Source organism: Nitratireductor luteus, from assembly GCF_026162365.1.
In the GTDB taxonomy this organism is placed as follows: domain Bacteria; phylum Pseudomonadota; class Alphaproteobacteria; order Rhizobiales; family Rhizobiaceae; genus Chelativorans; species Chelativorans luteus.
In genome coordinates this window covers 1-111622 of the sequence record NZ_JAOANW010000002.1, presented here as the reverse complement: position 1 = coordinate 111622, position 111622 = coordinate 1, and the positions used below count along the sequence as shown (strand labels likewise).

The window sequence follows — 111622 nt, the reverse complement described above, 5'->3', positions numbered from 1 at the left end:
CTTCGCCAGCGGCTGATGGGAAGGGCTTCGGGGAGCGCACATTGATGCGACGGTTGGACCTGTCGGTCGCCGGCAACTGAATCTGGCGGCGGCTTCGTCTTTCTGTCACGCAAATCGCCTATTGCAACGCGATCGGCTATGAAGGACCCGCGCAATTCCGGGAAAATGGAACGGTTCCCGCCCGGAATTGCGCAGAATCAGGCAATCCGGAGCGCGCGAGGATGAAAAGCATGCGGTATGCGATATATTTCACGCCCGGTAAGGACGATCCGCTCGGGCGTGTCGCCGCCCGATGGCTTGGGCGCAGCCCGTTCGGGCGCGACGAGGCGAGGCCGGTCGGCGTCGACGGTTTCTCGCCCGCCGAAATGGCCTTTCATACAGCTCCGCCCCGGCGCTACGGTTTTCACGCCACGCTCAAGGCGCCTTTCCGGCTTGCCGAGGGGTGCAGCGAGGGCGAACTCGTTTCGACGTTGGACAGATTCGCCTCCCGGCGCGAGCCCGTGGTGGTCGAACCCATCGCCGTGGCACGGCTGGACGGCTTTTTCGCCATCGTTCCGGGAATGCCCTCGGAAGCGCTCGACCGGCTTGCCGCCGATGTCGTGACCGAGTTCGAGCCTTTCCGCGCACCATTGACGCCAGCCGAGATCGAGCGCCGCAATCCGGAGAACCTCTCGCCGGCGCAGCTAAAAAATCTCCATAAATGGGGTTATCCTTACGTGTATGACGAATTCCGGTTCCACATGACGCTGACCGGCCGGGTGCCCGCCGCTGAAGCGCCGCGCATGGAGAAGGCTATCGATTCCTTCTTCGGTCCGCTGCTTCTGGAACCCCTCGAAGTATCGTCGCTGGCCCTGTTCGCTGAACCCGAGGCCGGCGCGCCATTCCACATCAAGTCCTTCCACGAAATGGGTCGTGCAAGGGAGAGGAAAACCGCCTGATATGACATCGCAGACCATTTTCAAGAACGCCCGCATTGTCCTGGCCGACGAGATTGTCGACGGGGCCGTCCATATTCGCGACGGCAGGATAGAAGATATCTCCAGGGGGCCGCTCTCGGCCGCCGGCGAGGACATGGAGGGAGACTACCTCATTCCAGGCCTTGTCGAACTGCACACGGACCACCTCGAGCGCCATTATGCGCCACGTCCCAAGGTGCGCTGGAACCCGATCGCCTCCGTGCTTGCCCATGACGCTCAGATCGCGGCCTCGGGCATCACCACCGTCTTCGATGCGCTGCGCATCGGCCTTGACGAGGACAGCGACGTGGTGGTGGGCGACGTGCGCGTGCTGGCCGAGGCCATTGGCGGCAGCATGGATGCCGGCCGGCTGCGGGCGGAGCATTTCCTGCATCTGCGCTGCGAGGTCTCGGCCCCCGATTGCCTGGAAGGCTTCTCGCTTCTTGCCGGAGACGATCGCGTGAAGCTCGCGTCGCTGATGGACCATTCTCCGGGCCAGCGGCAGTTCACCAACCTTGAGGCCTACGCCACCTATTACAAGGCCAAGATGAACCTGGACGATGCGGGGTTCGAGAGGTTCTGCAAAAAACGCATGGACGAATCGCGCACCAATTCTGCGCCCAACCGCCGGGCCATCGCCGAGGCGTGCCGGGAGCGCGGGATCATCCTCGCCAGCCATGACGACGCGACGACGGATCACGTGGCCGAGGCGGAAAACGACGGCGTACGCGTGGCTGAGTTCCCGACCACCGCCGAGGCGGCAAAGGCTTCCAAGGGCTCTGGCATGGCGGTGCTGATGGGGGCGCCCAATGTGGTGCGCGGCGGCTCGCATTCGGGCAATGTCTCGGCGCGCGAACTGGCGCTCGGCGGCGACCTCGACATCCTGTCTTCCGACTATATTCCCTTCAGCCTGGTCCAGGCGGCTTTCCACTTGGGCGAAGTGGTCGAGGGCATTTCGCTGCCCGAGGCGGTGGCGAAGGTGTCGAAGAATCCGGCCGAAGCTGTGGGCCTGACCGACCGCGGTGTCATCGAACCCGGCCGCCGGGCCGACGTCGTCCGCGTCCGGCTCGATACCGGCATCCCCGTCGTGCGCACTGTGTGGCGCGCCGGCGAGCGCGTGGCCTAGGGGAGGCGCATGATTTCGGCCAGCATAGAGCGCGCGCAGGCGGAGGCACCTTTCCCGATCAGGCATGGCGTTTTCGTTGCCGTTGCTGGACCTTCGGGCGCGGGCAAGGATTCCGTGATGGATTACGCCCGGACGCGACTTGGCCCGCTTTCCGGCGACATCGTCTTCATCCGGCGAACCATCACGCGGCCCATGGAGGCAGGCTCGGAAATCCACGATACGCTGGACGGCGAGGCCTTTGCCAAGGCCGAGGCAGAAGGGTGCTTCGCGGCCTCCTGGCGCGCCAATGGGCTGGCCTACGGCATTCCCGCCGAGGCGGACGACATCGTGGGTTCCGGGTGCGTCGTGGTCGCCAATGTGTCCCGCGGCGCCATGGGGACGCTGCGCGAGCGTTATCATCACTTCCTGCCCGTTATCGTGACCGCACCTTCCGCCATTCTCGCCGAACGCCTTTCGGCGCGCGGGCGCGAGAGCCGCGAAGAGGTGCTGGCCCGGCTGGATCGGGCCGGAGACCGGGCGCTGCAGGTTGGCGATGCCGTCGTGATCGACAATTCTGGTGCGCTCGAAGAAGCCGGCGAAAAGTTCCTGGAAGTCCTGCGCAAGGCGGCGGCGTGGAGCGACGTGTGTGATATGGTCTGATCCGATTCAATTCCGAGACAGACCGCCGCATGATCCCGAAAGCCGAACTGCACTGCCATATCGAAGGGGCCGCCGCGCCCGAGCTCGTCCTGCGCCAGGCGGAAAAATACGGTGCCGATGTTTCCGCCTTCATCCGCGACGGCGCCTATCATTGGCATGATTTCACCAGTTTCCTGAAAGCCTATGACGGCGCGGCCGGCCTCTTCCGCACACCGGAAGATTATGCCCTCTTGTCCGAGACATATCTGTGCGACCTTGCCGGCCAGGGCGCCATCTACGCCGAATTCTTCACCTCGCCCGACCACGCCAGCCGCGTCGGCCTGTCAGCCCGGTCCTATACGGAAGGGCTCGGAGAGGGCATGCGCCGCGCCCGCGAGCGGACCGGCATCGAAGCCCGCATGATCGTGACTGGCGTGCGCCATGTCGGCGTCGAGGCGGTGGAGCGGGCGGCGCAGTTCGCCGCCGGATGCGGTCACGCCCTCGTCACCGGTTTCGGCATGGCGGGAGACGAGCGCATGGGTCATCCGCGCGACTTCGCACGCGCCTTCGATATCGCCCGCGAAGCGGGGCTGGGCATCACGGTACATGCCGGCGAGTTCGGCGGGCCCGACAGCATCGAGGCGGCGCTCGATGCGCTGCGGCCCTCGCGCATCGGCCACGGCGTGCGCGCGATCGAGAAACCGGCGCTGGTGGAACGGCTGTCGGCGGAAGGCGTGGTGCTTGAAGTCTGCCCCGTCTCGAATGTCGTGCTGGGCGTATTTCCGGGCTTCGCAAGCCATCCGTTTCCCGCACTGTATGCCGCTGGCTGCAAGGTCACGCTCAATTCAGACGACCCGCCGCATTTCCATACGAGCCTCGGCCACGAATACGAAGTCGCCTCGCGGCATTTCGGACTGGATGACGCGGCCCTGGATGTCATCACCCACACCGCGCTGGAAGCCGCCTTCGTGGACGAGCCGACCCGATCGGCGCTTCTGGCGCGGATCGGGCAGCATGTAGCGCTCTAAGTCGCCGCGGTATCCGCGCGAACAAAGCTGTGGCCGCGTTTTCTCGGCTATGGCCAGCGCGCCCCCGGCGGGACTAGTATTGCGCGTGAAGAGCGCAGCGCGGGAGAGAATGAATGCAGGGCGTCACCATCGTCGATCACCCACTTGTCCAGCACAAGCTCACTATCATGCGCGACAAGGAGACCTCGACGGCCGGGTTCCGCCGGCTCCTGCGCGAGATCTCGCTCCTGCTTTGCTACGAGGTGACGCGCGATCTCGAGATGACGACGCGGGTGATCGAAACGCCGATCATGGAGATGAAAGCGCCGACGCTGGAGGGCAAGAAGCTCGTATTCGCCTCGGTGCTGAGAGCCGGCAACGGCCTGCTCGATGGCATGTTGGACCTGGTGCCGGCGGCGCGCGTGGCGCATGTGGGCCTCTATCGCGACCACGAAACGCTGGAGGCGGTGGAATATTTCTTCAAGGCACCATCCGATCTGGAAGACCGGCTGGTGATCGTTGTCGATCCGATGTTGGCGACGGCCAATTCGGCCATTGCCGCGGTGGACAGGCTCAAGGGGCGAGGCGCCACCAATCTGCGCTTCCTGTGCCTGCTGGCCGCCCCCGAAGGCGTAGAGCGCTTTCGCGCGGCCCACCCGGACGTGCCTGTTTTCACGGCCGCCGTCGACGAAAAGCTCAATGAAAAAGGCTATATCGTGCCCGGCCTGGGCGATGCGGGCGACCGTATGTACGGTACCAAATGAAGGCCCGTTTAACCGCGCCTTAACCAGTGCCTAATCCTTCGGCAAGCCGTTAAACCGGCGGTGAGACATCGCAGCCAACATGCCCGCAGTAGAGCGTTATGCGTCCATTCGGACGCACAAAGGACGCTTCAACACTTTGGATCTACGCATCGTACTTTCCGAAAATGGATCCCGATTTTCGGACGGATGCTGTAGCGGAGGGCGGGGACCATGTGGCGCAAGATCGTCCTGGCAAGCGCGTTTGCCGGCATCGCCGCGGCGGTGCCGGCTGTGCATATGGAGAATCCCGAGCTGTTCGGCAGGCTGGTTCGCCATGCCTATGAGAGGGCCACGCCCAAGGCCGAACCGACTGAGCTCAACGTGACGCTGGATCGCGCCGAGATCGCGCCCGAAACCGAAGTGCTTCTGGGCAAGCGCGTGCGTATCCCCGCCGATGCGCGAGGCCACTACGAGGCCGAGTTCAAGCTGAACGGGCGCCGCATCGATGCGCTGGTGGACACGGGCGCGACATTCGTTGCGATAAACCAGTCCACGGCCCGGCGGATCGGCCTGAAGCTCGCCCGCTCCGATTTCCGCTACAAGGTCAATACCGCTAATGGCGAGGCGATGGCCGCCACCGCAGAGATCGCCAGCCTGCAGATCGGCCGCATCCATGTCGACAATGTCCAGGCCGTGATCCTGGAGGATAAGGCTCTAGATGGCACACTGATCGGCCTCAGCTTCCTCAACCGCCTGGCCAGCTTCCAGATGCAGAACGGCACGCTCCTGCTGGAACAATAGACGGTTGCTCAACGCGAGGACCTTGCCAAAACCGGCAAAACTAATTTAGATGGTTGAAAGTTCCCAAGACGGGGGGCAATCTGGTTTGGCCGGCGCGGAAACCGACGATATGGCAGGTATGGAAGGGCCGGTGCCCTTCTTCTTCGGCGGCAGGCTGTGTCTGGATTTTGTCAACACCGTCAACAGCCGGTCGCGTCCGGCGACCAAAGACTATCTTCCCGACTATTCCTCGCTCACCGGCTGGTGCCGGCAGACGGGTGCACTCGACGCGCCGACACTGTCGGGGCTGAACGTCCGTGCCGCCAGCGAACCGGCGGCCTCCGCCGCCGCTCACCGGGAGGCGATCGCTCTGCGAGAGGCGCTCTATCGGGTATTCCGCGCGGCAATCGTCGGCCCGCCCTCTCCTCCGCAGGATCTGGCGCTGCTCAACCACTGGCTGCGCGAGGCACGTTCGCGACAAGTGCTGGCCGAGCGGGATTCCGGTTTTGAATGGCGCTGGGAAGATCTGTGTCAGGAGCTGCTCGCCCCGCTGATGGCCGTTGCCGTTTCTGCCGGTGCGTTGCTTGCCGGTGACGATCTGAAGCGCCTCAAGGACTGTCCGGAGCCGGAGGGCTGCGGCTGGCTCTTCTACGACGAAACCAGGAACAGTTCGCGCCGCTGGTGCAGCATGGACCATTGCGGAGGCGCCGCAAAAGCGCGTCGCTACGCCGCCCGCCACGGTACCGCCGTACCGGGCCGAAAATCGGAAGCAGGGCAATGATCGGAAAATGGAACGAGAAGAAGGTGCTGGCGATAGCGGTTGGCCTCGTAGCCATCCTGTTCGCCGTCGGTTGGCTGTCGCGGGAAGACCCCTCGCATCAACCCTATCTGAAGCTCATGGGCGGCGGCTTTGTGTTCAACTACCGCAACGCGGAAGTTTTCTACGGTTTCACCGCGCAGGTCGTGCGGCCCTTGGCCAGCGGCTCCATCATCGAGGCGAGCTTCGAGGACCCTGGAGGAGGCGAGCCGCACTTGGCGTTGGAACGCGTCAGCCCCATGACCGACCGCTACTCCCTCCGTTCACCACCCGTTCGCGGGGTCGAAGCGGGCAAGCCCTACAAGGTCGTGATCAGTGTATACGATCGCCAGCGGGAGAACCTGATCTGGCAGACGGAGCGCAGCTACAAGAGCCAGATCAGCGACAAGGTCGTGCCGGATGCGCCCCTGACCGTCGGCCCCGGCTATCATCTCAATCCGGAACCGGCGGCAAGGCCAGGCGGCTGAGAGCGTCCTAGCGATAGCCGCACGATGCCATCTGCGAGGCGTAGGTGCGGGCCATGCTGGCGGTCTTGGCAGCGGCGTTCTTCATGCCCGCATTGTTCTTCCACGTCCCGCGCGCATAGCCGCCATGTCCGGCATAATAGGCCAGGTAAAGGTTGTAGGGATCGTTGAGCGCAATCCCGTTCGTCCGATTGCTCTTGTTATGATACCAGCCGATGAAACGGATCGCGTCGCCGAAATCCGACCGCCTCGCGGAATATCGCCCGGTTTCGCGCTTGTATTCCGTCCATGTGCCGTCCAGCGCCTGGGCATAGCCATAGGCCGTGGAGATGCGCTTTCCGGGAATGAAACCGAGTATCTTCCGGCGTGGCGGCCGCGCACGGGCGCGAAAACCCGATTCCTTGTACATCGTCGCCATCAGGATGGGCACGGGAACGCCATATTCGCGCTCGACGCTCTTGGCCTGCCGGTGCCAGTTATTGAACCAGCCGTCCTTCTGGCTGAAGATAGAACAGGCATTCCCCGTTCCCGTGGGGGCAGTCGCGCACCCCGCCAGAACAAGCATCAGAACGATAAACACAACGCGCATGGCGGGACTCCGGACCTGCTACACCACCCACCGCCTTCACAGGACGATTTGCGCGCAATTCGATTGAAATTTTATTAATCGGTACCAAGCAGGCCCGCGGAACCGATATGCGTCACAGGCCGCAGCCAGTGCCCGTGCGCTCGAAACCGGATGCATTCAAATGGAAGGAAAATTGGTGGAGCCAAGCGGGATCGAACCGCTGACCTCTTGCATGCCATGCAAGCGCTCTCCCAGCTGAGCTATGGCCCCACACTTCGGCCATGAGGGCCGATGCCGTTTCCGGCCTAGAGGTCTGCCGCCCGGTGCGGGACGGCTGTGATGGCGGCTTCTAAACCCGCCCGTCCGGTAAATCAAGCCCGCCTGATGCCCAAAGGCTGGAATTTTCCCCAGGCACCGTCGCGAGGCTCAAAGCGGCGTGATCAGGTCTCCTCGTCGTCGTCACCGACGCCGATAATGCCCGTCACGTCATCGTCTTCCTCTTCCTCGTCCGCGAGGAAGGTATCGTCGTCATCGTCGTCGAGTTCCACATCGTCGTCGTCGAGATCGGGCAGGTCGTCGCCGCTGCCCTTGGTCTCTTCATCGGCGTCTTCGAGCGAAACGATCTCCGGGCCGTCCTCGGCGTCCAGTTCCTTTTCCTCGACCTCTTCCTCCTCCTCGACCAGAAGGTCTCCGCCGGCTTCGAAATAGCTGCGCGGATAGGACTGGCCGGTATAGGGCGAGACGATCGGATCCCGATTGAGATCATAGAATTTACGGCCCGTTTCGGGGCAGATGCGTTTTGTGCCAAGTTGCGGTTTAGCCACCGTGGTGCCTCATCGTCTTCACGAACCGGTTCAGCCGCCCATTCGGCGGGCCGTTTCCGGGGAAAAAGTCTTAACGCGATTTCGGACCCCATAACCACAGATCGCGCGCCTGTCAAAGCCTATTGAGGCTCGGCCCAGGGCAATCGAGCAAAGGAGATTATTCCTGCATTGGGGCAAGCGCCAACGCCGGACCGTCCGCCGCGGCTGCGGCGGCGCGCCATATGGTGCGAGCCAAGGGCGCGGATGCGCCCGCTCGGCGCTTGAGGGACGGAAAAGAGGAAGGGCAATCGGGTGAACCCGATTGCCCTGAGGCTTGGCCGTGGATGGGCGGCGGCGCGCGGGTCGCGGCGGGGGATGACCGGGCTCGACCGGCATGCTAGACGCTGTGCCGTTCCCCCAAGCAATCATGCGTCCGAGAGCCCTATGAACGATCATTCCAAGCCGCAGCCCGCGACCGCCCGAAAGAGCGGCCCCCTTTCCGGCAAGGCCCGCCTTCCCGGCGATAAATCCATCTCGCACCGCGCCTTCATGTTCGGCGGCCTGGCCTCGGGCGTAACCCGCATCACTGGCCTTCTCGAAGGCGAGGATGTCTTGCGCACGGGTGAAGCGATGAAGGCGATGGGCGCGCGGATAGAGCACAACGGGGCGGAATGGGTGGTCCAGGGCACGGGCAATGGCTGCCTCCTGGAGCCGGCGCAACCGCTGGATTTCGGCAATGCGGGCACCGGCGTACGGCTCACGATGGGGCTGGTCGGCCCCTATGACATGAAGACGCGCTTCATTGGCGACCCGTCCCTGTCCAAACGCCCGATGGGCCGCGTGCTCGATCCGCTGCGGGAGATGGGAACGCAGGTGCTGGAGGCCGAGCCCGGCGACCGGCTGCCGATCACCCTGCGCGGGCCGAAGCATGCTGCGCCGGTCAGCTATCGCGTGCCGATGCCGTCGGCGCAGGTAAAATCCGCCGTGCTCCTGGCCGGCCTCAACACGCCGGGCGTTACCACCGTCATCGAGCCGGTGATGACGCGCGACCACACCGAGAAGATGCTCGCGGGCTTCGGCGCGGCGCTCGAGGTGGAGATAGATGCCGAAGGCGTGCGCCACATTCGCATTGAGGGGCAGGGCAGGCTCCAGGGACAGGTGATCGCGGTGCCGGGCGACCCCTCCTCCGCCGGCTTCCCGCTGGTGGCGGCGCTGATCGTGCCCGGTTCCGATATCACCATCGAGAACGTGCTGATGAACCCGACCCGCACGGGCCTCATCCTCACGCTGCAAGAGATGGGCGCGGACATCGAACTCATGAACAGGCGCAGTGCCGGTGGCGAGGACGTGGCCGACCTGCGCGTGCGGTCTTCCGAGCTTAAGGGCGTGCGGGTTCCGCCGGAGCGCGCGCCGTCGATGATCGACGAATATCCGGTTCTGGCTGTCGCGGCATGCTTCGCCGAGGGCGAGACGCTGATGGAGGGGCTGGAAGAACTGCGGGTCAAGGAATCGGACCGCCTTTCCGCCGTGGCCAACGGCCTCAAGGCCAATGGGGTGGATTGCACCGAGGGCGAAACGACGCTCAGCGTGCACGGTGCGCCGGAGGGCAAGGGGCTGGGCGGCGGCACGGTCGAAACCCACCTTGACCATCGCATCGCCATGAGCTTCCTCATTCTGGGGCTGGCCACGGAAAAGCCGGTCACCGTCGACGACCGTGCCATGATCGCCACCAGCTTCCCCGAGTTCATGGGGCTGATGGCGGACCTCGGAGCCGAGATCGAATAGGAGAACGCTATGGGTAGCGAAAAAACGGCGATGATTGTCGGCGGCGGAAGCGGCATGGGGGCCGAGGCCGCGCGAAAGCTTGCCGCCGATGGCTATCGGGTCGCCATCCTGTCCTCGTCCGGCAGGGGTGAGGCGCTGGCGAACGAATTGGGAGGGTTGGGCTTCACCGGCTCCAACCGGAATCCGGACGATCTGAAGCGCTTCGTCGACATGACGGTGGAGCGCTTCGGGCGTATCGACGCGCTGGTCAATGGTGCGGGCCACGGGCCGAAAGGCCCGGTGCTCGAAATTTCCGACGACGATTGGCAGGCCGGCATGGAGACGTACCTGCTCAACATCATCCGTGCGACGCGGCTGGTGACGCCGTTCATGCTGGCGCAGGGCTCGGGTTCGATCGTCAACATATCCACCTATGCAACCTTCGAGCCGGAGGAGATGTTTCCCACCTCGGGCGTCTTCCGCGCCGGCCTGGCCGCATTCACCAAGCTCTTCTGCGACAAATATGCGGCGGACGGTCTGCGCATGAACAACGTCCTTCCGGGTTTCATCGATTCCCTGCCGGAAAAGGAGGACCGTCGCTCGCGCATCCCCATGGGCCGCTATGGGTCGGTGGACGAGGTCGCCGAGCTTATCCTGTTCCTAGCTTCCGGAAAGTCGGCCTATATTACCGGCCAGAACATCCGCATAGACGGCGGCATTACGAGGTCCGTGTGAGCAGCGCGGAAAAAATCATAACCATCGCCCTCGACGGCCCCGCTGCGTCGGGCAAGGGCACGCTGGCGCGCCGGCTGGCGGCAAAATATGGACTTCACCACTTGGATACCGGCCTCACATACCGGGCCGTGGCCAAGGCCCTGCTCGACAAGGGGCTGCCGCTGGATGACGAGGTCTTGGCCGAGCGCGAGGCAGGAGCACTTGACCTTGCCGCCCTCGACCGCAAGGTGCTTTCGGTCCACGGCGTCGGCGAGGCGGCGTCGAGGGTGGCCGTGATGCCGGGCGTGCGCCGGGCGCTGGTGGAAAAGCAGCGCGCCTTCGCCTCCAGGCCGCCCGGCGCCATCCTTGACGGTCGAGACATAGGCACGGTGGTCTGCCCTGACGCGCCGGTGAAGCTCTATGTGACGGCGAGCGCGGCCGTGCGTGCCGAACGGCGTTGGAAGGAGATCGTGAGCCAGGGCGGCGAGGCCGAATATGCGCAGATCCTGGCCGATGTCGAGCGCCGCGACGCGCGCGACATAGGCCGCGCCGACAGTCCTTTGCGGCCGGCGGAAGACGCGCACTTGCTAGATACGAGCGAAATGGATATAGAGACCGCGTTTCAGACTGCTTGCGTTTATATCGACGCCGCACTCGGTCACTGAGAAACGAAAACCGGCCTGCCAAGCATCCTCATGCGCCGGAAAAGCCGCGAGAGCGGCCAGAGCAAACTGCTCGGGTGCCCGGCGGGCCACAACGCAACACGAACCACCGGCGCCAGCCCCTCCAGAAGGGGTGTTTCAGGAGCATCAATGTCACAATTCAATCCGTCTCGCGACGATTTCGCGAGCCTTCTCGAAGAATCCTTCTCCGAGCGCGACGCGGGCGAAGGGTCCGTCGTCAAGGGCATCATCACGGCCATCGAAAAAGACATGGCCATCATCGATGTTGGCCTCAAGGTCGAAGGCCGTGTGCCGCTGAAGGAATTCGGCGCCAAGGCCAAAGACGGCCAGATGAAGGTGGGCGACGAGGTCGAGGTCTATGTCGAGCGCATCGAGAACGCGCTGGGCGAGGCCATGCTCAGCCGTGAGAAGGCACGTCGCGAGGAGAGCTGGGTCAAGCTCGAAGAGAAGTTCAACGCCGGCGAGCGCGTCGAAGGCGTCATCTTCAACCAGGTCAAGGGCGGCTTCACCGTCGACCTCGACGGCGCCGTGGCCTTCCTGCCGCGTTCGCAGGTTGACATCCGCCCGATCCGCGACGTCTCCCCGCTCATGCATACGCCGCAGCCGTTTGAAATCCTCAAGATGGACAAGCGCCGCGGCAACATCGTCGTCTCGCGCCGCACCGTGCTTGAGGAGAGCCGCGCCGAGCAGCGCTCGGAGATCGTGCAGAACCTCGAAGAAGGCCAGGTGGTCGAGGGCATGGTCAAGAACATCACCGATTACGGTGCGTTCGTCGACCTCGGCGGCATCGACGGCCTGCTGCACGTGACCGACATGGCATGGCGCCGCGTCAATCATCCGACCGAGATCCTGAATATCGGTCAGACGGTGAAGGTGCAGATCATCCGCATCAACCAGGAGACGCACCGCATCTCGCTCGGTATGAAGCAGCTCGAGGCCGACCCGTGGGAAGGCATCGGCGGCAAGTACCCGCTGGGCAAGAAGGTCACCGGCCGCGTCACCAACATCACCGACTACGGTGCATTCGTGGAGCTGGAGCCGGGCATCGAAGGCCTCATCCACGTTTCCGAGATGTCCTGGACCAAGAAGAACGTCCACCCCGGCAAGATCCTGTCCACCACGCAGGAAGTCGAAGTGGTCGTGCTCGAAGTCGATCCGGTCAAGCGCCGCATTTCGCTTGGTCTCAAGCAGACGCTGGAAAATCCGTGGGAAGCCTTCGCGCGCACCCATCCGTCCGGCACGGTCGTCGAGGGCGAGGTCAAGAACAAGACCGAGTTCGGCCTGTTCATCGGTCTGGAAGGCGATGTCGACGGCATGGTGCACCTCTCCGATCTCGACTGGTCGCGTCCCGGCGAGCAGGTGATCGAGGAGTATAACCGCGGCGACGTGGTGCAGGCGCAGGTTCTCGACGTGGATGTCGAGAAAGAGCGCATCTCGCTCGGCATCAAGCAGCTTGGCCGCGATTCGGTCGGCGAGGCGGCAGCCTCCGGCGATCTGCGCAAGGGCGCCGTGGTGACCTGCGAAGTCACGGGCGTGAAGGATGGCGGCCTCGAGGTTCGCCTGGTCGACCACGACGTCGAATCCTTCATCAAGCGCTCCGACCTGTCGCGCGACCGCGACGAGCAGCGCCCCGAGCGCTTCTCCGTCGGCCAGAAGGTCGATGCCCGCGTCACCGTGTTCGACAAGAAGACGCGCCGCATCAGCGTTTCCATCAAGGCGCTGGAAATCGCCGAGGAGAAGGAAGCCGTGGCTCAGTTCGGCTCCACCGACTCCGGCGCCTCGCTCGGCGACATCCTGGGCGCTGCGCTCAAGAAGCAGGGCGGCGACGACGAGTAGTCGAACCCCGCGCTGATAATATCGAGGCCCCGCCGGAGCGATCCGGCGGGGCCTTTGCTTTGGTTGGGGTACGGGAATTGCGCTCGCCGGTATGTGGGCTCGGCCGATCCGGCATGGTTTCTTCGGCCGGCCTACCGGGGTTAGCGCGAGCGCTTCGAAAGATATTGCGGGGAAAAGGCCCGCGTCAGCACAAGCAGCGCTTTTCTGAGGACGTCGGAACGCGCTCGGTTCGCCTGACGGGCGTAGCGCTGCAAGCTAGGGCTGGAGCCGGCACCTATGGCGTAGTGAGACATTTCAGAGCCTCCTTGGTATCCGCGAGCGACCATGACTGCGCCAGCGATTGCTTGCGCCGACCAGCTTTGTCGTCGTTGACCTGTTGAACAGAAGAATCGCCCGGCTCACCTCAGTCTGGTGTCCGAGCCTGGCTCTAATATAAGTCGACAGGATACGCACACAATAGAAATGATCTTTCCTGTTGTGTGAGATATGATAACACAAGCATATGAACCGCCGCCTGCCCAACCTGAATGCCGTCCGCGCCTTCGATGCCGCAGCCCGACACCAGAGCTTTTCGCGCGCGGCCGACGAACTCGGCGTTACGCATGCTTCGATCAGCCGCTATGTGAAGAACTTGGAGGCGGAGATCGGCGTCACCCTGTTCGAACGCCGGCACCGGCAGGTTGCATTGACGGCGGCGGGATCGCGCTATGCGCAGATCGTAGCCGACGGACTGATGCTGATCTCGCTCGATACGGGCACCAGAGTGGCGCGCAATGCGAAAGGGAGGGTGGTCATCGAGGCCGATTCCGACTTTGCATTGCTGTGGCTCATGCCTCTGTTGGACAAGAACGCGCTGGATACGCTCGGTATAGAACTAGAACTACGCTCCTACGCCGAACCACCGCGCACTATCGCTCCGGATGTGGATCTGGCCCTCACCTGGGGGCCGATGGATGTGCCGGGCTTTTCCCGTGAGCTCTTCCTGGATTTCACCTCTTTTCCGGTCTGTGCCCCCGATCAGACCAAGCAGGTGGTTGAGAGTGGACTGAAGGCGCAGACACTCATCCACGACCGCGCGCTAAATGGTTGGGACGAGGCGCTGAAACGCAGTGGAGCCAGTCTGGACGCGGCCAGAGGCTATCTGATGTTTCACCGGACCTATCTCTGTCTCGATGCGGCCGCAAAGGGGGTAGGGGTCGCAATCGGCGATGATGTCACGGCGGGCGCGATGCTGCGCCAGGGCAGGTTGGTGCGGCCCTGCGGGCCGAATCTCCCCGGCCGCAAATCGTTCTATCTCTCCTCCAGTTCACGTCGGCCAAGGCGGCCTGCGGTCGAGGCGATGCGCTCCTGGTTGCTGGACCGTGCGGCGGAACATGCCGAATGGGCGAAACGGGAGGGCCTGTCCCCGTCGACATAGATCGTTGCCGCTTTCGTGCCGGCCAGCGTTCCGGGAGGAAGGCGTGGCTATGCTACTGCAAGTGAGTGTGCTGCGCCAAACACCATATCCTTACCAGTGCGGGGGCTTGGTCACTGGCACGTCCGGGGTCGTCTGCTCCTCCAGCTCCAGGAAGCGCTCGGTGAGCCGGTCGAGCTTCTTTTGCAGAAGGTCCACGGTCTTCCATTGCTCGGCGAGCCCGGCGGAAAGTTCTTCGATGGTCTTTTCCTGCTCGGCGACCAGCATTTCCAGTTTTTCGAGCCGTTTCTCGCTCATTTGACGATGCTCTCCAATACGGCGCGTAATCCGGGCGCAAGCGGCGAAGGCCGGCGGCTTTCGCGGTTCACATAGACATGCACGAAGAAGCCCTCGGCGGACGCGGTTTCTTCCTCGTTGCGGAAAAGAGCGATCTCGTAGCGAACTGAGCTCCCGCCCAGATGAGCCACGCGCAATCCTGCGGTCACCACGTCCGGAAACGCCATCTCCGCAAAGTAGCGGCAACCCGTTTCCACTACGAGCCCGATCTGCTCGCCCCTGCCGATATCGAGAACCCCGTTCTCGATCAGCCAGCCGTTCACCGCCGTGTCGAACAGCGAATAATGCACCGCATTATTCATGTGGCCATAAATGTCATTGTCCATCCATCGCGTGGGAACAATCCGGAAGGCCCGATAGGAAGCGCGATTGGAAGGAGCGGGACGGCCGATCATGCGGGCGATCCGGAGATGCTGCCTCGCACGAGCGGACCTGCCAATCCCGTGGAACTCGATGAGCGCAGCAGGATGGCGGAGAGAGAGGGAAACTCTCCCCCGCGTCGCTGCACGCCTTGAAGGTCTTGACTTCCGCCTGGTTCACCTATCCCAGTGGGGCACCGAGTTGGGGCACTGGGGTGATTAGTGGCGAATCCGAAGCAATATTTAGAGTGGCATGGACAGCAATGGCGAGTGCGCATAAAGGTTCCTGCGAAGGTCCGTGACTTGGTAGGTCGGAGCAAACTAACATTCCCGCTTCACACTGACAGCCTCAAACTTGCCGAGGAGCGCAAGTGGCCCATTGTGGCCCGCCTTAAGTCTGTCATCACGGCGGCCGAGACGGCCTTCGCCTCCAGTGACCCGGTTCAGGCCGAGGCGCTCCGCCACCGGCTCCACAAGGATGTCGAGGGCACCCAATTCGCCATCCACATGCGGGCCACGCAGCTAGAGGCAACCCACGGCCACCAAGCCGCCCAAGCTTTCTATGATCTCGCCAGCGGCCAAGTAACGCCACTGGATCACCACGCAGACTCCTTCGCCGCCCACCACGGCTATCGATTGAAATCGGATGGGGACTTCCGCCGCGTCTTGGGGTGGCTCTCAGATTGGCTCCGGGACAGCCGCTTGCCCATTGCGCTGGAGGCCGTGAGCCGGAAGGTGGCGGGCGGTTTCATTGCGGAGACCCTCACGGTAGGGCGGAGTGCAAAGAAGGCCGGAGCCTATCTTGCCTTCCTTCGCCAGTACTGGAAGTGGCTTCTGGAGAAGGGCCACGCGGCCGAGAACCCTTGGAGCGGCCAAACTCTGCCTGCCTCCCGGAGGCCACGCCGCGAAGCAGAGCCCGACAAAGGGAAACGCCCGTTCACCGATGAGGAGGTTTCCATCCTCCTCTCAGGAGATGGCGGTACCGTATTAGGAGACCTCATGCGTATCGCCGCTCTCAGCGGAATGCGCCTGGAGGAAATCTGCCAGCTTCATGTTGCGGACTGTCAGGGGGGTCTATTCAGCGTGTGGGCTGGCAAGACGGATAACGCCCGCCGCACCGTGCCCATTCACAGTGCCCTCAAGGAGATCATCACGCGGCGGGTGGAGGGAAAAAAACCGGGAGATTTCCTTATAGAGGACCTTCCGCCGCTCACCGCTTCCCGTGAGTCCCGCTCAGACCCCGCTGCCAAACGCTTCACGCGCTACCGTCGTAACATGAAGGTGGACGAGCGCCCCAACGGCAAGGCCAAATCCAACGTGGACTTCCATTCGTTCCGCCGCTGGTTCATCCGTAAGGCCCGTGACGCCCGCCTAGCTGGTGATGCCGGCTTTGATGAATGGACACTAACGTGGGTGATCGGCCACACCGACACCGACCGGCCGAAATCGCTGGAGCTAAGCCAGCACGGATACGCTGGGCAGGACCCGGAGAAGGCGAAGAGGGCGTTGGTGGAGGCCGTTAAGCTGCCGGTGAGTTAGCGGCCCCGCTGTTGCCTAGGAGAGGATTGCGCTCGTGATCGGCTGTCGGAAGCTTTGCAGCCACGTCGCTCGCAAAGAGATGGCATGCCATCGCTATCTCAAAGAAATCCGACGCTGTGATAACGACCGGCTCACCTAACGCGTACTCTCGTGACCGCGTTACGCGCTTCATGAATATTGTGACCCCTCCGCCTTCGTCTGGCACCCGGACACCCGGCGCGTAGGTATCGATTACCTCTCCAGGAGCGACTTCGATCTCCTCTTCACCCCGGTTGTAGAAGAGCTTCAGGCGGGGAAAGCTGAGGATGAGCAATCCGGTCTCTGGATTGATGTCTTTCCTGCCGACGCGCCCTCCGCGATGCTCAAGGCAGTTTCGGACCTTTTGAAGTGAGGCAAACTCGCTGTCAAAGGTCATGGGCTCCCGCAAACCCGCGTTCACCTCCGAAAGAAGAGCCGGGAACGTCAGCTTCTGAGCTTGAGTCCGGGAGGCCTCCATTTCGGTTTGGAACCTCGCCCATGTGGTAATGGCTTGGCGGCGGCCGACAATAGCAAGGTAGAATTTTGCCTCTTCCAATGTTTCCCTTATTCCTCTCGCGAGGTCCTGAAAGCCCTTACTCAACACCCAGTTCTGGTACGTCTCGCGGCGTTCTTCTGGCGAGGCTTCGACTTCAGAGAACTTGTAACTGATGAAGCCGCCATGCATCTCTGACGAGTCTAGCTCCTCCCCCGCGATGCTTTCCAGGCAAAATGCGACCACGTGAGTCGTGATGCTTACCGCTCGGTGAACCGGCGCTGCGACCCCGTTGGGATCGAGTTTGACAATAATTCGATCGGGAGCCGCTGCCATTTCCAAACCTCCGCTTAGAGGAAAGCTCAACGTTGTAAGTGGCTACGACCCGTATAGGCCAAGAGGCCTTGGTGGAGGCTGTAAGGCTCGGCTGGTGCGCCCTGGGCCACGAGTTCCCCTCATGTCGCCCCTGAAATGCCTATGATAACTTGAGTCGACGGAGACAATCTATGAGTCGCGAGCATCCTGTGGACGACATGGCAGCCTGCCCCTGCAATTCAGGGAAGCGGTTCGGGGCTTGCCATGGCCATTATTTCAAGTACGTCGATCTTCTTTCTCCCACCCCAAATCGGCTGAATTTTCTAGCCCAGAACGGCATTCTGCGCGAGGCCCTGCCGCAAGGCGAGAAGCGCCGCTTTGGTTATGGGCGGCCGCTCGAAACTTGGCAGCAAGGAAACACCCGGTTCGTACGGGTAAACGGCAAGGCTTACGCATCAAAAAATTGGCGCACCTTCACGGACTTTCTCTTCTCATTCCTGACAATAGCATTAGGACGCGATTGGTGGACTACTGAGCGGTCGAAGTTGCTTCACCAGCAGCATCCGATCTTGCGCCAGTTCAAGCTCTTTACAGACGCGCAGCGGGCGTCAACGCCGGACCAGCGCGGCCTCTATTCCGTCTCTCCTTCTGGCCCAATGATGGCGCTAGTTGCATTGGCCTACGACCTGTACCTCTGCGCACACAACGAGCAAATCCCGCCTCAATTAGTGGAACGCCTTAAGAACCCGTTTGGCTACGAGGGCGCGCTATACGAGGCTCATGTCATAGGCATATTTGCCCGTGCCGGATATAGAATAGAATTCGAGGATGAGGGCGACGTTGGAAGGTCGCATTGCGAATTCACTGCGATCAATAAGGGGACTGGCAAACGCTTCTCGGTCGAGGCGAAGGCTGTAAGCTCCCGTTCTGGACGCGCGGGTGATTCAGCGCATCCGCCTAGGTTTCGAGGCAAGCTTCACGACGCTCTCAAGAAGCACGCGGATCACGAGCGAATGGTTTTCATCGAGTTGAACCGCGCCATTCGTAGAGATAGCAGTGGCTCTCCCGAATGGGGCAACGAGCTGTTTGCTCAGATGAGCGCCGCTGAAAACGACCTAACCGTAGAGAGTCAGCCCGCCCCTTGCGCTTTTGTCTACGTCACTAACCGACCGTTCCTCATCGGAGAAGGCAATACCACCGCTCATTACGAGGTGGGAGGCTGGGGGTTCAAGATTCCCGAGTTTCCCCCTGAGCGCTTGGGGAGGGTCTTGGACATGCACCGGGCGCGGATGAAGCACCTTGAGGCCTACCAAGTATTTCGCGCGATGCAGCAGCTTCAGACAATTCCCCCCAGCTTCACGCGTGATCCATTTGTGCTGCTCATGCAAGCTTTGGAAGTTGAATCTGAGCGAGGCCCAGGCCCTTGGCATCCGCTAGATGCCTTCGACTTCCTGTTCCACACCTATCATCGGTCGAGCCGTGAGAACCTTGTGGGCTGGCTATCCGATTACCACGAGGCCGAACACCTCGCGAAGCTAAGCCAATTGGAACTGGCCGAAGTTTATTGCGCGGGGATGGTTCCCGCGATCATCAATCCGGGGAGGTAGTGCCCGCCAAAAAATAGGGGTCACGCATCCGACAGGCAACCTAACGCGACCAATGGCCGACCTTCCCCCCTTGGGGTGGGGATGAGACCCAATTAGGCCAGAGCAGCCTCACCCCCGCCGATCAACGATGCGCAGCAGGTTGTTGGCCAACATGACCACCTCCATGGCCTCCACGGGGTCTGTGAGGTTGACGTTGCGATGGGATTGAGGGTTCTTGAACGAACCCATAGCTCCCGCGAACAGGTCGGACATTGCCTGGCGTTCGCCACCCTCAAGTTCCTTATCGGTCAGAGGGCCGATCCTCGGATCGAAGGCCTTTCTCATGAGGGGGACACCGACTTCTGCTTGGCCGTACTCGGCAGCCTGCCTCACTTTCACCTCAACGGCCTTCATCGCTTGGAAGGCTGCAACATCATACTCGCCGCGTAGGAAGGCGGACCAAACGCTGTTCGCGATTGCGGGATGCAAAAGCTCCTTTCGGAGATAACGGGAGGCTGAGTATCGGGTGAAGTCAGTATCATCCTCAAACTGGGCGGCGCGGCGGCTCAGCACACGATAACCATTCCGGCCGTTTTCCCCTGGGGCGGGGATCAGGAAGCCTTGGGCCTCCAGCCATACCCACGCCTCGGTAACTGCCAGCTCAACACTTTCGCGCAGCTTAATGGGGAACGCCGGTGATTGGCGGCCTCCTTGGGGCGTGAAGAGCGACGCCACAAAACCGTTTCGGTTCACCATACTCATCGAGTTGTCTGCCGCCACGTCTCGCAGGACAAACAAGAGCTTCGCGCCAAGCTCCTCCGGCTCCATATTGAGCACCAGCTCAACTGGCGGCATGATCTGATCCAGCGGTCGCATCTTCAGCCCTCCTACTCAAAGCTGTACGTTACCAGGAGGAGCGCCGGTCTCACTAGAGCAAGCCCGTGTGAGTCTTAGTCAAATAGCTCAATTGAGTCTCATACGAATGGTCTCTTGACATTTCTTTCGAAAGTCTCTCATAATGGTCTCACATAGACGCCGAAACGGAGACCTAATTGCCATGACGACGCCAGCGGCCACGACTACGCGGGGGGTGCTTATCGGCTACGCCCGCACCTCCACCGCCGACCAGAAGGCGGGCCTTGAAGCACAGCTTCGCGACCTGGAAACCGCGGGATGCACCAAGATATTCCGTGAGGAGCTTTCCTCCGTTGCGTCCACTCGACCGCAGCTAGAGGCCGCCCTTGAGTGGGTCCGGGAGGGGGACATTATGGTTGTCACCAAGCTGGACCGTCTGGCCCGCTCGGTGGCGGACCTCGTGGCGATCACCGAGACGCTAAGGGTGAAGGGAGTGGAGCTTCGCATCCTTTCCATGAACCTTGATACGGCCACGCCTACGGGGAAGCTCATGCTCAACCTCCTGGGGTCTATCGCGGAGTTTGAGAGGGAGCTAATGCTTGAGCGCCAGCGCGAGGGCATCGCTAAAGCCAAAGCCGATGGCAAGTATCAGGGGAGGCAGCCCACCGCCCGCAGGAAGGCGGCCGAGGTGCTGCGCCTCAGGGCAGAGGGTAGGTCCGCGAATGACATTAAGCATGCTCTGGGCATCAGCCGTGCCAGCGTCTTCCGCATCCTCGCAGAACATCCAGACCGGGGGGTGGCCTCATAACCCTGACGGGAGGCGCGGTTTGCGCCGAACCAACTAATCAATCGTGGCGAAGCCACACCAAACCGGAGTTGCAGGCAAGCTTGTTGAACCTTACGGTCGAGGTTCTCCAAGAGGCGCTTGAACTCCTCATCGGAGATGCGGTTGGCTGGCCTAGAGGAGGAGGCATTAGCTTGAACCTTGGGGATGGCCTCCATGCCGGGGGTGAGGAGGGGCAGACACACGTTATGGCCGCCACCCCCAGCACAGAACATCATGGTCCCTGCCCACCGATCATGAACCGCACACGGGACCCAACCGCATGGGTCTCGTAGCGGAACATGGTGGCAATTACGCCACCCACCACAAGGATACTTAGAGGCAAGACCAGCCTTAGCATCTTATCCACCCCATTGGTCATCTACGCGCCCTCACCCTTCCATTAGTCGTTTCGCTTGCTGGTTAACACGATAGGTTTGACTCATGGGACTACTTTATGACCTCGGAATATACCTAGAGCGTATGTCTATATTGATAGATTAATTTATAACACCATAGCCAAAATGAGAATTGTCTTATTTTATTCTTCCATTTTGCTACGCCTCTGTGCTATGCAGTGCGCCAATCCCATTCCCTGGCTGAGGAGCAACGCCGCAAATGTCGATAGAGGACAACGCCCGTGTCTACCTCATGGACCGTTTCAAGCTGGCCGCTGATGAGGTTGAAGGCTTTCTAGAGATTAGCAGGGGCTTGCTGGACAAGTACGTTCCCGTCGGGCGTTTCCCGTATCGAGACGGCAGGATCGACCTGGAGGGCTTGGTGCGTGAATCTAAGCCCTACTTCCATATGCCATGAAGGTTATCCGCCGCCGCAGCCGAGCCGCAGCCTGACAATCCCTACGAGAGGAGGAATGCTCCCAGAAGCTAGCCCCAGCATTGGACCCTGACGCTCCCACAGAGCGCCCCCAGCGCCGCACGCCGGCGAACCCAATCCAATGAGCCTAGCCAAAAGGAGCATTCCCTTGCCGTCCAACAAAGCCCACCCATTTCCCCTAGTCACTTCCAAGCGCCTTCAGGTGCGGGAGCAGGTTCACACAATCCTCTCAGAGACTGCCGCCCCCTATTGGGTGAGGGGCATCGTCTCGCCGTATCCCGAACCGGAGGCCGAGCCGGATGTGCCAGCTTTGGCCGAGCGCATCGTCCTGCTTGGAGACGCCCACCCGCAGCAATTCCACTTCAGCGCCGCCGCTCTAGCAATCGGCTACGAGCTTTGCCGCACAGGCCACTCGTGGGGAACAAATGACAACCACAGCGAGGCTCGCAATGTCTATGCGCAGATGATTTTCTCTGGAGCCTTCCAAGCGAACCTCCCTGTTGCCCGTCTCTTCACCGACGCCGGAGCAGGGCAAATCGTGAAATATGAGGGCCGTCCGTACGACCTCACCAGCGAAAACCTCATGCTGATCCCTGGACCTCGTGCCAAACGGGAAGCCCGTGCGGTGGCCATGGAGCACGCCGAGCGGCTGGCGTGGGAACGGCCTGAACGTCTGCCCGCTGGCGTGACAGTGGAGGAATATCTAGCCAATCTCCACCAGCTTTTCGCATACCACGATGAACTTGCGGGCATCCTGAAAGACACCGGCAAGCCGGCCCAACGGAATGGCGAGGAGGCTGCCTAACAAAACATGGCATGGAGGGCGCCTCAATGCGCTCTCCGTGCACATCCTCACAGCGACTCAGGGAAGCCCGTGGAGTGCGATTAACCGCCGACGCACCCAAGGGGACTCCGCAAAGTCAACGCTCGCCAGCGGACTTCTGAGGCCGTTTCTGAGGCGGTCGAGCCGAAAGGCAATTAGGACACATCTACGAGCAGGGACCCCCTCCAAGCTGCCGTATTGCCTAGCTCAGCGGAATTACCACACATTATATGAAGGGGCCTCCAGGCTGCCGTATTGCTCCGCATGGAGCATGGTGCTGATAGACCACTCCTCTCCCACCAACCCTCGAAGAGAGCAGTGGGCTCCTTCCTTTAGTCTGTCCTCAACGCTACCTACTTGGACACCTCAAGGACAGACCCAAAGCCCTTTCAGGCACCACCGCCTTTGGTAGGCATCCGCCAACCCTCGGCCCACCTCAGGACGGGCACGAGGCGAACCCTCAGGCCATGGGAAGGGGTGGTGAGAGACCCGACCATGCAAAGGGGACTTGGGGCTCTGCACGACGCCCCAATGCAACCCTCAAGTGATCACATCATTGGCTTTGAGTTTGAACACAGGGTCTCCAGCCGACCTTCAGCCACCTTGAAGCGTGGGAGCTTGGCCATGACAGTCGCACTTGGCCTTAAGGTCACCCCGCCATAGCTGCCGCCGATGTTCATTCCGCACCGCAATTGTAGGCATGATGAAAGACGTGGGGGCGAGGACTTCACGGGGAGGCAAGTGGAGTGCTATTCAAGTAATGAGGGTTCTGGGACCAGATAAAATATCACTGGTGGGAGGGGTGGCTTTGACCGAGAACATTTTTAGTCTTCGCTATGAGGGGACGGGAATTTCAGAAGGCTTGGAGCCGAGCGCCTTCGCGGAGACGGTGCGGGGATTTGCGGAGTTCGTCACCACCGTCAGCGAGTCTGTATACGGGGAGGGCGACGACACCAAGTTAAAGGTTCACCGGCTGACTCAAGGAAGCCTCCTACTAGAGCTTTGGCAAAGCGTTAGCGATATGACGGTGAACGACCTCCTAGCGATAGGCGCAAGCGTGGCAACCGAAATGCAGATGGCAATCGACTTACTTAAGCACTTGCGGGGTCAACCTCCTAAAGTCGTGAGTAACGTATCTGACGGTGGGGTTTCGGTCGAAAACAACTCCGGTAACATCGCCGTCTTTAACCAATCAACCGTCAACTTGGTGATTAACGGCGACATCGGGAGCAGTGTCGAACGGTTCACGAAGCCAGTCTCCGATGGGTTGTCTAGCGGCTTTGCCCTGGAAATGAACACCGGTCCGGTTGCATCGGTAAGCAGCCAGGATGCTCCTAGTATGGTGTCGGTAGCCCAGGACAAGGAGCTTTTGGAGAGCGAAAGCGAAATATGGCTGACTGCGACGAAGGTGGTGCTTCAAGGGGAAGCTAAATGGACCTTCAGCGATGGACGGCGGCCCTTCGCGGCTCCTGTCGTTGATCCAGAGTTTTTGGCAAGTGTCAGTTCAGGTCGGGAGCGGTTCGGGAGCGGAGATCGGCTGCTGGTCCGCCTGAAGGCGAAGCAATCTCAACGCGGAACCCGGCTTCGTACCCAATACGAGGTCATCAAGGTTCTAAAGCACGAACCGAAGCCCGCCCGAATTCAGGACAGCCTTTTTTAGTTTTTGGGGCACCACAATGGGGCACCGTGCAATAAGGCGCTTGATAATATTTTAAGAATCTCAGCAGGTTATGCGCAGGCAAAAGCACTGGCGGAGAGAGAGGGATTCGAACCCTCGATACGGTTTCCCGTATACACGCGTTCCAGGCGTGCGCCTTCAACCACTCGGCCACCTCTCCGCATGCCGTCCCCTGCTTTTGCAAGCCTGACGGCGGGAACATCGAACGATGCCCGGGGCTCATCTAGTCGAAATGTCTCGCGATGCCAAGACGTGGAGCGCGCTTTTCCCGGAGGTTGCGAAATTACCCGTCTATCAAATCCTCGTGTGGCGATTGCCACGATCTTCCGCCGGGCCTATCTCATAGGGGTTTGAGACCGGCATACGCGATGTTGCTGCGCGTTTGTTGGCGATGCAGGCTGCTGTTTCGGGCGGCTGACGGGAGAATGTGACGATGCGGTTCGTGGTTCGCATGCTGGCGATGTTTTCACTGGCGGTCGCCATCATCATGGCGGTATCCGATGCCACGCGTTCGATAGCGGCGGGGGACTGGATTGCCACGCCGCTCGGCCAGAGCTGGTATTCCGTGTCGCCCGACACGCTTAACCTGACCCAGGCGACCATCCAGCGCTACCTCCTGCCGGCGCTTTGGGATCCGGTGATCGTTTTCGTCCTCACGCTGCCGGGCTGGCTGGTCTTTGCCGTTCTGGCGCTCATCCTCCATTTCATCGGCCAGACACGTGGTCGTCGCAAACCGGCCTCGGCCTGATACCCAGGGAGAAACGGAATGTTCTTTCTAGCCGACCTGATGAACAAGAAGACGAAGCTGCCGACGCCGGACGAGGCGTTGCCCGGCCGCGCCGCGCCCATTCCCACCGCCGAAAAGCATCATGTGAGCGGCCGTCCGCTGAAGGAGCCCTATCCGGATGGAACGGAAGTGGCCTATTTCGGTATGGGCTGTTTCTGGGGCGCCGAGCGCCTGTTCTGGCAGACCGACGGCGTATGGGTAACGGCGGTAGGCTATGCCGGCGGCCACACGCCCAACCCCACCTATAGGGAGACGACGACGGGGCTTACCGGCCATGCCGAAATCGTCAAGGTGGTTTACGATCCGTCGATCGTCTCCTTCGAGGCGCTGCTGAAGATATTCTGGGAAAGCCACGATCCTACCCAGGGCATGCGCCAGGGTAACGATGTGGGCACCACCTACCGCTCCGCGATCTACACCACGAGCGATGCGCAGCTGGAAGCCGCAAAGGCCTCGAAATCGGACTATCAGCGGGCGCTTGCGGCGGCCGGCGGCGGCAAAATCACCACCGAGATCGCGCCGGCGCCCGCGTTCTATTACGCGGAGGCGGATCATCAGCAATATCTGGCTATGAACCCCGGCGGCTATTGCGGCCTCAGGGGCACCGGAGTCGAATGCCCGGCGCCGGTGGCGAACGTGCGCTGACGATCCAGCGGTTGCGTATCCCAGGCCAGCGGTCGAATGATGCGCACGGTGATTTTTCCGCGTGAAATTTGCAATGGCCCGTGCCAGAGTGCGGCTTGAGCGGGAAAAAATCCCGCCGGGGGCAGGGCGCCGCGTTCTGCAAGTGCGCTTCCGGCTCCCTTGGAAATGCAACCTACAGGGTGTGGATCACATGAAGCGTTTTGTACTGGGCCTTTTGGCCGCAACCGCACTGTCCGGCGCAGCCGTGGCGCAGGAGGATTTTTCGCCGGCGCTGCTTTTTGACCTGGGCGGGAAGTTCGACAAGTCCTTTAACGAGATGGCCTATACGGGCGCGGAACGTTTCAAGGAAGAAACCGGCATCGAGTATGTCGAGTTCGAGATTTCCAATGATGCCCAGCGCGAGCAGGCCCTGCGCCGCTTCGCCGAGCGCGGCCACAATCCCATCGTGATGGCCGGCTTCACTTGGGTCGAGTATCTCAACAAGGTCGCGCCGGAATATCCGGATGTCGATTTCACCATCATCGACGACAAGGTCGAGCAGCCAAATGTGCGCTCGGTCACCTTCAAGGAGCAGGAAGGCTCCTACCTCGTCGGCATTCTGGCCGCGATGGCTTCCGAAACCGGCACGGTCGGCTTCGTCGGCGGCATGGAAGTGCCGCTCATCGGCAAGTTCGAATGCGGCTATGTGGGCGGCGTGAAAGCGGCCGATCCTGACGCCACGGTCATCCGCAACTATACGGGCGACACACCGTCGGCCTGGAACGACCCCACCAAGGGCGGCGAGATCACCCGCACGCAGATCGACCAGGGCGCGGACGTCATCTACCATGCCGCCGGCGGCACGGGCGTGGGCGTGCTGCAGGCGGCGGCGGATGCCGGCAAACTCGGCATCGGCGTCGATTCCAACCAGAACGGCATGCATCCGGGCAGCGTTCTGACATCGATGGTGAAGAAGGTCGACGTCGCCGTCTACGAGTCTTTCATGGACGCCAAGAACGGCGAGTTCACCTACGGCGTGCAGAATGTGGGCCTGGCCGAGGACGCGGTCGGCTATGCACTCGACGAGCACAATGAAAGCCTCATCACGGACGAGATGAAGGCGGCGGTTGAAGAAGCCAAGGCGAAGATCATTGCCGGCGAGATCGAGGTCCACAACTATCTCGACGACAACAGCTGCCCCTATTGGTAAGCCTGTCTGACGCTACCGGGAAAGGGCCGCTTGCGGCCCTTTTCCATGTCGCGTTTCCACCAAAGCGGACGCTGCTTTTCCGCCCGGAATTGCGCAAACCCGGATACGCTGTCCGATTCCAGAACGAGGCCCGCTATGACCGACCTTTCCCCCGTCCTCGACAGGCTTGACGCCAGCCTCGATGAAAGTCTCGAGCGGCTGTTCACGCTCCTGCGGATCCAGTCGATTTCGACCGACCCGGCCTATGCCGACGAGTGCCGCAAGGCTGCCGGCTGGCTTGTTGACGATCTGCGCTCCATCGGGTTCGAAGCCAGCGTACGCGACACGCCAGGCCATCCCATGGTCGTCGCCCATCATGACGGCGAGGGCCCGCACGTTCTGTTCTACGGCCACTACGATGTGCAGCCGGTGGACCCACTCGACCTTTGGGAGGATGCCCCCTTCGCGCCGTCACTGAAGGAGGTCGGGCCGGACCGCAAGATCATCGTCGGGCGTGGCTCCTCGGACGACAAGGGCCAGCTCATGACCTTCGTCGAGGCCTGCCGTGCCTACAAGGCCGTGCATGGCAAACTGCCCTGCAAAATCAGTATCCTTTTCGAGGGCGAGGAAGAATCGGGATCGCCTTCGCTGAAGCCGTTCCTCAAGGAGAACGCGGAGGAGCTGAAAGCCGATTTCGCGCTCGTTTGCGATACCGCGATGTGGGACCGCGATACCCCGGCCATCTGCGTCGGGCTCCGCGGGCTGGTCGGCGAGGAAATAATGGTAAAGGCAGCGGACAGGGACCTGCATTCGGGTTTCTTCGGCGGCGCCGCGGCCAATCCGATCCGCATTCTGGCGCGCATCCTCTCGGATATGCACGACGAGAATGGCGCCGTGACCATTCCAGGGTTTTACGAGGGCGTCGAAGAAACCCCGCCGGAAATTCTCAAGAGCTGGGAGGCGCTGGGCCAGGGCGCGAAGGAAATGCTCGGTCCCATCGGCCTCTCGCAGCTCTCGGGCGAAAAAGGCCGCTCGGCGCTGGAACTGGTCTGGGCGCGCCCGACCGCCGAGTTTAACGGCATCAGCGGCGGCTACACGGGCGAGGGCTTTAAGACGGTGATCGCGGCACAGGCCTTCGCCAAGGTGTCGTTTCGCCTGGTGCATCGCCAGGACCCGGACAAGATCCGCACCGCCTTCCGCGATTTCGTGAAAGCGCGGGTTCCGGCCGATTGCTCGGTCGAGTTCCATCCGCATGGTGGCTCGCCGGCGATACAGCTTTCCTACGATTCGCCCCTGGTCACCACCGCCCAGGCCGCGCTGACCGAGGAGTGGAGCAAGCCCGCCTTATCCATCGCCATGGGCGGGTCGATCCCTATCGTGGGCGATTTCCAGAGCTTGCTCGGCATGGATTCCCTGTTGGTAGGATTCGGCCTGTCCGACGACCGCATTCATTCGCCCAACGAGAAATATGAGTTGAGCTCCTTCCACAAAGGCCAGCGTTCCTGGGCGCGCATTCTCGATGCGCTGACGAAGAACCCGCCCCGAGGATGAGCGGGAAAGAACCGCGTTTCGCGGTGGGGGAGGCAGTGCTGCGCGCGGCACGCCCGGAAGACCGGGACGATATCCTGCGCATACAGGATGCGGCCTTCCCCGGCGATGCGCTCGCCATGAGCCGCGAGGGCTTTGCCGATGTCCTGCGTGAAAAAGGCACCCGGCTTCTGGTCGCCGAGACAGGGGAACGGGTCGCGGGCTATTGCCTGCTGCGCCACCGTGAATGGCGGCCATGGGCGGGCGTCGATTTTCTCTGCGTGGACGCGGCGTTTTCGGGCAAGGGGCTGGGCGGCATGCTCCTGCGCGGCGCATGCGATTGCACCGCGCGGCCCATCATCCGCCTGTTCGTCCGCCCCGGCAATGAACGCGCGCGGGCTCTTTACACCCGTCTCGGCTTCCGCCAAACGGGGGTGCGGAAGGCCAATTACCACGATGGCGAGGATGCCATCATCATGATGAAATGGCTTGGCCTTTTCCGCCAGTAGCTTTTTGCAGTCAGGTGGAACCACCTGACGACCGCATAGATGCGGAAAACAAGGAGATAGAGTGTCCTTTATGCGTCCGAATGGGCGCATAAAGGACACTCTAGGCGCAAACAGGAACGTTCCATGACCATCCGCTTTCACAAGAACGATCTGCCCGATCTCGACAATTATCAGGTCGAGGCGGTCGCCATCGACACCGAGACGCTGGGCCTCAAGCCCCACCGCGACAGGCTTTGCGTGGTGCAGCTTTCGCCAGGTGACGGAACGGCGGATGTCGTGCAGATCGCAGCCGGGCAGAGCCAAGCGCCGAACATCGCCGCACTCCTCAGCAACCGCAGGATCACCAAGCTGTTCCATTTCGGTCGGTTCGACCTCGCCGTGCTCTATCACGCTTTCGGCGTCATGCCGGAGCCCGTCTTCTGCACCAAGATCGCGTCGCGCCTGACGCGCACCTATACGGATCGGCACGGGCTCAAGGACATCTGCAACGAACTCCTGAATGTAAGCATCTCCAAGCAGCAGCAATCCTCGGACTGGGCGGCCGAGACCCTGACGCCGGAACAGCTGGAATATGCCGCTTCCGACGTCCTCTATCTGCACCGCTTGCGCGAGGTTCTGGCCGGCCGGCTGGCACGCGAAAGCCGCACTCGCGAAGCCGATGCCTGCTTCGAGTTTCTGCCCACCCGCGCAAAGCTGGATCTGATGGGCTGGGACGAGGAAGACATCTTCGCGCACAGCTGACGCCAACGGTACCCCTCGCGCCCGATTTTCGCCCTTAACGGCCCCTTAAACCGGGCTGCCTAGTCTGCAGCCTTCTAGGGACGGCTGCGCGTGCGGTGTGGCAATCGGGGATGAAGGTGGCATGGCCAGGAAGACGCGAAAACGGCGCATCGAGCCGACTTTCGACACGCCGTCGCGCCGTGGTGCCGGTGGGATGCGCGCAAGCGAGGCCGACCGCATCGTTCCGCCATCGCGCCGCAGGAAGTCCACCCGAGGAAGGCGCGGGAGAAAAAGATCTTCGCGCTCGGGGGGCGGTGGCTTCTTCCGCTTTCTACGAAAGTTTCTCTATTGGAGCCTGGTGCTGGGCATCTGGGCCGGTATCGCCGGCGCCGGGCTCGTCGCCTTCTATGGCGCGCGCATGCCGGCGGTCACCAAATGGGAGATCCCGGACCGCCCGCCCAACGTGAAGATCGTCTCGGTCGACGGCAAGCTCATTGCCAACCGGGGCATGACGGGCGGCGAGGCCGTGGGCCTGCACCAGATGTCGCCGCATATCGCCCGCGCGGTGATCGCCATCGAGGATCGCCGTTTTTATTCCCACTGGGGCGTCGATCCGGTAGGCCTTGCCCGGGCCATGGTGGAAAACATCATCGAAGGGCGCATCATCCAGGGCGGCTCCACGATCACCCAGCAATTGGCCAAGAACCTGTTTCTGGAGCCCGACCGCACGCTCGAACGCAAGGTGCAGGAAGTGCTGCTCGCCATCTGGCTGGAGCAGAAGCATTCCAAGGCGCAGATCCTGGAGATGTATCTGAACAGGGTCTATTTCGGCTCCGGCGCCTATGGCGTGGAAGCCGCGTCCCGCCGCTATTTCAACAAATCTGCCCGCGACGTCACTCTTTCCGAGGCGGCGCTTCTGGCGGGCCTCCTCAAGGCGCCGTCGAGGCTGTCGCCGGCACGCGATCCGCAGGCAGCCGAGGCGCGCGCGCAGGTCGTTCTGTCGGCCATGCGCGAACAGGGCATGATCGGCGACAGCGAGCTTGCCGCCGCCATCAGCGCGCCGGCCACCAGGGCTGCGGCGTACTGGACCGGGTCAGAGCATTATGTCGCCGATCGCGTGATGGAGGAACTGCCGGGGCTCCTGGGCGATGTGAAGGACGACGTTATCGTCGAGACCACCGTCGATCTTTCGCTACAGAAACTGGCCGAACGGTCAATACGCACGCTGATTTCGGAGAAGGGCAAGGAACTGGCGGTAAGCCAAGGCGCGCTCGTATCCATCGACGGCTCGGGCGCGGTGCGCGCCATGGTGGGCGGTTACGACTACGCCAACAGCCAGTTCGACCGCGCTTCCGAGGCCCGCCGTCAACCAGGGTCCGCCTTCAAGCCCTTCGTTTATATGGCCGCGCTGGAGCAGGGCCGCACGCCCGACAGCGTGCGCAACGATGCGCCGGTGAAGATCGGAAAATGGACGCCGGACAACTACAAGGGCAAATATTACGGTCGCGTGACCCTGGCTGAGGCGCTTGCCCGCTCGCTCAATTCGGTGGCCGCCCAACTTGCCGTGGAAGTGGGGCCGAAAGCGGTCGTGGAGGTCGCACACCGCATGGGTATCGAATCCGAGCTCAACGCCAATGCATCCATTGCGCTCGGTACCTCCGAGGTCACTCCGCTGGAACTGACCGCCGCCTATGTGCCCTTCGCCAATGGCGGCTACAGGCCCGACGTGCATTTCATCCGGCGGGTGGTTAGCGTTTCCGGCAAGGTTATCTACGAGCGGACGAACCAGAGGTTTCCTCGCGTCGTCAGTGCTGAAATCGTCGGCATGATGAATTCCATGATGGCGGGAACGCTCGAATACGGCTCGGCGCGCGGCAAAGCCTTCGGCTGGCCTGCCGCCGGCAAGACCGGCACGACACAAGGCTCCCGCGATGCGTGGTTCGTCGGCTATACCGCCAACCTTGTGACCGGGGTGTGGTTCGGCAATGACGATGCCCGGCCGACCAAGGCGACGGGCAGTTCGCTGCCCGCGCTCGCATGGCGCGACTTCATGGCCGCCGCCCATGAAGGCGTACCCGTCGCGGGGCTTCCGGGCGGCTGGAGCCGGGCTCAAGCGCCCGCTGTCGCCGAAACCCCCTCCCGTCCGGTCCCCCAGGCCGCGGTCGGAGGTGGTTCCGCTCCCCGCGCCGTCCCATCCGCTGCAACATCCGCGCGCCCCGTCCCGCCAGCCGATGTCGGCGGCGGCCGCCAAGCGCGGGAAACCTCCATTCTCGACATCATACTCGGCAATTGAGACGCTTCGCGCTCTCGCAATCGAGTTGAATTGGTTCTACATAGGGCGGACATCAATCGGAGACCGCCGTGAGCCAGATCGACGACCGCAAGACACTGGTGTTGACCGGCGCCAGCCGGGGCATCGGCCACGCCGCCGTCAAGCGCTTCTCGCGCGAGGGATGGCGGGTCATCACCTGTTCGCGCCAGCCCTTCTCTGCGGATTGCCCATGGCCCGCCGGCCCGGAGGATCACATCCAGCTCGACCTGTCGGACCAGGAAGGCGTGGGCATTGCCATCGGCGAGATCCGCCACCGGCTCGATGCCAATGGCGGCAGGCTCGACGCGCTGGTTAACAACGCCGCCATTTCACCTAAGCTCGACGGTGGCAAGCGGATGAACTCCATGGATACGCCCATGCATGTCTGGCGCGATGTTTTCCAGGTGAATTTCTTCGCGCCCATCATGCTGGCCCGTGGCCTGTTCAGGGAGTTGACCACGGCTAAGGGCTCCATCGTCAACGTCACCTCCATCGTCGGCAGCCGGGTTCACCCTTTCGCCGGCACCGCCTATGCAACGTCCAAGGCGGCACTCGCTGCCCTGACCCGCGAGATGGCGGCCGATTTCGGCCCGCACGGCATTCGTGTCAACGCCATAGCGCCGGGCGAGATCGAAACCGCGATCCTGTCGCCCGGCACCGACAAGTTCGTCGAGCAGATCCCGCTTCGCCGTCTCGGTCAGACATCGGAAGTCGCCGAAACAATCTTTTTCCTGTGTTCGGGCCAGTCGTCTTACGTGACGGGCGCCGAAATCCACATCAACGGCGGCCAGCACGTCTAACGGTAAATTCGTCGGGGCGCGAAGCACGGCCTTTGCAAACCGCGATGGCGGATTCGGGCGGATTGTAGATTTACTCCGTCTCCGCCAGCAGCACCTTTTCAATGTCCGACACGGTGTGATTGGTCAGCGTCTTGGCGACCTCTCCGACAATCCGCTCCTCGACCTCCTTGTGCAGCGATTTGCGCAGTTCGCCCAGCACCATGGGCGGCGCGACGAGGACGAGCCTGTCGAACTTTCCGGCATGGGCGAGCTTATATAACTGCCCGGCGATCTCTTCGGCGAAACGCTCTTTCTCGACGCGATGCCAATCCGTTTCCTGAACCGCGCTGCGGTGGTGGTTACTGCTGTCGTGCAGACGACCGGGCTTATCCGTCCCCTGTTCGCGCGTGGGCGGGTTATCGTCGTGCATCTCGCGCACCACTTCCAGGTTCGGATAATTGACGCCGCCCTCGTTGCGCAGGAACAGCGCCTTCTCGCCGTCGGCAACCAGGACCCAGATATTGTGCCGCAGCCGAAAATTCACCATCACGCTCTCCACTCTGCATTGAATTTATGCCGGGAAACGCGCCGAGGGAAGACGTGTTCCAAAAGTCGCCGCGCTCTGGCGAGCTGCGTCGGCGGATGATTTTTCCGCTTCCCGGCGCTGCAACGCAAAACTCGTTGCTGCCCCGAACGGCGGGCGCGAGTGGGTTTCTTCTGATTGTCGCGTGCAGAAGGCAAAATCCGGGCTACTGATAGGAGACCCGGCATCATGTCAGGTGAAACGGCAAAGCTGAACGCATTCCCCGTCTTCATGCGCGTCGAAGGACGCCGCGTGACGATCGTGGGCGGCGGTGAGGAGGCGCTGGCCAAGGCCCGCCTCATGGCCCAGTCGTCCGCCGAGATCGTGGTCGTCGCCGAAGCGCCGGAAACAGCTCTCGTGGAATGGGCGTCCGCCAACGGCGTTGCGATCGTTCGCGAGGCCTACGAGGCCGGCCATCTGGATGGCGCGGCCCTTGTCTTTGCCGCGACCGGGGACGAGGCTTCCGACGGCGCCGTGGTCGCCGACGCGCGCACCCGCTCCATCCCCGTCAATGCCGTCGACCGGCCGGAGCTTTGCGACTTCTTCACCCCCGCTCTGGTCAACCGCGCGCCCGTGGCCGTTGCCATCGGCACCGAGGGCGCCGGTCCCATCCTGGCGCAGATGCTCCGCGCCGCCATCGATCGCATGCTGCCGCCGTCGCTCGGCCGGCTCGCTGCGCTTGCCGCCGCCTATCGCGACCGTGTCGAGACTTCCGTGCCCAAGGGTGCGGCGCGCCGCCGGTTCTGGAAGTCCTTCTTCACCGGCGCAGCCTCCCGCGCCATCGCGCGTTGCGACGAGGCCTCCGCCCGGAACGCGGCCGAAGGGCTGCTTTCCAACAACGGCGTCGAGACCGGCCACATCGCGCTTGTTGGCGCCGGGCCGGGCGCGGAAGACCTTCTCACCTTGCGTGCCCAGCGCCTGCTGATGGAAGCCGATGTCATCGTTCACGATGCGCTGGTGCCTGAGGCGGTCGTGGCCATGGGCCGCCGCGATGCCGAGCGCATCCACGCCGGCAAGCGCAAGGGGTGCCACTCCAAGACGCAAGCCGAGATCAACGAACTGCTGGTCGAGCTGGGCCGCGCCGGCAAGCGCGTCGTGCGCCTGAAATCGGGCGATCCGCTGGTCTTCGGCCGCGCCGGCGAGGAGATGTCGGCGCTGCGCGATGCCGGCATTTCCTATGAGGTCGTGCCTGGTATCACCGCCGCCTTTGCCGCCGCCGCCGATTTCGAGCTGCCGTTGACCTTGCGCGGCGTCGCTTCCTCGATGGTCTTCACCACTGGCCATGATCTGAAGGGCCGCGCGCTGCCCGATTGGGCGAAGCTCGCCATTTCCGGCGCCACCGTCGCGGTCTATATGGGCCGCAGCACGGCAGCCGAGGTGGCCGGCAGGCTGCAGGACGCTGGACTTTCGCCGGATACCGCCGTCGCTGTCGTCGAGAATGCGAGCCTTGGCAACCGCCGCCTTGCCCACGGCACCCTGGCCGACCTGCCCGCGCTCAGCGAGCGTGACGACATGACGGGTCCGGTTCTCACCATCATCGGCGACGCGGTCGCCGGCGCCAATTTCGACCGTTCCGAGCCACTTGCCGCGCATAAGCGCGCGGCCGTGCATGTTTGACGAGGACCAGGGATCATGAAGCTATTGACGGCAAATCGATTGATCGACGGCGAAGTGGTCTGGCTTGCGGCGGACGGAAGCTGGGTCGAGACGATCGAAGGCGCCGAAATCGCCCATGACAAGGATGCCGAAACGCGGCTTTCGGCCGCCGGCCTGCTGGCGCTCGCCAACAACGAGGTCGTTGACGTCAATCTCATAGATGTCGAGATCGTCGATGGCGAGATACGCCCCATCCGCCTTCGCGAACGCATACGGGCGCTCGGCCCCACCACCCACATCAATCTTGGCAAGCAGGCGCGCAAGCAGACTGCGGCCTTCGGCTGAACACGTCAGGGAAGTTTCATGTACCGTTACGACGAATTCGACCATGACTTTGTGAAGGCCCGCGTCGCCCAGTTCCGCGACCAGGTGGAGCGGCGGCTGTCGGGCGAGTTGACGGAGGATCAGTTCAAGCCGCTGCGGCTGATGAACGGCGTCTATCTTCAGCTTCACGCCTATATGCTTCGGATCGCCATTCCCTACGGCACGCTGTCGCCGCGCCAGATGCGGATGCTCGCCCACATCGCCCGCACCTATGATAAGGGCTACGGTCATTTCACCACGCGCCAGAACATCCAGTTCAACTGGCCGGCGCTGTCGGATATTCCGCAGATACTGGAGGATCTGGCGTCGGTCGAGATGCACGCCATCCAGACTTCTGGCAACTGCATCCGCAATGTCACCGCTGACCATTTCGCCGGCGCAGCCGCCGACGAGGTGGCCGACCCGCGCCCCTATGCCGAGATCCTGCGCCAGTGGTCGTCGGTCCATCCCGAGTTCTCCTACCTGCCACGCAAGTTCAAGATCGCCGTCACGGGCGCCGAGCGCGACCGGGCGGCGGTGCAGGTGCACGACATCGGCCTCCACCTGAAGAAGAACGAGAAGGGCGAGCTGGGCTTTTCCGTCTATGTCGGCGGCGGCCTTGGCCGCACGCCCATGGTCGGCAAGAAGATCCGCGAGTTCCTGCCCGAAGAGGATCTCCTGTCCTACACGACCGCCATCCTGCGCGTGTATAATCTTCATGGCCGCCGCGACAACAAGTACAAGGCGCGCATCAAAATCCTCGTTCACGAAACCGGCACCGAAGAGCTCAAGGCGCAGGTCGAGAAGGAATTCGAGGCGCTGCGAAATGGCGAGCTCCAGCTGTCGGATGCCGACATCGCGGCGATCCAGGCCTATTTCGCGCCGCCGGCGCTGCCGGCGCGGCCCGAGGGCGATGCCGCGCTCGCCAAGGCGGCCGCGCGCGATGCGGGCTTTGCCGACTGGCTGCGCCGCAACCTTCACACTCACAGGAACGCCGACTACGCCGCCCTCACCATCTCGCTGAAGGGCATCGGCGAAATCCCCGGCGATGCTTCTGCCGATCAGATGGATGCGGTGGCCGAGCTTGCCGAACGCTACGGCAATGACGAAATCCGCGTCACCCATGAGCAGAACCTGGTCCTGCCCCACGTGGCGCGCGCCGATCTGAAGGCGGTCTTCGACCGTCTCGTCGAGATCGGCCTGGCCACCGCCAATGCCGGGCTCGTCACCGATATCATCGCCTGCCCGGGGCTCGATTTCTGCGCCCTCGCCAATGCCCGCTCGATCCCGGTCGCCCAGCAGATCTCAACCCGCTTCGGCGATCAGAAGCGGCAGGAGGAAATCGGCGATCTCAAGATCAAGATTTCCGGCTGCATCAATGCCTGCGGACATCACCATGTCGGCCATATCGGCATTCTGGGCGTCGAGAAGAAGGGGGCCGAGCTCTACCAGATCACGCTTGGCGGCTCCGGCGACGAGAATACCTCGATCGGCGAGATCATCGGCCGTGGTTTCGGTCCGGACGAGATCGTCGACGCCGTCGAAACCCTCGTCGAAACCTATATCGACCACCGGCAGGGGCGGGAGGAAACCTTCCTCGACGCCTATCGCCGGCTCGGTCCCGCACCGTTCAAGGAGGCGCTCTATGGCCGCGAAGCCAAAGCTGCCTGATCTGGAACAGGCCGCAATAGACGAGGCGGCGGCTCTCGAGGCCCGTTTCGGCCATCTGGAGGCCGAAGCCATCGTCGAGATCGCCATCAAGCGCTTCCGCGACAAGGGCGGCATCGCCACCGTGTCGTCTTTCGGGGCCGATTCGGCGGTGCTGCTCCACATGCTCGCCAAGGCCGACAATACCCTGCCGGTGCTCTTTCTGGATACCGGGCAGCATTTCGGTGAAACGCTCGAATATCGCGACCAGCTCGCCGCCGACCTGGGCCTTGAAAACCTCGTCATCGTCGATCCGGACGCCGGCATGCTGGCCGCGCATGATCCCGACGACCTCCTGCACAAGATGGACACCGATCTGTGCTGCGAAATCCGCAAGGTCGAGCCCATGGCCCGCGCCGTCGAGCCCTATGCGGCATGGTTTACCGGCCGCAAGCGCCATCAGGCCAGCACGCGCGCCGACATGCCGGTGTTCGAGGCGGTGGGGCCGCGCATCCGGATCAACCCGCTGGCCCGCTGGACCACCAGGGATCAGGCTGACTATATGCGCGCTCACGATCTACGTGAGAACCCGCTGGTCGCCTATGGCTATTTGTCCATCGGCTGCTTCCCCTGCACCGAGCCGGTGAAGCCCGGCGAGGATGCACGCAGCGGACGCTGGGCCGGACAGGCCAAGACGGAATGCGGCATTCACCTGCCGGGACTCGACAACGCACTGACTTCGGCGGCTTGAGGATGGGCGACATGAACGACACGACCGAAACGATCGAGCCCCGCCTGTGGAGCGAGCAGGGGTTCCTCGACGATCGTTGGCGCCGCGCCGAAAGCGTGGAAGAGCTTGAATCGGAGGGTAATTTCATCGTGCCGCTGGAGGTTTTCACGGCACTGGACGACACAGCGCGCTCTGCGCTCAAGCCGCGCCTGGGTGTCGAATTGCAGCCTGGCGAAAATGTGGAAATACTGGCGCCTCACCTGGACGGACTGCCCCTGGTGGCTCTGGCGTTCCCCGCCTATTCGGACGGGCGCTCCTATTCGAAGGCGCAGCTCCTGCGCGCCCGCTACGGCTATGAGGGTGAGCTTCGCGCCACCGGTGACGTGCTGTTCGATCAGGTCGCGCACATGCTTCGCGTCGGTTTCAGCACGCTGGAAGTGAAGAACGGCCCTACGCTTGCACGGCTTGAGGCGAACAAGCGGGGCGGCATCGGCCTCCACTACCAGCCTGCGGCGCGCCCCGGTCCTTCCGGTGCCTACTCCTGGCGGCGGCTCGCGGCCGGCTGACCGGCATTTCAAAAATACGCGCGGCGCACTATATTTCCCGTTAAGGGGGTGCATATGGCGTGAATGCTGCTATAGTTCGCGCCTTCCCGAGTCGCCCGTGATGGCGGCTTTCAGAGCCGCCTGTCAGCGCCTTCGCGCAGATCGCAGGGCTGGACTCGATAAATTGCATGGTTCCGGAACCTCCGAAACGGTGTCCTCCGAAGGATCGTGCTCGAACAGACGAATGGGTTCTGCCGGCCTCTTACGGCAACGTGCCCCTAACGCCAATAGAAAGAAGGAAGAACATTGCAGGTAGTTGTTCGCGACAACAATGTCGACCAGGCTCTCAAGGTGCTGAAGAAGAAGATGCAGCGCGAGGGCGTTTTTCGTGAGATGAAGGCCCGGCGCTCCTATGAGAAGCCGTCGGAAAAGCGTGCCCGGCAGCATGCCGAGGCCATCCGCCGCTCTCGCAAGCTGGCGCGCAAGCAGGCGCAGCGCGAAGGCCTTTTGCCGAAAAAGAAGCGCGCGGCCTGATCTTTTATCCGTTTCGTTGAGGCCGGGCGCCGGGTGCGCCCCCGGCCGGCTCGTCTATGGCGGTCTGCAGCCAGATTTGGTGTCCGCATATGCGGACGCGCGAGAATGTAAAGCGCCGCGCGTCCCATAGAACGCGCGGCGCTTTATTTGTGTCGTTCTACGCGGTGCACCCTCACGTTCTCCGCCTTTTGCAATTCACTCAAAAGCTCAAGCAATTCTTCCGGCAGTTCCCGTTCCAGTTCGAACCCCGGCAGGCGGCGGAGAAACCGAGTATTGTCCGCGTGACGAAATTGCCGGCTGAGCCTGTCAGCCGTCGCTTCGTCTTTCTGCAGCATCGGTTTTCTTCGCACTCCTGTGTTTCATTCAGGCGGTTAAATCGGTGGAACGGCATAACGTTCCCCGAAAGCCCGTAAGTCGTGCTTCATGGTAAAGTTTTCGTAAAATTTGAATCTTTCGATGGCGCCCGTGCAACCGGTGGAGGAGGCTATTTCCGTGCCGGCCAGGTATCTGCAACACGATAGCCCTGCGGCCATGGATCGTCCGGGTCGAGCATGAGTTGCGAAGTGCCCGCGATCCAGGCGCGCCCGGTAATTTCCGGAACGATCGCCTTTTTCCCGGCGATGCTCGTTTCCGCCACGATACGGCAGTCGAACCGCGACCCCAGCACCGATACACCCGAAAACCGCTGGCCGACGGACATCCTGCCGCGTGCATGCAGCACGGCCATGCGGGCGGAGCAGCCGGTCCCGGTCGGCGAGCGGTCGAGTTTCGCAGGCTGGATCGCCACTGTGTTGCGTCCGATGAGAAGGCCGTTCTCCTCCGTGACGGGCATGGTCATCTGGCAGAAGGAGATGTGATCCCACCCTGGATTCTCGGGATGGGAAAAGCCCAGTTGCTCATTGGCCGCGCGGGTAATCCTCGCTCCCGTTTCGGCAAGGTCCCGCGCCTCGTCGGGCGCCAGCGTGAAGCCCAGCGCCTGTGCGTCGACAATCACGAAGCTGTCGCCGCCATAGGCGGTGTCCACCGTCAGCGTGCCCAGCCCTTCCACTTCCAGCAAGGCGCCCAGCCGGTCCGCGAAGGATGGAACGTTGGTTACGGTGATGCGCTCTGCCTTGCCGTTCCTGCAGGCAGCCGTGATCTCCACGAGCCCGCCGGGCGCCTCCAGTGTCAGCCGCGTTTCCGGCTCGCGCATCGGCAAAATGCCGCTGTCGAGCAGCACGGTCGCCACGCAGATTGCGTTGGAGCCGGACATCGGCGGGGTGTCCTCGGGTTCCATGATGATGAAACCCATGTCTGCCCTGGGAGCTTTCGGTGGCACCAGCAGGTTCACGTGGCGGAATACCCCGCCACGCGGCTCGTTGAGCACGAAGTTCCGCAACGCACCGTCACGCGCGATGAAATCGCGCTGCTCCCAGAGCGTGTTGCCGGGCGGCGGTGCTACGCCACCGACGATCACATCGCCCACCTCACCCTCGGCATGGCAGGAGACGATGTGAATGATCTTCGATGAACGCATCTGCCCGCCTCAATCTCACCCGAATGAAAGCACCGCCGCGCCCAGAACCTCGAAATCCGGTTCTATCCCGAGCCCCGGCCCCGTCGGCGCCTTCATCGCGCCGTTCACCCGCTTCGGCGCGTTTCTCGCAATCGTCTTCGTTCCATAGGAGTTGAAATCGGTCGCCGAGAACGTGAATTCCTCCGGCGTCGATTGGGCCAGATGGGCGATGGTCGCGGTCACGATGTCGCCGCCCCAGGTGTCTTCTATCGTCATGGGTATGCCGTGCGCCACGCACAGGTCGCGCATCGTCCGGGCCTTCGAAAGCCCGCCCACCTTGGAAATCTTGAGATTGATCACATCCATCGCGTCGTCGGCCAGCCCGCGCACCAGCACGTCGAGCCCGGTGATATTCTCGTCCATCACAAATGGCTTGGCCGTCCGCCGACGGATTGACAGGCATTCCTCATAGCTAGGGCAGGGCTGTTCGATATAGACGTCGAGGTCCGCCACCGCATCGACCACCCTAGCGGCCTCGTGCCGCGTCCAGCCCGTATTGGCATCGGCCACAAGTATGTCGCTGTCGTCGAGGATGTCTCGGCAGGCGCGGATGCGGGCGATGTCCTCATCCGCATCGCCGCCCACCTTGAGCTGAAACTTGGTATATCCCTCGGCCTTGTAGCCGCCGATCCTGGCCGCCATCGTCTCCGGGTCTTCCTGGGAGATCGCCCGGTAGAGCTTTACCTCCTGCTGCGCAACACCGCCCAAAAGCTGCACCAGCGGCATGCCAGCCGCCTTTCCAAGCAGGTCCCAGCAGGCGATGTCGAGCGGTGCCTTTACGTAAGGGTGTCCGTTGAGAGCTGCGTCCATGGCCCGGTTGACGAGGCCCAGATTGGTGGGGTCGAGGCCGATCAGCCTTGGCGCCACTTCCTCCAGCCCCGCACGCACACCACGCGCATAGGAAGGCAGATAGGTCGAGCCGAGCGGGCAGCACTCGGCATATCCCGTCAGCCCCGAATCGGTCTCGACGGCAACCACCGTCGCATCGAACACCTCGACGAAGTTGCCATTCGACCAGGAATAACGGCCTTCTTTCAGCGGCAAGTCGACCTGGAAGGCCCTGATGGCGGTAATTTTCAAAGCGGCAGGCTCCCGTTCGGATAGCTGTTGCTCGACAATGTACCAGCGGGATTGCCGGCGCAATCGCTGGTCCATGCGATTGCGGACCATCATCCTCACGTCGTCGCGTCAACCCGGTCGCCCGTTGCGTCAACTTTAAATTAATTACGCTTGTAATGTCTCTGTTAACCGTAATTTGACGTTTACAAGGCGAATGTCTGTCCCGAGCTAGGGGTAAATTCGGGGTATCGAGGGGCGGACGAATGAACAGATCCCGCATCGTCATTTTGGGCGTTGCCGTAGTCGCGGCGATCGGCGCGGGCTATATGGCCAAGAACCTGGCCTCGAAGCCCGCCGAGACGATCATGGTGGAAACGGGGCCGCAGGAACCGCAGATCGATCTGAAGGAAGTCCTGGTTGTCGGCCAGGATGTGCCCATGGGATCCGCGCTCGGAAGCGCGGTGCGCTGGCAGGCATGGCCGGCCGACACCATCAACGACACCTACATTACCCGCGACAGCCATCCCAACGCCGTGGAAGACCTGAAGAACTCGGTCGCCCGCTTGAGTCTTTATTCCGGCGAGCCGCTGCGCCGCACCAAGCTGATCGGCGAGGGCCAGAGCTTCATGTCGGCGATCCTGCCGCCCGGCAAGCGAGCCGTGGCGACGCAGATCGCCGCCGACACGTCGGCCGGCGGGTTCATTCTCCCGAACGACTATGTCGATGTCATCATGACCCGCCGCTCCGAGAACGCCGCAACGCCGGACGGCTTCGTCACGGAAACGATCCTGCGAAATATCCGCGTTCTGGCAATCGACCAGACGATCCAGGAAGACGAGGACGGCCGCCGCGTCAAGGTCGGCGAAACCGCGACCCTGGAACTGACCCCCGAGCAGGCGGAAGTCATCACCGTAGCGCAGCAGATGGCCGACCGGCTGACGCTCGCGCTGCGCTCGATAACTGACACCAACGAACAGCCGGAAAATGACGGCCTCTATCTCGTGACGGGAACCGGTCGCGGCAACAGCGTGCGCCTGATCAAATCAGGCGAAGTGTCCGAAGTGGGGACCCGGAAATGATGATCGATCGGAACACGCGCGAACGCATTCACTGGCGGAAGGCGAAAAAGCTGGCCCAGCGCCTGTGCGCGGGAGCTATGCTTGCAATGGCCGCTAGTGCCGCTCTTGCTTCCCTGACCTCCTCCCCCGCCGTGGCCGAGCAGGGGGTCATCAAGGCATCCGCCAACCAGCGGGTGAAGCTGGGCCTCAACAAGTCGCTCGTCGTCGACCTGCCGCGCGATGCCTACGATATCCTTGTCGCCAATCCGGCCGTTGCCGATGCGGTTACACGGACGGCACGGCGCATCTATCTGTTCGGCAAGCAGGTGGGCGAAACCAACATCTTCGTCTTCGGGCCGAATGGCGAGCAGATCGCAAGCCTGGATATTGCGGTCGAGCGCGATGTCGCCGGCCTTGAGGATTATCTGGAGCGCTACATTCCCAATTCCGACATCCAGGTGGAGCTTTTGAACGACAACGTCGTGCTCACCGGCACCGTCGAAACGCCGCTCGACGCCTCCCGCGCCGCCCAGCTCGCGCAAATCTTCGTCAGCGGCGGCGAGGCCACCACCGGCCAGTACTCCCAGACCGCCGCCGCGCCCACCGATGGCGGTGGCGTGAGCATCGACAACCCGGACTCCGAACGCCGCACCAGTCAAATCGTGAACATGCTGCAGATCATCGGCGAGGACCAGGTAACGCTTAAGGTGACAGTCGCCGAGGTGAGCCGGACGGTGATGAAGCAGCTGGGCGTGAACCTGGTCGCTCAGGGCAGTGTCGACGGCATCTCCTGGAGCGCGCTCACCAGGAATCCGCCGGGATTCGGCAAGGAACTGAGTGGACTCTCGGGCTCTGTCGGCGGATCGCTGATCGATGCCTATCTGGACGCCATGGAGCGCGCGGGCGTCATGAAGACGCTTGCAGAACCGGCACTCACTGCGGTTTCCGGAGAGAAGGCCACCTTCCGCGTCGGCGGCGAATTCAACATCGTCAGCTCGGTAACGACCGAGGAGAGCGACTCCGGTGTAGCGCGCCGCGTGCACGAGCTCCAAAAGGTGGACTACGGCATCGGCCTTGAATTCCAGCCGACGGTTCTCTCGGCGGGCCGCATAAGCCTCAAGGTGCGAACCCAGGTCTCCGAACCCACCGCGCAGGGATCGGTAGATCTTGGCGACACCAACATCATCTCCATCCGCAAACGTCTTGCCGACACCACCGTTGAGCTACCCTCCGGGGGATCGATGATGATCGCCGGGCTCGTACAGGACGATGTCAGGCAGGTCATAAACGGCACACCTGGAGTTTCGAAAATACCCGTCCTGGGCGCGCTCTTCCGCAGCCGTGCCTTCGAACGCAACGAGACCGAGCTTGTCATCATCATCACGCCCTATCTCTCGCGTCCCACCCAGCGCGCGGCGCTCGCCCGTCCGGACGACAATTTCAACGCCGCCAGCGATGGCGCCGGCATGTTCCTGGGCCGCGTGAACCGCGTTTACGGGACCATGAAGACCAATCTGCCGAAGGGCCGCTACCACGGCGTCGTCGGCTACATCTACAAGTGATCGGGGACCGGTTGCCATGTTCGATTCCAAGATGAAGAAGGCCGCGCTGCCGCTGGCAGTCATAACCGCGATGGCTCTGGTTTCCGGCTGCAGCTGGGCCAAGCGGGATTCGGTGATCGTCGGTTCCGTGCCCGACGACTACCGCACGCGCCATCCCATCGTCATCGCCGAGGGTGAGGAAATTCTCGATCTGCCGATCGGCACCTCCGCCTACCGCATGACGGGACACCAGAAGGCGGCCATAGCGGGCTTCCTCGACAAATACGGCGACAGCGGCCAATCGCTCGTGACGATCCTGGTTCCCGCCGGCTCGCTCAACGAGGCCGCCGCGCTCAGCGTGTCGGGCGATTTCGCCGAGTATCTGCGCCGGGCCGGCGTTCCCGGTGAGCGCATCCAGGTCCTGTCCTATCAGGCCGGGCCGGAGGAAACCGCGCCCATCAGGCTGTCCTACGGGCTGGTCAAGGCGCAGGTCGGGCCCTGCGGCCGCTGGCCGGACGATATTGCCGAGTCCTACGAGAACAGGAACTGGGAGAATTTCGGCTGCGCCTATCAGAACAATCTCGCCGCCCAGGTCGCAAATCCGAACGATTTCCTCGGTCCGCGCAAGATGACGCCGATCGATGCCGAAAACCGCGACGCGGCTATCACGGACTACAAGGATCGCAAGATCAGCGAAACGTTCAGGTCGCATTCCGAAGTCGACTATGACCAATGATCGAAGGTAACGGGTAATGACCGATCTGGCCTATGAAACCGATCACATGGACATGATGAGCATGCCGGAGGATGCCGGCCTGCATCAGCTTCGTCCGGTGCCGCGCATTTCCATTCAGGCGTTCTGCGAGACCGAGGCCGTCGCCAACCCGATCGAGCGGGCAGGCGAAGACCGGCGCATGGCCAAGACCCACCTCAAGGTCCATATGGGCGGGGTGGCCGGGGCGGTCGAGTTCTACCGGCAGGCTGCCACGCCCAATCTCATCATCCTGGAATCGCGGGCCGAGCCCAAGGAACTTCTTGCCTCCTTGTCGGAGCTTGCCGAGGTCTGCGACCCGACGTCGAAGGTCGTCATCGTCGGCCATTACAACGACGTCTGGCTCTACCGCGAGCTCATCCGCTCCGGCATCTCCGAATATGTCGTTGCGCCCATCTCCATGGCCGACATCGTCAGCGTGATCGCCACGATCTTCGTCGATCCCGATGCCGAACCGGTCGGCCGGTCCATCGCCTTCATCGGCGCGAAGGGGGGCGTCGGTTCGTCGACCATCGCCCACAACATCGCCTGGTCCATGTCCTCGCTCTTCGAAAGCGAGGTCGTGGTGGCCGACCTCGACCTGCCCTTCGGCACCGCCAACATCAACTTCGACCAGGACCCCGCCCAGGGCATCGCCGAAGCCGTGTTCTCGCCCGAGCGCATCGATGAGGTCTATCTCGACCGCCTCCTGGCCCAGTGCGCCGAGCGCCTTTCGCTGCTGGCCGCGCCCTCGACGCTCGACCGCCCCTATGATTTCGACGCGGAAGCCTTTGCGCAGATCATCGATATCGCCCAACGCTCCGCGCCGCTGGTCGTGCTGGACGTGCCGCATGTGTGGACAAGCTGGTCGCGGACGACTCTTGCCCGGGCCGACGACGTCGTCATCACCGCGACGCCGGAACTCGCCAACCTGCGCAATACCAAGAACCTCGTCGACATGATGAAGAAACTGCGCCCCAACGATGCGCCGCCGAAGCTGATCATCAATCAGGCCGGCGTTCCCAAACGCCCGGAAATCAGCGCTGAGGATTTCGCCGAACCTTTGGGCATCACGCCGCTCGCCATCATCCCCTTCGAGCCGCAGCTTTTCGGCAACGCCTCGAACAATGGTCGCATGCTGGGCGAGATGGACAGGAACAGCCCGGTCGTCGGCCAGATCGACGACCTGGCGCACATCCTCACGGGCCGCCGGGAGATCAATCCGCAGAAGAAGTCCCCGCTGGCCGGTCTTCTCGGCCGCCTGAACCGCAAGACGTAACCGTAACAAGCGAGCGGTAGAAGCATGTTTGGCAAAAGAGGTTCCAGCTCCACGAACGGCGGTCCGTCGCGTCCGGCAGCGCCGGCCGACGGCGCCGGCCTGACCGAAACGCTTGAGCGGCCGAAGCCCAAGCCGCAGGCTGCTCCTCCGCCGCCGGTGGCCGCGGAGCCATCCAGGCGCGCGCCCGAGCCGATGCAGCCTGCTTCTCCGGTCGCACAGGTTGCGCCGGTGCGCAATCCGCGCGAGCGCACGGAATCCTATTACGATACCAAGAGCCAGGTCTTCTCTGCGCTCATCGACACGATCGACCTGTCGCAACTTTCCAAGCTGGAGCCCGACAGCGCCCGCGAGGAAATCCGCGACATCGTCAACGACATCATCGCGATCAAGAATTTCGCGATGTCGATTTCCGAGCAGGAGGAATTGCTCGAGGATATCTGCAACGATGTGCTGGGTTACGGCCCTCTGGAGCCGCTTCTGGCCCGCGACGACATCGCTGACATCATGGTCAACGGCGCGCGCCAGGTGTTCATCGAGGTCAACGGCAAGGTCGAGCAGACGCCAATCCGTTTCCGCGACAATCAGCAGCTCCTGAACATCTGCCAGCGCATCGTCAGCCAGGTCGGCCGCCGCGTCGACGAATCGAGCCCCATCTGCGACGCCCGCCTGCCGGATGGCTCGCGCGTCAACGTGATCGCGCCGCCCCTGTCCATCGACGGTGCCTCGCTCACCATCCGCAAGTTCAAGAAGGACAAGCTCACGCTCGATCAGCTCGTCCGTTACGGCGCGATTTCGCCCGAGGGCGCCCAAGTGCTCCAGATCATCGGCCGCGTGCGCTGCAATGTCGTCATCTCGGGCGGCACCGGCTCCGGCAAGACGACGCTGCTCAACTGCCTGACCAACTATATCGACCGCGACGAACGCATCATCACCTGCGAGGATTCCGCCGAGCTTCAGTTGCAACAGCCCCATGTGGTGCGGCTGGAAACCCGTCCGCCGAACCTGGAAGGCGAAGGTGAGGTGACCATGCGCGACCTCGTGAAGAACTGCCTGCGCATGCGGCCCGAACGCATCATCGTCGGCGAGGTGCGAGGCCCGGAAGTATTCGACCTTTTACAGGCCATGAACACCGGCCACGACGGCTCCATGGGCACCATCCACTCCAACAGCCCGCGCGAATGCCTGAACCGTATCGAATCCATGGTGGCGATGGGCGGGTTCACCCTGCCTCAGAAGACCGTGCGCGAGATCGTGGTCGGCTCGATCGACGTCATCATTCAGGCCGCCCGCCTGCGCGACGGTTCCCGCCGCATCACCCACATCACCGAGGTGGTGGGCATGGAAGGCGACGTGATCATCACCCAGGATCTCGTGCTCTACGACATGAAGGGTGAAGACGCCCAGGGCCGCATCATCGGCGAGCACGTGTCCACCGGCGTGGGCCGTCCGGCCTTCTGGGAGCGCGCCCGCTATTATGGCGAGGAAGCCCGCCTGGCGGCGGCGCTCGAAGCGATGGAAAAGAAGGCGAACTGATGAGCATCCGTTTCGAAAGTCGTCAGGGCGAGCCGAGAATGGTGATTTTCGCGCACTGGGGCGCAGAAAAAGGCCATTTGCGGGCCGCCATCAGGACTTTCAGAACAGACGCCGAGCGGGGTGGGTGAATGTTCGGTCTGGAGCCGGCAGTTCTGGGTTTCATCGTACTGGCGACGTGCAGTGCCGGCGCGCTCGCCTATGCCCTGCTTTTCACCTCCATTGCGAATGAACAGAAGGTCGAACGGCGGCTCGAGACTGTCAAGCGAGCGGAGACGGATCGCGCGGCGGTCAAGGCCTCGCGCGACCGCGTGGCCGAAGTATCGAAGCGTCGCAAGACAATTCAGGATTCCCTGAACGACATCGAGAACCGGCAAAAGGGCAGGGATCTCTATCTCAAGAAGCCGCCGCTGAAGATACAGATTCGCCAGGCCGGCCTGAACATCCCCATCGAACGCTTCTATGTCTATTCGGTCATTGCCGGCGTCCTGCTGGCGTTGCTGGCCTTCATCGCCGGCGCCCCGCTTTTCGCAGTGCCAGGCGTGCTCCTGGTCGGGGCGTTGGGTCTGCCGCGCTGGGCCGTGGCCTTCCTGCGCGCGCGCCGCGTCAAGGCTTTCCTGAACGAGTTTCCCAACGCGCTCGACATCATCGTCCGTTCCGTCAAGTCGGGCCTGCCGCTCAACGATGCCGTGCGCATGATCGCCGCCGAGGCGCCGGAACCGGTTCGCGGAGAGTTCCGCCGCGTCGTGGAAGGCCAGCAGCTCGGCATGTCCATGGCCGAATCCACCCTGCGCATGAGCGAAACCATGCCCTGCTCGGAAGCCTCGTTCTTCGGCATCGTCATCCAGATCCAGAGCCAGGCCGGCGGCAACCTTTCGGAAGCCCTGGGCAACCTTTCCAAGGTGCTGCGCGACCGCAAGAAGATGAAGGCGAAGGTCGGCGCCCTGTCGATGGAGGCCAAGGCGTCTGCCGTCGTGATCGGCTCGCTGCCCATCATCGTCGCGTTCCTCGTCTATATCACGAGCCCGAATTACATCATGCCGCTTTTCACGACCGGCATGGGCCACATTATCCTGGGTGCGTCCGCGCTATGGATGAGCATGGGCATCTTCGTCATGCGCCAGATGATGAATTTCGACGTCTAGAGCATGATCCCGAAAAGTGGGCGCCGGTTTTCGGGAAAGATCATGCTAAAGCAAGGGATGAGGGAGCAATCATGACCGACGGTATCGCCAGTGCCCTCTTCGAACCGGCATTCCTCATTGCTTTGCTCGTGGCGGTGGCCGTCTTCGCCACCGTTTTCACGCTGCTGCCGGTATCGTCGGGCGACACGCTGAAGTCGCGTATGCGCTCCGTGGCGCTGGAGCGCGACGAATTGCGCGCCAAGCAGCGCGCGCGGCTCGCCGCTGAGAGTGACCGCAAGCGCCGGGGCCTTCGCGAGGAGGAAGGCGGCAGAATCCGCAGTATCGTCGACAGTCTCGACCTGAAGCGCGCCTTGGCCGACGAGCAGACGGTGGCAAAGCTGCGCATGGCGGGCTTCCGGGGCCAGAACCCCCTGACCAAGCTTCTGTTCTTCCGTCTTGTCCTGCCGTTCGCGGGTTTCGGACTGGCTGCCTTCTATATTTTCGCGCTCGGTGCGCTCGCGGACAAGCCGTTCTTCATGCAGGTTTTCGTCTGCATCTTGGCGGCCTATGCTGGCTTCTATGCACCGGTCATGTATGTCTCCAATCGCGCCAGCAAGCGCAAGCAATCGATCCAGCGTGCCTGGCCGGATGCGCTCGACCTGCTGCTCATCTGCGTCGAATCCGGCATGTCCGTGGAGGCCGCCTTCCGCCGGGTGGCGGACGAGATCGGCAGCCAGTCCGTGGCGCTCGCCGAGGAATTCGTGCTGACGAACGCCGAATTGTCGTTCCTGCAGGAGCGGCGGCAGGCTTATGAGAATCTGGCCGCCCGCACCGGCCTCGAAACGGTGAGAAGCGTTTCGCAGGCCCTGATCCAGGCCGAGCGCTACGGCACGCCGGTCAGTCACGCCCTGCGGGTGCTCGCCAATGAAAGCCGCGAGGAGCGGATGACGGCGGCCGAAAAGAAGGCTGCTGCGCTGCCGCCCAAGCTGACCGTCCCGATGATCATCTTCTTCCTGCCGGTCCTGTTCGCCATCATCCTCGGCCCCGCCGGCATCACGCTTTCCGAAAAGGGATTGTTCGGGAATTAGAACCGAGGGACCGTTTCCCGGCTTACCCGTCTGCCGAACAGGAAGCGCAGTGGCCGCGAATCTCGACAGTCGTCTTTGATGGCTTGAAGCGGTGTCGGGCCGTCCAGGCGCCCAGGCGCTCCTGCACCACATCGTCCGAGAATTCGTCGACCTTTCCGCATTTTTCGCAGATGGCGAAAGCGATCATGTCATGCGAGTGGCAATCGGGATGGGCGCAGGCGACGAAGGCGTTGATGCTTTCCAGCCGGTGGACGAGGCCCATCTCCTGCAGCTTTTCCAGCGCGCGATAGACCTGCAGCGGCGCGCGGAAACCGTCGTCGCGCAGCCGGTCGAGGATCGTATAGGCGCTGAGCGGCCCCGCCGCGCTGTCGAGCGCGTGCATGACAAGGTTCTGGTTCCGGGTCAGCTGGTTGCGCGTTGTCATCGGCGGGTCTCCATGCCGGGTGGCCGCCGCACGGGCAGCCGCGTCAGGCTGAGCAGGAACAGTATGAAAGCTGCAACCACGATGGACGGCCCCGACGGCGTATCGAAGCGCAGCGAGGTGGAAAGCCCACCTACAACCGCGAGCATGCCGGCAAGCGAGGCGAACACCGCCATGGCCTCGGGCGTGGCCGAAAAGCGCCGGGCGGTGGCGGCCGGAATGATGAGCAGCGACGTGATGAGCAATATGCCCACCACCTTCATGGCGATCGCGATCACCGCGGCCATCAGCAGCATGAAGACGAAGCGCGCGCGCTCCGGTTTCAGGCCCTCGGCCTCGGCGATGTCGACATTGACGGTGGCCGCCAGCAACGGTCGCCAAAGATAGACAAGCAGCGCGAGAACCAGCGCGCCGCCGGCATAGATGATCGCGATATCGAGCTTTGATACGGCCAGGATGTCTCCGAAAAGGAAGCTCATAAGGTCGATGCGGATCCAGCTCATGAACGCAACCATCACCAGCCCCAGCGCCAGCGTCGAGTGCGACAGGATGCCCAGCAGCGCATCCGTCGAAAGCCCGTCCCGGCGCTGCAGCATGAGAAGCACGATGGACGCCGCGGCAGCCACGATGAAGACGCCCACGGTGAGGTTGATCTCGAACAGAAATCCCAGCGCCACGCCCAGCAGCGCCGAATGCGCCATTGTGTCGCCGAAATAGGCCATTCGCCGCCACACGACGAAGCAGCCGAGCGGCCCCGCGACGACCGCCAGGCCGACGCCCGCCACGATTGCCCGGGTGAAGAAGTCGTCAAGCATCCGGCGTGGCCTTCTCGCTGTGATGGTTTCCGTGGTCATGTTGGCCGTCGCAGGCATCGCCGACAGTGCCGTCGGCGTGGCGGATCCGGCCATCGGAAAGATGCGTATGATCGTGGTGGTGACGATAGATCGCCAGCGTATCGCTGCCGCGCGCGCCGAAGAGCGTCTGGTACTCCGCGCTCTGCGCCACGTTTTCCGGCGTGCCCCGGCAGCATACGTGGCCGTTCAGGCAGATCACGGTATCGGTCTCCTTCATCACCACATGCAGATCGTGCGAGATCAGCAGGATCCCGCATTTCGTCCGGTCGCGTATCTCGCGGATGAGGCGGTAGAGGGCCACTTCGCCGGGAAAATCCACGCCCTGCACCGGCTCGTCAAGCACCAGAAGGTCCGGTTCTCGCGCCAGTGCGCGGGCAAGCAGGGTCCGCTGAAATTCGCCGCCCGAAAGCGCCTGCACTTCCGCATTCTTCAAATGGGCGACGCCCGCCGCCTCCAGCGCCGCGTCGATGCGCGCGCGCGGCAGCGGCCCCGTCAGCCGCATCAGCCGGTCCACTGTCAGCGGCATCGTCCAGTCGAGGCTCATCTTCTGCGGGATGTAGCCGACCTTCAGGCCGCGCGAGCGCTTCACGGTTCCCTCGTCGGGCTTGAGCACGCCAATGGCGGTCTTGGCCGTGGTGCTCTTTCCCGAGCCGTTTGGGCCGATCAGCGTGACGATCTCGCCGCGCCGCACCGTCAGGTCCACGCCCCGCACAAGCCAGCGTCTTGCCCGATGGATGCCGGCATTGTGCATTTCCACCAGCACTTCGGCCGGATTTTCGGTCTGTTGCAACATTCTTCGAAAGCCTTCTTGTCAGGCCATATTGCACACGTTATAGGGTAACGCAATGTCGATGTAATGTCATAACATTATACGCGATGTTCACCTGGATTGAAATCCGACTGGCCGAGAAAGACGAGAAAGAAAAGGTTCGACCGATGAAACTTGCGCACACCCTTCCCATTGTCTCCGCCCTTTTGCTTTCGACGGCCGGCATGCCGGCACAAGCCGCCGAAGGGGTTATTGCCTCGATCAAACCCGTCCATTCCATTGTCTCCGCCATCATGCAGGGCGCGGGCGAGCCGGCGCTGATCGTGAAGGGAGCGGCCTCCCCCCACGCCTATTCCATGCGCCCGTCGGAAGCGGCATCGCTGGAATCGGCCAAGATCGTATTCTGGGTCGGTCCGGAGCTCGAGTCGTTCCTGGAAAAGCCCCTTGAGACGCTGGGGCAGGGCGCGCGCATCGTCGAGTTGTCGCATGCCTCCGGCCTGACGGAACTCAAGCTGCGCGAGGGTGGACCTTTCGAGGCGCATGAGCATGAGGCTGGCGAACATGAGCATGAAGCGGGGAAGGAAGACCACGGCCACGAGGATCATGCCGCCCATGAAGATCATGACGATCACCATGAAGAGGCGGGACATGAGGAACACGCCGAGGTCGATCACGCGGACGAGCATCACGATCACGATCATGGTGAATTCGACATGCACCTCTGGCTTGACCCGGAAAACGCCCGCGCCATGGCGAACCGCATCGCCGGCGTGCTGGCCGAAAGCGATCCCGCCAACAGCGCGCTCTACCGCCGGAACCTTGCCGACTACGAAGCCCGGTTGGACGATCTGATCACCGAGACCGACGAGCGCCTGGCATCCGTGCGGGGCAAGCCGTTCATCGTCTTCCATGACGCCTATCAGTATTACGAGAACCGCTTCGACATTCCCGCCGCCGGCTCCATCACGGTCAGCCCCGAAACCATCCCCGGTGCGCGCCGCGTCGGCGAAATCCACGACAAGGTCGAGGAACTCGGCGCCGCTTGCGTTTTCTCCGAGCCGCAATTCGAGCCGAAGCTGGTCGAAGTCGTCACCGAGGGCACGCAGGCCCGCGCCGGCGTCCTCGACCCGCTGGGCGCATCGCTCGAAGATGGGCCGGAGCTTTATTTCGAGCTGGTCGACAACATGACCGCCTCGCTCGTGGATTGCCTGTCCGGCCAGTCCTGACCGGAGCATCGTGCGGTCGGATGGCGTCATCCGACGTCCGCATGAACGCGGGAAAAGGAGATAGAGCGCCGCGCGTCCACATCGACGCGCAGCGCTCTGGGCGTTTTTGGGAGCCGCGATTGGCCCTGGCTGTATGCGATTGAAAGCAGGCGGCATAAGTCGTACTTCTCGGTGGATCGGATACGCCAATGGACACCGCCGCCACCTCATTCCGCCCGCCGGCCCCCAAGCCGCGCCAGAAGCCGCCGTCGACGCTGCAGATGATGCGGATCGTCTATCGAAACCCGCTCGAACTGTGGGGCGAGCCCTCCTATAACGAGCCGTGGATTTCGATCACCGGCGGTATCGGCGGGCCGCTCCTCATCGCCAACGACCCCGGCCTCATCCGGCACGTGCTCGTCGACAACGCCCGCAACTACAAGATGGCGCGCGTGCGCCAGAAGATATTGCGACCGATCCTGCGCGACGGGCTTCTGACCGCCGAAGGCGAGGTCTGGAAGCGTTCGCGCAAGGCCATGGCGCCGGTCTTCACACCGCGCCACATCGCCGGTTTCGCCGCTCCCATGCTGCGCGAGGCGGAAGTTTTCGCCGCCCGCTACGAAGCGGCGGTGGGCGGCACGGTCGACGTCTCCCGCGACATGACGATGCTCACCTTCGACATATTGGCCGAGACCCTGTTTTCCGGCGAGATCGCCGGCGAGCCGGACAGTTTCGCCTCCCAGGTCGACCGCCTGTTCGAGACCATGGGCAGGGTCGACCCGCTCGATCTTCTGGGCGCGCCGGACTGGCTGCCGCGCGTCACCCGCCTTCTGGGCCGCAACTCGCTGGCCTTCTTCCGCGATATCGTCTCCCGCACCATCGAAATGCGCGAGGAGAAGATGGCGCGCGGCGACGGCGTGCCGGAGGACTTCCTCACGCTACTCCTGCGCGCCGAGGGGCCGGAAGGTCTTGCCCGCGCCGAGATCGAGGACAATATCATCACCTTCATCGGCGCCGGCCACGAGACGACCGCCCGCGCTCTCGGCTGGACCATCTATTGCCTCGCCATGCTGCCGGCCGAGCGCGAACGCATCGAAGCGGAGATCGACGCGGTGCTGGCCGCCGAGCCCGATCCGGTCAAATGGCTGGACGCCATGCCGCTCACGCGCGCCGCCTTCGAGGAGGCGATGCGGCTTTATCCGCCGGCCCCTTCGATCAATCGCGAGGCGATAGAAGACGACCGCTTCGCCGATCTCGACATTCCCAAGGGCACTCAGGTGCTGGTCATGCCCTGGACGGTCCATCGCCACCGCAAGCTGTGGGACGACCCGGAAGCCTATCGCCCCTCCCGCTTTCATCCCGAAAACCGCGAGGCGATCGACCGCTTCCAGTATCTGCCCTTCGGCGCCGGTCCGCGCATCTGCATCGGCGCGACCTTCGCCATGCAGGAGGCCGTCATCGCGCTCGCCGTCCTGATGTCGCGCTACCGCTTCGACGTCACGCCGCAGACCAGGCCGTGGCCGGTGCAAAAGCTGACCACCCAGCCCCAGGGAGGCTTGCCGATGAAGGTGACGCGCCGGCGCAGCCTTGGCGCTAAACCATAGCGAACACGCGCGCGGGCCCGCCGGAACCACCCTTGACCTTGGGCGCGCCGACCACCAGCGTCGCGCCCGCCGCCGGCAGCGCTTCCAGATTGGCGATGCATTCCAGGCCCCACCGGCCCGATGGCAGCCAGTCATAGTGCACGGCGAAATCGGGCGAGGGGCCATGGTCGAGCGAGAGCGTGTCGACGGCGATGCCCTTGGTGCTCGTCTCTTCCATCAGCATCTGCGCGGCCTCGATGTGGAAGCCGGGGAAATGCATCGTCTTTCCGTCCTCGCCGACATTGCGGAACTTGTCGGTCGCCACGTGCTCGCCCCAGCCTGACAGCATGGCCACGCACGCCCCCTCAGGAATGTCCCCATTGGCCTCGACCCACGCCTTGATGTCGTCGGGCGTCACCTGCGCATCGGGATCGGCGGAAGCCTTCTCCCTGATGTCGATGACCGCCAGCGGGCAGACCAGGTCGCCGACGGGAATCTCGTCCACCGACGATCCGTCGGCGGAAAAGTGCAGCGGCGCGTCCATATGCGTGCCGGTATGCTCGTTAAGCCGCCACTCGTTGATGTTGAACTTGTGCTCCGCATAATTGAACAGCGGTTTGACGAAGAACTGCTGGTCGCCGAAATAGGTGGGAAAATCCTCGGTCAGCGTATGGGTCATGTCCTCCACCTTCGTCGGCATCGCCTTCTGCGCGAACAGGGCCTGCGGGGCAGAAATCGTCGCGGCAGCCGCCGCACCCGCGACCGCGCTGCGGCGGAAAAAGTCGCGGCGGTTCAACATGCGCGACTTCACGCTCTCGGTTACGCAATGATGGCACATCGTCTTGTTCCCTCTGGTGTTTATGGAGGAAAGCAAGAATGCGCCCGCCGCCAGCCGCCTGCAAGGGGCGGCGCGCAGGTCAATTGTCGGCGATGTATATGTTCTCCACATGCACCGGCCAGCGCCGGGGCAGGATCGCCACCAGGTCGTAGCGGATGGACAGGCGCGCCCTGTCCGACTGGCGCGCGAGCCACAGGTCGGCCGCCGCATCGATGCGCCGTTGCGCGTAATGTCCGACGGCATCCATCGCCTGTTCCAGGCTTGGCCGCGCCTTCACCTCGACAATGGCGACGAGCGTGCCGCGCCGGGCAATCAGGTCGATTTCGCCCAATCTCGTGCGATAGCGGCGGGCGACGATGCGGTAACCCTTAAGCATCAGCGCGAATGCCGCCAGCCACTCGCCGCGATGGCCCCGGCGATAGGCCTTGAGGCGCTTTCGCGCGCCGTCAGCCGCCACGGCCCTCATCCTTGAGCGCAAGCAGGCGCTGGTAGAGGTCGGATTTCTTCTCCCCGGTCATGCGCGCGGCCTCGCCAGCCGCCTTCGCCGCCGGCATCTCTCGTGATAGCGAGATCAGGAGCCGATCCACCGTCGCCGCGTCCGTCGGCTGTGCCTCGCCGGGCGGTCCGATGCAGACCACCACCTCACCCTTCGGCGCGCCGGCTTCGGCATAATGCGCGGCGAGCGCGGCAAGCCCGTCCCGGCGCACTTCCTCGAAGGCCTTCGTCATTTCCCGCGCCACCGCCGCCGGCCGGTCGCCCAGCACCTTGGCCATCGTCGCAAGGCTCGATGCCAGCCGGCGCGGGGATTCGAATAAGATCAGCGTCGCCGGCACGCCCGAAAGCTCCTGCAGCCGGCTTTCCCGTTGCCCGGCCTTGACCGGCAGAAACCCCGCGAACATGAACGCGTCGGTGGGCAGCCCCGATGCCGTCAGCGCGGCAAGCACGGCCGATGGTCCCGGAATGGGCACCACCTTCAGCCCCGCGTCCTGAACCCGCTCCACCAGCCTGAAGCCCGGATCGGAGATCAGCGGCGTTCCCGCGTCGCTGGCCAGCGCCACGCTCCCGCCTGCCTCGATGGCGGCAAGCAGCCGCGGCCCTGCTTCGCCGGCGTTGTGCTCGTGATAGGCCGCCATTCGGCGGCTGATGCCATAGCGGTCGAGGAGCACGCGGGTGACCCGCGTGTCCTCGCAGGCCACGATGTCGGCACCTGCCAGCACCTGCAGCGCCCGCAGCGTGATATCTGAAAGATTGCCGATCGGGGTGGCGACGAGATAGAGCGCTGGCTCCAGCGGCGGCGCGGCCACCTCCACGCCGGCGACCACGTAATGCCGCCGTTCTGCCGCTTTCCTCTCGTTCACGCCCGCCAACCTTCCACCGCTAAATTCATGGATTCACACCGCCTTCTTTGACACGCGTTCACCGGGGTTGCAAATTCGTCAGCTACAGCGGCGGACGGGACTTTGCGAGGAACATGACACAGACGAACACCACTCGCGCCGGCCTTGGGCGGGCCTGCGGCATTTTCATGCTGATCGCCGGCCTCGCCGCCTGCGCCCAGCAGCAGGTAGGCCGCGGCCTGCCCGCCGTGACACCCGCTCCCGATGCGCCAGCCGCCGCCCGGCCGAGCGGCGAGGTCTTCGGCAATGGCGATATCCGCGTGGCCTTGCTTCTGCCCCTGAGCGCCGGCGAGAGAGGCGGGGCCGTGGCCGCTGAAATTCGCAACGCCGCGTTGCTGGCGCTGGAGGATCGCGGTTCGTCCTCCCTGCAGCTTGTCGTCAAGGATACCGCCGGCACGCCCGAAGGCGCCACCGCTGCGGCGGCCAGCGCAGCCGGGGAGGATACGGCCCTCGTCCTAGGCCCGGTCTTTGCCGCCAATGTGCGCGCCGCGGCCGACGTGCTGCGCCCGCGCGGAACGACCATGATCGCCTTCTCCTCGGACAGCAGCGTCGCCGGCCCCGGCGTGTTCCTGAATTCCCATCAGCCCGAGGGCCTCGTCGATCGCGTCATCTCCCATGCTGCCTCGCAAGGGATGTCGAGGGTCGTCGCGATCGTGCCCAACGATGCCGGCGGCGCACTGGCCGAAAGCCAGGCGCGCCAGACCTTGCAGCGCACCGGCGGCAGCCTCACCGCCGTCGCCCGCTACGATTTCGACACAGCTTCGGTGCTCAGAGCCGCGCAGGAAGTTGCCCTCGCCGTTCAGGAGGCGGATGCTATCCTCCTGCCGGATGGCGGCAACGCGCCGGCGGCGATCGCCGCCTCGCTTTCCGGCATGGGTGTCGATCTGTCGGGCAAGCGGCTTCTGGGCACCGGCCAGTGGGCCAGCGCCGACCTGTCGAGCCCGGCGCTTCAAGGCGGCTGGTATGCGGATGTGGAGCACGAGCGCATGAACCGCTTCAAGGAGCGCTACCGCGCCCGGTACGGCACCGAGCCCAGCCTGACCGCGGCGCTCGGCTACGACACCGTCACGCTCGCCATCGCCCTCGGCCAGCGCGGCGGCGCCGAGGCCTTCGCCCCGGCCAATCTCACCCGCGCCTCTGGCTATGCCGGCTATGGCGGCATCTTCCGCTTCCGTCCGGACGGCACGGCGGAAAGGGGCTATGCCGTCTACGAGATACGGGAGGGCCAGCCGGTGCTCATCAGCCCCGCCCCCGCCAGCCTGGCGGGGCAGAGTTAGCGTCGCCTACCGCGCCAGATCCGCAACTACCGCGTCCAGCACGACCATTCCCGCCGGCGTCGCGCGCAGACCGGAATTGCCGACGGGCTCGATCAGCCCTTCCTCGCGCAGAACGGCTATGCGCCGGGGCTCCAGCGGCCGCCCGGCGAGCTTCTCGAAACGGACGAGGTTGATCCCCTCCACCAGCCGCAGGCCCATCAGCAGGAATTCGTCCGCTTCCTCCACCCGCGACAAGGTTTCACCGCCTGTCACGCCCTGGCCCTTGCGCTCCACGAGGTCGAGCCAGGTTTCCGGCACGCGCTCGGTGAAGGTCACGATCCGCTGTCCGTTTTCGATGAAGCGGCCATGCGCGCCGGGGCCGACGCCGACATATTCGCCATAGCGCCAGTAGATGAGATTGTGCCTGCTTTCCGCGCCCGATTTCGCGTGGTTGGAAATCTCATAGGCCGGCAGTCCCTGCGCCGCCGTCACCGCCTGCGTCGCTTCGTAAAGCTGCGCCGCCTGCTCGGCGCCGGGCACGCTCAGCTTGCCGGCCGCGCGCAGCGCGAAGAACGGCGTCCCCTGCTCGATGGTAAGCTGATAGAGCGACAGATGGTCGGCGGCGTACGAGATCGCCCGCTCCAGTTCTCGGCTCCAGTCCTCCACTGTCTGGCCGGGCCGCGCATAGATCAGGTCGAAGGAGAGCCGGGGAAAGTTGGCGCGCGCCAGCTCTATGGCGTGCAGCGCCTCGCTCACGTCGTGCAGCCGTCCCAGGAAGCGCAGATCCTTGTCGTTGAGCGCCTGAACGCCCAGCGAGACCCGGTTGACGCCGGCCATGCGATAGCCGCGAAACCGGTCCGCCTCCACCGAGGAGGGATTGGCCTCGAGCGTGATTTCGACGTTCTGCGGCACCGTCCATTCCGCAGCGATGGCATCGAGAATGCCGCCGACAGTCTGTGGGTCCATAAGAGACGGCGTTCCGCCGCCCAGGAAGATGCTCGTCACCTCGCGCGGCCCTGTCCGCTGGCGCATCGTCGCCAGCTCGCGGGCAAAGGCCGCGCCGAAGCGCACTTGGTCCACCGGCTGATGGCGCACATGGCTGTTGAAGTCGCAATAGGGGCACTTGGCCGCGCAGAACGGCCAGTGCACATAGATGCCGAAACCGGGGTCCCGGTCGAGAATTTCCGTCATGGCCTTGCCAGTCTTGCCTCGGCGAACAGCTTGAACGCGCGGGCGCGGTGGGAAAGCGCGGTTTCCTCGCCCGGCTTCCAGCCGTGCTTCTGGTCGGCGCTCATCTCGCCGAATGTGGTGGAATAACCCTCCGGCTGAAACACCGGATCGTAGCCGAAGCCCAGTTCGCCCCTCGGCGGCCAGACGAGATGGCCTTCCACTTCGCCGCGGTAATATTCGGCCTCGCCGTCGGGCAGGCAAAGGCAAAGCACCGCGACGAAACGCGCCCGGCGCTCCTGCGGGGTCTCCGCGCCCTTTTCCCGCAACAGCCTTTCCACCTTCTCCATGGCAACGCCGAAATCGCGGCTGCCGTCCGGCAGGGTCGCCCAGTCGGCGGTATAGACGCCCGGCGCGCTGTCGAGCGCATCGGCGCACATGCCCGAATCGTCGGCCAGCGCCGGTATGCCGGTCGCCTTGGCGGCGGCCAGCGCCTTGATATAGGCGTTCTCCTCGAACGACGTTCCCGTCTCCTCGGGCTCGGCCAGTCCCAGTTCGGCGGCCGAGCGCACCTCGAAGCCGAAGGGCTGCAGCAGCCCGGCAAACTCCTTCAGCTTGCCCTTGTTGTGGCTTGCAAGAACAAACTTCCGGTCCTTAATTTCTCTCACGAAAAACCCCAGATGCGTGGTTCGGCGAATTCGAGCGAATTGCCGAACGGGTCGCGAAAATAGATGGAGCGGCCGCCTGCCGGCCACTCGAAATCCGCCTCGATGCCGATCCCCGCCGCTTCGAGCCGGCCCTGCCATTGCTCGATTTCGGCGGCATCGGCCGCAAAGCACAAATGCCCTTCGCCGACCGCGCCGTGCGGCGGCACTGGCAGCTTGGCCTCGGGCGGCGGCGGCACCTTGGTCGCCTCGGGATCGAACAGCAGCACCAAGGCCTCACCGCAACGGAAGAAGACATGCCTGCCTTCCACTCTGGCGATGCGCTCCAGCCCGAGCACCTGGCCATAGAAGCGCTCGGCCTCATTGAGGTCGCTCACATAAAGCGCGGCTTCGAGTATGGCTTTGGGCTTCATCGGCTCCTGTCCTACGAGACGGCCATCTTCTGCAGATCCACCAGTCGCTGCACGCCCTGCTTCGCCAGCGACAGCAGCGCGCTGAATTCTTCCTCCGAAAAGGGCGCGCCCTCGGCCGTGCCCTGGATTTCGACGATGCCGCCCATGCCGGTCATCACGAAATTGGCGTCGGTCTCGGCGGCCGAATCCTCGGCATAGTCGAGATCCAGTACCGGCGTACCATCACAAATACCGCAGGAAATGGCGGCAACATGGTCCTTCAGCACTTTTTCGATGGAAATCATCTGCCGGGCCTGCATCCAGCTCAGGCAGTCGTGCAGCGCCACGAACCCGCCGGTGATTGCCGCCGTGCGCGTTCCGCCATCGGCCTGGATCACGTCGCAATCGACGGTGATCTGCAGTTCGCCGAGCGCCTGCAGATCCACGACCGAGCGCAGCGAGCGCCCGATCAGCCGCTGGATTTCCAGCGTGCGCCCGCCCTGCTTGCCGGACGAGGCCTCGCGCCGCATGCGGTCTCCGGTCGAGCGCGGCAGCATGCCGTATTCGGCCGTCACCCAGCCCTTTCCCGTATTGCGCAGCCAGCCCGGCACCTTCTCTTCCAGGCTCGCCGTGCACAGCACATGCGTGTCGCCGAATTTGACGAGGCAGGAGCCTTCGGCATGTTTGGACATGCCGCGCTCGAAGCTGACGGCGCGCATCTCGTCCGCCTGCCGTTTGGATGGTCGCATGGTTCGGGCATCTCCTGAGTGGACTGGTCGAGGGTTGATCGTGGCTGGGCTTGTAACTTTCCGTCTCCCCCGACGCAAAGGAAAACCGCGCCATCCCGCCTGTTTGAGGACAATGGGGGAGAGAGAACGATCTGCTGCTTTGAAGCGGCTTTGGCGGTGATCTCCATTTTTGCGCAGCGAAAATGGCAAGGCCGACCGGCCGTCGGCGCTGATGTGCCGCAAGCCAAGGGCGCGGATGCGCCCGCCCGGCGCTTGAGGGGCAAGAAAAAAAGGAAGGGTAATCAGGGTCACCCCGATTACCTGAGCGCAGTTGTGATGTGAGCGGCAAGGCTTATATTCACGGGTCAGGAGTCCCTGACCCATGACCAAGCCCGTAACCGACACCAACCTGCAGTCCCTCGACGCCCGTTCGCGCGACATCTTTCGCCTGATCGTCGAGACCTATCTGCACGACGGAGAGCCGCTCGGCTCGCGCAACCTGTCGCGCATGCTGCCGCAGCAGCTCTCGCCCGCGACCATTCGCAACGTGATGAGCGACCTCGAGCATCTGGGGCTCATCTATGCGCCGCACGTGTCGGCGGGGCGGCTACCCACGCAGCAGGGCCTGCGCTTCTTCGTCGATGCCTTCATGGAGATCGGCGATCTCTCCGAGGAGGAGCGCCAGGTGATCGAGGCGCAGATAAAGACAGCCGGCAAGAGCCAGTCGCTCGAACACATGCTCACCGAGGCGAGCCAGATGCTGTCTGGCCTGTCGCGCGGCGCCGGTCTTGTGCTGGCTACCAAGAGCGAAGCCGCGCTCAAGCACATCGAGTTCATCCAACTCGAGCCGCGCAAGGCGCTGGCCGTTCTCGTCTCGCAGAATGGCGATGTGGAAAACCGTGTGCTGGACCTGCCCGCCGGCGTCACCGCCTCGCAACTCATCGAAGCGTCGAACTTCCTCAACGCCCATATCAGGGGCCGGACCCTTGCGGAGGCAAAGGCCGAGATGGCGCGGCTGAAGGAAGAAACGCGCGCCGCCCTCGATTCGCTGTCCCAGTCCCTGGTCGAGCAGGGGCTGGCGGTCTGGGCCGGGGCAGGCAGCGATGCCCCCGCCAGGCTCATCGTGCGCGGCCGGGCGAACCTGCTCGAAAACGTCACCGCCCAGGCAGACATCGAGCTCCTTCGCCATCTGTTCCAGGATCTGGAGACCAAGGAGGCGCTCGTCCAGCTTCTGGAGCTCGCCGAGGATGGTCCCGGGGTGCGCATTTTCATCGGCTCGGAGAACAAGCTCTTCTCGCTGTCGGGCTCCTCGCTCGTGGTCGCGCCCTACAGGGATCAGGATTCGCGCATCGTCGGCGCGCTTGGCATTATCGGCCCGACCCGGCTCAACTATGCCCGCATCGTGCCGATGGTCGACTACACGGCACAACTGGTCGGCCGCCTGCTGCGGTAAAACAGTTTCGGCACGGAGAGGGAGAGATGTTCGGTCTGATTGGAAAGATGCGGGCACAGCCCGGGCAAAGGGATGCGCTCATCGCCATCCTGCTCGAATCCACCGGTGAAATGCCCGGCTGCCTCAGCTACGTTGTAGCGCGGGACGAAGAGGATGAGGACGGCATCTGGATTACCGAAGTCTGGAACGGTGAGGACAACCACAAGGCCTCGCTTTCCCTGCCGCAGGTGCAGGCGGCGATCGCCAGGGCACGGCCGCTCATCGCCGGTTTCGATTCCCGCATCCGCACCGTGCCCGTGGGTGGCGCCGGCCTTCCCGGCTGACGACCGTCGCACGCACCCCTTGATTTTCCAGCCGCAAAGCTCGATATCCGGCCCGACTTTGAATTCGCAAAACACGGACAGGCAATGAACACCCATCGCAAGGACGACGACGCGTTCAACAATATCGAGGCGGAGAACGAAGAGATTCCGGCCGAGAACGTGGAAGCCGAGGGCGAAGGCGTTTCGGAGGAAGATGTTCTTCTGCGTCTGGCCAGGGAGAACGAGGAATTGAAGGAGCAGGCGCTGCGGCTTGCCGCCGAGATGGAAAACCTGCGCAAGCGCACGCAGCGCGATGTTGCCGACGCGCGCGCCTATGGTGTCGCCAATTTCGCCCGCGACATGCTGCAGGTCTCCGACAATCTTCAGCGCGCTCTGGAGGCGGTGCCTGCAGAATCGCGGGAGAACGCGGATGCCGGGCTCAAGGCGCTGGTCGAAGGCGTTGAGATGACGGAGCGCGCCATGCTGTCGACGCTGGAGCGCCACGGCGTCAAGCGCATCGATCCCAAGGGCGAAAAGTTCGACCCGCATTTCCATCAGGCCATGTTCGAAGTTCCCAATCCGGACGTGGCGGTCAACACCGTCGTTCAGGTGGTGCAGACGGGCTATGTCATCGGCGAGCGCGTCCTGCGCCCCGCCATGGTCGGCGTGGCCAAGGGCGGCCCCAAGGAAGGCGCCGCACCGAAGGACCCGCAGGCGGCCGAAACGGATGAACGGCCGGGCGGAGCGGCCTGAAAACGAATCTGGGCGGCGGTAGGGGTGCGTGGGCGCGTCCCGCCTCACCTTCCTCTTCCCGCCCCATGAGCTTTCGCGCTGGGGCAGTTCCAGGAAGGTGGAGCCCGTTCTCCGTCCGCAATTGCGTAAAACCCGATAGTTGGACCAGCTCGGCGTTTCTGTGAAACGGTGAACTGATCTGGCGGCCAAGTTGCCGCGCGGAGCCGCCGATGAACCCCTTGCTGATTCTCGACTATGCGGGCGTGGCCGTCTTTGCGGCCACCGGCGCGCTGGCCGCCTCGCGGAAGCAGCTGGACATCATCGGCTTCCTGTTCTTCGCCGGCGTCACCGGCACGGGCGGCGGCACGCTGCGTGACCTGGTGTTGGGCTTGCCGGTCTTCTGGGTGGTCAATCCGACCTATGTCGCGGTCTGCGCCGCCGTCGGCGGCCTTGTCTATTTCACCGCCCATCTGGTCGAATCGCGCTATCGCCTTCTGCTCTGGCTGGATGCGGTCGGCCTTTCGGCCTATGGCGTTCTGGGCGCCGCCGTCGGGCTTGCGGCGTCGGGCTCGCCCATCGTGGCGCTGGTCACGGGCGTATTGACGGCCACTTTCGGCGGCATCATCCGCGATCTCCTGGCGGGAGAGCCGTCGGTCCTGCTGCGGCCCGAAATCTATGTGAGCGCGGCGCTCACCGGCGCCGCCGTCTTCACCGGGGCCGATCTTGCCGGCCTCACGCTCGCTCCGGCCTCGCTGATGGCCTTCGCCGCCGCCTTCCTGGTGCGCGGCGGCGCCTTGCGCTTCGGCTGGACGGTGCCGCGCTACAAGCCGCGTCCTGGCCGCCGGCCGGAAGACATTCCCTGAGCGGGTATCCAGCCTACAACAGGCCCGTCTGCTGTGCTGCTTCCTTGAGCGAGAATTGCAGGCGCGGTCCCACCTGCTTGATGACCTGGGCAGCGGCAAATGAGCCGAGACGGCCGCAATCGGCGAGGTTGCGGCCATTTGTATAGCCGAACAGGAAGCCTGCGGCGTAAAGGTCGCCGGCGCCCGTCGTGTCCACAACCTGCTCCACCGGCACGACATCCACTCGCGCCGTTTCCTGCCCGCGCACGACCAGCGAGCCCTTTTCCGACATGGTGATGGCCGCGACCGAGCAATCCTGGCGGATGGCCTCGACGGCGTCGTCGAACGAGGATGTCTGGTAGAGCGCCAGAAGCTCGTGCTGATTGGCGAAGACGATGTCGACCCGGCCCGACCGCATCAACTCCAGGAACTCGCCGCGATAGCGGTCGACGCAAAACGGATCGGACAGCGACATCGCCATTTCTCCGCCAGCGGCATGGGTCAGGTCGGCGGTCTGGCGGATTGCCTCCTTGGCGCGCGGTGGGTCCCACAGATATCCCTCGAAATAGCTGACCCTGGCGCCCCGCGCCTTGTCTTCCTCGACATCCTCGGGGCCGAGCTCCACGCAGGCGCCCAGATAGGTGTTCATGGACCGCTCACCGTCCGGCGTCACGAAGATCATCGAACGCGCGGTCGGCGGGTGACCTTCCAGCGGCCGTGTGTCGAAGGCGACGCCCTGGGCGCGAATGTCATGCGTATAGATTTCGCCGAGTTGGTCGTTGGAGACCTTGCCGAAGAACGCCGCCTTGCCGCCCAGGCTGGCTACGCCCGCGGCTGTGTTGCCCGCGCTGCCGCCCGAGGTTTCGATCGCCGGCCCCATGCGCTGGTAGAGCAGCGTCGAGCGCTCGACGTCGATCAGGTTCATCGCGCCCCGGATGATGCCGTTCTCCGTCAGGAAGGCCTCGTCGCATCGCGCGATGATGTCCACGATCGCATTGCCGACGCACAGCACGTCAAATTTGCTCATGAAGGTCTCCGGAAAGCGATAGTCTATATGGGCGGGAACGGGTTTAAGCCGATGTAGAACATCGCCGGCAAATTTGGAAGGCGCGCTTCGCCGCAACCATTGCGCTTGCGCCGCCGCCCACCTATGTCGCTGATGACACCGGACAAGAAGGGCGAACGCCAAGATGATCCTCGACGCCGCGCGCGCCGCCGCAAGCCAGCTCTTCACGCGACCCTTCCGCGGCGCGTTCTTCAAGTCGCTCGGGCTTACCCTTCTGGTCCTCGCCGGTCTGTGGTTCGGCCTGCGGGAGCTTTTCGAGTTCTACGTGCTGCCGTTTCTCAACGTCTTCATGCCGGACCTGCCGGGCTGGGCCGGCTGGCTGGGTCTCGTCGGCGCGCTTTTCGCCGGCATCGGCCTGGCGCTCGGCCTTGCCCTTCTGATTGCGCCCATCACCGCCATCATCGCCGGCCTGTTCCTCGACGATGTTGCCGAAGCCGTCGAAACGACGAGCTACCCCGACGACCCGCCGGGCAGTCCGGTGCCCCTGGTGCCCGCTATCGTCATGTCGATCAAGTTCCTGGGGGTGGTGATCCTGGGCAATCTGCTGGCGCTGCTGCTTCTGCTCGTGCCCGGCGTCAACATGATCGCGTTTTTCATCGTCAACGGCTATCTGCTGGGCCGCGAATTCTTCGAGTTCGCCGCCATGCGCTACCGCCCGGAAGCGGAAGCCAAGGCCCTGCGCCGCCGGCACGGCTCGACCGTGTTCCTGGCCGGCCTGGTCATCGCGGCCTTCCTGGCGGTGCCGTTTCTCAACCTTCTGACGCCGCTCTTTGCCGCAGCCATGATGGTGCATCTGCACAAGATGGTCTCGGCCGAAACGCCGGCCTTTCAGCCGGCGAACCGCTCGGCCTCAGCGCCGTAGTAGCTGATGTAGCGGTCGGAAATTTGCTCGACCGGCAGGACCACCAGCACATCGGTGGTGCCGAATTCATGGTCGACCACGCAGCCATCGCCGAACTTCGCGCCAAGGCGCAGATAGCCCTTGATGAGCGGCGGCATGGCGAACAGCGCCTGCCTGGCGACGACCGCCTCCTCCGGCATGAGGTCCATAGGCATGTAGCGGGCCGGGTTGGCCCGAACCTTCCAGACACCCTCTGCCGCGCAGAAATGATGAAGGAACGACAGCGCCTCGGCATGCATCGCCGGCACCGTACCGGGAAAGGAGGCGCAGCCTGTCATGACGTCGATCTTCCTGCGCCGGCAATAGGCCCAGATGCCCTGCCACAACAGCTCGATGGTGCGCTTGGAACGGTAAGGCGGCAAAACGCAGGAACGGCCAAGCTCCAGGAAGCGGCGGCCGGGATGGCGCCCAACCAGCGCCTTCAGCTCGAATTCGTCCTCGGAGTAGAACCCGCCCGCAATGACCGCCTCATCCTGCGGCAACAGCCGATATGTGCCGACGATCCTGTCCTGCTCGGTGCCGGGCAGCGAGCTGTCGATGACCAGAAGATGATCGCATATCGCGTCGAAGCGGTCGGAATCGCGCTCTTCCAGTGCTCCCGCCGCAGCCGAACGCGCGCCCATTTCCTGACAGAAAACCTTGTAGCGGATCGACTGTGCGGCGGCGATTTCCTGCTCGCTGCGCGCCAGGCGCACCAGCAGCGGCCCAATGCGGCCGAGGACGGGCCCGCCGGACAGATTGCCGGCTAGCTGATCGCCCAGCGGCAATGCATCCTTGCTCTCGTGGCAGAGATTTTCTTCCAGCGTCAGTGGCTGCACGACTGATTCTCCACGGTTCCATGAGGTCACATAGAGGTACGCTGCGACAAAACAATGACAGGAAGGTGGTCGGCTTACCACTGGCCACGGAATGGGCCGGAAACCGGAAAACGCCGTTTGCAGCCCGTCCAGACCTGAATATCAGCTCAGGCCGCTATGTTCATCTCGATGGCCGTAAGCAGCTTGTCCGGGTCGATCGGCTTCGTGACGAAGCCGCTCGCCCCATGCGCCAGCACGCCATGCCGGGTCTTTTCCTGTCCATCGGCGGTCAGCACCAGTATGGGTATGGCCGCCATGCCGTTTTCTTCTTCAAAGCGACGCACGGCCGATATGGCGTCCAGCCCGTCCATGACGGGCATATGCAGGTCCATAAGCACGATGTCGAAGGCGCGGTCGACATGGGTGAGCGCGTCCACGGCGGCTCGGCCGTTCGAGACCACCTCGACGGCGTATCCGGCCTTGGTCAGCGTAACGCGCGCCAGCATGGCGTTGATCTCGTTGTCCTCGGCCACCAGGATGCGCTGTTCCCTGCCGGCGGGTCCGCCCAGCGCCGCACGAAATGCGTCTTCGCTGTCGGATTGCACACCGGTTTCGGCATCCTGCTGTGCATTCAGAAGCATCCGCAGCAATGTCCTCGTGCGCGCGGGCCGTGCCAGGAAGCCGGAATAGCCATGGGCGCGGAACGTGCCCAGCCTGCCGCGGTCGGTTGGCGCGATCAGAGTCAGCGCCTCTGCCCCCTGGGCGCCGGCACGGCGCAGCCCCGCCAGCGCCTCGCCATTGTCGGTCTCCAGGGAGGCGTCGATCAGGATCGCGTCGCACCGGGTGCGGCCGCTTTTCAACGTCGCCTTCGCGGCCGTCACGTCGGGCATGGCCCGGGCGCGGCCTCCGTGGGCCCTCACGCTTTGCGCCAGCGCCTCGGCCTCCACCATGTGCGGCGTCACGATGAGGACGTCCCATCCCTTCAGCGCCCGCCCATTGTCGGGTGCGTCCTCCGCATCGTTCAACGGCAGACGGACCGTGAACGTAGCACCCTCGCCAGGCTCGCTCTCAACCCCGATGGTCCCCTGCATGGCCTCCACCAGCCGCCGTGTGATGGCCAGCCCCAGGCCTGCTCCGCCATGCTTGCGCGTCGAGCTGGTGTCGGCCTGCTCGAACTCCTCGAAAATGCGTTGCTGGGCGTCTTCTTCCAGGCCCGGCCCGGTATCCTCTACCTTGAAGGAGAGCACCGGCCCGTTTTCGCTCTTGTCGAGCGACACCACCACAAGCACGCCTCCGACCTCGGTGAACTTGATGGCGTTGCCCAGAAGGTTGAGCAGGACCTGGCGCAGCCGGCCAGGATCGGCCATCACCATTTCCGGCACATCCGGCGCCACATGGCATCCAAGGCCGATATTCTTGGCAAAGGCCCGCGAGGCCATGAGCTCGACGATATTCTCCACAAGCTCGCGCACGCTCATCCGCTGAGGCTCGATTTCCAGCTTGCCAGCCTCGATCTTGGAATAGTCCAGCAGGTCCTCGATGATGGCGAGAAGCGCGCTCGCCGATGTCGAGACCGCGCCGACATAGGTACGCTGCTCAGCTGAAAGCTGTGTGTCGGCAAGCAGCGTGGCCATGCCCATTATACCGTTCATCGGCGTGCGGATCTCATGGCTGACCGTGGCCAGAAACCGTGATTTCGCGAGGCTCGCCATCTCCGCCCGCTCGCGTGCATTCACCAGCGCCGTCTCCGCTCGCTTCCGCGCGGTGATGTCGCGGGCGATGGCCCAGTGCGAAACGTTGCCGCTGTTGCGATCGCGCAGGGACAATTCGGTCCATGCGAACCAGCGCAATCCGCTCTTGGCGTAAATCGCCACATCGGTGGAGCTGATGCGCTCGCCTTCCGAAAACGCCTGTTCGGGCACGACGCTGATCTCGATGCCGATCTGGCTCAGCGTCTTGCCGAACAGGTTGCTCGTATCCGTCCCCATCAGATCGCCAAGCACGCTGTTGGCATAAAGGACGCGCCCGTCGCGGTCGCGGTGCACCACGAGATCGCCCAGCGCCTCGAGCAGGCCGTAGAAGCGTTGCTCGCTTTCCTGCATCTCCCACATGCGGTCGGCGAGCACTTCCATCCGCTCGACCTTGTCCGCATCCGCGGGCAGGGCCGGCGTAGCGGCTTCCTTCGGCCGTATGGAAAGCGCCATGGCGCCGGCGGCCAGCCCGATGCCGAGCAACATGAGCGTCACCAGCATCGCCGCCCCGGTGAGATAGGAGATGCTGGCCGTGAAAAGCACGCAAAGGGCCAGCGCGAACTCGCGGCCGCGCAGTTGCACGCGCCGTCGCGGGCCAGGCATTTTCAGGCCGGACCGCATGCGTTTCAGGAGTTTTTTGATCGTTGCGTTTGTCATGGCGCGGAATGAAACACGCCGACGGTTTCGGAATCTTTTGGCCTAATCTTTGTATTTTAACGATCGCCTCAACGATCGCTGGCCCGCTCGCGCCGCCAGCCGAGAACCTCGTCCAGGATGACCAGTCCCGCGCCGATTGTGATGAAGATGTCCGCCAGATTGAAGATCGCGAAGGACCAGACCGGCGTGTGGAAATAGATATAATCCACCACATAGCCCAGCGTGCTGCGATCGGCGAGATTGCCGAGCGCCCCGCCGACGATCAGCGCAAAACCCAGCCGCGAATAGATCTGTGTGGTCTCCGTCTTGAATGCCAGCACCACGACGACGAGGAGGATGGCGAGCACCAGCAGGCTCAGCCATGGTCCATCGACACCGGAGAGCATGGAAAAGGCAACGCCGGTGTTGCGGGAGTGGTAGAGCGCCAGGAAGGGCAGGATGTCGATAGGCTCATGCAGCGGCAAGGATGCTTCCACCAGTCTCTTGATCATCTGGTCGATGATGAGAGCGGCAAGGACGATGCCGGCATAGGGCGCGATCCGGCGCAGTTTCATGCATTGTTCTCCAGGGGCAGCACGCCGCGGCGGATTTCATAGAGCATCACGCCCGTCGCCACCGCGAGATTGAGGGAATCGGCCCGCCCTGCCTGCGGAATGCGCACCAGCCGGTCGCAGCACGCGGCCAGTTCCTCGGGCAGCCCCTGCTGCTCGTTGCCCATGAGCAGGACGATCGGTCCTTTCTCATAGTCCACCGTCCGGTAGTCGACCGAGCCCTTCAGATGGGTCCCCGCCACCAGCCCGCCGAAGCGGGCGCGCCAGCCGAGAAACTCCTGCGGGGCCGCGCGCGAAAGCGGCACGGAAAACAGGGAGCCCATCGTGGCCCGAACGGTTTCGATCGAGAAGGGGTCGGTGCAGTCGCCGACCAGTATAACGCCTTTGGCGCCCACCGCATCCACGGTGCGGATGATGGTGCCCAGATTGCCGGGATCGCGCACCCGGTCGAGCGCCACCCACACATCGCCGTCGGCGGGCCGCACATCCTTCAGCGCGCGGTACCGCTGCTCGAAGACGCCAACCACCATTTGCGGGTTGTCGCGCCTCGTGATGGCCGACAGCACCTTCTCGCTCACCTCGAGCACCAGCCCGCCCGCGCCAACCGTTCGCGCGGCGGCCGTTTCGACGGCTTTGTTGCCGCGTCCTGCCTTGGCATAGATCAGGGTGCGGATCGTCCAGCCCGTGTCGAGCGCGTCGATCACCAGCTTCAGCCCCTCGGCCATGAAGAGGTGGTCCCGGTCGCGGAACTTCTTCATCGACAGCGCGCGGATGTCCTTGATGATCGGGTTGGTCAGGCTGGTGATCTCCTTCACCTGCCCCGGGGCGCGGATCTCCCGCCGGTTTTCGCTCATACGGCCACCCACCGCGAAAACAGCGATGTCGACAGCGCCCGCCCAGCGGCCTTCTCGCGAATGATCAATTCACCGGATTCGACGCGCCCGCCCATCCCGGCGAATTCGTCCCGCATCAATGCATGCATGGCGAAGAAGGAGGCGCGGATGGAGTAGGCGGTCAGCACCATCGCCAGCGGCCTCGGCGACAGGATTTCGCGGCAGGTCTCCACCAGTGCCGGCAGATGCTCGAAAAGCTGCCAGACCTCGCCTTTCGGCCCGCGGCCATAGGCGGGCGGGTCGAGCAGGATGATGTCGTAGCCATTGCCGCGCCTGGATTCGCGCTCGGCGAATTTCATCGCGTCCTCGCATATCCAGCGGATGGGCCGGTCGCTCAGCCCCGCCAGTTCCTGGTTCTCGCGCGCCCAGGTGATCGCCTTCTTGGAGGCGTCCACATGCGTCACCTGTGCGCCCGCGCGCGCCGCGACCAGCGAGGCAAGCCCTGTATAGCCGAACAGGTTCAGAACTTTCACCGGCCGCCGCGCGCCGACGATCAGGCTTTCCATATGCGCCCAGTGCGAGGCCTGCTCGGGAAAGACGCCGACATGCCGGAACGAGGTGAAGCGGCCCTGATAGCTTATGCCGTCATGACGCATCGGCCATGTTTCGCCGAGCGGCGTGCCGGGAAAACGCCAGCGGCCCATGCCCTCCTCGTCCATGTCTCCGGTGAAGACGGCGCCGGCTTTCTCCCATTCCGTCTCGGAAAGCGCCGGCAACCAGAGCGCCTGCCCCTCCGGGCGCACGATTCTGTAGGGGCCGTACTGTTCCAGTTTCCGCCCCGCGCCCGAATCGATCAGTGCGTAGTCTTCATTGGGTAGGACCTCGAGGATCAGCGGCAGCTTTTCCTCCGGCAGCGGCCCCTGCCGGCGGCGCTTTTCGCCTTGCCGGCTTGCTGGCGCAGGTGCGCTGCCACCCTCGGCTTCCTGTCGCCTGTCGCCGGCACGCTTGCCGCGTTGCGGTCGATGCTTGGCATGCGAGGACTTCAAGAAGGGCTCCGGGGCTAGCGACTGTCTCCGCCGCTTCTGCCACAGCGAAATTTGACACGCAACGTATCGCGTCAGCGGCGTATGAGCGCCAGCGCGGCCATCGCACATGGAAGCCCCGGCAGCTTTAACCCCGGCATGAGGATATGTCCGGTCTCCCACCGTATGCGGATTGTCTTAAATCGTCCGGAAGAGAGCCTGGCTGCCAGGTTGCCATGACGGCCGCGTGGAAGTGTCATCGTGTCGCTGGAAAGCGATTTGCGCGGGAGATGTTCCTGGTGAAGCAGGATATTTTCAGGCGCTGTGCCGCGTCAGCGCCGTCCCGCCCGTGTTTCGCGGTTCGTTGGCGTTTTCCGCCTTGCGCAGGCGATCGACCTCATGGCCGCGCTGGCGTGCGATGCGGCGGTAGCGGCCCTGCCGGAACCATGTTGCAACACTACCGATGACCATGCCGATCACCATGGCGGCGAACAGAAACACGAAAAGCGGCATCTGCGCCGTCAGCGCCGGATTGCCGGGATTGAAAGGGTCGAGCGTGAAGGGGACGAGCGCGCGGTTGGCAACCGCCAGCGTGACGATGATGATCGCCAGCGGCACAAGCACGATGACTGTCACGATGCGATTGAGCATTTCACGCTCCCAAGATATTGCCAAAAGAATACAGGGCGCTTTACCCGTCGGAATTCAGCCGCTCGCGCAGTTCCTTACCGGTCTTGAAGAACGGCACCCATTTTTCCTCGACATGGACCGATTCGCCGGTACGCGGATTGCGTCCGGTACGCGGGGGCCGGTTCTTGACCGAGAAGGCGCCGAAGCCCCGCAACTCCACCCTGTTGCCTTCGGCGAGCGCGTCGGTGATTTCGTCGAAGATCGCGTTGACGATGTTTTCGACGTCTCGCAAAAACAGATGCGGGTTCCTGTTCGCTATGGTCTGCACAAGCTCAGACTTGATCATTGTCTCGTTCCGCCGCTTCGATTGCCGGGTTCGCCTTGGTCGTTCGCCTTGGTGGTTTCCAGTAAGCCTTGCTTATCTGCGTGATTTTGCACGCATTTTCAATCCGTCAGGCGCGATTTTTCAGGTTGCCAGACCGACAGCAGACCGTCAAGGAAGATGCGCTCTGCGCCCAGCGCGCGTATCAGGCCGCCTTGTGTCTCGATACCCAGCACGCCTGCCAGCAGGCGCCCGGCTATTCCCGGCAACAGCAGCGAGGCGCTGCTTTCCCGCTCCTTCCACTCCACCACCTCGAGATTTGCGTCGACGCCCTTTCCCGCCAGCCATTCCTTGGCTTCGCGTTCGCCGCCCAGCGCATCCACCAGCTTGCGCTCGGCCGCCTGCCGGCCGGTGAAGACGGAACCGTCGGCCAGCCGCAGCGCCTCGTCGCGTGTCAGCGGGCGGCGCTCGGCCACGAGGTCGACGAACCAGTCGTAGCTGTCGAGGATCATGGCGCGGATCATGGCCCGCTCTTCATCGGTGGTAGGATTGAAGGGGTTGGGCTCGGCCTTGAGCGGGCTGGATTTGATCGCCTCGAGCTTCACGCCCACCTTGTCCATGAGCCCGGTCACGTCTGGATACTGCATGAGCACACCGATGGAGCCGACGATGGAGGATTGGCGCGCGACGATATGATCGGCCGCGCTCGCCACCATGTAGCCGGCCGAGGCGGCCAGGGTGCCGACCTGCGCCACCACCGGCTTTTCCTGCGCAAGCAGGCGGATTTCCTCGTAGATGGCTTCGCCGCCGGCGGTGGTCCCGCCCGGCGAATCGACCGTGATGATCACGCCCTTTGCCGCGCTGCTTTCGCGGATACGCTTGATCCGGTCGAGCAATTCGTCGTCTTCCAGGATGGTGCCTTCGATGCGCAGCTGCGCAATATGATTTCCGGCGGCGCCGAGCTCGTCGGCAAAAATCCAGCGTGCGCCCGCAAACAGCGCCACGGCGATCACCACAAAAGCCACCACCCGCCAGAAGGTCAGCTTGCGCCTGAGACGGCGGCGGTCGATAAGGTCGTCGGCTCGGAGGGACATTGAGGGCCTCGCTTGTTCAAACTTGGTGCGTCAACCGCGCTTTGTAGCCCAAGCCGATGCAGCGGGCCACCGGGTTCTGGCGGTAAATGCGCGTCTGCGGGATCACTTTTTTCCAGCTAACCTCCTGACATTAACCCAAAAATAGCCATATTGCGATGTAACCGAGTGAAAGGGGCAAGCAGTGGGGGTGGGACGCCTGTAGGTGCCTGTCGCCATGCGCGGCGAAGGCGTCGGCATCGGCATGCCGGATAGCCCAGTCTCTCTGCAGGAGCAATTGAATGAACGGCTCGAACATGTCGGTCCGGAAATCGGACCCGGTTCTCGGACGGTCCGATGCCTAGCCCAAGCAAGGAAACTCAGGCTGAACAGGCTGACGGCGAACGCCGGGCCCGGGCCTTCCGGCCGTCCGAGCGCGGGGCGGAAGCCTTTGCACAGGCCGCGCGCCATTCGCGGAACGTTCGCGTCCTGAAATTCGTGCTGCCTACCACCGCGGCCGTGGTGGCCGTCGTTTTTCTCGGCTATTCCCTGCTTTCACCCGGGGGGATGGCGTCGGTCGACCTGGGTTCGGCCTCCATAGAGAACGGCAAGCTTGTGATGTCCAACCCCTCTCTCGACGGTTTCACCAACGACAACCTGCCTTACCACATGACGGCCACCCGCGCGCGCCAGGCAATCGGCAGCGAGACGGCAGCCATCGAGCTGGAAGGGATCGAAGCGACGGTGCCGATCGACAACGGCAACAGCGCCAGCATCAGCGCCGAGGCCGGCACCTTCGATCGCCAGGGAAACGCTCTCAGCCTCGACACGGCGATCACGCTGGAAACGACATCGGGCATCCGCGCGCGCCTGTCGTCCGCCGATATCGACATTGCCGCCGGCACGCTTTCCACAGATGACCCTGTTGCTATAGAACTCAACGGAATGAGCATAGAGGCCGACGCCTTCAGGGCGTCCGACGGCGGAAAAAAGCTGGTCTTCGACCGCCGGGTGCGTGTAACGCTGGATCCGGAAAATATCAGGCGGGCGCAAGGGGAACCGCAGCAATGATGAATTCAATTCGCCTCGGGGCGGCCGTTGCAATTGTCCTCATGAGCGGATTTGCCGCCCATGCGCAAAGTTCGGCCGACCGCATGACCGGCTTGAAGCTGTCGGGCGACGAGCCCATCCAGATCGAAAGCGCGCGCCTCGATGTGGACGAGAATCAGAGCGTCGGCATCTTTTCCGGCAACGTGACCGTCGTTCAGGGTGAAACCACCATGAAATCCGGGCGCATGAAGGTCTTTTACGCGGGTGACGCGGGCTCCGCCACCACCGGCAGCGCCAATATCGACCGTATCGAGGTGGACGGCGGCGTCTATGTGAAGTCGCAGACCCAGGTCGCCACCGGCGACCGCGCCACCTTCGACATGCAGACGCAGGTTCTCGTCATGTCGGGTGATGAAGTGGTCCTGTCGGAGGGCGAAAACGTCATCGTCGGCTGCAAGCTCACTGTGCAGATGAATTCGGGCCAGGCAAAGCTCGAAAGCTGCAAGGACGGCAAGACAGGCGGCCGCGTCAGGATGCTGCTCACCCCCGGTTCGCAGGACAGGTGAGCGGCGGTCCAGTGACATTCCTTTCCCGACTGAGAGGCACCGGCCGGCAGGCCTCCGCCCAGCGCGCGCCGACGGCCGAAGAGCTTGCGCGCTACAAGGGCACCCTTATCGCCCGCGGCCTGACCAAATCCTACAAGAGCCGCCAGGTCGTCTCCGGCGTATCGCTCGGCGTGCGCGCCGGCGAGGCGGTCGGTCTCCTGGGCCCCAACGGTGCCGGCAAGACAACCTGCTTCTACATGGTCACCGGCCTTGTTCCCGTTGATCGCGGCACGATCCAGATCGACGGCCACGACGTCACCTCCATGCCCATGTATCGCCGCGCCCGCCTCGGCATCGGCTATCTGCCGCAGGAAGCCTCGATCTTTCGCGGACTGACCGTGGAAGGCAATATCCGCGCGATCCTCGAAGTGGTCGAGAAGAGCCGGAAGGAACGGGAAAAGACCCTCGACGCGCTGCTCGAGGAGTTCCACATCTCCCATTTGCGCAAGTCGCCCTCGGTCGCCCTGTCGGGTGGCGAGCGTCGCCGCCTCGAGATCGCCCGCGCGCTGGCCTCCAAGCCCAATTTCATGCTGCTCGACGAGCCCTTCGCCGGCATCGATCCGATCGCCGTCACCGACATCCAGCAGCTCGTGCGGCACCTCACCAGCCGCGGCATCGGCGTCCTGATCACAGATCACAATGTGCGCGAGACGCTGGGGCTGATCGACCGCGCCTACATCATCCACGCCGGGCAGGTGCTGACCCACGGCCGTCCGGAAGATATCGTCGGCAACGCCGATGTGCGTCGCCTGTATCTGGGCGAAGCGTTCACCATGTAGCTGTTGCGCGCACAATATTAATCAAAATTGCGCTTTTACCGCCCGAAAGCGCGCATTTCCTTGACAAGCAAATGTCAGGCCAGTTCATATTCACGCCTGCGCTGAAGGAGTGCCGCCAAGGCAAGCCTGCGCATCGACCCGCAGTGAAGACGATACATGGCGCTCACACCCAGGCTAAATCTGCGTCAGTCGCAATCGCTGGTCATGACGCCCCAGTTGCTGCAGTCGATCCGGCTGCTTCAGCTCACCAATGTCGAGCTGGAGCGTTTCCTTGAGGAGGAGATCGAGCGCAATCCCCTACTGGAGCGCGACGAGCGCGGCGCCGCGGATGGCGAAACCTTACCGGACGGCCTGCAGGATCTTGCCGCCCGCGATTGGGACGAAGCGGAACGCCCTTCCTCCGAATCCATCTCCGACCGCCTCGACAGCTCCCTCGAAAACCTGTTCCCGGACGATCCGGGCACGCATGAATCCATAGGACCTGACCTTTCGGCGCAATGGCGCTCGGCAGGCGGCAACGGGCTCGCCGTCTCAAGCGGCGAGGAATGGAGCCTCGAAAACGTCGCCGCCGCTCCGGTTACCCTGCGCGATCACGTGCGCGAGCAGATAGGCCTCGCCTTCGATGAACCGGCAGAGCGGCTGCTCGCGGCCGAGCTTTCGGAAGGGCTCGACGAAGCCGGCTATTTCCAGGGCGAGCTGGCCGAGATCGCCGAGCGCTACGGAGTGGAGGAGGCGGCCGTCGCGCATGTGCTGGAGGTCTGCCAGGGTTTCGAGCCGGCCGGCCTTTTCGCCCGCGACCTCGCCGAATGCCTGGCCCTCCAGCTTCGCGCCCGTGACCGTCTGGACCCGGCGATGCGGGCCCTGCTCGACAATCTGGGGCTGCTGGCTCGCCGAGATTTCCATGCGCTGAAGCGGATCTGCGGGGTCGATGAGGAAGATCTGGTCGACATGCTCGCCGAAATCCGCGCCCTCGATCCCAAGCCGGGAGCGGGGTTCACGAGCGGCGGCGCCGATGCCATCGTGCCGGACGTCATCGTCCGCCCGGCGCCGGATGGCGCCTGGGCCGTTGAGGTCAACACCGACGCGCTGCCGCGTGTGCTCGTCAACGAAACCTATTTCGCCACCGTCTCCGCCAATGCCAGCAAGCAGGAGAAGACGTTCCTGAGCGAGTGCTTCCAGAGCGCCAACTGGATCGCCCGCAGCCTCGACCAGCGCGCCCGCACCATTCTCAAGGTTGCCTCGGAGATCGTTCGCCAGCAGGATGCGTTCCTGGTCCGTGGCGTGCGCCACTTGCGCCCGCTGAAGCTGCGCACCGTCGCCGAAGCCATCGGCATGCACGAATCCACCATCAGCCGCGTCGCCGCCAACAAATACATGATGACCCCTCGCGGCGTTTTCGAACTGCGCTATTTCTTCACCGCCGCCATCCAGTCGGCCGATGGCGGCGACGCCCATTCTTCCGAAGCCGTGCGGGACCGCATCCGCGGATTGATCGATGCGGAGGCGGCGGCGAGGGTTCTTTCCGACGATGCGATTGTGGATATCCTGCACGGCGAAGGCATCGACATCGCCCGTCGCACGGTCGCCAAATACCGGGAAGCAATGAACATTCCCTCTTCCGTCCAGCGCCGCCGCGAGAAAAAGGCGCTGGCCGGCGCCGGCGGGTGAGGTTCCGCCCCTTGGGAGTTCATTGACAAGCCCGCGGGAAGCCACTAGAAGCCCGCCCGCATGAGATAGCGGTTGGAGCGGTGGCTTCCTGCCTTGCTCTCATGGTGCGAGAATCGCTAGGCGGCTCCGAATTACCGTTGCGAAACCTTGTTTGCGCAGGCCACAGGTATAAACTCTCAGACCCGAACATTCACTTGAGGGAAGGTCCTTTCTCACATGAGCCTCCGCATTTCTGGCAAGAACATGGACATCGGCGATGCGTTCCGCACCCGCATCGAAGGCAGGATCGGTGAGGCCGTCGACAAATATTTCGATGGCGGATTTGCCGGCCGCGTCACCGTTGAAAAGTCCGGGTCCGGCTTCGCCGCCGACTGCTCCATTCACCTCGACACCGGCATGAGCCTGCAGGGTTCCGGCAAGGCCATGGAACCTCAGCTTGCCTTCGATGCCGCCGCCGAGCGCGTGGAAAAGCGCCTGCGCCGCTACAAGCGCCGGCTGAAGTCACACCCCACCGGCGACGGTCAGGACCCGCTGGACATCGCCTACAGGGTCATGGCGCCGGTCGCCGATGAGGACGACGAGGTGCCGGACGATTACGCCCCCACCGTGGTGGCCGAATCGCGTCTGGCCTTGAGGTCGATGTCGGTCGCCTCGGCGGTTATCGAACTCGACACGAAAGACAGCCCCGTTTTTGTGTTCCGCAACGCCGGCAGCAACGAGGTGAACATTGTCTATCGCCGTGCGGACGGCAATATCGGCTGGATCGACCCGTCGGTTGTCGCCAACGGATGATTCCGGCCGGCGGCCTTGCAGCCAGCGCCGAAGCAGAGGATGCATGACATGGATTTGAGCGATCTGATCGAGGTCGAGGCCGTTGTGCCCGCCTTGAAGGCCAACTCCAAGAAACAGGTTCTGCAACTCCTGTCGGAAAAGGCCGCCGCCGTCACCGGACTCTCCGAGCGCGAAATCTTCGATACGATTCTTCAGCGTGAGCGGCTTGGATCAACCGGCGTGGGCAACGGCATAGCCATCCCCCATGGAAAACTACCTGGCATCAAGGAGATCAAGGGCGTCTTCGCCCGACTGGACCATCCGGTCGAGTTCGACGCCCTCGACGACCTGCCGGTGGATCTGGTCTTCCTGCTTCTGGCCCCGGAGGGCGCGGGCGCCGATCACCTGAAGGCCCTGTCCCGCATCGCCCGGGTCCTGCGCGACGGCGACACGACCGCCAAGATCCGCGGCACCAAGGATGCGACCGCCATCCACACGTTCCTGTCCCAGGCCCCCGCCTCGAACGCCGCCTGACGCTCAGCAGAAGACCTATCTCACCTGGCCAGGGCGCCTGCGCCTGCGAAACATCCCCTTGAGCTCGTTGCGGTCCACAGCCCCGGTCAGCACGGCCAGCACCAGATAGGAAAGCGCCCCGAGCGCAACGATCAGAAGCACGGCGAGCCCGCGCAGCCAAGCGCTGCCCCCGGCCAGCGTGCCGGCAAGGGCGGACATCAGCGCCCAGACCACGAGCCCCATGAGGGCACTGGAAAGCACGATCATCACGACCCGCCGCAGGGTAAGCGCCGAGGGACGGAAATAATCCCGCCGCCACAGCGTGCCCGCCAACAGCGCCACATTGAGCCAGGCCGAGGCCGACGTGCCGATGGCGATGGCGACATGGCCGAGATAGGGAAACAGCGCCAGGCTGACGGCGATATTGGTCACCACCGACGCCAGCGAATACCACATCGGCGTCTTCATATCCTCGCGCGCGAAGAAGCCCGGCTGGAAGACCTTGGCCAGCACATAGGCGGGCAGGCCGCTGGCGAAGGCGGCAAGCGCCGACGCGGTCATGACCGTATCTAGCGCGGTGAACTCGCCCCGCTCGTAGAGCAAGGCGATGAGGGGCGCGGGCATGACCATGAGCCCGACCGCCGCCGGCACCGTCAGACCAAGCGCGAATTCCAGCGAACGGTTCTGCAGATGCTGCGCGTCGGCGAGGTCGCCGGCCTTGAGCGATCGGGAAAGCTCCGGCAGGAGCACGACCCCGACGGCAATGCCGATCACGCCGAGCGGCAGCTGGTTGATGCGGTCGGCGAAATTGAGCAGAGAAATCGCCTTGTCCTGCTGCGACGCGATGATCTGGCCAACCAGCAGATTGATCTGCATGATCCCGCCGGTCAGCAGCGCGGGCCCCATCAGCACCAGAAGCCGCTTGACCGAAGGCGTCAAGCGCGGTGCCCGCAGCCGCACCGAAAAGCCGTGCCGACGTACGGCGACCACCAGAATGCCGAGCTGGGCGAAACCCGAAACGAATACCCCCCATGCCAGCCAATGTCCGGTCACGCGTGCGTCGAAGCCGCCCGCCAGGGCGGCGATAAGCACGGCGATGAGAATGACGTTGAGCAGCACGGGAACAAGCGCGGCCAGAAAGAACCGCCGCATCGAATTCATGACCCCCGACAGCATGGCGACCAGCGACATGCAGAAGAGATACGGAAACATGATCCGCGTCATCGCCACCGTGAGGTCGAATTTTTCGGGCGTGTCGGAAAAGCCGGGGGCAACGACCGTCGCGACCAGGAACGGCATGGCGATCATGGCCAGCGCCGACAGCGCGACCAGCGCCGTCACCAGCACCGCCAGCACATCCTCGCCGAACTTGCGGGCTGCCTCCATCCCGCCGCCCTCCATCTCCTTGGCGAAGAGCGGGATGAAAGCCGTGTTGAACGCACCCTCGGCAAAGAGCCGGCGAAAGAGATTGGGAAAGCGGAAGGCCGCGTAGAAGGCATCGGTCACCGGCCCCGCGCCAAGCGCCGCCGCGATCAGCGCCTCGCGCGCGAAACCCAGCACCCGGCTCGCCATCGTCGCGCTGCCCACGCTGGCGAATTTTCCGATAAGACTCATGAGAGGAAGAAGCCGGATTTGCGGCGGCGCCTCTGCACCATCCCCCTCTGCCCTGCCGGGCATCTCCCCCTCAAGGGGGGAGATTGGACGGCCTCGAAGATTTTGCCAATCTTCAACGCTGCCGGGGATGCAAGTCGTTTGTGAAGGCCGATCTCCCCCCTTGAGGGGGAGATGCCCGGCAGGGCAGAGGGGGGTGTGCGGGAGCAAGCATGCGCGATGATCATCATTCCGCCATTGCCTTTGTCTTGCTCCTGGCCCCGTTGCCGGCCGGTGCCTTTTCCAGCGTCGCCAGCAGCTTGCGGCTGATCGCCTCCAGCCGGTCGGGATTGTCGATCTTCTGCCCCGTCAGGTCGGTCACGTAGAACGTGTCGATGACCTTCTCGCCGAAGGTCGTGATGTGAGCCGAGGCGATGTCGAGGGACAGGTTCGACAGCGTGCCGGTGATCTCAGACAGCAGTCCCGGCCGGTCCAGGCATTCGATCTCGATAACGGAAAAGCGGTTCGACAGTGTGTTGCGCACTTCCGCGCGCGGCTCGACGCTGAATGCTTTCGCGCCTCGCCGGGGTTTGGCCCTCTGCTCGATGACCTCGGGCAGATAGGTCCTGCCCGCAAGCACGTCCTCGATCAGCTTGCCCACCCGCTCGGCTCGTCGGCGCTCGTCGGCATCGAAGTCGAAGGCGCGGTTGATCAGGATCGTGTCGAGCGCCCGTCCGTCCGTCGTGGTGAAGACCTGTGCGTCCACGATATTGGCTTGGGCCGCCGAGCACGCTCCGGCGATCACCGACAGCAGGCGCGGATGATCGGGCGCCAGCACGGTGATCTCGGTCACCGCCTCGAACGTGTGCGGCTTGACCATGGTGGCCAGTGCCTTGCCCTCGCGGTCGGCGGCGCGGATAAAGGCGGCATGGCGGAGCTGGTCCTTGTGGTCGACCGCCAAAAGGTAGTTTTCATAATGCAGCCGCACATAGCGCTGCGCCTCGCTCTCCTCCCAGCCCGCATTGGCAAGGCCCTCGGCAAGTTCGGCGCGGGCGCGCTCGGCGCGGGTGGCGCGGGAAGCCTCGGAGAAGCCGCCGGTCAAGAGCAGCTCGGTCTCGTAGTAAAGCGTGCGCAGGAGCTGTCCCTTCCAGCCGTTCCACACGCCCGGGCCGACGCCGCGAATGTCGCAGACGGTCAATACGAGAAGCAGCTTGAGCCGGTCGACCGACTGCACCGCATCGGCAAAGTCCTGGATGGTCTTGCGGTCGTTGAGATCCCGGGTCTGCGCGGTCATCGACATGGCCAGATGCTGTTCGACCAGCCACGCGATAAGCTCTGTATCCGCCTTGTCGAAGCCCATATGTGGGCACAGCCTGCGCGCGATCTTCGCGCCTGCGACTGAATGGTCTTCCGGCCTGCCCTTGGCAATGTCATGAAGCAGCATGGCCGTATAGAGCACCGGGCGGAACGCCTTCAGGCCCTTCATCAGCTCATGGGCGAGCGGATGCGCCTTGTCGCCTTCGCCGCGGTCGATCTCCGCCAGAACGCCGATGCAGCGGATCAGGTGCTCGTCCACCGTATAATGGTGGTACATGGAGAACTGCATCATCGCCACGATCTTGTTGAACTCTGGGATGAGCTTGCCCAGCACCCCCGCTTCGTTCATGCGGCGCATGTTGAGTTCGGGATCGCGGCTCGAGGTGAGCAAATCCATGAAAAGCTGGTTGGCTTCCTCATTGCGGCGCAGATTCCGGTCGATGAGCTTTAACGAGCGGGTGAGCAGCTTCAGCGCTTCTGGGTGATACTCCAGCCCATGCCGGTCGGCGAACCAGAACATGCGCAGCATGTTGACCGGGTCGCGCTCGAACACCCCCTCGTCGGCGATGTTGATGCGGTGATTGTCGACGATGAAATCGCTGGTGCCGGCGAGCTTCCGCTTGCGCCGCGAGAAGGTCTGGAAGATGCGATTGAAGCCTGGCACATGCTTGGCCTGCTCCTCTTCGAGCGCGGCGCAGAAGATGCGGGTGAGGTCGCCCACCGACTTCGCGGTGAGGAAGTAGTGTTTCATGAAGCGCTCGACGGCCGACAATCCCGGATGGCTGGTATAGCCGAGCCGCTCCGCGATATCGCGCTGGACATCGAAATGCAGGCGCTCTTCCGGCTTGCCGGTGAGGAAATGCAGATGGCAGCGCACTGCCCACAGGAAATCCTCGGCCTTGCGGAATTGCAGATACTCTCGGCGGGTGAAGACGCCTTTCGCCACCAGTTCCTCGGCCTCGCGCACGCGGTAATAATATTTGCCGATCCAGAAAAGCGTGTGCAGGTCGCGCAGTCCGCCCTTGCCGTCCTTGATATTGGGCTCGACGAGGTAGCGGCTTTCGCCCGCTTTCGAGTGGCGCGTATCGCGCTCGGCAAGCTTGGCCTGGATGTAGTCGGCGCCCGTGTCCCTGACCACTTCGTTGTCGAAACGGGTGATGAGATCATCGTAGAGCGCGACCTCGCCGCATATGAAGCGCGCTTCCAGGACGGCGGTGCTGATGGTGTAATCAGTGCGCGCCAGCCGCACGCATTCATCGAGATTGCGGGTCGCGTGGCCGACCTTCAGCCCCATGTCCCAGAACATGTAGAGCATGTATTCGGCCACCTGCTCGCCCCAGGGCGTCTGCTTGTACGGCAGCAGGAAAAGCAGGTCGATGTCGGAACCGGGAGCCAGTGTGCCGCGCCCATAGCCGCCGACGGCGATCACCGCCATGCGCTCGGCGGTCGACGGGTTCTCGGACTTGTAGACGTGAGTGCCCGCGAAATCGTAGAGCGCGCGGACGATCTCGTCCATGAGATGGGAAAGGCGGATGGCGCAGGCCGTGCCGCCGCCGTCTTCTCCCAACATCGCCTCGGCGGCCGCGCGCCCTTCGGCCAGTGTCGATTTCAGGAGCTTCATGATGCTTGCGCGGGCCTCGGCAGAACCCGCGTCGACATTCTTGCCGATTGCCGCAAGATTCTCGCGCAGTTTCGCGCCGTCGATGATCTGGTCGAGCTTAAGGGGAATTCTTGCCATATACGCCTCTCGCCGGCGGCGCAGCGCGCCACGTTCCGGCGTCTATAGCGCTTTTGCGGCGGCGGTGAAATGGCAACGCGCGGCCGCGCTTTCGATAAATCGCAGGCCATGCGCCCTTCAGCTTCCCCGCCGTCCCGCTTCCTCCTTCAGCCGGTAAAGCGCCTCCAGCGCTTCGCGCGGCGTCATCTCGTCGGGATTGAGGCCGGCCAGCATTTGCGAAAGACGGTCCGGCCTTTTCGGCTTCTCCGGCTCCTGCCGCACCGCAGCCGTGAATAGCGGCAGGTCGTCGACAAGGCGCGCCGCCTTGCCCGTGGTTTCGCCTTCCTCCAGCTCGTGCAGCACGGCGCGCGCCCGCTCGACGACCGCCGGCGGCAAGCCCGCCAGCCGCGCGACCTGGACACCGTAGGAGCGGTCGGCCGCGCCCTTGCCGATCTCGTGCAGGAAAATGACGTCGCCCTCGAATTCCTTCACCCGCATCGTCACATTGGCAAGCCGGCCGAGCTTTTCCGAAAGCGCCGTCATCTCGTGGAAATGGGTGGCAAAGAGCGCCCGGCAGCGATTGTGCTCATGCAGATATTCCACCGCCGCCCAGGCGATCGACAACCCGTCGAAAGTGGCCGTGCCCCGGCCGATCTCGTCGAGGATCACCAGCGACCGCTCGCCCGCCTGGTTTAGGATCGCCGCCGTCTCCACCATCTCCACCATGAAGGTGGAACGGCCCCGCGCCAGATCGTCGGAGGCGCCGACGCGCGAGAACAGGCGGTCCACCACGCCGAGCCGGACCTGCCGGGCCGGGACGAAGGATCCCATCTGAGCCAGGACCGAAATCAGCGCATTTTGGCGCAAAAAGGTGGATTTTCCGCCCATATTGGGGCCGGTTAACAGCCAGATTGCCCCGTATTTTGCACTTTCAGCTGGTGAAAGATCGCAATCGTTGGCCACGAAGGGCTCTGCCAACTGCTTGCGCAGCGCCTGCTCCACCACCGGATGCCGGCCGCCCTCGATGTGGAAATCCAGGCTGTCGTCGACCTGCGGCCGGCAGTAATCCTCGGTCTCCGCCAGCACGGCCAGCGCCGCCGAAACGTCGAGCACGGCCAGCGCCGCGGCCCCCGCCCGCAAGGCGTCCGAAGCCGCCACCACCTCGCCCACCAGCCGTTCGAACACGGCAAGTTCTATGCCCAGCGCGCGGTCGGCGGCGTTGGCGATCTTTGTTTCCAGCTCGGCCAGTTCCGTGGTGGTGAAGCGCATCGCGCTGGCCATCGTCTGCCGGTGGATGAAGCGCGCCTTGGCCTCGTCGGAGCCGTTCAACGCCTGGGCGTTGTTGGCCGTGACCTCGATATAGTAGCCCAGCACATTGTTGTGCCGGATCTTGAGCGAGCGGATGCCCGTTTCCTCGATCAGGTCCTTTTCCATTCCCGCGATGATGCGGCGCGACTGGTCGCGCAGCGCGCGCATTTCGTCCAGTTCGCCGTTATAGGTGGCGCGCACGAAACCGCCGTCCCGCTTGAGAAGGGGCAGCTCGTCCGCCAGCGCGCGGTCGAGATGGGCGGCGAGCTCGCCAGGCAGCGCCTCGATCTTTTCGACGGCCGCGCGCAATTCCGCCGGCAGTTCCTTAGCGGCAAGCAGCCCCGCCGCCTCCCGCGCCGCCGTCAGGCCCGCCGACAGCGCGCCCAGATCGCGCGGCCCGCCGCGGTTGAGCGCGATGCGCGACAAGGCCCGGGCGAAATCGGGCACGCCCTTCAGGGTCTCCCGCAACTGATCGCGCAGGCTGGGCTCGGCCAGGAAGAAGGAGACCGAATCGAGCCGCTCGGCGATTATGGACGGGTCCGTCAGCGGCGCGGTAAGCCGCTCGGCCAGAAGCCGTCCGCCCGCTCCCGTCACGGTGCGGTCGATGGCCTTCAAAAGGCTGCCCTCCCGGTTTCCCGAAAGCGTGCGCGTCAGCTCCAGATTGGCGCGGGTGGCAGGGTCGATGAACAGGCTCCGGCTCTCGTCGTCGCGTTCGGGCCGGCCGAGCGGCGGGCGCTCGGAAACCTGCGTCTTCTCCACATAGGCGACCGCCCCGGCGATGGCCGAAAGCTCGGCCCGCGAGAACTGCCCGAACCCGTCGAGCGTCGCCACGCCGTAAAAGCGCGTCAGCCGCATTTCCGCGCTGGCGCTGTCGAAGGTGCTGGTCGGCTGCGGCCCGGCGATGCGGCCGAGCGCGTCGAGAACCGGCCGCAGCGCGGGGTCGTGATAGACCGTTTCGGCCATCACCAATTCGCGCGGGTCGATGCGGAGAATATCGGCCAGAAGCCGGTCGGCGCTGGTGGCGGCGACGCGAAAGATGCCGGTCGAAATGTCGATCCAGGCGAGCGCCAGCGACGGTTCGTCTCCGCCCTTCACGCGGCCGAGCGCCATCAGATAGTTCGCTTGGGCGGGGTCGAGCAGCTTTTCCTCGGTGATGGTGCCGGGCGTCACCAGCCGCACGACATCGCGCCGCACCACCGATTTCGAGCCGCGCTTCTTCGCCTCCGCCGGATCTTCCATCTGCTCGCATACGGCGACCCGGTGCCCGAGCCCGATAAGCCTTTGCAGATAGTCGTCCGCCGCATGCACCGGCACGCCGCACATGGGTATGTCGTCGCCCTGGTGCTTGCCGCGCTTGGTCAGCGTGATGCCGAGCGCCCGGCTGGCAATCTCGGCGTCCTCGAAAAAGAGCTCGTAGAAGTCGCCCATGCGATAGAACAGCAGCGAATCGGCGTTGACCGCCTTTATCTCCAGATATTGCTGCATCATGGGCGTCGCGCCGGCATTGGCGGGCGGCGGTGCGGCCGGCTCGGCCGGGCGCGCGGCGATCAGCGTCTCGTCGTTCAAAACACGCCCCTTGCGGAATCTCCAACCATGTCCCTTCTTGGCCATTTACGGAGCCGGAGTGTAGCCTTATGCACTCGACTTCGACAAAACTCCACAAGAAGGCGTTCCGGGAGGATCAGACGCACATGCCCGATAAGGAAAAGAAGGAACGGCAAGGCCCCTCGGTCAGCCCGCAAGAAGCGCTCGATTTCCATTCCATGGGGCGGCCCGGAAAGCTGGAGATCACGCCGACCAAGCCGATGGCCACGCAACGCGACCTGTCGCTCGCCTATTCGCCCGGAGTCGCGGTGCCGGTTCAGGCCATCGCGGAAGATCCCAGCCGCGCCTTCGACTACACGACGCGCGGCAATCTCGTGGCGGTGATTTCCAACGGCACGGCAATCCTCGGCCTCGGCAACCTGGGAGCATTGGCCTCCAAGCCGGTGATGGAGGGCAAGGCGGTGCTGTTCAAGCGCTTCGCCGATGTCGATTCCATCGATCTGGAGGTCGACACGGAAGACGCCGACGCTTTCGTGAATTGCGTGAAGCTGCTCGGGCCGTCCTTCGGCGGCATCAATCTCGAGGACATCAAGGCGCCCGAATGCTTCATCATCGAGCAGCGGCTGCGCGAAGCGATGGACATTCCCGTCTTTCATGACGACCAGCACGGCACGGCGATCATCGCCATCGCCGGCCTCATCAACGCGCTGCACCTGACCGGCCGCGACATGCAGTCGACCCGGCTCGTGTGCAACGGCGCGGGCGCCGCCGGCATCGCCTGCATCGAACTCGTCAAGTCGCTGGGATTCCGGCCTGAAAACGTGATCCTCTGCGACACCAAGGGCGTCGTCCACAAGGGCCGGGCCGAAGGCATGAACCAGTGGAAGTCGGCCCACGCCGTGGAGACGGACAGGCGCACGCTCGCTGAGGCGCTGGACGGGGCCGACGTCTTCTTCGGCCTGTCGGCCAAGGGCTCGCTGACGCCGGCCATGGTCCAGTCGATGGCCAAGAATCCCATCATCTTCGCCATGGCCAATCCCGACCCGGAAATCACGCCGGAGGAGGTGGCGGAAATCCGCACCGACGCCATCATGGCGACCGGCCGTTCCGACTACCCGAACCAGGTCAACAACGTGCTTGGCTTCCCCTATATCTTCCGGGGCGCGCTCGACGTGCGGGCGACCACCATCAATGACGCGATGAAGGTGGCCGCCGCCCAGGCCTTGGCCGATCTGGCGCGCCAGGACGTGCCGGATGACGTGGCCGCCGCCTATCAGGGCAACCGGCCGAAATACGGGCCGAACTACATTATCCCGGTGCCGTTCGACCCCCGGCTGATCTCGGCGATCCCGGTGGCCGTCGCGCAGGCGGCGATGGATTCGGGCGTGGCGCGCAAGCCGATTCTCGACCTCGAGAAATACACCAACGAGCTTTCCGCCCGCCGCGATCCCATCGCCTCCACGCTGCAGCGCATCTACGACCGCGTGCGCCGCCAGCCCAAGCGCGTGGTCTTTGCCGAGGGCGAGGAGGAACAGGTGATGCGGGCGGCGGTCTCCTACGCCAACCAGAAGCTCGGCACGGCAATCCTTCTCGGCCGGGAAGAACAGATCAAGGAAACGGCGAAGAACGCCGGCGTCGACCTTTCCAAGCCCGGCATCGAGATCATCAATGCCAGGCTTTCGCGCCGCAATGGCATCTATGCCGACCATCTCTACGAGCGCCTGCAGCGGAAGGGTTATCTCTTCCGCGACTGCCAGCGCATCATCAACAACGACCGTAACCATTTCGCCGCCACCATGGTGGCTTTGGGCGATGCCGATGCGATGGTGACGGGCATGACCCGCAACTATTCCACTGCCCTCGACGACGTTCGACGTGTGATCGACGCCAAGCCGGGGCACCGGGTGATCGGCGCCTCCATTGTGCTGGCGCGCGGGCGCACCGTCATCGTTGCGGACACCGCCGTCCACGACATGCCCGACGCTCACCAGATCGCCGACATCGCGGAGGAAGCGGCCAACTTCGCCCGCCGCATGGGCTATGAGCCGCGTATCGCCATGCTCGCCTACTCCACTTTCGGCCACCCGCCCGGCGAGCGTTCAGAGCGCGTGCAGGAAGCGGTGAAGATACTCGACAAGCGCCGCGTCGATTTCGAATATGATGGCGAGATGGCCGCCGATGTCGCGCTCAACCCGCGGCTGATGCAGCAATACCCCTTCTGCCGCCTGTCGGGACCGGCCAATGTGCTGGTAATGCCGGCCTTCCACTCAGCCTCGATCTCCACCAAGATGCTGCAGGAGCTCGGCGGCTCGACCGTCATCGGCCCGCTGCTCGTGGGCCTCAACAAGCCGGTGCAGATCGTCTCCCTGAACGCCAAGGACTCCGACATCGTCAACATGGCCGCCATCGCCGCCTACAGCGCGGGAGCCTGATCACCTGGAAGGCCATGACATGAAGGTGCCAGACCGAACGGAACCCGCCTGATCCCTCCAAAGCCAGCATTCCCACGGAGCTTTCCATGACCGATCTCGTGCTAGCCATTCTCCATCATCTCCTTGTCTTCACGCTCGCCGGCATTCTGGCGGGCGAGTTCGTGCTGATGCGCAAGGGGCTCGGCGGAAGGGAGCTCAAGATCCTCGCCCATATCGACCGCATGTATGGCGTGCTGGCGCTGGCCGTCATCGCCGTCGGGCTCGGCCGCGTGTTCTACGGGCTGAAGGGCTGGGAATATTACGCCGGCAACCATGCCTTCTGGGGCAAGATGCTGGCGTTCCTCATCGTCGCGCTGCTGTCGATCAGGCCGACCATACGCATCCTGGCATGGAGCCGCGCCGGCAAGGACGGCGCTTATGTCGTTCCCGACGTGGAGATCGCCGCCGCCCGCCGATTCCTCGTCTTCCAGATCGTGGCCTTTGCCTTCATCCTCATATTCGCGGCGATGATGGCCCGCTGGACCGGATAGGGAGCCTATCCTGCCAGTTCCACCAGCGGCGCTGGCACATCCGTCGTCTTTTCCGGCGCCTTGCATATGTCGGCGATGACGCAGGCCGGGCAGTCGGGCTTGCGGGCCTTGCAGACATAGCGTCCGTGCAGGATCAGCCAGTGATGGGCGTGGTGCAGATATTCCTCCGGGATAACCGAGACCAGCGCCTTCTCGACCTTCTCGGGCGTTTTCCCGGGCGCAAGGCTCAGCCGGTTGGCGATGCGGAAAATATGGGTGTCGACCGCCATGGTCGGCTGGCCGAAGGCCATGTTGAGGACGACATTGGCCGTCTTGCGGCCGACGCCCGGCAGCTTCACCAGCGCATCGCGGTCGCCCGGCACCTCGCCGTCATGCTCGTCGATCAGCGCCTGCGAGAGCGCGATGACATTCTTGGCCTTGTTGCGCCACAGCCCGATGGTGCGGATATGATCGCCCACCTTCTCCTCGCCCAGCGCGACCATCTTTTCCGGCGTATCGGCGATCTCGAAGAGGCCGCGCGTCGCCTTGTTCACGCCGACGTCGGTCGCCTGCGCGGAAAGCACGACGGCAACGAGCAGCGTGAAGGGGTTGACATGTTCGAGCTCGCCGCGCGGTTCCGGGCGCTGAATGCTGAACCGCCGGCAGATCTCCGAAATCTCGTCGCGACTATAGGCTGAAATGCGCCTGTGCGGACGGCGCGCGGCTTTTTGGGACTTGGGCTTTTCCATACGGCCTCTATAATTCCTTCCATGGATGACACAAGCCAGCCGGACCAGCCCATCTTCAAGGCGCTTCTCGTTCCCCACCGTTCGCTGGGCAGGAGAGGCTTTGCCATTCTCATGGGCGTGCTGCTGGTGCTGTGGCTTTCGGTGGCCGCATTTTTCTGGAGCCTTGGCGCCTGGCCCGTGGTCGGTTTCTTCGGTCTCGATCTGCTGGCTGTCTATATCGCCTTCCGCATCAACTACCGCCAGGCACGCCAGCGCGAGGAAGTGTCGCTGTCGCGCACCAGCCTGTATATCCGCAAGGTTCCGCCGTCGGGCCCGGCGCAGGAATTCGACTTCAATCCGTTCTGGTCGCGGTTCAAGGTTGAGCGTCACGCCGAGATCGGCGTCACCCGCATGACCGTCGAGGCGCGGCAGAAACAGGTGGGGCTGGGCGCTTTCCTCAACCCGGACGATAGGGCAAGCTTCGCCGAGGCCTTCGGCGCCGCCCTGGCATCCGCCAAGGGGCGGTGAGAACCCTTTTCGCGCAAGCGAACAGGCAAGGCCGCCGGCGCACCGCAGGTGCGCCTTTGACTCAATACAGGGCGGCGTAGCCGCCCGGCCGTCGCGCCCTGATGGCGCGAGCCAAGGGCGCGGATGCGCCCGCCGGCGCTTGAGGAACGGAAGAAGCGCAAGAATCGGGTGGAGAACCCATCTCGCACCCGCCATATTGGCGTTCAAGGAGACAGAACCATGAACGCAGAACTCGCCATTCTTGAACGCGACATCACGCCCGAGGGCACCGACTACGAGATCGTGCGCCGGGTGGTGGAGAAGATCAGCCTCGACTACCGCGACCAGCCTTCGCTGGAGGATCTGGCGGCGGATGTCGGCGAGACGCCGACAAGCCTGCAGAAGCTGTTCACGCGCTGGGCCGGGCTGTCGCCCAAGGCTTTCCTGCAGGCGGTGACGCTGGACCATGCCCGGCGCCTGCTCGACGACGGTATGCCGCTGCTGGAGGCCTCGTTCGAGCTCGGCATGTCCGGGCCGGGACGCCTGCACGACCTTTTCGTCACCCACGAGGCCATTTCGCCCGGCGAATACAAGGCGCGGGGCGAGGGCCTCGTCATCCGCTACGGATACCACGTCTCGCCCTTCGGCATAGCCCTGGTGATGGTGACGGACCGCGGCCTGGCGGGCCTGGCATTTGCCGATGCGGGCGGCGAGAAGGAAGCTTTCGAGGATATGAGCCGGCGCTGGCCGGGCGCGACCTATGTGGAGGATCTGGCCGCCACCATGCCCTATGCCGGCCGGGTCTTCGAGCCGGCGCGCTGGCGCGCGGAAGAGCCGCTCCGCATCGTCCTCATCGGTACCGATTTCCAGGTTCGCGTGTGGGAGGCGCTCATGAAGATCCCCATGGGCCGCGCCCGTGCCTATTCCGACATCGCGGCCGAAATCGGCAAGCCCAAGGCCTCGCGCGCCGTGGGCGCCGCGGTGGGCGCCAACCCGCTATCTTTCGTCGTCCCCTGCCATCGCGCCGTCGGCAAGTCCGGCGCGCTGACCGGCTACCACTGGGGGCTCACTCGCAAGCGTGCGATCCTCGGCTGGGAAGCGTGCCAGCTTCAGGCGGGATGAGGCGTCAGGCCGGCCAAGCCCATTGACGCCCGCCGTGGACGAGGTAGCTTCCGGCATCCCAGATCGCCGGAGGAAGCGCCTTGATCACCATTGTGGGTTCCATCAATCTCGATCTGATCGCCCGCGTCGAACGGCTTCCCGCACCCGGCGAGACGGTCCCGGGCGATCGCTTCTCCACCGCCGCCGGCGGCAAGGGCGCCAACCAGGCGCTGGCCGCCCGGCGGGCGGGTGGGCCGGTGCGCATGGTGGGTGCCGTCGGCACCGATCATTTCGCGGACCAGGCGGTGGCGCTGCTGGACGAGGCCGGCGTCGATCTGTCGGCGGTAAGAAGATGGGACGGCGCGACCGGCATCGCCGTCATCCTGGTGGGCGGCGACGGCGAGAACGTGATCGCCGTCATACCGGGCGCCAATGGCTCTGTGGACGCGGCCGCCGTGCGCGAGGCGCGCATGGAAGCCGGCGAATATGTTCTCCTGCAAAACGAGATACCGTTGGCGGCGGTCGAGGCGGCCATCGACGCCGCGCGCGGGGCAGGCGCCGTTTCCCTGCTCAACACCGCTCCTTTCAAGGCCGATGCCGCGCATCTGTTGGCCAAGGCGGACTACGTCATCGCCAACGAGACCGAATTCGATCTTTATGCCGAAGCTCTGAAACTGGCCGGACGGGACCGCGAGGCCCGCATGAACGCGTTCGTGAAAATGAGCGGCCGCACGCTCGTCGTCACGCTGGGCGCCGACGGCGTCATGGCGGCCACGCCCGACGCGTTCTTCCGCGTGCCCGCCCTTAAGATCACGCCGGTCGACACGGTGGGCGCGGGCGACACGTTCTGCGGCTATCTGGGCGCGGCGCTGGCCGAGGGAATGGCACTTGAACCTGCTCTCGCGCGTGCCTCGGCGGCCGGCGCACTCGCCTGCCTGAAACCGGGCGCGCAGCCCTCGATCCCCCACCGGGACGAGGTGGAAATCGCGCTGACGGTGTGATCACGGGGCCGGCCGGTTCAGTGTTGTAGTCTGTGAAGGGAGAAAGCCCATGCCGCCAGATCGCGCGTATCGGCGGCGGCTTCCTTGTCGGCGGCGGCCTCTGGCTCGCCTTTTCCCGGGCGCGTGAACGGTTCGGTGGGGCAGCCTGAAGCTGTCCGGCGAAACTCTTGATACCTGGCCTCAGAATCCCCAGTCGGTGTAGGGCGGGAACGGATCGAGCGCCCCTATGAAATCGGTGAAACGGTCCACTTCGGCCTCAGTAAAGGACATGACGGGAATTTCGAAGCCGCCCTCGGCGTCCCACGCGTCAAGCATATAGGCGCACTGTTCTTCCTCCGACCACGCCCAGACGACCGTCACCTTCCGGCCATCGTCCGTGACCAGCTCACTGGTGAACTTATTCATTCCAGCACCCTGTCCCAAAACTTACCCCTAGGGTGGTATACTCCGCTATCTTTAGTAACGCTACCGTGCGTCTACAGCGCCGCCCGAAAAAAATCGGAATCGATTTTTCGAAAAAAATGATGCGCAGATGCATTGGCCTGCAGCGTCCATTCTGCGTCTATACAAGACGTATATCGTGATAACCAAACGGACGCACAACGCTATAATAAAGAAGACTATAACGGCAAAAGAATGACAGCCATAGTCATTCCTTTTTTCTTCAAACTGGTTCCCATATTCCCTGGAATTGCTTTAAAGCCGCCCCAGCCGCTCCGTCAGCAGTGCGAAGAACCCCTCATGGTCGATGTCGCGCATCACATGTGCGTTCTTCCGGCGCTCGGTCACGCCCCACCAATCGACGACGGTCATGCCCATGGTCAGCTCCGACATGGTCTCGATCACGACATTGCACTGCCGGCCCTTGAAAAGCTCCGGCTGCAACAGCCAGGCGATGACGCAGGGATCGTGCAGGGGGCCGCCGTCGGAGCCGTATTTCTCCTCGTCGAAGCGCTCGTAGAACTCCAGCATTTCGGCGACCGCCGCGCCCACGCGGGTTCCAAGGTCGCGAAAGGCCGCGACCCGCCTGGCCGTCGTCATGGCCTTGTGCGTCACGTCGAGCGGCATCATGACGATCGGCGCGCCCGAGCGGAACACGACGTCGGCCGCGTGCGGGTCGACATAGATGTTGAACTCGGCCGTCGGTGTGATGTTGCCACCCTCGAAAAAGCCACCGCCCATCAGCACGATCTCCTTGATCCTGTGGGCGATCTTCGGCTCGCGCACCAGGGCGAGGGCTATGTTGGTGAGCGGGCCGAGCGGGCACAGCGTGACCTGGCCCTCGTCGTGGCTCATCAGCGTCTCGACGATGAAGTCGACCGCATGCTGCTCCCTCAGCGCCATTGTGGGCTCGGGCAGGTCCGGGCCGTCGAGGCCGGTCTTCCCGTGCACATGCTCGGCGGTCACGAGATCACGGACCAGCGGGCGGCTCGCGCCGGCGAAAACGGGCGTTTCCAGCTTGCCGGCGAGCTCGCATATCTTGAGCGCGTTCTTCTCCGTGAGGGGCAGCGGCACATTGCCGGCCACGGCCGTGATTCCCAGCACGTCCAGCTCCGGGCTTGCCAGCGCCAACAGGATCGCCAGCGCGTCGTCCTGGCCGGGATCCGTGTCGATTATGATCTTGCGCGCCGGCGCCATGGGCAATCTCCAATGTTCTTGAACTCTGCGTTGCGGCGGACCATATCAAGGGTGCAAGCAGAAACGCCATCAGGGTTTTTGCTTGTCCACGTCGCTCTATGAGGACAGGAAATATGACGCGCATGACGCCTTTCTCGAATCCGCTGCTTTTGGGGTTCGATAGCATGGAAAAAACGCTCGAACGTGTTGCGAAATCGGGCGACAGCTATCCGCCCTACAATATCGAACGCATTCGCGGCAACGAAAGCGGCAGCGAACGCCTGCGAATCACTTTGGCCGTAGCCGGTTTCGCCGAACAGGACCTGGACGTGACCACCGAGGAAAACCAGCTGATCGTGCGCGGTCGGCAGGACGATGGAAGCGAACGGGAATATCTGCACCGCGGCATCGCCTCGCGCCAGTTCCAGCGCGTTTTCCTGCTCGCCGACGGCATGCATGTGATCGGCGCCGCCCTGAAAAACGGGCTGCTCTCGATCGACCTCGACCGGCCGGAGCCCGAGCGCCTTGTCAGAAAGATAGACATTTCGGTGCAGGATTGACGCCTCGACGTCTCTACCACCGGAACCCAATGGCTCTATGGCGGGTTGGTCTAACAGACAGCTCGCCGGATAGGAGGCTGAAATGACTGAGAACGAACACAAGATTACCGTTACGCAACAGCAATTGGCTCATTTGGGCGAGGGCGCTGTGGCCTATATGCGCGAGATGGACGCCGCCGACCTTCGCGGCAAGTTCCCCGGAATGCCCGAAATGCCGGAGCTGGCTCCCGGCACCAAGCTGTGGGCGCTTTTCGCCGCCAACGGCCAGCCCATCCTCCTTGCCGACGCCCGCGATGCGGCGCTGGCCGGCGCCTTCCAAAACGATCTCCAGCCGGTGAGCCTGCACTAAGGCAATTCCGGAACATATCGACGTTCCCGTCCCGTTGTTAACGGGACGGGAACGTCGGTCGTGCTAGCACCGCCCCTCGCGGCTGTGGCATTGCCTGCTGGTATCGGCAGGTGGCGCCCCGGTCTTTGTACATCGTGCCGCCCGGAATCTTTATCCCGGGCCGGTGCGTTATGGGCACGGGGTGAAAAATGGCGGGCCAGGAACGACTATATTATGTCGATGCCCTGCGTGTGGGCGCCTTTCTGCTGCTGATCGCCTATCACGCGTCGGTCGCCTTCTTCCCCGGTATGGATTGGCTCATCGATGCGCCGCAGACGAGCTATTTGCTCGAACAGGCCATGATGTTCCCGCGCGCATGGCGGCTGGCGCTCCTGTTTTTCGTTTCCGGCATGGGAACATGGTTCCTCTTCCGGCGTGAAAGCGGACCTTATTTCCTGAAACAGCGCTTCATCCGCCTGTTCCCGCCGCTCATCTTCGCCATGTGCGTCGTCATCGTTCCGCAGGTCTGGTACGAGCGCATGTATGAGGCCGGGTATGAGGGTTCTTTCCTCACTTTCTGGGTCACGCGCTATTTCACCGAAGGAAAATACCCGGAGGGCAATTTCACCTGGGCGCATATGTGGTTCGTCGCCTATCTGCTCGTCATGTGCCTTATCTGCTATCCCGTCTTCCATCTGGTCCAGTCGCGCATGGCGCGGCCGGTGATGGCATGGTTCGAGCGGGTCGCCGGAACCGGCTGGATCTACCTCTTCTTCCTGCTGCCGCTCGTCCTCAACGTCATCTTCACGCCGTTCTTCCCGCGCCAGACGAACGCGCTCTACAATGACGGCGCCTGGTTCGCCGTCTGGGCAAGCTGGTTCGGCCTCGGCTTTCTCATGGCGCGCCATCACAAGGCGTTGATCACGGGCATTGTCGAGAAGCGGCTTCTGAGCGCCGCCATCGCCTTTGATCTGGCCCTTTTCCTGTATGTGTTCTCGTGGAATTCCAGCCCCATCATAGGCGACGAAAACAACCGGACGCTGCTCTACAAGACCGCGCTTTTTGCGCTCGCATGGTCGATGATCCTCACTTTGGTGGGCTTTGCCGCCCATCATCTCAACCGCAAGAGCGCTGCCGTCGGCTGGCTCAACCAGAAGGTCTTTCCGCTCTACATGGTCCATCAAACGGTGATCGTGGCCGCGCTCTATTACGTCCTGCCGTGGGGCGCAGGCGCGTGGGTGAGTTTTGCCGCCGTGTTTGCGGCAACCGCCGGCTTCTCGCTGCTCTTCGCCATGGTCGCCGAACTGGCGCCCGGCCGGCTGGCTCTTCTGGTCGGCCTCAACCCGCCCGCAGCCCGGCCGAAGGCAGCCTCCACGCGGCAAGCCCTGCCCGCCCGCAGATAGCCCTATAGGCGGGCGAAGGGCAGGGACGACTTCCGTTGTTGCGCAGCAAAAATGGAAAGGCCGACCGGGGCCGGCGATCGTGCGCCGCAAGCCAAGGGCGCGGATGCGCCCGCCCGGCATTTGAGGGGCAAGAAAGGAGAGGGGCAAGCGGTTTCACCCGATCGCCCTGGGCTTGATCCTGCCCGGGCCCTCGTCCATAAGCCTTCACGCATATCGCGCGCCTCAAGGTTTTTCAGGAACGGTCCATGAGCGAATTCAGCCAACTCGTCTTTTCCGGCATGCAGCCGACGGGTAATCTCCATCTCGGCAACTATCTGGGCGCGCTCCAGAAATTCGTCGCGCTGCAGGACAGCTACGATTGCATCTACTGCGTGGTGGACATGCATTCGATCACCGCCCAGCTTGTTCATGAGGACCTGGCCGACCAGACGCGCGCCATCGCCGCCGCCTATCTGGCCTCCGGCCTCGACCCGAAGAAGAACATTATCTTCAACCAGAGCCGCGTGCCCCAGCACGCCGAGCTTGCCTGGATCTTCAATTGCGTCGCCCGCATCGGCTGGATGAACCGCATGACGCAGTTCAAGGACAAGGCCGGCAAGGACCGCGAGAATGCCTCGCTGGGCCTGCTCGCCTATCCGAGCCTCATGGCCTCCGACATTCTCGTGTATCGCGCGACCCATGTACCGGTCGGCGACGACCAGAAGCAGCATCTGGAGCTTGCCCGCGACATCGCGCAGAAGTTCAATAACGATTTTTCCGACCGCATCGCAGATCTCGGCTACGGCGTCGAAATGGAAGTGGGTGAGGAGCGTGTTTCGGGCTTCTTTCCACTCACCGAACCGCTGATCGAAGGCCCGGCGCCGCGCGTAATGAGCCTTCGCGACGGCTCCAAGAAAATGTCCAAATCCGACCCGTCGGACCTTTCGCGCATCAACCTCGCCGACGATGCGGACGCCATCGCCAAAAAGATCAGGAAGGCCAAGACCGATCCCGAACCGCTGCCGGGCGACATCGACGGGCTCGCAGGACGCCCCGAGGCCGAAAACCTGGTGGGGATTTACGCCGCACTCGCCGGCAAGACACGCCAGGAAGTGATCGACAATTTCGCGGGCCAGCAATTCTCGGTATTCAAGCCGGCGCTCGCTGAACTGGCCGTCGAGAAGCTGGCGCCAATCAGCGCCGAAATGCGCCGCATCACCGCCGATCCCGGCTATGTCGATGGCGTTCTGCGCGATGGTGGCGAACGCGCCGGCGCGCGCGCGGAGGCGACGATGAAGAAGGTGCGCGAGGTCATCGGTTTCCTCACCGACTGATGGCAGGCTTGCGGCGAAGGTGCGCCGATGGCAGATTGCGCCTCCGGGGTGGGCGCGGCCTGCCGGCTGAACAGGGCATGTGAATGGTCTCAAAACGCCTGAGTAGGGAAGCGGGCCACCGCCGCAAGTTTCTTGCGATCGTGGACGATACGCCGGAGTGCGAACGCTCGGTCGCCTATGCGGCGCGCCGGGCACGATCCACCGGCGGCGCTGTGGCACTTCTTTTCGTGATCGAGCCCGGCGACTTCCAGCACTGGCTGGGCGTCGAGCAGATCATGCGCGAGGAGGCCATGGAAACGGCCAATGCCACGCTGGACGGCCATGCCGCCAAGATCCGCGAAAGCGTTGGCATCGAGCCCGAACTTGTGGTTCGGGAAGGAACGCCGGCCGAGGAAATACACAAGCTCATCGAAGAGGACCAGGACATCGCCATTCTGGTGCTGGCGGCCGGCAACGCGAAGGAAGGGCCGGGCCCGCTGGTCTCCTCCATCGCCGGCAAGGGTGCCGCTTTCCCCATTCCGGTAACCGTTGTGCCGCATAGCCTCACGGACGAGGAAATCGAAAGCCTGGCATAGTGAAGACACCGTGCCCATATGCCGCTTGAACTGGCCGGTCATTCGGCCTATTTTAGAATTATTCCAAAGAAGTGCGATGCGGAGCGCCGCCCATGTTTATCCAGACCGAAGCTACCCCCAATCCCGCCACGCTCAAGTTTTTGCCTGGGCGGGTGGTCATGGAGGCGGGCACCGCCGACTTCCGCGATGCCGAGCAGGCCCGCGCTTCGTCGCCGCTCGCCGGTCGCCTTTTCGACGTTCCCGGCGTCACCGGCGTTTTCTTCGGCTATGATTTTGTCACCGTTACCAAGGCGGACGGCGACTGGCAGCACCTGAAGCCGGCGATTCTCGGCACGATCATGGAGCATTTCATGTCCGGCCAGCCGGTCATGTCGGGCACCGAGACCAGCTCGTCGAAAGCCGATGGCGAGGAGTTCTACGACACGGCCGACGAGGAGATTGTCGCCACCATCAAGGAGCTTCTGGAAACGCGCGTGCGCCCGGCCGTCGCCCAGGATGGCGGCGACATCACCTTCCGCGGTTATGAAAAGGGAATCGTGTTCCTGCACATGAAGGGCGCCTGCGCCGGCTGCCCGTCCTCGACCGCCACGCTCAAGCACGGCATCCAGAACCTGCTGCATCATTTCGTGCCGGAAGTGCGCGAGGTCGAGCAGGTCGCTTGAGTCCGGTCTGTTGATGGGCCGCATCCCATTCGGCCCGGCCGCCCGGTCTTGAATGCAGATAAAAAGAAACCGGACCTTTTCAGGTCCGGTTTATTCTTGGCAGCCCGTGCGAAGGCCCGCCAGTGTTACCGAGACGGTTCTTACCGCTTCACGATTACTTTTGCACCAACTTCTGCCCGATTGTAAAGATCAATTATATCCTGGTTGATCAGGCGTATGCATCCGGAAGACATGGCCCGGCCGATGGATTTCCATTCCGGCGTCCCATGCAGACGGTAGCCCGTATCCCCGCCCTTGTTGAAAAGATAGAGCGCGCGCGCGCCGAGCGGGTTGGAAATACCGGGCGGCATGCCCTGGGCCCATTTGGCAAGTTCCGGCTGGCGGCCGATCATTGCCCGGGGCGGCGTCCATGTCGGCCATTCACGCTTCATGGCGATGCGTGCGGTGCCCGCCCACTCGAAGCCCTCGCGCCCGACGCCAATGCCGTAGCGCATGGCCTTGCCATCTTCCATTACGAAATAGAGAAACTTCTCGCGCGTATCTACGATGATGGTCCCCGGCTTCTCCTTGGTCTCGAAGGGGACGATCTGGCGGTGATACTGCCGGGGCACCTGGGAGATCGGGATGGAGGGGAGCTGGTAGCCCGCATCCTTCACCGCTCCGTAGTCCGACGAGAAAATGCGCGCGGGACCCATGCTGGCACAGCCCGCCAGCGCGGCGGAAAGTCCCAGGGCTGCTGCAATGAGAAATGGCTTCAAGTTCATGAGAATTTCCTGTCCCCCGGCCGCTCGAGTTGCTGAAGCGACTCTGGAATCGGCCACATTTTCGCCAATACTCTTAAAGTGAGCGTTAACGTTTTGCCAAGTCGTCTTTGCGTTGGCTTATGTTGGGGTAAGTTCTTGGCTGCAACCTATGGCATATTGGCAACACCGGCACCAATTAACAAGCAAGCCGGCCTGAAGGGAGTTCAAACATGAACGTAGGAGACGTCGCCGCCCGTTCCGGGCTCTCGGCCAAGACGATTCGCTATTACGAGGATATCGGCCTCGTCAGGCCAGACCGCGCCGGGAACGGCTATCGGCGGTACTCGCCCGAGGACATGCACCGTCTCGCTTTTCTCAGGCGCGCGCGCAGTCTCGGCTTTGCCATAGACGATTGCCGCCAGCTCCTGGCTCTCTACACCGACAGGTCACGCGCGAGCCATGACGTGCGGAAGATCGCCGTTACCCATGTCGAGGCTGTCGAGGCCAAGATACGCGAGCTGGAATCCATGCGCGCCACTCTGCTCCATCTCATCGCGGCCTGTCACGGAGACGACCGGCCCGAATGCCCGATCCTGGATGACATGGCCGCTGCGCCTGCCGTTTGACGTGACGGACTGTCAGCAGTGAGTTCGCTCCCGCTTCCCTGATGGGGCGGATACTGGCAAGATCGTCCCATGCCGATTGTGTCGCCCATCCCCATCAACCCGCTGGCCGACGGTCGCCAGTCCGAGCGGGCTCTCGTCATCCGCCGCGGCGTGCAGCGCCTTCTCCTGGAGATGGGCGCCGTAGTGATGCCGGAGCTGACGCTCGCCACCGGCCGCCGCGCCGACCTCGTGGCGCTCACCCGCAAGGGCGATATCTGGATCATTGAGATCAAATCGTCGATCGAGGATTTTCGGGTCGATCGCAAATGGCCGGAATACCGTTTTCATTCCGACCGCCTGTTCTTTGCCTCGCACCCCGAGGTGCCACAGGAAATATTCCCCTCCGAATGCGGGTTCATCCTGTCGGACGGCTATGGCGCCGAGGTTCTGCGCGAGGCGCCGGAGCACCGGCTGGCCGCGGCGACCCGAAAGGCGATGATGCTCCGTTTCGCCCGCGCCAGCGCTGCCCGGCTGACGGCGGCGGAGCTTGCCGGCGTATCCATCCCTGCCTTCGACGACGAGACGTGAGCGCCGACACTTCGTTCTGCATCGAAGCATCTGGCGAATCCGGGCATCTATCATCGGTCGTCCGTGCGCCAGAACGGCTTGGCGCATTCGCGCTCGACGTCGCATCGCGTCAGGCCGATATCGGCCAGCTGGTGGTCGTCCAGCTCGGCCAGGTGCAGGCGCTGTCGCCGCCGGTCGGCCATGCGGGTCAAGCACGCGACGACGCGCACCGCACCGACCCGAAGGCGCGCGGGAAGTGCCAAAATTGGGTTGCGGGCCGTGTGCTGCATCGCCGTTCTCCTTCTGGTGCAGCAACATAGCCCTGGTGGAACGAAGATAGTTCGATTATGGTCAAACCATGAAGGCAGGAACGGATCTCGCGCAGATCGGCAGCCTCGTCGGCGATCCGGCGCGCGCCAACATGCTTGCGGCACTGATGGGCGGAGCAGCGCTCACGGCGAGCGAGCTCGCTATGGAGGCAGGCGTCGGCCTGCCCACCGCCAGCTCACATTTGTCGAAGTTGACGGAAGGCGGTCTCATCGCGGTAACCCGCCAGGGCCGTCATCGCTACTACCGGCTGACGGACAGCCGCGTTGCTTCGATGCTGGAAAGCATCATGGGCGTTGCGGCGATCTTCGGGCCGAAGCGCGTGCTGCCCGGCCCCCGCGACGGGGCGATGCGGGAAGCGCGGATCTGCTACGACCACCTCGCGGGCGAGTACGGTGTCGCCATGTTCGATGGTTTCGTGCGGCGCGGATACCTCGCGACGATGGGTGAGAAGATCGAGCTCACCGCCGATGGCGAACGCTATTTCGCGGAATTCGGGATAGAACTCCCGGCGCTCCGGAAAGGCCGCCGGCCGCTCTGCCGCACCTGTCTCGACTGGAGCGTGCGACGCACACATCTGGCGGGTTCGCTAGGCGCGGCGATGCTCGAGCGCATGGTCGCGCTCCATTGGGTGCGTCGCGAGGCCGGCAGCCGCGTGCTCCGGTTCACGCCGCCCGGCCGCCGGGCGTTCGATGAGATGGTGCGGAAGGAATGATACCCGCCCGCGGCCGGAGCCGGCGGGCGGTGTCAACGGCATGGGAGTCTGTTACTCGGCTGCTGCGACGTTGATACGGTTCTTGGCGAGTTGGGTCAGCTTCTCGTCTGTTGCCTTTTCCTGAGTCAGATTGCGCTTCAGCACGTCGGCGCAGTCGTTCCGACCCAGTTGCTGCGCCCACGTGATCAACGTTCCGTAGCGGGTCATCTCGTAGTGTTCCACTGCCTGTGCGGCGGCGATGAGCGCGGCGTCCAGCACCTGCTTGTCCTCGACCTCGCCTGCCACTTCTTCGGCCTCCTGGATGATGCCGTCGATGGCCGGGCAGTCGACGCCCTTGGCTTCGGTCCCGTGCATGCGGAAGACCTCTTCCACATTTGAGATATGGTCTTCGGTTTCCTTCCGGTGCTTCTCGAAACCGTTCTTCAACTCGGTGGACGTCGCCTTGTCGATCATCTTCGGCAGCGCCTTGAGGATCTGCTTTTCGGCATAGTAGATGTCACGCAGCGTGTGGACGAACAGATCGTCCATGGTTTTGATGTCTTTGGAAAAGAGTCCCATGACTTCACCTCGTTGTTGGGCATTGTGCGGCGGAAAGGGCTCTCCCCGCCTGTTTTCGCCCAACCGGCGGAACGGGTTACTGTTCCCTGGGAAAATGCCTCTCTCGAGAATTTTTTGCGCCCGGCGCTGTGCTGTTTCGGCCACAGTCGCAGGAAAGTCGTCCGCTCGCCGCGGCGATGCCCGGATTATTCCCATTTTCCGCCACGGACGGGTGTTTTTTGCACTGCGATATGTGATGCCGTTCACAGAGCATTCACCCCTGCGTTGCTAGGGTGAGAAGGTGGAGGGTGCGAAGGACAAGGACACGGGGACCATGGGTTTGGTCAAGCTTATTGTGCGATGCGTCAATGCTATGCAGGAGGCTTTCCTGCCGCGCTATCATCCCGAACGCCACTATATGCGTGGACCGGGACCGGCCTGCGCACGGCGCGAAAACGGCGATAATTCCGCCCACGCGTAACGTCGCTGGACGCGCGCTCCATAGCATTTTGCAGCCAGGTGAAATCGCCTGACGTCCGCATAATGCGAAAAAAACAACAAGATAGAGCGCCCTTGGTGCGCCGAATGGACGCACGGCGACCCCAGAGCAATTCCAGGAAACGTGGAAACCGGTTTTTCGTCCGGCATTGCGTAAAGTCAAATAGTTAGATTAGTTCGACGTTTCTGTGAAACGGTGAACCGACCTAGCGGCAGGATTTGAGCACGACCGGCTCGCCGCCACCGGCGCCCAGCGTCCTGCATTGGTCCTCCCCGTCGGCGCACAGCTTCCACCCATCTTCTGTTTTTCCGGATGCCGCCAGCACCAGCTGCTTTTGCGGCGGCAAGGAAGGCCTGTAGACCCACCAGCCATCGATCAGCTTGGCATCGGACGGGGGCTCCATCCCTGCGCCGGAGCCCTGGATGCGCGCTTCCACCAGCCTCAGGCCTGCGGAATCCACCGCCCAGCGCTCCTGCCATTCGACCTTTTCCACCGAGTGCGTCCAGGACAAGGTGAACATCGTCGTGGCTATGACGAAGGGCTTCCCGGCGACCATAAGGCAAAGGCTCATTCGGCAGCGCCCTGCTTGTCCGTATCGGCCGGACCCCGGGCGCTACCCTTGATGAAATAGAGGACGGCAAAGAAGATCGCTGCGAGCCCGAAGCCGATCTCATCCGTCGTCGGCAGGGCGGCTATCAGCGTGAAGGCCGCCGCCGTCGCGAGCAGCCGTTCCCAGGCCGCCAGCGGCCGCGACAGGTATCCGATCACCGCTCCGCCCCAAAGGGCGATGGCAAGGCCGGCCTTGAAGATGATGTAGGCGACAGCGGTATAATAGCCCCATGCCTCGGCCAGGGGGCCGCCATCCTGCAGCATCAGCGCCGGCGTATAGACCGCCATGAAGGGGATGACAAAGCCCGCGGCGGCGATCTTGATCGCTTCCATCGAGATCTTCAGCCCGCTTTCCCTGGCGATGGGGCCGGCCGCGAAGCAGGCCAGCGCCACCGGCGGCGTCAGGTCGGCAAGAATGCCGAAATAGAAGACGAACATGTGGCTGACGATCAGCGGCACGCCCAGCGCCAGCAGCGCCGGTCCGGCGATCGACGATGTGATGATGTAGTTGGGAATGGTCGGGATACCCATGCCCAGGATGATGCAGGTGATCATGGTGAGCACCAGCGACAGGAACAGGCTGGTCTCGCCCACCGACACGATGAACTGGCCGAACGTGTTGGCCGCTCCTGTCAGCGTCATGGTGCCGATGATGATGCCGACGATGGCGCAGGCGACACCCACCGGCAGCGCCGTCTTCGCGCCCTCGGCAAGCGAGGCGCGGCAGACGTCGAGCGTCTTGCGCCCGCCTTCGACGAAGATGTTGGCGACGATCAGCAGAAGGGCCGCTATCAGCACGATATTGATGCCGAACCGGAAGAAGCTCGCCGCCACGAGGCCGAGGCCGATCCAGAAGATCACCCGCAGCACCTGGCTGGGCAGGCCCAGCGCGACCGATCCTCCGAGGATCAGCAGCACCGTCATCGAAAGCCCGATCGTCCCGGCGAAAAGCGGTGTATAGCCGGTGAAGAGAAGGTAGACGAGCACAGCCAGCGGCAGGATCAGATACCACCGCTCCCTGAGCGCCTTGACGGCTGACGGCAGTTCCGATTTCGGCAGGCCGTGCAGGCCGTGCTTGCCGGCTTCCAGATGCACCATCCAGAAGGCGGAGGCGAAATAGAGCACGGCGGGAATGATCGCCGCCTTCACCACCTCGTAATATTCGATGCCCAGCGTCTCCGCCATGATGAAGGCGACCGCGCCCATCACCGGCGGCATGATCTGCCCGCCCATGGAGGCGGTGGATTCGACGCCGCCGGCAAAGGCGGCGCGATAGCCGAAGCGCTTCATCAGCGGAATGGTGAACTGGCCGGTCGTCACTACATTGGCCACGCCCGATCCGGAGATCGTGCCCATCAGCCCGGACGAGATGACCGACACCTTGGCCGCGCCGCCGCGCGCATGGCCGACCAGGCCGAGCGAGACGTCGGTGAACAGCTTGATCATGCCCGCCCGCTCGAGGAACGAGCCGAACAGGATGAACAGGAAGATATAGGTGGCGGAGACATAGACGGGGATGCCGTAAATGCCCTCCGTGCCATAAGCCATGTGGTCGATGACCTGCGAAAAGTCATAGCCGCGATGGTCGAGCGGGGCGGGCAGATACTGGCCGAGAAGGCAGTAGGCCAGGAAGATGCCGGATATGATCGGCAGCGCCGGCCCCATCAAAATGTAGGCGGCGGTGAAGACGGTCGTAAGCGCGATCACGCCGAACACTATGTCGCGGAAAAGGGGATCTCCCGCCCGCAGAAGCAGCGGCTCATACTCCACGAACTGGTAAAGCGCGACCGCGACGCCGGCCAACGCGAACACCCATGCCAAGGCCTTTTTCCCTGGTCCGGCATCGCGCGCCATGGCCACCAGCGGAAACACGAGCAGCATCAGGAAGCCGACATGGAAGCCGCGCATGATCTGGCTCGGCAGGCTGATGATGTGGGCGGCGGTCGCGATCTGGAAAAGCGAGAATACGACTGCGATCCACATCAGAAGCCGGCCTTCGGCGCTGTCGTGGAAATCCCCGTGTGTAGGGTCCTGCAGGTCCGCACCCGGCTGGGCAGTAGGTGTCGCGTCGCTCACGGCGTTCCCCGTTCTTGTTGCTTCTTGGGCTTGGTCGAAGGCTGGCTGCTCCAGTTGCGTTTCCCGCCGCGCCCTGCGCGGCGGTAAATCACAACTGGAATACTCAAGGGCCAACGCCCTTTAGTATTGCAAGAAAGGGGGCTCGCCCGCCCCCATTCCGCGCAAAGCTGATGTTACATCAGCCCCTTTTCCTTGTAGTAGCGCTCGGCGCCTGGATGCAGCGGCAGCGGCACGCCCTTGGGGCCGTTTTCGAGCGAGATCGCCTTCGCGGCCGCGTGGGCGGCGACCATGTCGTCGAGATTCTCGAAGAGCTGCTTGGTCATCTGATAGGCCGTTTCCTCCGAGACGTCCTCATGCGTGACGAGGATATTGGTGATGGCCAGCGTCGGCACGTCTTCACTCTGGCCTTCATATGTCCCGGCGGGAATGGTGGCGGCGACGAAGGGCGCGCCCAGCGTTTCGGCCACGCTTTCCGGCACCGAAACGATGGTCACCGGCAGGGAGATCGCCAGATCCTTGATGGAGGAAACGCCAAGGCCGGCGGACTGCAGCGTCGCGTCGAGCTGGCGGTTCTTGATGAGCTCTACGGATTCGCCGAATGGCAGGTACTCGGTTTTGGAAAGATCGTCATAGCTCATGCCCATCGCATCGAAGATGCGCCGAGCGTTCAGCTCGGTTCCGGACTTGGGCGCCCCCACGGAAAGGCCCTTGCCCTTCAGATCCTCGAAATTCTTTATGCCGGACTCTTCGGAAGCCACGATCTGGATGTAGTTCGGGTAGATGGCGGCGATGCCGCGCAACTTGTCCAGCTTCTGGGGAAAGCCTGCCTCTTCATCGCCTTCCCATGCCGATTTCACCGAATCGCCCAGCGCGAAGGCGATCTCGCCGCGTCCCTGCTGCAACAGGTTCAGATTCTCTACCGAAGCCTTGGTCGACTGCACCTGGGTGCGCGCGCCTTCGATATTGTCGCCATAGATCTTGGAAAGCGCGACGCCCAGCGGATAGTAGACGCCCGATGTGCCGCCTGTGAGCACGTTGATGAATTCCTGGGCGCTCGTGGTAGCGCCGCCAAGGCCCACACTGAGCGCCAGCGCGCCAGCCGTTACAAGATTCCGTTTCAACCCGAACATGAGCTCCTCCGATTTGTTTGTGCCCGCGCCAGTGGTAGCGCAAAGGAAGCAAAATCTAGGCAATCTGCTCTACGATGCCTACAGGGATTTTGCGCCAGGCGCAGGCGGGAGGCGCACCATAGCCCGATGACGGCGATGGGGAAATGGCAATTGGCCCCGTTTCAACTTTCGCCGAACATCTTCTGAAGTCGGCCGTAAGGCATGATGTCGCGCGAGAAGGTGAAGGTGCCGGTCTCCCGCATCTCGTTCACCGCCCGCTCGACCGCGCCGAAGGCCAGGTTGGTGAGCTTCGAGCCGAGCGAAATGCGTTTTGCCCCCGCCTCGGAAAGGCTGGCAACGGAAAAGCCGTCCACCGCCAGCACGTTGACCGGCTTGGAGACCGCGGCGCAGATCTCGCGCACCTGCTCAATGTCGCTCAAACCGGGCGCATACAGCACGTCGGCGCCAGCTTCCTCGAAGGCCTTGAGCCGGGCAATCGTGTCGTCGAGGTCGGGCCGGCCCCAGAGGAAGTTCTCCGCCCGCGCCGTGAACACGAAGTCGCGCTTGAGCGCCCGCGCCGCCTCCGCCGCCGCGGCCACCCGCTCCACTGCCTGCGAAAAATCGTAGATGGGGTTATCGGGATCCCCCGTCGCATCCTCGATGGAGCAGCCGGCCAGACCGGCTGCATCGGCCGCGAAAATGGTTTCGGCGGCGCTGTCGCCACTGTCTCCCTTGCCCTTTTCCAGATCGGCGGAAACCGGCAGGGGTGTCGCCCCCACGATTTCCCGGCAGTGTTCGATCATCGCCTCGAAGCCCACGCCGCCATCCGGCAGGCCGCGCGAGAAGGCATAGCCGGCACTGGTCGTCGCCAGCGCCTTGAAGCCGAGCTCGGCCAACAGCTTGGCCGTGCCGATATCCCATGGGTTGGGGATGATGAAAGCGGTATCGCCGTGATGCAGTGCGCGAAAATCGGGGTCCGACATGACAGTGTCTCTCTGCTGGCAACCAGATGACGTATAGAGGGAGACGGCAAGCGCGCCTTGTCAAGAAGGCGGCACCACGCGCATGACGATTGCCCCGGCCTCAGACCGTTCCGGTGGAGCCGAAGCCGCCCGCACCGCGCGCCGTCTCTTCTGCATGGCTGCGCTCCTCGGTCGTCACCCGCGTCACGGAAGCAATGATGAGCTGGGCGATGCGCATGCCGCGCGTTATCGCAAAATCCGCGTCGCCGTGGTTTACGAGCAGCACCTGCAGTTCGCCGCGATAGTCCCAGTCGATGGTGCCGGGCGTATTGAGACAGGTGATCCCGTGCTTGAGCGCCAGCCCCGAGCGCGGCCGCACCTGGCCTTCGAAGCCTTGCGGAATCTCCGCTATGAACCCGGTTGGAACCAGCGCCCGCCGCCCCGGCAGGAGGATGATCTGGCGATCCTCCGGTACGGCCGCGCGCAGATCCATGCCCGCCGCGCCCTCGCTCTCATAGGAGGGCAGGGCGATGCCCTCCGCATGCGGCAGGCGCACGAAGCCGAGGGTGGGGCCGATGACCGGCATGGAGGAAAGCGTATTGGCCATGCCCCTATCTGGCGCGAGAGGCGGCGGGCGTCAATTCCGCCGTCTTCCGCCAGGGCTCTTTTCAACGCCTTTCAGCGGAACTTGATGAATTGAAGCCGGATCGGGTTGCGGGTGGCATCCCGCCCTCGTGGTTCGACAAGCTCACCATGAGGGCTGGCGGCTGCGCCTCCACTCCGGCGCCCCGTGCTGCACCGGCGTCGCCTTGCCGCCACCCTCGCCCTGAACCCTGTGGGCTGCACCGGCGTCACCTTGCCCTCACCCTCATCCTGAGCCTGTCGAAGGACGGGGTGAGGGCACGCGCCAACTCACCTGAATCCCGCGACCGATATGCAGCCGTCAGTCCCGGCGGGCCAGCAGGTTGGCGAAACGCTGCAGGTAGAGCGGCCAGCCTCCATCCCCGGCGACACCGTCGCGCATGCCTTCCCAGCCGTCGCCGTGGCGTTCCAGCTTGCGGTGCTCGATCTCGACGCGGGTCCGGTTTTCCGCCTCGGCGGTGAACCGCACCTCCCACTCGCTCGCCTTGTCGGGGTCGGTCTCGATCTGCCACCGCGGTGAGATGTCCCAGCTCAGCAGCACCCGATGGGGCGGCTCGTAGGCCAGCACGCGCGCCCAGCGGCACTCGCTGCCGTCGGTGCCGCGGTCATAGATGTGGCCGCCGACCCGGGGCTCGAACACCGTCTCGGCGATCGGAACGGCAAGCATGTTGTGCTCGCGTGGCTTGAAGCTGCCGAACTCCTCGGTGAAGACCCTGAATGCGCGCTCGATCGGCGCCTCGACCACGATGGACTGTTTCACTGACGTGTCTGCTGCATGGGTGCTCATCGCTCTTCCTCCGGTGGTTGCTCGACGGCCGCCTTGTAGGCCGCCAGGGTCTTGCTCCAGAAACGGTCGAGTTCGGCGCGAAGGCGCGCCAGCCCGTCGGGATCGACATGGTAGATGTTGCTGGCGCCCTTGGGCGTCGCGCGGACAAGCTGCACCTCTCTCAGCACCTTCAGATGCTGCGAGACCGCCGACTGGGTCACCGGCAGTGCCCGTGTGATCTCCGCCACCGAGCGCGGCCGCTCCGCAACCAGTTCGAAGACGGCCCGGCGGGTAGGGTCGGCAAGTGCCGTCAGCGGTGCAATATCATTAGCCATTGCTAATCATTAGTGTAAACTAATGAAAAGGTCAAGCCCGGCTGGAATCCGGCCTCAGCCTCCCCATATCTAAGCCGAATTCCATTCGACAGCGGCGGCCCCGGCTGGTAAGAGCCCGGCCGACAAAGGGATTTCAGGACATGGCCGAGAAACTCGCCGATGCGGTGGCGCGCCGCCGCACCTTCGCGATCATTTCGCACCCCGACGCGGGCAAGACGACGCTCACCGAAAAGCTGCTTCTTTTCGGTGGCGCCATTCAGTTGGCCGGCGAGGTCAAGGCCAAGAAGAATAGGGTCCAGACGCGCTCGGACTGGATGAATATCGAGCGCGAGCGCGGCATCTCCGTTGTCACCTCGGTCATGACCTTCGAATATGGCGACCACGTCTTCAATCTTCTGGATACGCCCGGCCACGAGGACTTCGCCGACGATACCTACCGCACGCTGACCGCCGTCGACAGTGCCATCATGGTCATCGACGCGGCCAAGGGCATCGAGCCGCGCACCCTCAAACTCTTCGAGGTTTGCCGCCTGCGCGACATTCCCATCGTCACATTCGTCAACAAGATGGATCGGGAAAGCCGCGATCCCTTCGACATCCTCGACGAGATCGAGCAGAAGCTGGCGCTCGACACGGCGCCCGTCACCTGGCCTATCGGCCGGGGCAAGAGCTTTTCCGGCACCTACAACCTCGCCAATTCCACCATGCGCAGGTCCGATGGCGATGTCGAGCCTCTCGCGGTCAACGGTCCGCAATCGGACGCCGTGGCCGGCCTTTTGCCCGAGCACGAGCGCGACATGCTGGTCGAAGAGATGACGCTGGCGCAGGAAGCCTGCCGCCCGTTCGACCTGCAGGCCTTTCGCGAAGGCCATCTGACGCCGGTCTATTTCGGCTCGGCGCTCAGGAACTACGGGGTGCGCGATCTGATCGAGGCGCTGGGCGCCTATGGCCCGCCGCCCCGCGCCCAGGAGGCTGATTCGCGCCGCGTGGAGGCGACGGAGCCGAAGATGACCTCCTTCGTGTTCAAGATCCAGGCCAATATGGACCCCAACCATCGCGACCGCATCGCCTTCGTGCGCGTCTGTTCGGGCCGGCTGGAGCGCGGCATGAAGGCCAAGCTGGTGCGCACCGGCAAGCCCATCAGCCTGTCGGCGCCGCAATTCTTCTTCGCCAAGAGCCGCATCACCGCCGACGAGGCCTTTGCCGGCGATGTGGTGGGCATCCCCAATCATGGAACGCTGAGGATCGGCGACACGCTGACAGAAGGCGAGGAGCTCCTGTTCCGCGGAGTGCCGAACTTCGCGCCGGAAATCCTGCGCCGCGTCCGGCTCGGCGACGCAATGAAGGCCAAGAAGCTGAAGGAAGCGCTCCAGCAGATGGCGGAGGAGGGCGTCGTCCAGCTCTTCACGCCCGAAGACGGCTCCCCCGCCATCGTCGGCGTGGTCGGCGCGCTGCAGCTCGACGTGCTCAAGGAGCGCCTCAAGAACGAATATGCCCTGCCTGTCGATTTCGAGATGGCGCGCTTTTCCGTCTGCCGCTGGATATCGTCGGACCTAAAAGGCGAGGTGGACCGCTTCATCACCGCCCATAGAGGCGATATCGCCCGCGACCTCGACGACGATCCCGTCTTCCTCGCCCAGCACGAGTTCGGCCTGAAATACGAGGCCGACCGCTGGAAGGCCATCACCTTCACCGCCATCAAGGACTATCAGGCCCGCGAAGCTGCCTGATGCTCCCATAGGTTGTGGATATCGCCATTATGCAATTGCGATTCACCGTGCGGACGCTACGGTATGAGCTCGGTAAGCGTTGTGTACAGCTTTCACTTACCCATAAGTTGGGTTGGGCTTAGCTTTGGGGTTTGGAAACCTATGACAAGGTCGGCAAGGCGAGAGAAGCCGCGCCATATGACGGTTGTTCCTGGTGGATCATCCCCAGCACGGTTG

At 63.5% G+C, this 111622-nt stretch carries 114 protein-coding genes, 2 tRNA genes and 1 pseudogene (1 of these 117 cut by a window edge); 70 read left to right on the top strand and 47 right to left on the bottom strand.

What is annotated here, in order from left to right; all coding sequences use genetic code 11:
• The 9 genes from phnE to N1058_RS03065 form a co-directional block, all read left to right on the top strand.
• Nucleotides 1–45, top strand: partial view of a phosphonate ABC transporter, permease protein PhnE gene (phnE, locus tag N1058_RS03105; protein WP_265516029.1) — the 3' portion only. The gene continues 1500 nt to the left of window position 1, outside the view; the window shows 45 of its 1545 coding nt (coding positions 1501–1545); its start codon lies off the left edge, out of view; the stop codon is at nt 43–45.
• Between the two features lie 185 nt (nt 46–230).
• Nucleotides 231–938, top strand: coding sequence for a DUF1045 domain-containing protein (locus tag N1058_RS03100; RefSeq protein ID WP_265516028.1), 708 nt, complete (start codon nt 231–233; stop codon nt 936–938).
• Between the two features lies 1 nt (nt 939).
• A complete protein-coding gene (locus N1058_RS03095) occupies nt 940–2082 on the top strand; it encodes an alpha-D-ribose 1-methylphosphonate 5-triphosphate diphosphatase (RefSeq protein WP_265516026.1) in 1143 nt (380 codons plus the stop codon).
• Nucleotides 2083–2091: 9 nt separating this feature from the next.
• Nucleotides 2092–2721: a phosphonate metabolism protein/1,5-bisphosphokinase (PRPP-forming) PhnN gene (phnN, locus tag N1058_RS03090; RefSeq protein ID WP_265516025.1), complete on the top strand. Its 630-nt coding sequence runs from the start codon at nt 2092–2094 to the stop codon at nt 2719–2721.
• A 29-nt stretch (nt 2722–2750) separates the two neighbouring features.
• Nucleotides 2751–3728: an adenosine deaminase gene (locus N1058_RS03085; RefSeq protein WP_265516024.1), complete on the top strand. Its 978-nt coding sequence runs from the start codon at nt 2751–2753 to the stop codon at nt 3726–3728.
• Between the two features lie 113 nt (nt 3729–3841).
• Nucleotides 3842–4471 (top strand): uracil phosphoribosyltransferase, encoded by a 630-nt coding sequence (gene upp / locus N1058_RS03080; RefSeq protein WP_265516023.1) that lies wholly within the window; start codon nt 3842–3844, stop codon nt 4469–4471.
• 210 nt (nt 4472–4681) lie between these two features.
• Nucleotides 4682–5251: a retropepsin-like aspartic protease family protein gene (locus N1058_RS03075; protein WP_265516022.1), complete on the top strand. Its 570-nt coding sequence runs from the start codon at nt 4682–4684 to the stop codon at nt 5249–5251.
• A 109-nt stretch (nt 5252–5360) separates the two neighbouring features.
• On the top strand, nt 5361–6011 hold the full coding sequence (locus N1058_RS03070; RefSeq protein ID WP_265516021.1) for a CGNR zinc finger domain-containing protein: 651 nt from the start codon (nt 5361–5363) through the stop codon (nt 6009–6011).
• The gene (locus tag N1058_RS03065; RefSeq protein ID WP_265516020.1) at nt 6008–6514 is read left to right on the top strand and encodes a hypothetical protein; all 507 of its coding nucleotides are present in this window, start codon (nt 6008–6010) and stop codon (nt 6512–6514) included. Before N1058_RS03070 ends, N1058_RS03065 begins: the two co-directional genes overlap by 4 nt.
• Nucleotides 6515–6521: 7 nt before the next feature.
• Here N1058_RS03065 and N1058_RS03060 read toward each other — a convergent pair whose 3' ends face one another.
• The 3 genes from N1058_RS03060 to N1058_RS03050 all read right to left on the bottom strand — a co-directional run bounded on the left by N1058_RS03060 (nt 6522) and on the right by N1058_RS03050 (nt 7903).
• The gene (locus tag N1058_RS03060; RefSeq protein WP_265516019.1) at nt 6522–7100 is read right to left on the bottom strand and encodes a transglycosylase SLT domain-containing protein; all 579 of its coding nucleotides are present in this window, start codon (nt 7098–7100) and stop codon (nt 6522–6524) included.
• Between the two features lie 173 nt (nt 7101–7273).
• Nucleotides 7274–7349: transfer RNA gene (locus N1058_RS03055), tRNA-Ala, on the bottom strand.
• A 170-nt stretch (nt 7350–7519) separates the two neighbouring features.
• Nucleotides 7520–7903, bottom strand: a complete 384-nt coding sequence (locus tag N1058_RS03050; RefSeq protein ID WP_265516018.1) for a TIGR02300 family protein — start codon at nt 7901–7903, stop codon at nt 7520–7522.
• Between the two features lie 423 nt (nt 7904–8326).
• Between N1058_RS03050 and aroA the strand changes: the two genes are divergently transcribed.
• The 5 genes from aroA to N1058_RS03025 all read left to right on the top strand — a co-directional run bounded on the left by aroA (nt 8327) and on the right by N1058_RS03025 (nt 14296).
• The gene (gene aroA / locus N1058_RS03045) at nt 8327–9667 is read left to right on the top strand and encodes a 3-phosphoshikimate 1-carboxyvinyltransferase (RefSeq protein ID WP_265516017.1); all 1341 of its coding nucleotides are present in this window, start codon (nt 8327–8329) and stop codon (nt 9665–9667) included.
• Between the two features lie 9 nt (nt 9668–9676).
• Nucleotides 9677–10381 carry an SDR family oxidoreductase gene (locus N1058_RS03040; protein WP_265516016.1) on the top strand — a complete coding sequence of 235 codons (705 nt, stop codon included), beginning with the start codon at nt 9677–9679 and terminating at the stop codon, nt 10379–10381.
• 14 nt (nt 10382–10395) lie between these two features.
• On the top strand, nt 10396–11025 hold the full coding sequence (gene cmk, locus N1058_RS03035) for a (d)CMP kinase (protein ID WP_265516355.1): 630 nt from the start codon (nt 10396–10398) through the stop codon (nt 11023–11025).
• A gap of 147 nt (nt 11026–11172) precedes the next feature.
• Nucleotides 11173–12879: a 30S ribosomal protein S1 gene (gene rpsA, locus N1058_RS03030; RefSeq protein WP_265516015.1), complete on the top strand. Its 1707-nt coding sequence runs from the start codon at nt 11173–11175 to the stop codon at nt 12877–12879.
• A 502-nt stretch (nt 12880–13381) separates the two neighbouring features.
• Nucleotides 13382–14296, top strand: coding sequence for a LysR family transcriptional regulator (locus N1058_RS03025; protein WP_265516014.1), 915 nt, complete (start codon nt 13382–13384; stop codon nt 14294–14296).
• Between the two features lie 90 nt (nt 14297–14386).
• Here N1058_RS03025 and N1058_RS03020 read toward each other — a convergent pair whose 3' ends face one another.
• Both N1058_RS03020 and N1058_RS03015 read right to left on the bottom strand, forming a co-directional pair.
• Complete coding sequence (locus N1058_RS03020) at nt 14387–14590, bottom strand: SlyX family protein (RefSeq protein ID WP_265516013.1); 204 nt, start codon at nt 14588–14590, stop codon at nt 14387–14389.
• Nucleotides 14587–15024 (bottom strand): acyl-CoA thioesterase, encoded by a 438-nt coding sequence (locus tag N1058_RS03015; protein WP_265516012.1) that lies wholly within the window; start codon nt 15022–15024, stop codon nt 14587–14589. The genes N1058_RS03020 and N1058_RS03015 overlap by 4 nt, the downstream gene beginning before the upstream one ends.
• Nucleotides 15025–15210: 186 nt before the next feature.
• On the opposite strand from N1058_RS03015, the gene N1058_RS03010 reads away from it, so the two are divergent.
• Complete coding sequence (locus N1058_RS03010; RefSeq protein WP_338040609.1) at nt 15211–16527, top strand: DUF6538 domain-containing protein; 1317 nt, start codon at nt 15211–15213, stop codon at nt 16525–16527.
• Here the strand turns inward: N1058_RS03010 and N1058_RS03005 are convergent.
• Entirely contained in the window at nt 16508–17374 is an 867-nt protein-coding gene (locus N1058_RS03005) for a hypothetical protein (protein ID WP_265516010.1), read from the bottom strand. The genes N1058_RS03010 and N1058_RS03005 overlap by 20 nt on opposite strands.
• A gap of 170 nt (nt 17375–17544) precedes the next feature.
• Here N1058_RS03005 and N1058_RS03000 point away from each other — a divergent pair, with 170 nt between their 5' ends.
• Entirely contained in the window at nt 17545–18960 is a 1416-nt protein-coding gene (locus N1058_RS03000; RefSeq protein WP_265516009.1) for an SEC-C domain-containing protein, read from the top strand.
• A gap of 108 nt (nt 18961–19068) precedes the next feature.
• On the opposite strand, the gene N1058_RS02995 is transcribed toward N1058_RS03000, so the two are convergent.
• Nucleotides 19069–19815 carry a TIGR02391 family protein gene (locus tag N1058_RS02995; RefSeq protein ID WP_265516008.1) on the bottom strand — a complete coding sequence of 249 codons (747 nt, stop codon included), beginning with the start codon at nt 19813–19815 and terminating at the stop codon, nt 19069–19071.
• Between the two features lie 181 nt (nt 19816–19996).
• On the opposite strand from N1058_RS02995, the gene N1058_RS02990 reads away from it, so the two are divergent.
• The 4 genes from N1058_RS02990 to N1058_RS02975 all read left to right on the top strand — a co-directional run bounded on the left by N1058_RS02990 (nt 19997) and on the right by N1058_RS02975 (nt 23934).
• Nucleotides 19997–20602, top strand: coding sequence for a recombinase family protein (locus N1058_RS02990; RefSeq protein ID WP_265516007.1), 606 nt, complete (start codon nt 19997–19999; stop codon nt 20600–20602).
• 633 nt (nt 20603–21235) lie between these two features.
• Nucleotides 21236–21433, top strand: a complete 198-nt coding sequence (locus N1058_RS02985; protein ID WP_265516006.1) for a hypothetical protein — start codon at nt 21236–21238, stop codon at nt 21431–21433.
• A gap of 166 nt (nt 21434–21599) precedes the next feature.
• Entirely contained in the window at nt 21600–22256 is a 657-nt protein-coding gene (locus tag N1058_RS02980; RefSeq protein ID WP_265516005.1) for a hypothetical protein, read from the top strand.
• A gap of 826 nt (nt 22257–23082) precedes the next feature.
• Nucleotides 23083–23934 (top strand): LAPAL motif-containing putative phage structural protein, encoded by an 852-nt coding sequence (locus N1058_RS02975; protein WP_265516004.1) that lies wholly within the window; start codon nt 23083–23085, stop codon nt 23932–23934.
• Between the two features lie 88 nt (nt 23935–24022).
• Here N1058_RS02975 and N1058_RS02970 read toward each other — a convergent pair.
• Nucleotides 24023–24112, bottom strand: a tRNA-Ser gene (locus N1058_RS02970).
• Between the two features lie 273 nt (nt 24113–24385).
• On the opposite strand from N1058_RS02970, the gene N1058_RS02965 reads away from it, so the two are divergent.
• From N1058_RS02965 to N1058_RS02930, 8 genes are all read left to right on the top strand, one after another.
• A complete protein-coding gene (locus N1058_RS02965; RefSeq protein WP_265516003.1) occupies nt 24386–24700 on the top strand; it encodes a hypothetical protein in 315 nt (104 codons plus the stop codon).
• 18 nt (nt 24701–24718) lie between these two features.
• Nucleotides 24719–25384 carry a peptide-methionine (S)-S-oxide reductase MsrA gene (gene msrA, locus N1058_RS02960; RefSeq protein ID WP_265516002.1) on the top strand — a complete coding sequence of 222 codons (666 nt, stop codon included), beginning with the start codon at nt 24719–24721 and terminating at the stop codon, nt 25382–25384.
• Between the two features lie 190 nt (nt 25385–25574).
• Entirely contained in the window at nt 25575–26573 is a 999-nt protein-coding gene (locus tag N1058_RS02955; RefSeq protein WP_265516001.1) for a BMP family lipoprotein, read from the top strand.
• 135 nt (nt 26574–26708) lie between these two features.
• Nucleotides 26709–28103, top strand: a complete 1395-nt coding sequence (locus N1058_RS02950) for a M20/M25/M40 family metallo-hydrolase (RefSeq protein WP_265516000.1) — start codon at nt 26709–26711, stop codon at nt 28101–28103.
• Complete coding sequence (locus N1058_RS02945; RefSeq protein ID WP_265515999.1) at nt 28100–28588, top strand: GNAT family N-acetyltransferase; 489 nt, start codon at nt 28100–28102, stop codon at nt 28586–28588. Before N1058_RS02950 ends, N1058_RS02945 begins: the two co-directional genes overlap by 4 nt.
• 123 nt (nt 28589–28711) lie before the next feature.
• Complete coding sequence (locus N1058_RS02940) at nt 28712–29329, top strand: ribonuclease D (protein ID WP_265515998.1); 618 nt, start codon at nt 28712–28714, stop codon at nt 29327–29329.
• 121 nt (nt 29330–29450) lie between these two features.
• Complete coding sequence (locus N1058_RS02935) at nt 29451–31601, top strand: transglycosylase domain-containing protein (protein WP_265515997.1); 2151 nt, start codon at nt 29451–29453, stop codon at nt 31599–31601.
• 68 nt (nt 31602–31669) lie between these two features.
• A complete protein-coding gene (locus tag N1058_RS02930) occupies nt 31670–32419 on the top strand; it encodes an SDR family NAD(P)-dependent oxidoreductase (RefSeq protein WP_265515996.1) in 750 nt (249 codons plus the stop codon).
• Between the two features lie 70 nt (nt 32420–32489).
• On the opposite strand, the gene N1058_RS02925 is transcribed toward N1058_RS02930, so the two are convergent.
• Nucleotides 32490–32945: a host attachment family protein gene (locus N1058_RS02925; protein ID WP_265515995.1), complete on the bottom strand. Its 456-nt coding sequence runs from the start codon at nt 32943–32945 to the stop codon at nt 32490–32492.
• Between the two features lie 225 nt (nt 32946–33170).
• Between N1058_RS02925 and cysG the strand changes: the two genes are divergently transcribed.
• From cysG to rpsU, 6 genes are all read left to right on the top strand, one after another.
• On the top strand, nt 33171–34598 hold the full coding sequence (gene cysG / locus N1058_RS02920) for a siroheme synthase CysG (RefSeq protein WP_265515994.1): 1428 nt from the start codon (nt 33171–33173) through the stop codon (nt 34596–34598).
• Between the two features lie 15 nt (nt 34599–34613).
• Nucleotides 34614–34922 carry a DUF2849 domain-containing protein gene (locus N1058_RS02915; RefSeq protein ID WP_265515993.1) on the top strand — a complete coding sequence of 103 codons (309 nt, stop codon included), beginning with the start codon at nt 34614–34616 and terminating at the stop codon, nt 34920–34922.
• An 18-nt stretch (nt 34923–34940) separates the two neighbouring features.
• A complete protein-coding gene (locus N1058_RS02910; protein WP_265515992.1) occupies nt 34941–36611 on the top strand; it encodes a nitrite/sulfite reductase in 1671 nt (556 codons plus the stop codon).
• Entirely contained in the window at nt 36586–37338 is a 753-nt protein-coding gene (locus tag N1058_RS02905) for a phosphoadenylyl-sulfate reductase (protein WP_265515991.1), read from the top strand. The genes N1058_RS02910 and N1058_RS02905 overlap by 26 nt, the downstream gene beginning before the upstream one ends.
• An 11-nt stretch (nt 37339–37349) precedes the next feature.
• Nucleotides 37350–37883 (top strand): DUF934 domain-containing protein, encoded by a 534-nt coding sequence (locus N1058_RS02900; protein ID WP_265515990.1) that lies wholly within the window; start codon nt 37350–37352, stop codon nt 37881–37883.
• 285 nt (nt 37884–38168) lie between these two features.
• Nucleotides 38169–38396, top strand: coding sequence for a 30S ribosomal protein S21 (gene rpsU / locus N1058_RS02895; protein WP_265515989.1), 228 nt, complete (start codon nt 38169–38171; stop codon nt 38394–38396).
• A gap of 143 nt (nt 38397–38539) precedes the next feature.
• Here the strand turns inward: rpsU and N1058_RS02890 are convergent, their stop codons facing one another.
• From N1058_RS02890 to N1058_RS02880, 3 genes are all read right to left on the bottom strand, one after another.
• A complete protein-coding gene (locus N1058_RS02890; protein WP_265515988.1) occupies nt 38540–38731 on the bottom strand; it encodes a hypothetical protein in 192 nt (63 codons plus the stop codon).
• Between the two features lie 149 nt (nt 38732–38880).
• On the bottom strand, nt 38881–39912 hold the full coding sequence (locus tag N1058_RS02885; protein ID WP_265515987.1) for a trans-3-hydroxy-L-proline dehydratase: 1032 nt from the start codon (nt 39910–39912) through the stop codon (nt 38881–38883).
• A 15-nt stretch (nt 39913–39927) separates the two neighbouring features.
• Nucleotides 39928–41031 (bottom strand): cis-3-hydroxy-L-proline dehydratase, encoded by a 1104-nt coding sequence (locus tag N1058_RS02880; RefSeq protein WP_265516354.1) that lies wholly within the window; start codon nt 41029–41031, stop codon nt 39928–39930.
• A 242-nt stretch (nt 41032–41273) separates the two neighbouring features.
• Here N1058_RS02880 and cpaB point away from each other — a divergent pair, with 242 nt between their 5' ends.
• The 7 genes from cpaB to N1058_RS02845 all read left to right on the top strand — a co-directional run bounded on the left by cpaB (nt 41274) and on the right by N1058_RS02845 (nt 49381).
• Nucleotides 41274–42089, top strand: a complete 816-nt coding sequence (cpaB, locus tag N1058_RS02875; RefSeq protein ID WP_265515986.1) for a Flp pilus assembly protein CpaB — start codon at nt 41274–41276, stop codon at nt 42087–42089.
• Nucleotides 42089–43630, top strand: coding sequence for a type II and III secretion system protein family protein (locus N1058_RS02870; RefSeq protein ID WP_420847941.1), 1542 nt, complete (start codon nt 42089–42091; stop codon nt 43628–43630). The genes cpaB and N1058_RS02870 overlap by 1 nt, the downstream gene beginning before the upstream one ends.
• A gap of 16 nt (nt 43631–43646) precedes the next feature.
• A complete protein-coding gene (locus tag N1058_RS02865; RefSeq protein ID WP_265515985.1) occupies nt 43647–44345 on the top strand; it encodes a CpaD family pilus assembly protein in 699 nt (232 codons plus the stop codon).
• Between the two features lie 16 nt (nt 44346–44361).
• On the top strand, nt 44362–45639 hold the full coding sequence (locus N1058_RS02860; protein WP_265515984.1) for a CpaE/TadZ family protein: 1278 nt from the start codon (nt 44362–44364) through the stop codon (nt 45637–45639).
• Between the two features lie 24 nt (nt 45640–45663).
• Nucleotides 45664–47172 carry a TadA family conjugal transfer-associated ATPase gene (locus N1058_RS02855; protein WP_265515983.1) on the top strand — a complete coding sequence of 503 codons (1509 nt, stop codon included), beginning with the start codon at nt 45664–45666 and terminating at the stop codon, nt 47170–47172.
• A 128-nt stretch (nt 47173–47300) separates the two neighbouring features.
• Nucleotides 47301–48314, top strand: a complete 1014-nt coding sequence (locus tag N1058_RS02850) for a type II secretion system F family protein (protein WP_265515982.1) — start codon at nt 47301–47303, stop codon at nt 48312–48314.
• Nucleotides 48315–48385: 71 nt separating this feature from the next.
• On the top strand, nt 48386–49381 hold the full coding sequence (locus N1058_RS02845; protein WP_265515981.1) for a type II secretion system F family protein: 996 nt from the start codon (nt 48386–48388) through the stop codon (nt 49379–49381).
• A 22-nt stretch (nt 49382–49403) separates the two neighbouring features.
• On the opposite strand, the gene N1058_RS02840 is transcribed toward N1058_RS02845, so the two are convergent.
• From N1058_RS02840 to N1058_RS02830, 3 genes are read right to left on the bottom strand one after another with little or no spacing between them, the layout of a single operon-like run.
• Complete coding sequence (locus tag N1058_RS02840; protein WP_265515980.1) at nt 49404–49805, bottom strand: Fur family transcriptional regulator; 402 nt, start codon at nt 49803–49805, stop codon at nt 49404–49406.
• Nucleotides 49802–50656 carry a zinc ABC transporter permease subunit ZnuB gene (gene znuB, locus N1058_RS02835; protein ID WP_420847933.1) on the bottom strand — a complete coding sequence of 285 codons (855 nt, stop codon included), beginning with the start codon at nt 50654–50656 and terminating at the stop codon, nt 49802–49804. Before znuB ends, N1058_RS02840 begins: the two co-directional genes overlap by 4 nt.
• Nucleotides 50610–51449, bottom strand: a complete 840-nt coding sequence (locus N1058_RS02830) for an ATP-binding cassette domain-containing protein (RefSeq protein WP_265515978.1) — start codon at nt 51447–51449, stop codon at nt 50610–50612. The genes znuB and N1058_RS02830 overlap by 47 nt, the downstream gene beginning before the upstream one ends.
• 143 nt (nt 51450–51592) lie before the next feature.
• On the opposite strand from N1058_RS02830, the gene znuA reads away from it, so the two are divergent.
• The gene (gene znuA, locus N1058_RS02825; protein ID WP_265515977.1) at nt 51593–52651 is read left to right on the top strand and encodes a zinc ABC transporter substrate-binding protein ZnuA; all 1059 of its coding nucleotides are present in this window, start codon (nt 51593–51595) and stop codon (nt 52649–52651) included.
• A gap of 188 nt (nt 52652–52839) precedes the next feature.
• On the top strand, nt 52840–54234 hold the full coding sequence (locus N1058_RS02820; RefSeq protein ID WP_265515976.1) for a cytochrome P450: 1395 nt from the start codon (nt 52840–52842) through the stop codon (nt 54232–54234).
• On the opposite strand, the gene N1058_RS02815 is transcribed toward N1058_RS02820, so the two are convergent.
• From N1058_RS02815 to rsmI, 3 genes are all read right to left on the bottom strand, one after another.
• Nucleotides 54224–55051, bottom strand: coding sequence for a cyclase family protein (locus N1058_RS02815; RefSeq protein ID WP_265515975.1), 828 nt, complete (start codon nt 55049–55051; stop codon nt 54224–54226). The two genes, N1058_RS02820 and N1058_RS02815, sit on opposite strands and share 11 nt — an antisense overlap.
• A gap of 79 nt (nt 55052–55130) precedes the next feature.
• Nucleotides 55131–55508 (bottom strand): YraN family protein, encoded by a 378-nt coding sequence (locus tag N1058_RS02810; protein WP_265515974.1) that lies wholly within the window; start codon nt 55506–55508, stop codon nt 55131–55133.
• Nucleotides 55498–56409 carry a 16S rRNA (cytidine(1402)-2'-O)-methyltransferase gene (gene rsmI, locus N1058_RS02805; RefSeq protein ID WP_265515973.1) on the bottom strand — a complete coding sequence of 304 codons (912 nt, stop codon included), beginning with the start codon at nt 56407–56409 and terminating at the stop codon, nt 55498–55500. The genes N1058_RS02810 and rsmI overlap by 11 nt, the downstream gene beginning before the upstream one ends.
• A gap of 113 nt (nt 56410–56522) precedes the next feature.
• Between rsmI and N1058_RS02800 the strand changes: the two genes are divergently transcribed.
• Nucleotides 56523–57725: a penicillin-binding protein activator gene (locus N1058_RS02800; RefSeq protein ID WP_265515972.1), complete on the top strand. Its 1203-nt coding sequence runs from the start codon at nt 56523–56525 to the stop codon at nt 57723–57725.
• Nucleotides 57726–57731: 6 nt separating this feature from the next.
• On the opposite strand, the gene hemW is transcribed toward N1058_RS02800, so the two are convergent.
• From hemW to rph, 4 genes are read right to left on the bottom strand one after another with little or no spacing between them, the layout of a single operon-like run.
• Nucleotides 57732–58895 carry a radical SAM family heme chaperone HemW gene (hemW, locus tag N1058_RS02795; protein WP_265515971.1) on the bottom strand — a complete coding sequence of 388 codons (1164 nt, stop codon included), beginning with the start codon at nt 58893–58895 and terminating at the stop codon, nt 57732–57734.
• Entirely contained in the window at nt 58892–59539 is a 648-nt protein-coding gene (gene rdgB / locus N1058_RS02790; RefSeq protein ID WP_265515970.1) for an RdgB/HAM1 family non-canonical purine NTP pyrophosphatase, read from the bottom strand. Before rdgB ends, hemW begins: the two co-directional genes overlap by 4 nt.
• On the bottom strand, nt 59536–59949 hold the full coding sequence (locus N1058_RS02785) for a VOC family protein (protein ID WP_265515969.1): 414 nt from the start codon (nt 59947–59949) through the stop codon (nt 59536–59538). Before N1058_RS02785 ends, rdgB begins: the two co-directional genes overlap by 4 nt.
• 11 nt (nt 59950–59960) lie before the next feature.
• Nucleotides 59961–60677 carry a ribonuclease PH gene (rph, locus tag N1058_RS02780; RefSeq protein WP_265515968.1) on the bottom strand — a complete coding sequence of 239 codons (717 nt, stop codon included), beginning with the start codon at nt 60675–60677 and terminating at the stop codon, nt 59961–59963.
• A gap of 361 nt (nt 60678–61038) precedes the next feature.
• Between rph and hrcA the strand changes: the two genes are divergently transcribed.
• The 4 genes from hrcA to N1058_RS02760 all read left to right on the top strand — a co-directional run bounded on the left by hrcA (nt 61039) and on the right by N1058_RS02760 (nt 64006).
• Nucleotides 61039–62109, top strand: coding sequence for a heat-inducible transcriptional repressor HrcA (gene hrcA / locus N1058_RS02775; RefSeq protein ID WP_265515967.1), 1071 nt, complete (start codon nt 61039–61041; stop codon nt 62107–62109).
• 26 nt (nt 62110–62135) lie between these two features.
• A complete protein-coding gene (locus tag N1058_RS02770) occupies nt 62136–62432 on the top strand; it encodes a putative quinol monooxygenase (RefSeq protein WP_265515966.1) in 297 nt (98 codons plus the stop codon).
• A gap of 84 nt (nt 62433–62516) precedes the next feature.
• Nucleotides 62517–63164 carry a nucleotide exchange factor GrpE gene (grpE, locus tag N1058_RS02765; protein ID WP_265515965.1) on the top strand — a complete coding sequence of 216 codons (648 nt, stop codon included), beginning with the start codon at nt 62517–62519 and terminating at the stop codon, nt 63162–63164.
• Between the two features lie 209 nt (nt 63165–63373).
• Nucleotides 63374–64006 carry a trimeric intracellular cation channel family protein gene (locus N1058_RS02760; protein WP_265515964.1) on the top strand — a complete coding sequence of 211 codons (633 nt, stop codon included), beginning with the start codon at nt 63374–63376 and terminating at the stop codon, nt 64004–64006.
• A 13-nt stretch (nt 64007–64019) separates the two neighbouring features.
• Here N1058_RS02760 and N1058_RS02755 read toward each other — a convergent pair whose 3' ends face one another.
• Nucleotides 64020–65012: an adenosine kinase gene (locus tag N1058_RS02755; RefSeq protein WP_265515963.1), complete on the bottom strand. Its 993-nt coding sequence runs from the start codon at nt 65010–65012 to the stop codon at nt 64020–64022.
• 163 nt (nt 65013–65175) lie between these two features.
• Between N1058_RS02755 and N1058_RS02750 the strand changes: the two genes are divergently transcribed.
• The gene (locus N1058_RS02750) at nt 65176–65913 is read left to right on the top strand and encodes a sulfate transporter family protein (protein ID WP_265515962.1); all 738 of its coding nucleotides are present in this window, start codon (nt 65176–65178) and stop codon (nt 65911–65913) included.
• Here N1058_RS02750 and olsB read toward each other — a convergent pair.
• The 8 genes and pseudogenes from olsB to sppA all read right to left on the bottom strand — a co-directional run bounded on the left by olsB (nt 65880) and on the right by sppA (nt 73609).
• Complete coding sequence (olsB, locus tag N1058_RS02745; RefSeq protein WP_265516352.1) at nt 65880–66719, bottom strand: l-ornithine N(alpha)-acyltransferase; 840 nt, start codon at nt 66717–66719, stop codon at nt 65880–65882. The genes N1058_RS02750 and olsB overlap by 34 nt on opposite strands.
• 197 nt (nt 66720–66916) lie before the next feature.
• Entirely contained in the window at nt 66917–69082 is a 2166-nt protein-coding gene (locus N1058_RS02740) for an ATP-binding protein (protein ID WP_338040608.1), read from the bottom strand.
• A 143-nt stretch (nt 69083–69225) separates the two neighbouring features.
• Complete coding sequence (lspA, locus tag N1058_RS02735) at nt 69226–69711, bottom strand: signal peptidase II (protein ID WP_265515961.1); 486 nt, start codon at nt 69709–69711, stop codon at nt 69226–69228.
• Entirely contained in the window at nt 69708–70562 is an 855-nt protein-coding gene (locus N1058_RS02730; RefSeq protein ID WP_265515960.1) for a TrmH family RNA methyltransferase, read from the bottom strand. Before N1058_RS02730 ends, lspA begins: the two co-directional genes overlap by 4 nt.
• Nucleotides 70559–71587, bottom strand: coding sequence for a class I SAM-dependent methyltransferase (locus tag N1058_RS02725; RefSeq protein WP_265515959.1), 1029 nt, complete (start codon nt 71585–71587; stop codon nt 70559–70561). The genes N1058_RS02730 and N1058_RS02725 overlap by 4 nt, the downstream gene beginning before the upstream one ends.
• Before the next feature lie 291 nt (nt 71588–71878).
• Nucleotides 71879–72214, bottom strand: a complete 336-nt coding sequence (locus N1058_RS02720; protein ID WP_265515958.1) for a LapA family protein — start codon at nt 72212–72214, stop codon at nt 71879–71881.
• A 40-nt stretch (nt 72215–72254) separates the two neighbouring features.
• Nucleotides 72255–72572: pseudogene (locus N1058_RS02715) on the bottom strand (integration host factor subunit beta); the annotation flags it as partial.
• Between the two features lie 65 nt (nt 72573–72637).
• Nucleotides 72638–73609: a signal peptide peptidase SppA gene (gene sppA / locus N1058_RS02710; RefSeq protein ID WP_265515957.1), complete on the bottom strand. Its 972-nt coding sequence runs from the start codon at nt 73607–73609 to the stop codon at nt 72638–72640.
• A 333-nt stretch (nt 73610–73942) separates the two neighbouring features.
• On the opposite strand from sppA, the gene lptC reads away from it, so the two are divergent.
• The 6 genes from lptC to ptsN all read left to right on the top strand — a co-directional run bounded on the left by lptC (nt 73943) and on the right by ptsN (nt 78992).
• Complete coding sequence (gene lptC, locus N1058_RS02705; protein ID WP_265515956.1) at nt 73943–74656, top strand: LPS export ABC transporter periplasmic protein LptC; 714 nt, start codon at nt 73943–73945, stop codon at nt 74654–74656.
• Complete coding sequence (locus N1058_RS02700) at nt 74653–75201, top strand: LptA/OstA family protein (RefSeq protein ID WP_265515955.1); 549 nt, start codon at nt 74653–74655, stop codon at nt 75199–75201. The genes lptC and N1058_RS02700 overlap by 4 nt, the downstream gene beginning before the upstream one ends.
• 11 nt (nt 75202–75212) lie before the next feature.
• Nucleotides 75213–76019, top strand: coding sequence for an LPS export ABC transporter ATP-binding protein (gene lptB / locus N1058_RS02695; protein ID WP_420847940.1), 807 nt, complete (start codon nt 75213–75215; stop codon nt 76017–76019).
• A 156-nt stretch (nt 76020–76175) separates the two neighbouring features.
• Nucleotides 76176–77687, top strand: coding sequence for an RNA polymerase factor sigma-54 (rpoN, locus tag N1058_RS02690; RefSeq protein ID WP_265515954.1), 1512 nt, complete (start codon nt 76176–76178; stop codon nt 77685–77687).
• Between the two features lie 216 nt (nt 77688–77903).
• On the top strand, nt 77904–78479 hold the full coding sequence (hpf, locus tag N1058_RS02685; RefSeq protein ID WP_265515953.1) for a ribosome hibernation-promoting factor, HPF/YfiA family: 576 nt from the start codon (nt 77904–77906) through the stop codon (nt 78477–78479).
• Nucleotides 78480–78527: 48 nt separating this feature from the next.
• On the top strand, nt 78528–78992 hold the full coding sequence (ptsN, locus tag N1058_RS02680; protein ID WP_265515952.1) for a PTS IIA-like nitrogen regulatory protein PtsN: 465 nt from the start codon (nt 78528–78530) through the stop codon (nt 78990–78992).
• A 15-nt stretch (nt 78993–79007) separates the two neighbouring features.
• Here the strand turns inward: ptsN and murJ are convergent, their stop codons facing one another.
• From murJ to mutS, 3 genes are all read right to left on the bottom strand, one after another.
• Nucleotides 79008–80585 carry a murein biosynthesis integral membrane protein MurJ gene (murJ, locus tag N1058_RS02675; RefSeq protein ID WP_265516349.1) on the bottom strand — a complete coding sequence of 526 codons (1578 nt, stop codon included), beginning with the start codon at nt 80583–80585 and terminating at the stop codon, nt 79008–79010.
• Between the two features lie 223 nt (nt 80586–80808).
• On the bottom strand, nt 80809–83616 hold the full coding sequence (locus N1058_RS02670) for a [protein-PII] uridylyltransferase (protein ID WP_265515951.1): 2808 nt from the start codon (nt 83614–83616) through the stop codon (nt 80809–80811).
• Nucleotides 83617–83733: 117 nt separating this feature from the next.
• A complete protein-coding gene (gene mutS / locus N1058_RS02665) occupies nt 83734–86514 on the bottom strand; it encodes a DNA mismatch repair protein MutS (protein ID WP_420847932.1) in 2781 nt (926 codons plus the stop codon).
• A gap of 80 nt (nt 86515–86594) precedes the next feature.
• Here mutS and N1058_RS02660 point away from each other — a divergent pair, with 80 nt between their 5' ends.
• Nucleotides 86595–88880 (top strand): NADP-dependent malic enzyme, encoded by a 2286-nt coding sequence (locus tag N1058_RS02660; protein ID WP_265515950.1) that lies wholly within the window; start codon nt 86595–86597, stop codon nt 88878–88880.
• Between the two features lie 86 nt (nt 88881–88966).
• A complete protein-coding gene (locus N1058_RS02655) occupies nt 88967–89410 on the top strand; it encodes a DUF2214 family protein (RefSeq protein ID WP_265515949.1) in 444 nt (147 codons plus the stop codon).
• A 5-nt stretch (nt 89411–89415) separates the two neighbouring features.
• Here the strand turns inward: N1058_RS02655 and nth are convergent, their stop codons facing one another.
• Nucleotides 89416–90138: an endonuclease III gene (gene nth, locus N1058_RS02650; RefSeq protein ID WP_265515948.1), complete on the bottom strand. Its 723-nt coding sequence runs from the start codon at nt 90136–90138 to the stop codon at nt 89416–89418.
• 21 nt (nt 90139–90159) lie between these two features.
• Between nth and N1058_RS02645 the strand changes: the two genes are divergently transcribed.
• The 3 genes from N1058_RS02645 to N1058_RS02635 all read left to right on the top strand — a co-directional run bounded on the left by N1058_RS02645 (nt 90160) and on the right by N1058_RS02635 (nt 92726).
• Nucleotides 90160–90645 carry a DUF2244 domain-containing protein gene (locus N1058_RS02645; RefSeq protein ID WP_265515947.1) on the top strand — a complete coding sequence of 162 codons (486 nt, stop codon included), beginning with the start codon at nt 90160–90162 and terminating at the stop codon, nt 90643–90645.
• 219 nt (nt 90646–90864) lie between these two features.
• The gene (locus tag N1058_RS02640; RefSeq protein WP_265515946.1) at nt 90865–91746 is read left to right on the top strand and encodes a bifunctional helix-turn-helix domain-containing protein/methylated-DNA--[protein]-cysteine S-methyltransferase; all 882 of its coding nucleotides are present in this window, start codon (nt 90865–90867) and stop codon (nt 91744–91746) included.
• Nucleotides 91747–91826: 80 nt separating this feature from the next.
• A complete protein-coding gene (locus N1058_RS02635; RefSeq protein ID WP_265515945.1) occupies nt 91827–92726 on the top strand; it encodes a ribokinase in 900 nt (299 codons plus the stop codon).
• Between the two features lie 180 nt (nt 92727–92906).
• Here the strand turns inward: N1058_RS02635 and N1058_RS02630 are convergent, their stop codons facing one another.
• The gene (locus N1058_RS02630; protein ID WP_265515944.1) at nt 92907–93131 is read right to left on the bottom strand and encodes a hypothetical protein; all 225 of its coding nucleotides are present in this window, start codon (nt 93129–93131) and stop codon (nt 92907–92909) included.
• Nucleotides 93132–93422: 291 nt separating this feature from the next.
• Nucleotides 93423–94364 carry a nucleoside hydrolase gene (locus N1058_RS02625; protein ID WP_265515943.1) on the bottom strand — a complete coding sequence of 314 codons (942 nt, stop codon included), beginning with the start codon at nt 94362–94364 and terminating at the stop codon, nt 93423–93425.
• Nucleotides 94365–94477: 113 nt separating this feature from the next.
• Here N1058_RS02625 and N1058_RS02620 point away from each other — a divergent pair, with 113 nt between their 5' ends.
• From N1058_RS02620 to N1058_RS02595, 6 genes are all read left to right on the top strand, one after another.
• Entirely contained in the window at nt 94478–94903 is a 426-nt protein-coding gene (locus tag N1058_RS02620) for an Hsp20 family protein (RefSeq protein WP_265515942.1), read from the top strand.
• Between the two features lie 82 nt (nt 94904–94985).
• On the top strand, nt 94986–95252 hold the full coding sequence (locus tag N1058_RS02615; RefSeq protein WP_265515941.1) for a BQ00720 family protein: 267 nt from the start codon (nt 94986–94988) through the stop codon (nt 95250–95252).
• 188 nt (nt 95253–95440) lie between these two features.
• Complete coding sequence (locus N1058_RS02610) at nt 95441–96634, top strand: acyltransferase family protein (RefSeq protein ID WP_265515940.1); 1194 nt, start codon at nt 95441–95443, stop codon at nt 96632–96634.
• 245 nt (nt 96635–96879) lie between these two features.
• Nucleotides 96880–97947 carry a tryptophan--tRNA ligase gene (trpS, locus tag N1058_RS02605; protein WP_265515939.1) on the top strand — a complete coding sequence of 356 codons (1068 nt, stop codon included), beginning with the start codon at nt 96880–96882 and terminating at the stop codon, nt 97945–97947.
• A gap of 83 nt (nt 97948–98030) precedes the next feature.
• Nucleotides 98031–98522 carry a universal stress protein gene (locus tag N1058_RS02600; protein ID WP_265515938.1) on the top strand — a complete coding sequence of 164 codons (492 nt, stop codon included), beginning with the start codon at nt 98031–98033 and terminating at the stop codon, nt 98520–98522.
• A 92-nt stretch (nt 98523–98614) separates the two neighbouring features.
• Nucleotides 98615–99184 (top strand): NifU family protein, encoded by a 570-nt coding sequence (locus tag N1058_RS02595; RefSeq protein ID WP_265515937.1) that lies wholly within the window; start codon nt 98615–98617, stop codon nt 99182–99184.
• Nucleotides 99185–99324: 140 nt separating this feature from the next.
• Here the strand turns inward: N1058_RS02595 and N1058_RS02590 are convergent, their stop codons facing one another.
• The gene (locus N1058_RS02590; RefSeq protein WP_265515936.1) at nt 99325–99948 is read right to left on the bottom strand and encodes a L,D-transpeptidase; all 624 of its coding nucleotides are present in this window, start codon (nt 99946–99948) and stop codon (nt 99325–99327) included.
• A 209-nt stretch (nt 99949–100157) separates the two neighbouring features.
• Between N1058_RS02590 and cueR the strand changes: the two genes are divergently transcribed.
• Nucleotides 100158–100553 (top strand): Cu(I)-responsive transcriptional regulator, encoded by a 396-nt coding sequence (gene cueR / locus N1058_RS02585; protein WP_265515935.1) that lies wholly within the window; start codon nt 100158–100160, stop codon nt 100551–100553.
• 69 nt (nt 100554–100622) lie between these two features.
• The gene (locus N1058_RS02580) at nt 100623–101120 is read left to right on the top strand and encodes an MmcB family DNA repair protein (protein ID WP_265515934.1); all 498 of its coding nucleotides are present in this window, start codon (nt 100623–100625) and stop codon (nt 101118–101120) included.
• Nucleotides 101121–101170: 50 nt separating this feature from the next.
• On the opposite strand, the gene N1058_RS02575 is transcribed toward N1058_RS02580, so the two are convergent.
• On the bottom strand, nt 101171–101389 hold the full coding sequence (locus tag N1058_RS02575; RefSeq protein ID WP_265515933.1) for a DUF1127 domain-containing protein: 219 nt from the start codon (nt 101387–101389) through the stop codon (nt 101171–101173).
• Nucleotides 101390–101457: 68 nt separating this feature from the next.
• Here N1058_RS02575 and N1058_RS02570 point away from each other — a divergent pair, with 68 nt between their 5' ends.
• On the top strand, nt 101458–102141 hold the full coding sequence (locus tag N1058_RS02570; RefSeq protein ID WP_265515932.1) for an ArsR/SmtB family transcription factor: 684 nt from the start codon (nt 101458–101460) through the stop codon (nt 102139–102141).
• A gap of 51 nt (nt 102142–102192) precedes the next feature.
• On the opposite strand, the gene N1058_RS02565 is transcribed toward N1058_RS02570, so the two are convergent.
• The 8 genes from N1058_RS02565 to N1058_RS02530 all read right to left on the bottom strand — a co-directional run bounded on the left by N1058_RS02565 (nt 102193) and on the right by N1058_RS02530 (nt 109676).
• Nucleotides 102193–102699, bottom strand: a complete 507-nt coding sequence (locus tag N1058_RS02565) for a YciE/YciF ferroxidase family protein (protein WP_265515931.1) — start codon at nt 102697–102699, stop codon at nt 102193–102195.
• 683 nt (nt 102700–103382) lie between these two features.
• A complete protein-coding gene (locus tag N1058_RS02560; protein WP_265515930.1) occupies nt 103383–103748 on the bottom strand; it encodes a DUF1850 domain-containing protein in 366 nt (121 codons plus the stop codon).
• Entirely contained in the window at nt 103745–105769 is a 2025-nt protein-coding gene (locus N1058_RS02555) for a TRAP transporter permease (RefSeq protein ID WP_265516347.1), read from the bottom strand. Before N1058_RS02555 ends, N1058_RS02560 begins: the two co-directional genes overlap by 4 nt.
• A gap of 266 nt (nt 105770–106035) precedes the next feature.
• On the bottom strand, nt 106036–106992 hold the full coding sequence (locus tag N1058_RS02550) for a TAXI family TRAP transporter solute-binding subunit (RefSeq protein WP_265515929.1): 957 nt from the start codon (nt 106990–106992) through the stop codon (nt 106036–106038).
• Nucleotides 106993–107153: 161 nt separating this feature from the next.
• Nucleotides 107154–107954: an isocitrate lyase/PEP mutase family protein gene (locus N1058_RS02545; protein WP_265515928.1), complete on the bottom strand. Its 801-nt coding sequence runs from the start codon at nt 107952–107954 to the stop codon at nt 107154–107156.
• Nucleotides 107955–108054: 100 nt separating this feature from the next.
• Nucleotides 108055–108540: a dUTP diphosphatase gene (gene dut / locus N1058_RS02540; RefSeq protein ID WP_265515927.1), complete on the bottom strand. Its 486-nt coding sequence runs from the start codon at nt 108538–108540 to the stop codon at nt 108055–108057.
• A gap of 336 nt (nt 108541–108876) precedes the next feature.
• Nucleotides 108877–109362 (bottom strand): SRPBCC family protein, encoded by a 486-nt coding sequence (locus N1058_RS02535; protein ID WP_265515926.1) that lies wholly within the window; start codon nt 109360–109362, stop codon nt 108877–108879.
• The gene (locus N1058_RS02530; RefSeq protein WP_265515925.1) at nt 109359–109676 is read right to left on the bottom strand and encodes an ArsR/SmtB family transcription factor; all 318 of its coding nucleotides are present in this window, start codon (nt 109674–109676) and stop codon (nt 109359–109361) included. The genes N1058_RS02535 and N1058_RS02530 overlap by 4 nt, the downstream gene beginning before the upstream one ends.
• Nucleotides 109677–109816: 140 nt before the next feature.
• Here N1058_RS02530 and N1058_RS02525 point away from each other — a divergent pair, with 140 nt between their 5' ends.
• On the top strand, nt 109817–111406 hold the full coding sequence (locus N1058_RS02525) for a peptide chain release factor 3 (RefSeq protein ID WP_265515924.1): 1590 nt from the start codon (nt 109817–109819) through the stop codon (nt 111404–111406).
• The last annotated feature ends 216 nt before the right edge of the window (nt 111407–111622 follow it).

Excerpts from the sequence above, each read along its gene's own strand:
- N1058_RS03100 (WP_265516028.1), top strand. The coding sequence starts at position 231 with ATGCGGTATGCGATATATTTCACGCCCGGTAAGGACGATCCGCTCGGG.
- N1058_RS03095 (WP_265516026.1), top strand. The coding sequence starts at position 940 with ATGACATCGCAGACCATTTTCAAGAACGCCCGCATTGTCCTGGCCGAC.
- phnN (WP_265516025.1), top strand. The coding sequence starts at position 2,092 with ATGATTTCGGCCAGCATAGAGCGCGCGCAGGCGGAGGCACCTTTCCCG.
- N1058_RS03085 (WP_265516024.1), top strand. The coding sequence starts at position 2,751 with ATGATCCCGAAAGCCGAACTGCACTGCCATATCGAAGGGGCCGCCGCG.
- upp (WP_265516023.1), top strand. The coding sequence starts at position 3,842 with ATGCAGGGCGTCACCATCGTCGATCACCCACTTGTCCAGCACAAGCTC.
- N1058_RS03075 (WP_265516022.1), top strand. The coding sequence starts at position 4,682 with ATGTGGCGCAAGATCGTCCTGGCAAGCGCGTTTGCCGGCATCGCCGCG.
- N1058_RS03070 (WP_265516021.1), top strand. The coding sequence starts at position 5,361 with ATGGCAGGTATGGAAGGGCCGGTGCCCTTCTTCTTCGGCGGCAGGCTG.
- N1058_RS03065 (WP_265516020.1), top strand. The coding sequence starts at position 6,008 with ATGATCGGAAAATGGAACGAGAAGAAGGTGCTGGCGATAGCGGTTGGC.
- N1058_RS03060 (WP_265516019.1), bottom strand. The coding sequence starts at position 7,100 with ATGCGCGTTGTGTTTATCGTTCTGATGCTTGTTCTGGCGGGGTGCGCG.
- aroA (WP_265516017.1), top strand. The coding sequence starts at position 8,327 with ATGAACGATCATTCCAAGCCGCAGCCCGCGACCGCCCGAAAGAGCGGC.
- N1058_RS03040 (WP_265516016.1), top strand. The coding sequence starts at position 9,677 with ATGGGTAGCGAAAAAACGGCGATGATTGTCGGCGGCGGAAGCGGCATG.
- rpsA (WP_265516015.1), top strand. The coding sequence starts at position 11,173 with ATGTCACAATTCAATCCGTCTCGCGACGATTTCGCGAGCCTTCTCGAA.
- N1058_RS03025 (WP_265516014.1), top strand. The coding sequence starts at position 13,382 with ATGAACCGCCGCCTGCCCAACCTGAATGCCGTCCGCGCCTTCGATGCC.
- N1058_RS03020 (WP_265516013.1), bottom strand. The coding sequence starts at position 14,590 with ATGAGCGAGAAACGGCTCGAAAAACTGGAAATGCTGGTCGCCGAGCAG.
- N1058_RS03015 (WP_265516012.1), bottom strand. The coding sequence starts at position 15,024 with ATGATCGGCCGTCCCGCTCCTTCCAATCGCGCTTCCTATCGGGCCTTC.
- N1058_RS03005 (WP_265516010.1), bottom strand. The coding sequence starts at position 17,374 with ATGGCAGCGGCTCCCGATCGAATTATTGTCAAACTCGATCCCAACGGG.
- N1058_RS03000 (WP_265516009.1), top strand. The coding sequence starts at position 17,545 with ATGAGTCGCGAGCATCCTGTGGACGACATGGCAGCCTGCCCCTGCAAT.
- N1058_RS02995 (WP_265516008.1), bottom strand. The coding sequence starts at position 19,815 with ATGCGACCGCTGGATCAGATCATGCCGCCAGTTGAGCTGGTGCTCAAT.
- N1058_RS02990 (WP_265516007.1), top strand. The coding sequence starts at position 19,997 with ATGACGACGCCAGCGGCCACGACTACGCGGGGGGTGCTTATCGGCTAC.
- N1058_RS02985 (WP_265516006.1), top strand. The coding sequence starts at position 21,236 with ATGTCGATAGAGGACAACGCCCGTGTCTACCTCATGGACCGTTTCAAG.
- N1058_RS02965 (WP_265516003.1), top strand. The coding sequence starts at position 24,386 with ATGCGGTTCGTGGTTCGCATGCTGGCGATGTTTTCACTGGCGGTCGCC.
- msrA (WP_265516002.1), top strand. The coding sequence starts at position 24,719 with ATGTTCTTTCTAGCCGACCTGATGAACAAGAAGACGAAGCTGCCGACG.
- N1058_RS02955 (WP_265516001.1), top strand. The coding sequence starts at position 25,575 with ATGAAGCGTTTTGTACTGGGCCTTTTGGCCGCAACCGCACTGTCCGGC.
- N1058_RS02950 (WP_265516000.1), top strand. The coding sequence starts at position 26,709 with ATGACCGACCTTTCCCCCGTCCTCGACAGGCTTGACGCCAGCCTCGAT.
- N1058_RS02945 (WP_265515999.1), top strand. The coding sequence starts at position 28,100 with ATGAGCGGGAAAGAACCGCGTTTCGCGGTGGGGGAGGCAGTGCTGCGC.
- N1058_RS02940 (WP_265515998.1), top strand. The coding sequence starts at position 28,712 with ATGACCATCCGCTTTCACAAGAACGATCTGCCCGATCTCGACAATTAT.
- N1058_RS02935 (WP_265515997.1), top strand. The coding sequence starts at position 29,451 with ATGGCCAGGAAGACGCGAAAACGGCGCATCGAGCCGACTTTCGACACG.
- N1058_RS02925 (WP_265515995.1), bottom strand. The coding sequence starts at position 32,945 with ATGGTGAATTTTCGGCTGCGGCACAATATCTGGGTCCTGGTTGCCGAC.
- cysG (WP_265515994.1), top strand. The coding sequence starts at position 33,171 with ATGTCAGGTGAAACGGCAAAGCTGAACGCATTCCCCGTCTTCATGCGC.
- N1058_RS02915 (WP_265515993.1), top strand. The coding sequence starts at position 34,614 with ATGAAGCTATTGACGGCAAATCGATTGATCGACGGCGAAGTGGTCTGG.
- N1058_RS02910 (WP_265515992.1), top strand. The coding sequence starts at position 34,941 with ATGTACCGTTACGACGAATTCGACCATGACTTTGTGAAGGCCCGCGTC.
- N1058_RS02905 (WP_265515991.1), top strand. The coding sequence starts at position 36,586 with ATGGCCGCGAAGCCAAAGCTGCCTGATCTGGAACAGGCCGCAATAGAC.
- N1058_RS02900 (WP_265515990.1), top strand. The coding sequence starts at position 37,350 with ATGAACGACACGACCGAAACGATCGAGCCCCGCCTGTGGAGCGAGCAG.
- N1058_RS02890 (WP_265515988.1), bottom strand. The coding sequence starts at position 38,731 with ATGCTGCAGAAAGACGAAGCGACGGCTGACAGGCTCAGCCGGCAATTT.
- N1058_RS02885 (WP_265515987.1), bottom strand. The coding sequence starts at position 39,912 with ATGCGTTCATCGAAGATCATTCACATCGTCTCCTGCCATGCCGAGGGT.
- cpaB (WP_265515986.1), top strand. The coding sequence starts at position 41,274 with ATGAACAGATCCCGCATCGTCATTTTGGGCGTTGCCGTAGTCGCGGCG.
- N1058_RS02870 (WP_420847941.1), top strand. The coding sequence starts at position 42,089 with ATGATCGATCGGAACACGCGCGAACGCATTCACTGGCGGAAGGCGAAA.
- N1058_RS02865 (WP_265515985.1), top strand. The coding sequence starts at position 43,647 with ATGTTCGATTCCAAGATGAAGAAGGCCGCGCTGCCGCTGGCAGTCATA.
- N1058_RS02860 (WP_265515984.1), top strand. The coding sequence starts at position 44,362 with ATGACCGATCTGGCCTATGAAACCGATCACATGGACATGATGAGCATG.
- N1058_RS02855 (WP_265515983.1), top strand. The coding sequence starts at position 45,664 with ATGTTTGGCAAAAGAGGTTCCAGCTCCACGAACGGCGGTCCGTCGCGT.
- N1058_RS02850 (WP_265515982.1), top strand. The coding sequence starts at position 47,301 with ATGTTCGGTCTGGAGCCGGCAGTTCTGGGTTTCATCGTACTGGCGACG.
- N1058_RS02845 (WP_265515981.1), top strand. The coding sequence starts at position 48,386 with ATGACCGACGGTATCGCCAGTGCCCTCTTCGAACCGGCATTCCTCATT.
- N1058_RS02840 (WP_265515980.1), bottom strand. The coding sequence starts at position 49,805 with ATGACAACGCGCAACCAGCTGACCCGGAACCAGAACCTTGTCATGCAC.
- znuB (WP_420847933.1), bottom strand. The coding sequence starts at position 50,656 with ATGACCACGGAAACCATCACAGCGAGAAGGCCACGCCGGATGCTTGAC.
- N1058_RS02830 (WP_265515978.1), bottom strand. The coding sequence starts at position 51,449 with ATGTTGCAACAGACCGAAAATCCGGCCGAAGTGCTGGTGGAAATGCAC.
- znuA (WP_265515977.1), top strand. The coding sequence starts at position 51,593 with ATGAAACTTGCGCACACCCTTCCCATTGTCTCCGCCCTTTTGCTTTCG.
- N1058_RS02820 (WP_265515976.1), top strand. The coding sequence starts at position 52,840 with ATGGACACCGCCGCCACCTCATTCCGCCCGCCGGCCCCCAAGCCGCGC.
- N1058_RS02815 (WP_265515975.1), bottom strand. The coding sequence starts at position 55,051 with ATGTGCCATCATTGCGTAACCGAGAGCGTGAAGTCGCGCATGTTGAAC.
- N1058_RS02800 (WP_265515972.1), top strand. The coding sequence starts at position 56,523 with ATGACACAGACGAACACCACTCGCGCCGGCCTTGGGCGGGCCTGCGGC.
- hemW (WP_265515971.1), bottom strand. The coding sequence starts at position 58,895 with ATGACGGAAATTCTCGACCGGGACCCCGGTTTCGGCATCTATGTGCAC.
- N1058_RS02785 (WP_265515969.1), bottom strand. The coding sequence starts at position 59,949 with ATGAAGCCCAAAGCCATACTCGAAGCCGCGCTTTATGTGAGCGACCTC.
- rph (WP_265515968.1), bottom strand. The coding sequence starts at position 60,677 with ATGCGACCATCCAAACGGCAGGCGGACGAGATGCGCGCCGTCAGCTTC.
- hrcA (WP_265515967.1), top strand. The coding sequence starts at position 61,039 with ATGACCAAGCCCGTAACCGACACCAACCTGCAGTCCCTCGACGCCCGT.
- N1058_RS02770 (WP_265515966.1), top strand. The coding sequence starts at position 62,136 with ATGTTCGGTCTGATTGGAAAGATGCGGGCACAGCCCGGGCAAAGGGAT.
- grpE (WP_265515965.1), top strand. The coding sequence starts at position 62,517 with ATGAACACCCATCGCAAGGACGACGACGCGTTCAACAATATCGAGGCG.
- N1058_RS02760 (WP_265515964.1), top strand. The coding sequence starts at position 63,374 with ATGAACCCCTTGCTGATTCTCGACTATGCGGGCGTGGCCGTCTTTGCG.
- N1058_RS02755 (WP_265515963.1), bottom strand. The coding sequence starts at position 65,012 with ATGAGCAAATTTGACGTGCTGTGCGTCGGCAATGCGATCGTGGACATC.
- N1058_RS02750 (WP_265515962.1), top strand. The coding sequence starts at position 65,176 with ATGATCCTCGACGCCGCGCGCGCCGCCGCAAGCCAGCTCTTCACGCGA.
- lspA (WP_265515961.1), bottom strand. The coding sequence starts at position 69,711 with ATGAAACTGCGCCGGATCGCGCCCTATGCCGGCATCGTCCTTGCCGCT.
- N1058_RS02730 (WP_265515960.1), bottom strand. The coding sequence starts at position 70,562 with ATGAGCGAAAACCGGCGGGAGATCCGCGCCCCGGGGCAGGTGAAGGAG.
- N1058_RS02720 (WP_265515958.1), bottom strand. The coding sequence starts at position 72,214 with ATGCTCAATCGCATCGTGACAGTCATCGTGCTTGTGCCGCTGGCGATC.
- sppA (WP_265515957.1), bottom strand. The coding sequence starts at position 73,609 with ATGTCCCTCCGAGCCGACGACCTTATCGACCGCCGCCGTCTCAGGCGC.
- lptC (WP_265515956.1), top strand. The coding sequence starts at position 73,943 with ATGCCTAGCCCAAGCAAGGAAACTCAGGCTGAACAGGCTGACGGCGAA.
- N1058_RS02700 (WP_265515955.1), top strand. The coding sequence starts at position 74,653 with ATGATGAATTCAATTCGCCTCGGGGCGGCCGTTGCAATTGTCCTCATG.
- rpoN (WP_265515954.1), top strand. The coding sequence starts at position 76,176 with ATGGCGCTCACACCCAGGCTAAATCTGCGTCAGTCGCAATCGCTGGTC.
- hpf (WP_265515953.1), top strand. The coding sequence starts at position 77,904 with ATGAGCCTCCGCATTTCTGGCAAGAACATGGACATCGGCGATGCGTTC.
- ptsN (WP_265515952.1), top strand. The coding sequence starts at position 78,528 with ATGGATTTGAGCGATCTGATCGAGGTCGAGGCCGTTGTGCCCGCCTTG.
- murJ (WP_265516349.1), bottom strand. The coding sequence starts at position 80,585 with ATGAGTCTTATCGGAAAATTCGCCAGCGTGGGCAGCGCGACGATGGCG.
- N1058_RS02670 (WP_265515951.1), bottom strand. The coding sequence starts at position 83,616 with ATGGCAAGAATTCCCCTTAAGCTCGACCAGATCATCGACGGCGCGAAA.
- mutS (WP_420847932.1), bottom strand. The coding sequence starts at position 86,514 with ATGGCCAAGAAGGGACATGGTTGGAGATTCCGCAAGGGGCGTGTTTTG.
- N1058_RS02660 (WP_265515950.1), top strand. The coding sequence starts at position 86,595 with ATGCCCGATAAGGAAAAGAAGGAACGGCAAGGCCCCTCGGTCAGCCCG.
- N1058_RS02655 (WP_265515949.1), top strand. The coding sequence starts at position 88,967 with ATGACCGATCTCGTGCTAGCCATTCTCCATCATCTCCTTGTCTTCACG.
- nth (WP_265515948.1), bottom strand. The coding sequence starts at position 90,138 with ATGGAAAAGCCCAAGTCCCAAAAAGCCGCGCGCCGTCCGCACAGGCGC.
- N1058_RS02645 (WP_265515947.1), top strand. The coding sequence starts at position 90,160 with ATGGATGACACAAGCCAGCCGGACCAGCCCATCTTCAAGGCGCTTCTC.
- N1058_RS02640 (WP_265515946.1), top strand. The coding sequence starts at position 90,865 with ATGAACGCAGAACTCGCCATTCTTGAACGCGACATCACGCCCGAGGGC.
- N1058_RS02630 (WP_265515944.1), bottom strand. The coding sequence starts at position 93,131 with ATGAATAAGTTCACCAGTGAGCTGGTCACGGACGATGGCCGGAAGGTG.
- N1058_RS02625 (WP_265515943.1), bottom strand. The coding sequence starts at position 94,364 with ATGGCGCCGGCGCGCAAGATCATAATCGACACGGATCCCGGCCAGGAC.
- N1058_RS02620 (WP_265515942.1), top strand. The coding sequence starts at position 94,478 with ATGACGCGCATGACGCCTTTCTCGAATCCGCTGCTTTTGGGGTTCGAT.
- N1058_RS02615 (WP_265515941.1), top strand. The coding sequence starts at position 94,986 with ATGACTGAGAACGAACACAAGATTACCGTTACGCAACAGCAATTGGCT.
- N1058_RS02610 (WP_265515940.1), top strand. The coding sequence starts at position 95,441 with ATGGCGGGCCAGGAACGACTATATTATGTCGATGCCCTGCGTGTGGGC.
- trpS (WP_265515939.1), top strand. The coding sequence starts at position 96,880 with ATGAGCGAATTCAGCCAACTCGTCTTTTCCGGCATGCAGCCGACGGGT.
- N1058_RS02600 (WP_265515938.1), top strand. The coding sequence starts at position 98,031 with ATGGTCTCAAAACGCCTGAGTAGGGAAGCGGGCCACCGCCGCAAGTTT.
- N1058_RS02595 (WP_265515937.1), top strand. The coding sequence starts at position 98,615 with ATGTTTATCCAGACCGAAGCTACCCCCAATCCCGCCACGCTCAAGTTT.
- N1058_RS02590 (WP_265515936.1), bottom strand. The coding sequence starts at position 99,948 with ATGAACTTGAAGCCATTTCTCATTGCAGCAGCCCTGGGACTTTCCGCC.
- cueR (WP_265515935.1), top strand. The coding sequence starts at position 100,158 with ATGAACGTAGGAGACGTCGCCGCCCGTTCCGGGCTCTCGGCCAAGACG.
- N1058_RS02580 (WP_265515934.1), top strand. The coding sequence starts at position 100,623 with ATGCCGATTGTGTCGCCCATCCCCATCAACCCGCTGGCCGACGGTCGC.
- N1058_RS02575 (WP_265515933.1), bottom strand. The coding sequence starts at position 101,389 with ATGCAGCACACGGCCCGCAACCCAATTTTGGCACTTCCCGCGCGCCTT.
- N1058_RS02570 (WP_265515932.1), top strand. The coding sequence starts at position 101,458 with ATGAAGGCAGGAACGGATCTCGCGCAGATCGGCAGCCTCGTCGGCGAT.
- N1058_RS02565 (WP_265515931.1), bottom strand. The coding sequence starts at position 102,699 with ATGGGACTCTTTTCCAAAGACATCAAAACCATGGACGATCTGTTCGTC.
- N1058_RS02560 (WP_265515930.1), bottom strand. The coding sequence starts at position 103,748 with ATGAGCCTTTGCCTTATGGTCGCCGGGAAGCCCTTCGTCATAGCCACG.
- N1058_RS02555 (WP_265516347.1), bottom strand. The coding sequence starts at position 105,769 with ATGTGGATCGCAGTCGTATTCTCGCTTTTCCAGATCGCGACCGCCGCC.
- N1058_RS02550 (WP_265515929.1), bottom strand. The coding sequence starts at position 106,992 with ATGTTCGGGTTGAAACGGAATCTTGTAACGGCTGGCGCGCTGGCGCTC.
- N1058_RS02545 (WP_265515928.1), bottom strand. The coding sequence starts at position 107,954 with ATGTCGGACCCCGATTTTCGCGCACTGCATCACGGCGATACCGCTTTC.
- dut (WP_265515927.1), bottom strand. The coding sequence starts at position 108,540 with ATGGCCAATACGCTTTCCTCCATGCCGGTCATCGGCCCCACCCTCGGC.
- N1058_RS02535 (WP_265515926.1), bottom strand. The coding sequence starts at position 109,362 with ATGAGCACCCATGCAGCAGACACGTCAGTGAAACAGTCCATCGTGGTC.
- N1058_RS02530 (WP_265515925.1), bottom strand. The coding sequence starts at position 109,676 with ATGGCTAATGATATTGCACCGCTGACGGCACTTGCCGACCCTACCCGC.
- N1058_RS02525 (WP_265515924.1), top strand. The coding sequence starts at position 109,817 with ATGGCCGAGAAACTCGCCGATGCGGTGGCGCGCCGCCGCACCTTCGCG.